106 protein-coding genes, 1 tRNA gene and 1 other RNA gene (1 of these 108 running past the window's edge) are annotated in these 115,343 nt (G+C 63.6%); 89 read left to right on the top strand and 19 right to left on the bottom strand.

The features are described from left to right. From gspI to waaF, 13 genes are all read left to right on the top strand, one after another. The coding region (gene gspI, locus RBR52_RS07930; protein ID WP_320376669.1) for a type II secretion system minor pseudopilin GspI at positions 1-568 on the top strand (568 nt) is incomplete at its 5' end. Then, positions 569-1,309 (top strand): type II secretion system protein J, encoded by a 741-nt coding sequence (locus RBR52_RS07935; protein ID WP_320376670.1) that lies wholly within the window; start codon positions 569-571, stop codon positions 1,307-1,309. After that, on the top strand, positions 1,306-2,280 hold the full coding sequence (gene gspK / locus RBR52_RS07940; RefSeq protein ID WP_320376671.1) for a type II secretion system minor pseudopilin GspK: 975 nt from the start codon (positions 1,306-1,308) through the stop codon (positions 2,278-2,280). The genes RBR52_RS07935 and gspK overlap by 4 nt, the downstream gene beginning before the upstream one ends. 94 nt (positions 2,281-2,374) lie before the next feature. Beyond that, positions 2,375-3,568, top strand: a complete 1,194-nt coding sequence (gspL, locus tag RBR52_RS07945; protein ID WP_320376672.1) for a type II secretion system protein GspL — start codon at positions 2,375-2,377, stop codon at positions 3,566-3,568. Next, positions 3,565-4,125 (top strand): type II secretion system protein GspM, encoded by a 561-nt coding sequence (gspM, locus tag RBR52_RS07950; protein ID WP_320376673.1) that lies wholly within the window; start codon positions 3,565-3,567, stop codon positions 4,123-4,125. The genes gspL and gspM (RBR52_RS07950) overlap by 4 nt, the downstream gene beginning before the upstream one ends. Further along, positions 4,126-5,043 (top strand): type II secretion system protein N, encoded by a 918-nt coding sequence (gene gspN / locus RBR52_RS07955; protein WP_320376674.1) that lies wholly within the window; start codon positions 4,126-4,128, stop codon positions 5,041-5,043. A gap of 55 nt (positions 5,044-5,098) precedes the next feature. Next, the gene (gspD, locus tag RBR52_RS07960) at positions 5,099-7,711 is read left to right on the top strand and encodes a type II secretion system secretin GspD (protein WP_320376675.1); all 2,613 of its coding nucleotides are present in this window, start codon (positions 5,099-5,101) and stop codon (positions 7,709-7,711) included. 26 nt (positions 7,712-7,737) lie between these two features. Next, the gene (gene gspE, locus RBR52_RS07965; protein WP_320376676.1) at positions 7,738-9,162 is read left to right on the top strand and encodes a type II secretion system ATPase GspE; all 1,425 of its coding nucleotides are present in this window, start codon (positions 7,738-7,740) and stop codon (positions 9,160-9,162) included. Positions 9,163-9,179: 17 nt separating this feature from the next. After that, entirely contained in the window at positions 9,180-10,394 is a 1,215-nt protein-coding gene (gene gspF / locus RBR52_RS07970; protein ID WP_320376677.1) for a type II secretion system inner membrane protein GspF, read from the top strand. Positions 10,395-10,396: 2 nt separating this feature from the next. Further along, entirely contained in the window at positions 10,397-11,314 is a 918-nt protein-coding gene (locus tag RBR52_RS07975; RefSeq protein ID WP_320376678.1) for a 5'-nucleotidase, read from the top strand. A gap of 33 nt (positions 11,315-11,347) precedes the next feature. Next, complete coding sequence (locus RBR52_RS07980) at positions 11,348-12,283, top strand: branched-chain amino acid transaminase (protein ID WP_320376679.1); 936 nt, start codon at positions 11,348-11,350, stop codon at positions 12,281-12,283. Positions 12,284-12,318: 35 nt separating this feature from the next. Further along, positions 12,319-12,519 carry a zinc-finger domain-containing protein gene (locus tag RBR52_RS07985; RefSeq protein ID WP_320376680.1) on the top strand — a complete coding sequence of 67 codons (201 nt, stop codon included), beginning with the start codon at positions 12,319-12,321 and terminating at the stop codon, positions 12,517-12,519. A gap of 10 nt (positions 12,520-12,529) precedes the next feature. Continuing rightward, entirely contained in the window at positions 12,530-13,603 is a 1,074-nt protein-coding gene (gene waaF, locus RBR52_RS07990) for a lipopolysaccharide heptosyltransferase II (protein WP_320376681.1), read from the top strand. Positions 13,604-13,615: 12 nt separating this feature from the next. Here waaF and RBR52_RS07995 read toward each other — a convergent pair whose 3' ends face one another. Beyond that, a complete protein-coding gene (locus RBR52_RS07995) occupies positions 13,616-13,921 on the bottom strand; it encodes a CopD family protein (protein WP_320376810.1) in 306 nt (101 codons plus the stop codon). Positions 13,922-14,652: 731 nt separating this feature from the next. Between RBR52_RS07995 and RBR52_RS08000 the strand changes: the two genes are divergently transcribed. From RBR52_RS08000 to RBR52_RS08045, 10 genes are all read left to right on the top strand, one after another. Beyond that, the gene (locus tag RBR52_RS08000) at positions 14,653-15,129 is read left to right on the top strand and encodes an ATP synthase subunit I (RefSeq protein WP_320376682.1); all 477 of its coding nucleotides are present in this window, start codon (positions 14,653-14,655) and stop codon (positions 15,127-15,129) included. Positions 15,130-15,176: 47 nt separating this feature from the next. Then, the gene (gene atpB / locus RBR52_RS08005) at positions 15,177-16,031 is read left to right on the top strand and encodes a F0F1 ATP synthase subunit A (protein ID WP_320376683.1); all 855 of its coding nucleotides are present in this window, start codon (positions 15,177-15,179) and stop codon (positions 16,029-16,031) included. 76 nt (positions 16,032-16,107) lie between these two features. Next, a complete protein-coding gene (gene atpE / locus RBR52_RS08010; protein WP_013107156.1) occupies positions 16,108-16,356 on the top strand; it encodes a F0F1 ATP synthase subunit C in 249 nt (82 codons plus the stop codon). A 56-nt stretch (positions 16,357-16,412) separates the two neighbouring features. Then, positions 16,413-16,883 (top strand): F0F1 ATP synthase subunit B, encoded by a 471-nt coding sequence (locus RBR52_RS08015; protein ID WP_320376684.1) that lies wholly within the window; start codon positions 16,413-16,415, stop codon positions 16,881-16,883. 12 nt (positions 16,884-16,895) lie between these two features. After that, positions 16,896-17,435, top strand: a complete 540-nt coding sequence (locus RBR52_RS08020; RefSeq protein WP_320376685.1) for a F0F1 ATP synthase subunit delta — start codon at positions 16,896-16,898, stop codon at positions 17,433-17,435. Between the two features lie 16 nt (positions 17,436-17,451). Further along, the gene (atpA, locus tag RBR52_RS08025; protein WP_320376686.1) at positions 17,452-18,993 is read left to right on the top strand and encodes a F0F1 ATP synthase subunit alpha; all 1,542 of its coding nucleotides are present in this window, start codon (positions 17,452-17,454) and stop codon (positions 18,991-18,993) included. Positions 18,994-19,056: 63 nt separating this feature from the next. Next, complete coding sequence (gene atpG, locus RBR52_RS08030; protein ID WP_320376687.1) at positions 19,057-19,935, top strand: F0F1 ATP synthase subunit gamma; 879 nt, start codon at positions 19,057-19,059, stop codon at positions 19,933-19,935. Positions 19,936-19,993: 58 nt separating this feature from the next. Next, on the top strand, positions 19,994-21,409 hold the full coding sequence (gene atpD / locus RBR52_RS08035; protein WP_320376688.1) for a F0F1 ATP synthase subunit beta: 1,416 nt from the start codon (positions 19,994-19,996) through the stop codon (positions 21,407-21,409). 175 nt (positions 21,410-21,584) lie between these two features. Further along, on the top strand, positions 21,585-22,019 hold the full coding sequence (locus tag RBR52_RS08040; protein WP_320376689.1) for a F0F1 ATP synthase subunit epsilon: 435 nt from the start codon (positions 21,585-21,587) through the stop codon (positions 22,017-22,019). Between the two features lie 106 nt (positions 22,020-22,125). Further along, a complete protein-coding gene (locus RBR52_RS08045; RefSeq protein ID WP_320376690.1) occupies positions 22,126-23,283 on the top strand; it encodes a septal ring lytic transglycosylase RlpA family protein in 1,158 nt (385 codons plus the stop codon). Positions 23,284-23,387: 104 nt separating this feature from the next. Here RBR52_RS08045 and RBR52_RS08050 read toward each other — a convergent pair whose 3' ends face one another. After that, entirely contained in the window at positions 23,388-23,861 is a 474-nt protein-coding gene (locus RBR52_RS08050; protein ID WP_413818309.1) for a PsiF family protein, read from the bottom strand. Positions 23,862-23,926: 65 nt separating this feature from the next. Between RBR52_RS08050 and argS the strand changes: the two genes are divergently transcribed. The 7 genes from argS (at position 23,927) to RBR52_RS08085 (ending at position 31,153) form a co-directional block, all read left to right on the top strand. Further along, on the top strand, positions 23,927-25,681 hold the full coding sequence (gene argS, locus RBR52_RS08055; RefSeq protein ID WP_320376691.1) for an arginine--tRNA ligase: 1,755 nt from the start codon (positions 23,927-23,929) through the stop codon (positions 25,679-25,681). Between the two features lie 52 nt (positions 25,682-25,733). Further along, on the top strand, positions 25,734-26,360 hold the full coding sequence (locus RBR52_RS08060; RefSeq protein WP_320376692.1) for an SPOR domain-containing protein: 627 nt from the start codon (positions 25,734-25,736) through the stop codon (positions 26,358-26,360). A 35-nt stretch (positions 26,361-26,395) separates the two neighbouring features. Continuing rightward, the gene (locus RBR52_RS08065; RefSeq protein ID WP_320376693.1) at positions 26,396-27,067 is read left to right on the top strand and encodes a thiol:disulfide interchange protein DsbA/DsbL; all 672 of its coding nucleotides are present in this window, start codon (positions 26,396-26,398) and stop codon (positions 27,065-27,067) included. Positions 27,068-27,192: 125 nt separating this feature from the next. Continuing rightward, the gene (gene lptA / locus RBR52_RS08070) at positions 27,193-27,828 is read left to right on the top strand and encodes a lipopolysaccharide transport periplasmic protein LptA (protein ID WP_320376694.1); all 636 of its coding nucleotides are present in this window, start codon (positions 27,193-27,195) and stop codon (positions 27,826-27,828) included. Positions 27,829-27,929: 101 nt separating this feature from the next. After that, a complete protein-coding gene (gene lptB, locus RBR52_RS08075) occupies positions 27,930-28,679 on the top strand; it encodes an LPS export ABC transporter ATP-binding protein (protein ID WP_320376812.1) in 750 nt (249 codons plus the stop codon). Beyond that, entirely contained in the window at positions 28,679-30,199 is a 1,521-nt protein-coding gene (locus RBR52_RS08080; protein ID WP_320376695.1) for an RNA polymerase factor sigma-54, read from the top strand. The genes lptB and RBR52_RS08080 overlap by 1 nt, the downstream gene beginning before the upstream one ends. Positions 30,200-30,307: 108 nt before the next feature. Continuing rightward, a complete protein-coding gene (locus RBR52_RS08085; RefSeq protein WP_413818310.1) occupies positions 30,308-31,153 on the top strand; it encodes a hypothetical protein in 846 nt (281 codons plus the stop codon). Here the strand turns inward: RBR52_RS08085 and RBR52_RS08090 are convergent. Then, positions 31,139-32,707: a CHAD domain-containing protein gene (locus tag RBR52_RS08090; protein WP_320376696.1), complete on the bottom strand. Its 1,569-nt coding sequence runs from the start codon at positions 32,705-32,707 to the stop codon at positions 31,139-31,141. The genes RBR52_RS08085 and RBR52_RS08090 overlap by 15 nt on opposite strands. Positions 32,708-32,868: 161 nt before the next feature. Here RBR52_RS08090 and RBR52_RS08095 point away from each other — a divergent pair, with 161 nt between their 5' ends. From RBR52_RS08095 to RBR52_RS08105, 3 genes are all read left to right on the top strand, one after another. Then, entirely contained in the window at positions 32,869-33,789 is a 921-nt protein-coding gene (locus RBR52_RS08095) for a UDP-2,3-diacylglucosamine diphosphatase (RefSeq protein WP_413818311.1), read from the top strand. A 98-nt stretch (positions 33,790-33,887) separates the two neighbouring features. After that, a complete protein-coding gene (locus RBR52_RS08100; RefSeq protein WP_320376814.1) occupies positions 33,888-34,916 on the top strand; it encodes a glycosyltransferase family 1 protein in 1,029 nt (342 codons plus the stop codon). A gap of 4 nt (positions 34,917-34,920) precedes the next feature. Then, positions 34,921-35,340, top strand: coding sequence for a diacylglycerol kinase (locus RBR52_RS08105; RefSeq protein ID WP_320376698.1), 420 nt, complete (start codon positions 34,921-34,923; stop codon positions 35,338-35,340). Positions 35,341-35,501: 161 nt separating this feature from the next. Here the strand turns inward: RBR52_RS08105 and RBR52_RS08110 are convergent, their stop codons facing one another. After that, a complete protein-coding gene (locus RBR52_RS08110) occupies positions 35,502-35,816 on the bottom strand; it encodes a DUF3817 domain-containing protein (protein ID WP_320376699.1) in 315 nt (104 codons plus the stop codon). A 268-nt stretch (positions 35,817-36,084) separates the two neighbouring features. On the opposite strand from RBR52_RS08110, the gene gspE (RBR52_RS08115) reads away from it, so the two are divergent. The 11 genes from gspE (RBR52_RS08115) (at position 36,085) to RBR52_RS08165 (ending at position 45,519) form a co-directional block, all read left to right on the top strand. After that, positions 36,085-37,773, top strand: coding sequence for a type II secretion system ATPase GspE (gene gspE, locus RBR52_RS08115; RefSeq protein ID WP_320376700.1), 1,689 nt, complete (start codon positions 36,085-36,087; stop codon positions 37,771-37,773). Between the two features lie 3 nt (positions 37,774-37,776). Continuing rightward, on the top strand, positions 37,777-39,009 hold the full coding sequence (locus RBR52_RS08120) for a type II secretion system F family protein (protein WP_320376701.1): 1,233 nt from the start codon (positions 37,777-37,779) through the stop codon (positions 39,007-39,009). Positions 39,010-39,041: 32 nt separating this feature from the next. Then, the gene (gene gspG / locus RBR52_RS08125; RefSeq protein WP_320376702.1) at positions 39,042-39,476 is read left to right on the top strand and encodes a type II secretion system major pseudopilin GspG; all 435 of its coding nucleotides are present in this window, start codon (positions 39,042-39,044) and stop codon (positions 39,474-39,476) included. Next, positions 39,473-39,919, top strand: a complete 447-nt coding sequence (locus RBR52_RS08130) for a GspH/FimT family pseudopilin (RefSeq protein WP_320376815.1) — start codon at positions 39,473-39,475, stop codon at positions 39,917-39,919. Before gspG ends, RBR52_RS08130 begins: the two co-directional genes overlap by 4 nt. A 25-nt stretch (positions 39,920-39,944) precedes the next feature. Beyond that, positions 39,945-40,313, top strand: coding sequence for a hypothetical protein (locus RBR52_RS08135; protein ID WP_320376703.1), 369 nt, complete (start codon positions 39,945-39,947; stop codon positions 40,311-40,313). After that, positions 40,310-40,987, top strand: coding sequence for a prepilin-type N-terminal cleavage/methylation domain-containing protein (locus RBR52_RS08140; RefSeq protein ID WP_320376704.1), 678 nt, complete (start codon positions 40,310-40,312; stop codon positions 40,985-40,987). Before RBR52_RS08135 ends, RBR52_RS08140 begins: the two co-directional genes overlap by 4 nt. After that, positions 40,984-41,898, top strand: a complete 915-nt coding sequence (locus RBR52_RS08145; RefSeq protein WP_320376705.1) for a type II secretion system protein GspK — start codon at positions 40,984-40,986, stop codon at positions 41,896-41,898. Before RBR52_RS08140 ends, RBR52_RS08145 begins: the two co-directional genes overlap by 4 nt. Before the next feature lie 94 nt (positions 41,899-41,992). Continuing rightward, positions 41,993-43,303 carry a PilN domain-containing protein gene (locus RBR52_RS08150; protein ID WP_320376706.1) on the top strand — a complete coding sequence of 437 codons (1,311 nt, stop codon included), beginning with the start codon at positions 41,993-41,995 and terminating at the stop codon, positions 43,301-43,303. Continuing rightward, positions 43,300-43,890 carry a type II secretion system protein GspM gene (gene gspM / locus RBR52_RS08155; RefSeq protein ID WP_320376707.1) on the top strand — a complete coding sequence of 197 codons (591 nt, stop codon included), beginning with the start codon at positions 43,300-43,302 and terminating at the stop codon, positions 43,888-43,890. The genes RBR52_RS08150 and gspM (RBR52_RS08155) overlap by 4 nt, the downstream gene beginning before the upstream one ends. After that, a complete protein-coding gene (locus tag RBR52_RS08160; protein ID WP_320376708.1) occupies positions 43,887-44,588 on the top strand; it encodes a hypothetical protein in 702 nt (233 codons plus the stop codon). The genes gspM (RBR52_RS08155) and RBR52_RS08160 overlap by 4 nt, the downstream gene beginning before the upstream one ends. 7 nt (positions 44,589-44,595) lie before the next feature. After that, the gene (locus RBR52_RS08165) at positions 44,596-45,519 is read left to right on the top strand and encodes a class I SAM-dependent methyltransferase (RefSeq protein WP_320376709.1); all 924 of its coding nucleotides are present in this window, start codon (positions 44,596-44,598) and stop codon (positions 45,517-45,519) included. Between the two features lie 17 nt (positions 45,520-45,536). On the opposite strand, the gene RBR52_RS08170 is transcribed toward RBR52_RS08165, so the two are convergent. Beyond that, entirely contained in the window at positions 45,537-48,575 is a 3,039-nt protein-coding gene (locus RBR52_RS08170; RefSeq protein WP_320376710.1) for a tetratricopeptide repeat protein, read from the bottom strand. A 582-nt stretch (positions 48,576-49,157) separates the two neighbouring features. On the opposite strand from RBR52_RS08170, the gene gspD (RBR52_RS08175) reads away from it, so the two are divergent. The 8 genes from gspD (RBR52_RS08175) to RBR52_RS08210 all read left to right on the top strand — a co-directional run bounded on the left by gspD (RBR52_RS08175) (position 49,158) and on the right by RBR52_RS08210 (position 60,026). After that, positions 49,158-51,356 (top strand): type II secretion system secretin GspD, encoded by a 2,199-nt coding sequence (gene gspD, locus RBR52_RS08175; protein ID WP_320376711.1) that lies wholly within the window; start codon positions 49,158-49,160, stop codon positions 51,354-51,356. A gap of 419 nt (positions 51,357-51,775) precedes the next feature. Further along, positions 51,776-52,723 carry a hypothetical protein gene (locus tag RBR52_RS08180; RefSeq protein WP_320376712.1) on the top strand — a complete coding sequence of 316 codons (948 nt, stop codon included), beginning with the start codon at positions 51,776-51,778 and terminating at the stop codon, positions 52,721-52,723. 148 nt (positions 52,724-52,871) lie between these two features. Then, positions 52,872-54,632 carry a sialidase family protein gene (locus RBR52_RS08185; RefSeq protein WP_320376713.1) on the top strand — a complete coding sequence of 587 codons (1,761 nt, stop codon included), beginning with the start codon at positions 52,872-52,874 and terminating at the stop codon, positions 54,630-54,632. A 120-nt stretch (positions 54,633-54,752) separates the two neighbouring features. After that, the gene (locus tag RBR52_RS08190; protein ID WP_320376714.1) at positions 54,753-55,481 is read left to right on the top strand and encodes an ABC transporter permease; all 729 of its coding nucleotides are present in this window, start codon (positions 54,753-54,755) and stop codon (positions 55,479-55,481) included. Positions 55,482-55,520: 39 nt separating this feature from the next. After that, positions 55,521-56,774, top strand: coding sequence for an ABC transporter ATP-binding protein (locus RBR52_RS08195; protein ID WP_320376715.1), 1,254 nt, complete (start codon positions 55,521-55,523; stop codon positions 56,772-56,774). Next, positions 56,771-58,198, top strand: coding sequence for a GNAT family N-acetyltransferase (locus RBR52_RS08200; protein WP_320376716.1), 1,428 nt, complete (start codon positions 56,771-56,773; stop codon positions 58,196-58,198). Before RBR52_RS08195 ends, RBR52_RS08200 begins: the two co-directional genes overlap by 4 nt. Before the next feature lie 9 nt (positions 58,199-58,207). Next, positions 58,208-59,380, top strand: coding sequence for a glycosyltransferase family 4 protein (locus RBR52_RS08205; RefSeq protein WP_320376717.1), 1,173 nt, complete (start codon positions 58,208-58,210; stop codon positions 59,378-59,380). Further along, on the top strand, positions 59,352-60,026 hold the full coding sequence (locus tag RBR52_RS08210) for a PIG-L family deacetylase (RefSeq protein WP_320376718.1): 675 nt from the start codon (positions 59,352-59,354) through the stop codon (positions 60,024-60,026). The genes RBR52_RS08205 and RBR52_RS08210 overlap by 29 nt, the downstream gene beginning before the upstream one ends. Before the next feature lie 98 nt (positions 60,027-60,124). On the opposite strand, the gene RBR52_RS08215 is transcribed toward RBR52_RS08210, so the two are convergent. Next, on the bottom strand, positions 60,125-60,262 hold the full coding sequence (locus RBR52_RS08215; protein ID WP_320376719.1) for a glycosyltransferase family A protein: 138 nt from the start codon (positions 60,260-60,262) through the stop codon (positions 60,125-60,127). A 74-nt stretch (positions 60,263-60,336) separates the two neighbouring features. Between RBR52_RS08215 and RBR52_RS08220 the strand changes: the two genes are divergently transcribed. Both RBR52_RS08220 and RBR52_RS08225 read left to right on the top strand, forming a co-directional pair. Then, the gene (locus tag RBR52_RS08220) at positions 60,337-61,332 is read left to right on the top strand and encodes a glycosyltransferase family 2 protein (protein WP_320376720.1); all 996 of its coding nucleotides are present in this window, start codon (positions 60,337-60,339) and stop codon (positions 61,330-61,332) included. Positions 61,333-61,466: 134 nt separating this feature from the next. Beyond that, the gene (locus RBR52_RS08225; protein WP_320376721.1) at positions 61,467-62,258 is read left to right on the top strand and encodes a glycosyltransferase family 2 protein; all 792 of its coding nucleotides are present in this window, start codon (positions 61,467-61,469) and stop codon (positions 62,256-62,258) included. Positions 62,259-62,290: 32 nt separating this feature from the next. Here the strand turns inward: RBR52_RS08225 and RBR52_RS08230 are convergent, their stop codons facing one another. From RBR52_RS08230 to RBR52_RS08245, 4 genes are all read right to left on the bottom strand, one after another. Next, positions 62,291-66,064, bottom strand: coding sequence for a glycosyltransferase (locus tag RBR52_RS08230; RefSeq protein WP_320376722.1), 3,774 nt, complete (start codon positions 66,062-66,064; stop codon positions 62,291-62,293). Between the two features lie 194 nt (positions 66,065-66,258). After that, positions 66,259-67,824, bottom strand: coding sequence for a DEAD/DEAH box helicase (locus RBR52_RS08235; RefSeq protein WP_320376723.1), 1,566 nt, complete (start codon positions 67,822-67,824; stop codon positions 66,259-66,261). A gap of 185 nt (positions 67,825-68,009) precedes the next feature. Beyond that, a complete protein-coding gene (locus RBR52_RS08240; protein ID WP_320376724.1) occupies positions 68,010-68,396 on the bottom strand; it encodes a type II toxin-antitoxin system VapC family toxin in 387 nt (128 codons plus the stop codon). Next, a complete protein-coding gene (locus RBR52_RS08245) occupies positions 68,393-68,599 on the bottom strand; it encodes an AbrB/MazE/SpoVT family DNA-binding domain-containing protein (RefSeq protein ID WP_320376725.1) in 207 nt (68 codons plus the stop codon). Before RBR52_RS08245 ends, RBR52_RS08240 begins: the two co-directional genes overlap by 4 nt. Positions 68,600-68,818: 219 nt before the next feature. On the opposite strand from RBR52_RS08245, the gene ettA reads away from it, so the two are divergent. Together ettA and RBR52_RS08255 are read left to right on the top strand one after the other, a co-directional pair. Beyond that, positions 68,819-70,483 carry an energy-dependent translational throttle protein EttA gene (gene ettA / locus RBR52_RS08250; RefSeq protein WP_320376726.1) on the top strand — a complete coding sequence of 555 codons (1,665 nt, stop codon included), beginning with the start codon at positions 68,819-68,821 and terminating at the stop codon, positions 70,481-70,483. 22 nt (positions 70,484-70,505) lie between these two features. Continuing rightward, positions 70,506-70,874 carry a thioredoxin gene (locus tag RBR52_RS08255; protein WP_320376727.1) on the top strand — a complete coding sequence of 123 codons (369 nt, stop codon included), beginning with the start codon at positions 70,506-70,508 and terminating at the stop codon, positions 70,872-70,874. Positions 70,875-71,361: 487 nt separating this feature from the next. On the opposite strand, the gene yccX is transcribed toward RBR52_RS08255, so the two are convergent. From yccX to RBR52_RS08275, 4 genes are all read right to left on the bottom strand, one after another. Further along, entirely contained in the window at positions 71,362-71,631 is a 270-nt protein-coding gene (yccX, locus tag RBR52_RS08260; RefSeq protein ID WP_320376728.1) for an acylphosphatase, read from the bottom strand. A 43-nt stretch (positions 71,632-71,674) separates the two neighbouring features. Further along, complete coding sequence (locus tag RBR52_RS08265) at positions 71,675-72,685, bottom strand: hypothetical protein (RefSeq protein WP_320376729.1); 1,011 nt, start codon at positions 72,683-72,685, stop codon at positions 71,675-71,677. Beyond that, the gene (locus tag RBR52_RS08270) at positions 72,682-72,987 is read right to left on the bottom strand and encodes an EF-hand domain-containing protein (protein WP_320376730.1); all 306 of its coding nucleotides are present in this window, start codon (positions 72,985-72,987) and stop codon (positions 72,682-72,684) included. The genes RBR52_RS08265 and RBR52_RS08270 overlap by 4 nt, the downstream gene beginning before the upstream one ends. A 98-nt stretch (positions 72,988-73,085) precedes the next feature. Next, positions 73,086-73,607, bottom strand: coding sequence for a hypothetical protein (locus RBR52_RS08275; RefSeq protein ID WP_320376731.1), 522 nt, complete (start codon positions 73,605-73,607; stop codon positions 73,086-73,088). Positions 73,608-73,861: 254 nt separating this feature from the next. Here RBR52_RS08275 and ompR point away from each other — a divergent pair, with 254 nt between their 5' ends. Further along, positions 73,862-74,584 carry a two-component system response regulator OmpR gene (gene ompR, locus RBR52_RS08280; RefSeq protein ID WP_320376732.1) on the top strand — a complete coding sequence of 241 codons (723 nt, stop codon included), beginning with the start codon at positions 73,862-73,864 and terminating at the stop codon, positions 74,582-74,584. After that, a complete protein-coding gene (locus RBR52_RS08285; protein WP_320376733.1) occupies positions 74,581-75,891 on the top strand; it encodes an ATP-binding protein in 1,311 nt (436 codons plus the stop codon). Before ompR ends, RBR52_RS08285 begins: the two co-directional genes overlap by 4 nt. A 30-nt stretch (positions 75,892-75,921) precedes the next feature. On the opposite strand, the gene RBR52_RS08290 is transcribed toward RBR52_RS08285, so the two are convergent. Further along, entirely contained in the window at positions 75,922-76,623 is a 702-nt protein-coding gene (locus RBR52_RS08290) for a YggS family pyridoxal phosphate-dependent enzyme (RefSeq protein WP_320376734.1), read from the bottom strand. Positions 76,624-76,772: 149 nt separating this feature from the next. On the opposite strand from RBR52_RS08290, the gene RBR52_RS08295 reads away from it, so the two are divergent. The 3 genes from RBR52_RS08295 (at position 76,773) to RBR52_RS08305 (ending at position 79,718) form a co-directional block, all read left to right on the top strand. Beyond that, a complete protein-coding gene (locus tag RBR52_RS08295) occupies positions 76,773-77,819 on the top strand; it encodes a type IV pilus twitching motility protein PilT (RefSeq protein ID WP_320376735.1) in 1,047 nt (348 codons plus the stop codon). 72 nt (positions 77,820-77,891) lie between these two features. Next, positions 77,892-78,530, top strand: coding sequence for a cyclic nucleotide-binding domain-containing protein (locus tag RBR52_RS08300; protein ID WP_320376736.1), 639 nt, complete (start codon positions 77,892-77,894; stop codon positions 78,528-78,530). A 51-nt stretch (positions 78,531-78,581) separates the two neighbouring features. After that, a complete protein-coding gene (locus RBR52_RS08305) occupies positions 78,582-79,718 on the top strand; it encodes a PilT/PilU family type 4a pilus ATPase (RefSeq protein ID WP_320376737.1) in 1,137 nt (378 codons plus the stop codon). An 85-nt stretch (positions 79,719-79,803) separates the two neighbouring features. Here the strand turns inward: RBR52_RS08305 and mutY are convergent, their stop codons facing one another. The 3 genes from mutY to mutM all read right to left on the bottom strand — a co-directional run bounded on the left by mutY (position 79,804) and on the right by mutM (position 83,851). After that, complete coding sequence (gene mutY / locus RBR52_RS08310) at positions 79,804-80,919, bottom strand: A/G-specific adenine glycosylase (protein ID WP_413818314.1); 1,116 nt, start codon at positions 80,917-80,919, stop codon at positions 79,804-79,806. 60 nt (positions 80,920-80,979) lie between these two features. Next, positions 80,980-82,911 carry a dynamin family protein gene (locus tag RBR52_RS08315; protein WP_320376739.1) on the bottom strand — a complete coding sequence of 644 codons (1,932 nt, stop codon included), beginning with the start codon at positions 82,909-82,911 and terminating at the stop codon, positions 80,980-80,982. 61 nt (positions 82,912-82,972) lie between these two features. After that, complete coding sequence (gene mutM, locus RBR52_RS08320) at positions 82,973-83,851, bottom strand: bifunctional DNA-formamidopyrimidine glycosylase/DNA-(apurinic or apyrimidinic site) lyase (RefSeq protein WP_320376740.1); 879 nt, start codon at positions 83,849-83,851, stop codon at positions 82,973-82,975. Between the two features lie 122 nt (positions 83,852-83,973). Between mutM and RBR52_RS08325 the strand changes: the two genes are divergently transcribed. The 6 genes from RBR52_RS08325 (at position 83,974) to RBR52_RS08350 (ending at position 89,222) form a co-directional block, all read left to right on the top strand. Continuing rightward, positions 83,974-85,689, top strand: coding sequence for a tetratricopeptide repeat protein (locus tag RBR52_RS08325; protein ID WP_320376741.1), 1,716 nt, complete (start codon positions 83,974-83,976; stop codon positions 85,687-85,689). Then, on the top strand, positions 85,689-86,276 hold the full coding sequence (locus RBR52_RS08330; protein WP_320376742.1) for an outer membrane lipoprotein LolB: 588 nt from the start codon (positions 85,689-85,691) through the stop codon (positions 86,274-86,276). Before RBR52_RS08325 ends, RBR52_RS08330 begins: the two co-directional genes overlap by 1 nt. Before the next feature lie 22 nt (positions 86,277-86,298). Then, positions 86,299-87,258, top strand: coding sequence for a 4-(cytidine 5'-diphospho)-2-C-methyl-D-erythritol kinase (gene ispE / locus RBR52_RS08335; protein WP_320376743.1), 960 nt, complete (start codon positions 86,299-86,301; stop codon positions 87,256-87,258). Positions 87,259-87,342: 84 nt separating this feature from the next. Then, positions 87,343-87,419 (top strand) — tRNA-Gln (locus RBR52_RS08340). A 130-nt stretch (positions 87,420-87,549) separates the two neighbouring features. Beyond that, positions 87,550-88,521 (top strand): ribose-phosphate pyrophosphokinase, encoded by a 972-nt coding sequence (locus RBR52_RS08345; protein WP_320376744.1) that lies wholly within the window; start codon positions 87,550-87,552, stop codon positions 88,519-88,521. Positions 88,522-88,613: 92 nt separating this feature from the next. After that, positions 88,614-89,222 carry a 50S ribosomal protein L25/general stress protein Ctc gene (locus RBR52_RS08350; protein WP_320376745.1) on the top strand — a complete coding sequence of 203 codons (609 nt, stop codon included), beginning with the start codon at positions 88,614-88,616 and terminating at the stop codon, positions 89,220-89,222. Positions 89,223-89,297: 75 nt separating this feature from the next. Here RBR52_RS08350 and RBR52_RS08355 read toward each other — a convergent pair whose 3' ends face one another. Beyond that, positions 89,298-89,690: an acyl-CoA thioesterase gene (locus RBR52_RS08355; RefSeq protein ID WP_320376746.1), complete on the bottom strand. Its 393-nt coding sequence runs from the start codon at positions 89,688-89,690 to the stop codon at positions 89,298-89,300. A 112-nt stretch (positions 89,691-89,802) separates the two neighbouring features. On the opposite strand from RBR52_RS08355, the gene RBR52_RS08360 reads away from it, so the two are divergent. From RBR52_RS08360 to lpxC, 22 genes are all read left to right on the top strand, one after another. After that, positions 89,803-91,653, top strand: a complete 1,851-nt coding sequence (locus RBR52_RS08360) for an ABC transporter ATP-binding protein/permease (protein ID WP_320376747.1) — start codon at positions 89,803-89,805, stop codon at positions 91,651-91,653. 57 nt (positions 91,654-91,710) lie between these two features. Beyond that, a complete protein-coding gene (locus RBR52_RS08365) occupies positions 91,711-92,604 on the top strand; it encodes a transporter substrate-binding domain-containing protein (RefSeq protein WP_320376748.1) in 894 nt (297 codons plus the stop codon). An 87-nt stretch (positions 92,605-92,691) separates the two neighbouring features. Then, positions 92,692-93,420 (top strand): amino acid ABC transporter permease, encoded by a 729-nt coding sequence (locus RBR52_RS08370; protein WP_320376749.1) that lies wholly within the window; start codon positions 92,692-92,694, stop codon positions 93,418-93,420. Beyond that, complete coding sequence (locus tag RBR52_RS08375) at positions 93,420-94,106, top strand: amino acid ABC transporter permease (RefSeq protein WP_320376750.1); 687 nt, start codon at positions 93,420-93,422, stop codon at positions 94,104-94,106. Before RBR52_RS08370 ends, RBR52_RS08375 begins: the two co-directional genes overlap by 1 nt. Positions 94,107-94,171: 65 nt before the next feature. After that, positions 94,172-94,906, top strand: a complete 735-nt coding sequence (locus tag RBR52_RS08380) for an amino acid ABC transporter ATP-binding protein (protein ID WP_320376816.1) — start codon at positions 94,172-94,174, stop codon at positions 94,904-94,906. 65 nt (positions 94,907-94,971) lie between these two features. Continuing rightward, entirely contained in the window at positions 94,972-96,042 is a 1,071-nt protein-coding gene (pyrC, locus tag RBR52_RS08385; RefSeq protein ID WP_320376751.1) for a dihydroorotase, read from the top strand. A 66-nt stretch (positions 96,043-96,108) separates the two neighbouring features. Further along, an RNA gene (gene rnpB / locus RBR52_RS08390) (RNase P RNA component class A) lies at positions 96,109-96,453 on the top strand. 323 nt (positions 96,454-96,776) lie between these two features. Further along, positions 96,777-97,205, top strand: a complete 429-nt coding sequence (mraZ, locus tag RBR52_RS08395; RefSeq protein WP_320376752.1) for a division/cell wall cluster transcriptional repressor MraZ — start codon at positions 96,777-96,779, stop codon at positions 97,203-97,205. A 6-nt stretch (positions 97,206-97,211) separates the two neighbouring features. Further along, positions 97,212-98,165 carry a 16S rRNA (cytosine(1402)-N(4))-methyltransferase RsmH gene (gene rsmH, locus RBR52_RS08400; RefSeq protein ID WP_320376753.1) on the top strand — a complete coding sequence of 318 codons (954 nt, stop codon included), beginning with the start codon at positions 97,212-97,214 and terminating at the stop codon, positions 98,163-98,165. 248 nt (positions 98,166-98,413) lie between these two features. Next, positions 98,414-98,758 carry a cell division protein FtsL gene (gene ftsL / locus RBR52_RS08405; RefSeq protein ID WP_320376754.1) on the top strand — a complete coding sequence of 115 codons (345 nt, stop codon included), beginning with the start codon at positions 98,414-98,416 and terminating at the stop codon, positions 98,756-98,758. Then, positions 98,755-100,542: a penicillin-binding protein 2 gene (locus tag RBR52_RS08410; RefSeq protein ID WP_320376755.1), complete on the top strand. Its 1,788-nt coding sequence runs from the start codon at positions 98,755-98,757 to the stop codon at positions 100,540-100,542. The genes ftsL and RBR52_RS08410 overlap by 4 nt, the downstream gene beginning before the upstream one ends. Further along, positions 100,539-103,466 (top strand): bifunctional UDP-N-acetylmuramoyl-L-alanyl-D-glutamate--2,6-diaminopimelate ligase MurE/UDP-N-acetylmuramoyl-tripeptide--D-alanyl-D-alanine ligase MurF, encoded by a 2,928-nt coding sequence (murF, locus tag RBR52_RS08415; protein ID WP_320376756.1) that lies wholly within the window; start codon positions 100,539-100,541, stop codon positions 103,464-103,466. Before RBR52_RS08410 ends, murF begins: the two co-directional genes overlap by 4 nt. Next, the gene (mraY, locus tag RBR52_RS08420; RefSeq protein WP_320376757.1) at positions 103,456-104,634 is read left to right on the top strand and encodes a phospho-N-acetylmuramoyl-pentapeptide-transferase; all 1,179 of its coding nucleotides are present in this window, start codon (positions 103,456-103,458) and stop codon (positions 104,632-104,634) included. The genes murF and mraY overlap by 11 nt, the downstream gene beginning before the upstream one ends. Continuing rightward, a complete protein-coding gene (gene murD, locus RBR52_RS08425; RefSeq protein WP_320376758.1) occupies positions 104,631-106,157 on the top strand; it encodes a UDP-N-acetylmuramoyl-L-alanine--D-glutamate ligase in 1,527 nt (508 codons plus the stop codon). The genes mraY and murD overlap by 4 nt, the downstream gene beginning before the upstream one ends. Then, positions 106,150-107,397 (top strand): putative lipid II flippase FtsW, encoded by a 1,248-nt coding sequence (gene ftsW / locus RBR52_RS08430; protein WP_320376759.1) that lies wholly within the window; start codon positions 106,150-106,152, stop codon positions 107,395-107,397. Before murD ends, ftsW begins: the two co-directional genes overlap by 8 nt. Positions 107,398-107,600: 203 nt before the next feature. Further along, on the top strand, positions 107,601-108,671 hold the full coding sequence (gene murG, locus RBR52_RS08435; protein ID WP_320376817.1) for an undecaprenyldiphospho-muramoylpentapeptide beta-N-acetylglucosaminyltransferase: 1,071 nt from the start codon (positions 107,601-107,603) through the stop codon (positions 108,669-108,671). Next, a complete protein-coding gene (murC, locus tag RBR52_RS08440; protein WP_320376760.1) occupies positions 108,668-110,083 on the top strand; it encodes a UDP-N-acetylmuramate--L-alanine ligase in 1,416 nt (471 codons plus the stop codon). The genes murG and murC overlap by 4 nt, the downstream gene beginning before the upstream one ends. After that, complete coding sequence (locus tag RBR52_RS08445; protein WP_320376761.1) at positions 110,080-111,054, top strand: D-alanine--D-alanine ligase; 975 nt, start codon at positions 110,080-110,082, stop codon at positions 111,052-111,054. The genes murC and RBR52_RS08445 overlap by 4 nt, the downstream gene beginning before the upstream one ends. After that, entirely contained in the window at positions 111,051-111,875 is an 825-nt protein-coding gene (locus RBR52_RS08450) for a cell division protein FtsQ/DivIB (protein WP_320376762.1), read from the top strand. Before RBR52_RS08445 ends, RBR52_RS08450 begins: the two co-directional genes overlap by 4 nt. A gap of 1 nt (position 111,876) precedes the next feature. After that, complete coding sequence (gene ftsA / locus RBR52_RS08455; protein ID WP_320376763.1) at positions 111,877-113,121, top strand: cell division protein FtsA; 1,245 nt, start codon at positions 111,877-111,879, stop codon at positions 113,119-113,121. Positions 113,122-113,219: 98 nt separating this feature from the next. Continuing rightward, complete coding sequence (gene ftsZ / locus RBR52_RS08460) at positions 113,220-114,407, top strand: cell division protein FtsZ (protein WP_320376764.1); 1,188 nt, start codon at positions 113,220-113,222, stop codon at positions 114,405-114,407. Between the two features lie 360 nt (positions 114,408-114,767). Next, positions 114,768-115,343, top strand: the 5' portion of a protein-coding gene (gene lpxC, locus RBR52_RS08465) for a UDP-3-O-acyl-N-acetylglucosamine deacetylase (protein WP_320376765.1). 351 nt of this gene lie beyond the right edge of the window; 576 of the gene's 927 nt are visible here — the first part of the coding sequence; its start codon is at positions 114,768-114,770; the stop codon falls past the right edge of the window.

Here is a 115,343-nt window from a genome sequence, read left to right on the forward strand (position 1 = left end):
CAGCGCCGCCGCGTCAGCGGCAAGCGTGGGGGCAAGCAAATCGGCCCAGCCGCCGGGCCGCCCCAAGGCTGGGCCAGCCCCCTCGGGGGGCAGCGCCGCCGCGTCAGCGGCAAGCGTGGGGGCAAGCAAATCGGCCCAGCCGCCGGGCCGCCCCAAGGCTGGGCCAGCCCCCTCGGGGGGCAGCGCCGCCGCGTCAGCGGCAAGCGTGGGGGCAAGCTCCCGCGGATTCACCCTGCTCGAAGTGCTGGTGGCGCTGGCGGTGGTGGCCATTGCGCTGCTGGCGGCGATGCGGGCCGCAGGCGGAGTCGTCGACAACGCGCAGCGCTATCGCATGACCGTGCTGGCCGAGCAGTGCGCGCAGAATTTTCTGGTCGATCAACGTCTGAGCAAGACCTTTCTAGCGGTCGGGAGAAGCACCAGCACCTGCACGCAGGCGAATGTGCCATTCACCGTGGCGGTGGATGTGATGCCCACGCCCAATCCCAACTTCCGCCGCGTGCAGGTCAATGTGCTCGACGCCAGCGGCTGGAGCGCGTGGCAGGTGGTCACCATCATCGGGAACCTGTAAGTGAGCCCGAACCGAGTCCCTGCTGCCGGCCAGAGGGGTTTCACCCTGATCGAGCTGCTGGTGGCCGTGACCATTCTCGCGGTGGTGGCGGTGCTGGGCTGGCGCGGGCTCGATGCGGTGGCGCGCAGCCGCGACGACGCCAGCCGCGCATTCACCACCAGCTCGCGTCTGGCCGACGGCATGCAGCAGTTTGGCGACGATCTGCGCCACGCGGTATCGGAAGGGCCCGGACTGCCTGCGGTGAGCCTGCTCGGCGGCGGCTTGTTCATCATGCGCCGCCCCGCGCAGCCGCTGGGCGGCGATGTGCGGGCAGACGCAGCGGCGGGCGTCGGCCTGCCGCCGAATGCGGGCGAGCTGCAGGTCGTGCGCTGGACGGTGCAGGACGGCGCGCTCAAGCGCAGTGCCAGCGCGCCCACCGCCAGCCGCGCGGCGTTGCTGGCTGCCTTGCAGAATTCCACCGCCCCCTTGCTGACCATTCTGCCCGGCGTGGCGGGGATGCAGGTCCAGTTCTATCGCTACGCCGGCATCGGGCTGCTGCAGCAGTCGGGCGCCTGGGTCAACCCAGGCACCGCGGCGAACGCGACCGGCAGCACCCCGGCCGCATCGGCCAGTGCTGCAGCAGGCAGCGCACTCGCCGTCAGCACGGCCACCCCGGCTGCGGTGCGCTTGCGGCTGCAGTTTGCCGGCAAGGCGCTGACGGGCGAGTTGCAGCGCGATTTTTTGCTGGATGACCGGGAATGAAGCGCGCAACCGGGCAGCAGCGGGGCGCGGCGCTGATCACCGCCATGCTGATCGCCGCGCTGGCCGCGGTGATGGTCTCGGGCATGTTCTGGAGCCAGTGGAGCGCCATCGCCCGCGAGCAGACCGCGCGCGAGCAGACGCAGGCGCGCTGGATTCTGCGCGGCTCGATCGACTGGGCCCGGCTGATCCTGCGCGAAGACGCCATGACCTCGACGGCCGATTACCTCGGCGAGCCCTGGTCGGTGCCGCTGGCCGAGGCACGGCTGTCGACCTTTCTCGCTGCGCGCGGGAGAGACAGCGCGGGCCTGCCCGACGCCTGGCTCGAAGGGCGCATCACGGATGCGCAGAGCCGTTTCAATCTGCGCGATCTGGCCCCGGCCGGGACCATCGACCCGCAGGCGCTGCTGGCCCTAGAGCGACTGTGCGCGGCGCTGCAATTGCCCTCCAGCGTGGCGGCGACCATCGCCAACGGCATGGCGGCGAGTAGCCCGTTTGGCGCCGCAGCACGGGAAAATGTTGCCAATTCGCCACTGCCGCTGCAGCAGTTGCAGGATCTGGCGCGCCTGGGCCCGACCGTGGCGCAGGCCCTGCCCAGGCTCGCCTCGGCCGTCACCCTGCTGCCTCAGGCCACCCCGGTCAACGCCAACACCGCCGGCCCGGTGGTGTTGGCCGCCGTGCTCGGGGTGAGCCTGGATGCGGCGCAGGCGCTGGTCGAGGCGCGCAAGCGCGCGTACTTTCGCAATCTGGGCGATATTTCCACCCTGCTGCCGCAAGGCACGACCGTCAATCCGCAGTTGGTCAGCGTGGCCACCGGCTACTTCGACGCCATTGCCCGCGTGCGCATCGACCGGCTGGAATACGCCGAGCGCGCGCTGATTCAGCGGGCCGGGGTGTTCTCGCAGGTGGTGCGCATCCAGCGCGTGCCCCCCTGGTTGGCGGCTGCGCCTGAATCCGACCAGGGCGCAAACTGACGAGATCGGACGAGCCGGTTTCAAGAATGTGTTCCAACGCATTGTTTTTCCCCTACCTTTACGGTAACGAAGCCTCTCTACAATCGCCGCCATCATGCAAACCCTGGTTCTTCGCCTGCCGCCTCTGGCCACTGCGCATCCGCTGCCGGAGCTGGAGTACGTGCTGCTGAGCGCCAATGACAGGCTGCTGTCTTCGGGCCGGGAGCAAGCCGCACTGCTGCCGCGCGGCGCCCGCGTGGTGGCCGTGGTCGATGCGCTCGACGCCTCGGTGATGGCGGTGACGCTGCCCGCCATGCCGTCTTCCCGACTGCAGGCTGCGCTGAACGGGGCGCTCGAAGACCGTCTGCTGCAGGACGCGGGGCAACTGCATCTGAGCGTCGGGCCGCTCGCCGAGGACGGCAGCGTGACCCTGGCCTGCGCGGTGCAAAAGACGCTGCTGCAGCAGGCCATCGCCGACCTCACCCAGGCCGGACAGGAGCCGTCTGGCATCGTTCCCGAAGCCGCCCTGCTGGCGCCGGGCGACGCGCTGCTGCAAACCTCCGAGCAAGGCCCGCGCCTGCTGTGGCGCGATCTGCAGGGCGAGGCGGCCTGGTTGCCGCTCATCCTGGCCGCCGATGCCGCCGCGCCGCAGGCGCTGCCGCTGCCGGTCACGCCCGAACATCTCTGGGTGCAGGATCAGGCGCAGCCGCAACTGAGCTGGCTCGATCTGCCGCCCGAGCTCACCCCGGCCACGATCAGCGATGCCGGATGGATGGCGCGCGCGGCGCAGTCGCCGTGGAACCTGCGGCAGTTCGACCTGGCGCCCAAACATGCGCTGTCGCGGGGTTGGGCCGGTGTGCGGGAGCAACTGGCCACGCCCGCGTGGCGGCGCGTCGGCGCCCTGCTGGGGCTGCTGGCCGTCGTGCAGCTTGTGGGCATGAATGCCGCCGCGTTCATGCTCTCGCGGCAGGAAAGCCAGTTGCGGCAGAAACTCGACGCCACCGCCGCCGAGGCCTTGCCCGGCGTGCCCGCTATTCTCGATGCGCGCCTGCAGGTGCAGCGTGCGCTCGTTGAAGCCCGCCTGCGCACTGGCCGCCCCGGAGACGGCGATCTCGACGTGCTCATGGGCCGCGCCAGCGTAGTCGTGCCGCCGGGCATCGTGCCCACGGCGTTGAAGTTCAGCCCGGGGCAGTTGCAGCTCACCCTGCCGGGCGATGCGGCCGCGCAGGCCGCCGCGCGCTGCACCCCTGCGGGCCTGTCCTGCGTGGCGCAGGGCGATGTGTTGAGCGTGACGGGGGCCATCCAATGAGCGCGACGCAAGGCAGCCGCGTCGCCGCGCTGTCGGCGCTCTGGTACCGGGGATTGCCGCAGGCCGTGGCGCTCGGGCGCCAGCGCTGGGCGGCGATGTCGCCGCGCGAGCGCTTTGCTGTCGGCTCTGCCGCCGTGCTGGTGCTGGCTGCACTGCTGTGGCTGCTTGCGATCAAACCGGCCTGGCGCACGCTGCAAACCGCGCCGCAGCGCATCGTCAGCCTGCAGCAGCAATTGCAAACCCTGCAGCAGGACGCGCAGAGAATTGCCGCGCTGCGCAGCGCACCATCGGCACCGGCATTCAGCGGCGATCTGCAGGCGGCCATCGTGGCCTGGTTCAAACGGGTCGACCCCGGCGCCAAGGTGCAGGCGCAGGTGCTGCCGGGCGAGGTGACGCTGAGCATCACGGCGCTGCGCCCGGCCACCCTGCCTGCGCTGGCGCAGGCGGCGCGGCGCGATTGGTCGGCGCAGGTGGATGGCGCCGATCTCGAGCGCGGACAGGACGGCGCGCTCAGCGGCACGGTGCATCTGTCGCGGCAGGGATCGGGTGGCGGATGAATGGCCGGCACACCCAAATCCACCGATCCGGCGCGCCCCGGGCGATCTTCCGGCAAACGCTCGTCCGCGTCGTCGTCGCGCGGGCGTTCGTCGTCGCGCAGGCCGGTCAAACGCCAACGCGCCTTCAGCCGCCGCGGGTTGTGGCTGGCGGCTTTGCTCGGCGCGCTGTGGGCGCTGCTGTGGCAGGCGCCGGCAAGCTGGCTGAGTGCGGCGGTGTGGAAGGCCAGCGGCGAGCATGTCCTGCTCGCGCAGGCGCAAGGCACCTGGCGCGACGGCTCTGCGCTGCTGGTACTCGAAGGCGGGGCGGGCAGCCGCGGCGCGACCGTGCTGCCCGGCACTCTGCACTGGAGCATCGGTCTGGGCGAACTCTGGCGCGGTCGGCTGTTGGCAACGATCGACTGGCCCAAGGTCTCGCCCCAGCCCTTGCAGGCGAGCGCCCAGCTCGGCTGGTCGCAGACCGCGGTGGCGCTGCGCCCGGCGAATGGCGGGCCGGATGCGCCCTGGCAGGGCGTCCTGCCGCTGTCGGTGCTCGATGGGCTGGGCACGCCCTGGAACACCGTTGCGCTGCGGGGGCAGGCGCGATTCACCCTGCGGGGCCTGCTCCTAGAATCGGTGGCCGGGCGGATGCGGATCGCGGGGCAGTTGAGAATCGATCTGCCGGATGTGGCATCCCGCCTGAGCGTGGTGGCGCCCATCGGCAGCTACACGCTGAGCATCACCGGGCAGGGCGCCGAGGCGCAGATCAATCTGCGCAGCGACCAAGGGCCGCTGCTGTTGCAGGGCAAAGGGGTCTGGAACGGCCAGGCGCTGCAGTTTCTAGGAACCGGCCGGGCGGCGCCCGGCAACGAAGCGGCGATGGCCAATCTGCTGTCGCTCCTCGGACGGCGCGAGGGCGACCATGTGCGAATCGCCATCTGAATATTCACGCGCCCCGACAGCCGCAGAACAACCCCAAGAATCAAGGAACGCCGCGATGCATCCCGACTTGAAACCCGAACATCACGCCAGCCGCCGGATGCGTCGCTATCTGGCGCTGCTGCTCGTGCCTTTGCTCATGCTGCAACCGGTGATGGCGCAGGCGCCCTCGGGCACGGCGGGCGATGCAAGGCGCAATGCAAGCGGCGATCTCACCATCAACCTGGTCAACGCCGACATCGCCAGTGCGGTGCAGGCGGTGGCCGCGGCGACCGGGCGCAATTTCATCGTCGATCCGCGGGTGAGGGGGCAGGTCACCCTCCAGTTCGAAAAGCCGGTGTCGCCGCAGAGGGTGTTTCAGGCGCTGCTCACGCAGTTGCGTCTGGCGGGCTTTGCCGTGGTGGAGCATGACGGCGTGTATCAGGTGGTGCCCGAGGCCGACGCCAAGCTGCAGAGCGGCCCGGTGGGCGTGGGGCTGGCGCCGTCTCATATTCCCGGCCGCGGCGATCAGGTGGTGACGCAGATCTTCCAGTTGCGCAACGCCTCGGCCAGCAGCCTGCTGCCGGTGCTGCGGCCGCTGATCTCGCCCAACAACACCATCAACGTCAGCCCCTCGGGCAATGCGCTGGTCGTCACCGACTATGCCGACAACCTCAAGCGCATCGCGCGCATCATCGCCGGGCTCGACGTGCCCACAGGCACCGATGTCACCGTGGTGCCGCTGAGTTATGCGGTGGCCAGCGATCTGGCGCCGACGCTGCAAAAACTCATCGACATGCAGACGGCCCAACCGGGCGGGCCGGGTGCTCCCGGTGCGCAGGCAGCCTTCGCCAACAGCGCAGCGATGCGCGCGGTCATCCTGCCGGAAAACGCGAGCAATTCCTTGATCGTGCGCGCCACCAATGGGGCGCAACTGGCTGAGATCGAGCAGATGATCCACCGCCTCGACCGGCCGCAAAGCGATCAGGACAACATCCATGTGGTGTATCTGCGCAATGCCAATGCGGCCGATCTGGCGCGCACCCTGCGCGGCGTGCTGGCCGCGCAGGGTGCGGGCAGCGCTTCTTCCGGCGGACCCTCGCAGACCAAGCCGCTGGGGGGCACGCAGTCGATGAGTGGCAGCAACAACGGCAACCCATCTTCTTCTGCTTCCTACGACGCCACCAGCCCGGGGCTGGGCCAGGCGCCGGAATTCGGCGCCACCGGCGGCGACTCGACGGTCAACCTGCCGCAGGGCGGCACGGTTTATGCCGACAATGCGCTCAACGCCCTCATCATCAACGCGCCGCAGCCGGTCTACATGCAACTGCGCCGGGTGATCGGGAAACTCGATGTGCGGCGCGCGCAGGTCTATGTGGAGGCGCTGATCGCCGAGGTCGATGCCAACAAGGCGGCGCAACTGGGCATCCAGTGGCAGTCGATCGCCGCAAGCGCGGGCAACAACAACGCCATCGTCGGCGGCACCAACTTCGGCACCGGCGGCAGCAACATCATCAACCTGCAGGCCGGGCTGTCCAGCGGCAGCGGCGCAGGAACTGCCATCGCCAACGGCACGCTCAACATCCCCAACGGCCTGAACATCGGCGTGCTGCACGATTTCGCCGGAGTGGTCACGCTCGGATTTCTGGCCAACTTTTTGCAGACGCACGACGGCGCCAACATCCTGTCCGCGCCCAATCTGATGACCCTCGATAACGAGGAGGCCAAGATCGTCGTCGGTCAGAACGTGCCCTTCATCACCGGCCAGTATGCGCAGACGGGTTCCACCGCCACGGTCACGCCGTTCCAGACCATCGAGCGCAAGGACGTGGGCCTCACGCTCAAGGTGCGGCCGCAGATCACCGCAGGCGGCGCCATCAGGATGGACGTCTATCAGGAGGTGTCGAGCATTTCCAGCCAGTCCAACACCGCGGGCATCATCACCAACAAGCGCTCGATCCAGACCGCGGTGCTGGTCAACGACGGCCAGACCATCGTGCTCGGCGGGCTGATGCAGGACAACGTGAGCGAGAACAACAGCAAGATTCCGGGCCTGGGCGACATCCCCGGTCTGGGCGCGCTGTTTCGCTCCAATTCGCGCACGGCGACCAAGACCGACCTGATGGTGTTTTTGCGGCCCATCGTGGTGCGCACCGAGAATCAGGGCAACGTCCTCAGCCAGCAGCGTTATGAAGCCATGCGCGGCCTGCAGAATCAGGCGCAACTGCCGCCGCAGTTGGGCATGCCCTATATGCCGGGGCCGGTGCTGCCCTCATTCCGCGACGAGGCCGATGAACTTCCAGCGGGCGAGCCCGGCGGCGCTGCGGCACCACCCTTGGCCTCGCCTCGCGCCACGACTGAGCCCAGCCCCGGCGTCAATACCCTGCAGAGCCTGCAGGCCCACCGCCAGGCCGATGCGACCGTGGTCGAACTCGGCTTCTCGCAACCGCTGACCGCGCCGCCCACCGCCTTCACCCTGAGCGACCCGATCCGGCTGGTTCTCGATTTTCAGGGCGCCCATTCCTTGCTCGGCAGCAAGTCCCAGCGCTTCGATCTCGGGCCGCTGCGGTCCGCCGATGTCATCGACTCGCAGGGCAAGTCCCGGGTGATTCTCAACCTGAACCAGACCACGCGCTACGCCACCGAGGTACAGGGCAGGCGGCTGCGCGTCATCCTCACGCCGCAGCACTGAACGACTGCACTGAACGACCGATCACCATGTCCGTGCGTCATCCCTTGCCCTATACCTTCTGCCGCGACCAGGCCGTGCTGGCCGAAGACGACGGCCAGGGCGTGCAACTCTGGATGTGCGAGGCCACGCGGCCCGCGGCGCTGGCCGAGGTGCAGCGCCAGCATGTGCTCACTGCGGTGCATCGCACCACCGCCGAAGACCTGCAGGCGCGCATCGGCGCGGCCTATGCCGCGCGCGACGGCAGCGCCGCCTCGGTCATCAGCGAAGTCGAGGGCGATGTCGATCTGGGTCGGCTGATGCAGGACATTCCGGCGGTCGAAGACCTGCTCGAAGCCGCCGACGACGCGCCCATCATCCGCATGCTCAACGTGCTGTTCACCCAGGCCGCGCGTGAAGGCGCTTCCGACATTCACATCGAGCCTTACGAAACCGCCTCGGTGGTGCGGTTTCGCGTGGACGGCACGCTGCGCGAAGTCGTGCGCCCGAACAAGGCGCTGCATGGCGCGCTGATTTCGCGCATCAAGATTCTTTCGCAGCTCGACATCGCCGAAAAGCGTCTGCCGCAGGATGGCCGCATCGCCCTGCGCATCGGCGGGCGCACGCTCGATGTGCGCGTCTCCACCCTGCCTTGCGCGCATGGCGAGCGCGCCGTGCTGCGGCTGCTCGACAAATCGTCAGCCAAGCTGAATCTGCGCGCCGTGGGCATGGCGCCCGACATGCTCGACCGCTTCGACGCCCTCATCCGCGCGCCGCACGGCATCCTGCTGGTCACCGGGCCGACGGGCAGCGGCAAGACCACCACGCTCTACTCCGCGCTCACCCGGCTCGACGCCGCCACCACCAGCATCATGACGGTGGAAGATCCGATCGAATACGACCTGCCCGGCATCGGCCAGACGCAGGTCAACCCCCGCATCGACCTGAGCTTTGCCCGCGCGCTGCGCGCCATCCTGCGGCAAGACCCCGATGTGGTGATGATCGGTGAAATCCGCGATTTCGAAACCGCGCAGATCGCCATCCAGGCCTCGCTCACCGGCCACCTCGTGCTCGCCACCCTGCACACCAACGATTCCATCTCTGCCGTCACCCGCCTGACCGACATGGGGGTCGAGCCCTTTTTGCTCGCTTCCTCGCTGCTGGGCGTGCTGGCGCAGCGGCTGGTGCGCCAGCTCTGTCCGGCGTGCAAGATGCCGTCGCCAGATGGTCAGGGTTTCGTCCCCGTGGGCTGTCCCGCGTGCAACCATACCGGCTATACCGGGCGCACCGGCGTGTTCGAGCTGTTCGAGGTCGACGACGGCCTGCGCGCGGCCATTCACGCGCGCGCCTCGGAGGCCGAGCTGCGCCGACTGGCGCAGGCGAAGGGCATGCGCACCATGCGCCAGGACGGGCAACGCTATATCGACAGCGGCATCACCAGCCTGGCCGAGTTGCTGCGCGTGACGCGCGACTGACTTTTTCCCGCCGCCCCATGCCCGCTTACCGCTTTGTCGCCCTGGACGCCGCAGGCGCCGAACAGTCCGGCGTGCTCGAATCCGACAGCGCCCGCGGCGCGCGCACCCTGCTGCGCAGCCGGGGGCTGATCCCGCTGCAGGTCGAAGGCATCCACGAAGAAGCCGCGCAGGCCAGCGGTCGCCGCTTCGCCCGCCGGGTGTTCAACAACCAGGAGCGCACCCTGTTCACCCGCCAGCTCGCCGGCCTGCTGGTGTCGGGCCTGCCGGTGGAAAAAGCCTTGGCCGCCCTGGCCGAAGACGCCGACCGCGCCGAGATCGGCAATCTGCTGTCCAACCTCAAGAGCGAGGTCTCCGCCGGCCACAGCCTGGGCGATGCGCTGGCGCAGTATCCGCGCGAGTTCAAGCCCATCTACCGCGCGCTGGTGAGCGCCGGTGAAGACAGCGGCGATCTCGGTCTGGTGATGGAGCGGCTGTCCGACTACCTCGAAGACCAGCAGGCGCTGCGGGGCAAGCTGGTGCAGGCCTTCGCCTACCCGGCCATCGTGGTGCTGGTGGCCGTGACCGTGGTGGTGCTGCTGCTCACCTATGTCGTGCCGCAGGTGGTCGGCGTGTTTCAGGGCGCACACCAGAAGCTGCCGCTGCTCACCGTCGGCCTGATCGCCGTGTCCGATTTCATGCGCGCCTGGGGCTGGCTGATATTGACCCTGCTGGTCATCGGCGGCATCGCGTTTGCTCAGGCGATGAAGTTGCCGGGGCCTCGGCTGGCGTTCGACGCCATGCTGCTGCGCAGTCCGCTGTTCGGGCGGCTGATCCGCGGCATCAACACCGCGCGCTTCGCCAGCACCCTGGGCATTCTGGGCGCTGCCGGCGTGCCCATCCTGCGTGCGCTGCAGGCCGCTGCGGACACGCTGAGCAACAGCCTGCTCAAGGCCGACGCCGAAGAAGCCATCGCCCTGGTGCGCGAAGGCGCTTCGCTCAGCGCTTCGCTGGCGCTGCACAAGCGCTTCCCGCCGGTGCTCATCACCTTCATCCGCCTGGGCGAGCAAACCGGCACGCTGCCGCAGATGCTCGACCGCGCCGCCGTGCAGCATGCGCAGGAGGTGCAGCGCCGCGCCCTGACCCTCACTACCCTCCTGGAGCCGCTGCTCATCCTGGTCATGGGCGGCATGGTGCTGCTCATCGTGCTGGCCGTGATGATGCCCATCATTCAGATGAACAACTTGGTGAAGTAACCATGCCCGCTGATTTGAACGACCGTCTGGTGGTGGCGATTTCCTCGCGCGCGCTGTTCGATTTCGAGGAGGAGAACCGCGTGTTCGAGCAGGCCGACGATGCCGCCTACATGCGGCTGCAGCTCGACCGCCTGGAGCGCCCGGCCAGCCCCGGCGTGGCGTTTCAACTGGTGCGCAAGCTGCTGGCGTTCAACACCAGCGACGCGCAGCGCGACCGGGTGGAAGTGGTGCTGCTGTCGCGCAACGATCCGGTGTCCGGGCTGCGCGTGTTCAACTCCGCCAGGCATCACGGCACGCCCATCGAGCGCGGCGTGTTCACGCGGGGCCGCGCGCCCTATCAATATCTGCACGCCTTGCAGGCGAATCTGTTTTTGTCGGCCGAGCCCGATGACGTGCGCGCGGCCCTGCACGCCGGCTATCCGGCGGCGCAGGTCTATCCCGACTCGGCGCGCGCCTCCGAGGCGCATCCCGATGAGGTGCGCATCGCCTTCGACGGCGACGCGGTGCTGTTTTCCGACGAAGCCGAGCGCGTGTACCAGGCCGAGGGACTGCCGGCCTTCCAGCAGCACGAAGCAGACAGGGCGGCGCTGCCGCTGCCCCCGGGTCCGTTCAAGCCCCTGCTCGAAGCGCTGCACCGCCTGCAAAAAGCCAGCACCGATGGCTCCACCCCCATGCGCCTGCGCACCGCCCTGGTCACGGCGCGCAGCGCCCCGGCGCACGAGCGCGCCGTGCGCACCCTGATGCACTGGAACATCACCGTCGATGAAGCCATGTTCCTCGGCGGATTGGACAAGGGGCCGTTCCTGCGCGAATTCCAGCCCGATTTTTTCTTCGATGATCAGGCCGGTCATGTGCAATCGGCCGCGCGCCATGTGCCTGTCGGTCAGGTGCATTCGGCCGCGACTTCAAGTCCGGCCTAGAATGATTTTTTTACCTCCCGGAGATAACACATCATGGTCATGCCTGCCTCCATGTCGGATCGCGACGGCAAAATCTGGATGGACGGTCAGCTCGTCGAGTGGCGCGATGCCAGGATTCACGTGCTGACGCACACCTTGCACTACGGCTGCGGCGCCTTCGAGGGCGTGCGGGCCTACAAAACCGACAAGGGCACGGCCATCTTCCGCCTGCGCGACCACACCGAGCGCCTGTTCAACAGCGCCAAGATTCTGCGCATGGACATTCCGTTCACCTTCGAGCAGGCCATGCAGTCGCAGATCGACGTGGTCAAGGCCAACGGCTTCGATTCCTGCTACATCCGTCCGCTCACCTGGATCGGCGACAAGAAGCTCGGCGTCTCGCCGCGCGGCAACACCATTCACCTGATGATCGCCGCCTGGCCTTGGGGCGCCTATCTGGGCGAAGAGGGCCTGAAGCGCGGCATCCGCGTCAAGACCAGCAGCTACACGCGCCATCATGTGAACATCACCATGGTCAATGCCAAGGCGGTGAGCAACTACACCAACTCCATCCTGGCGAACATGGAGGTCACCAACGATGGTTACGACGAGGCGCTGCTGCTCGATCCGCAGGGTTTCGTCAGCGAAGGGGCTGGAGAAAACATCTTCATCGTGCGCGATGGGGTGCTCTACACCCCGGACCTGTCCTCGGGCGCGCTCAACGGCATCACCCGCAAGACCGTGTTCGCCATCTGTGAAGACCTGGGCCTGCCCCTCAGGGAAAAGCGCATCACCCGCGACGAGGTCTATATCGCCGACGAAGCCTTCTTCGCCGGCACCGCGGCCGAGGTCACCCCCATCCGCGAGCTCGACGGCATCACCCTCGGCCCTGGGCATCGGGGACCGATCACCGAGCGCATCCAGAATGCCTTCTTCGATATCGTCGGCGGACGCAATCCGAAGTACGCCGACTGGCTGTCGATGGTCTGATCACGGCACCCCCGCCACTTGACTGAGATCTGCACATGAGCGCCATTCCCAAGCCCGACATGCCCGTGGTCGAACTCAAGGCCAAGGATCTGCCGGCGTATTGCCCCAATCCGAACATGCCGATCTGGAGCAGTCATCCTCGCGTCTATCTCGACGTGACCCACGGCGAAGTGGCCTGCCCCTACTGCGGCACCCGCTATCGCCTGGCCAAAGGCGAAGTGGTCCACGGGCATTGAGCGTGCGTCCATGCCCCGCGTGCTGCTGATCGCTCCCCAGTGGATCGGCGACGCGGTGATGGCCCAGCCCCTGGTGGCGCTGCTGGCCGGGCGGGGCGAACAGGTCAGCGCGCTGGGGCTGCCCAGTGTGGCCCCCGTATTGCGCGCCATGCCGGGCGTGGGCGAGGTCATCGAGGCGCCCTTTGCGCATGGACGACTCGATCTCGGGCTGCGCTGGCGCATCGCTGCCGAGCTGCGTGACCAGGGGTTCGAGCGCGCCTACATCCTCGGCAACAACGTCAAGGCGCGTCTCGTGCCGTGGCTGGCGCGCATTCCGCGGCGCATCGGCCATTCCGGCGAAGCGCGCGGCCTGCTGCTGACCGATCGAATCGAAGCCGGCGTGCCCGCCCGCGCGAGAGAAGCCTCGGAGCCGATGGCGCTGTCGCCCGTGTCCTGCCGCGTTCCGCGGATTGGGCAGGAAAGCCGCGCGGATATGCGGCAGTATTACGCCGCGCTGGCGCAGCTCGACGGGTCGATCAACGGGCCAGCCCTTCCAGAGCCGACCCTGCTCGTCCCTGCTGCCGAGGCCGAGGCCATGCGCAGCCGCTTCGGTCTGCCGCCGCGCTGGATCGCCCTGTGCCCCGGCGCGGAGTATGGCCCGGCCAAGCAATGGCCGGTCGCACACTACGCCGCTCTGTCTGCCCAGGCGCAGAACGCCGGTTACGCCGTCGCCATCCTTGGCGCCCCGCGGGATGAAGCCGCCGGAGCCGAGATTGCCCTGCGCGCGCCGGGCAGCGTCAATCTATGCGGAGCCACGCGGCTGGGCGAAGCCATCGCCCTGCTTGCAAGCTGTGCCGGCGCGGTCAGCAACGATTCCGGTCTGATGCACGTCGCCGCTGCGCTGGGCCGGCCGACCGTGGGGGTGTACGGTTCGACAGACCCTCGCCATACGCCTCCTGCAGCGCACCGCAGCGCCACCCTCTGGCTGCAACTCGATTGCAGCCCGTGCTTTCAACGCACCTGCCCGCTGGGGCATCTCAACTGCCTGAATCGCATCACACCGGATACGGTCTGGAATGCGCTGACGCGATCGATGTGCGGTTGAGTGTCGGGGCTTTCATTGCCAGAGCAGCACAAGCGCAATCGCTATCCAGCCCAAGGTGAAGTTGAGCACCACCAGCGGGTGAATCTGCTCCAGCGCGCGTCCCAGCGCGGGCCAGTCCTGCCCAGAGGCGGCCAGACGTGCGCGGCGAAAAGGCGCAAAGTAGATGTGCGCGAAGATCGCCATCATCACCAGGCCGATGCCCAACATGGCATACCAGCCGACAGGCGCCCGGGCGAAGCCGACTTGCCCCATGATGATCCCTCCGGTGACCAGAATCACGCCGATGCTGAGCCAGACCAGGGGGAAGAAGCGTTGCAGCGTCGCAAGGGCCTGTTCACGCTATATCTGCACCCGCGTTGCCCCCAGGCGGGGAGGGATGCAAGGCGGAGGGCAGGGGCAAGGCTGGCTGCCTTGCCCCTGCCCGACAACGCCGCAGACGCCCCGTCTGGAGGCAACCCTTCGGGCCGGGGGTGTGGGCGGCGCACTGCCACGTTGCAGTCCGCTTGTGGTGGAGACCACCACGGCGCGGCCTGCGCCTCGCATTGCATCCGCCCAGACCCCCGGCGCGGGTGCAGATATAGCGTGAACAGGCCCTGGAATGAACTGCGGTCTCACAGGTGGCTGCAGCAGGGCGAAGGCGGTGGGCCGCATGGCAAAAAGGATGAACGCCATGCCACCCATCCAGACGATCGCGGCGACAAGATGCAAGAAGACCAGCAGAGCAACCATGAATGTTCCTGAAGTTGGGCGCCGTGCACGCAGGCACGAATCGAGGTCGGTGGCTGCGAGCCCGCCAACAAAATGACAGAATGTTGACCCGACACAATGTTAGATGTTGCGGCACGAAAAAAACTGGAACTGTATCCACTTTCCCCTATACTTTCGCCATTTGACCTGCGCGCCAATTGTTACCCGCCGCAACAACCGATCACTGGCTGCGAGAGGGTGGCGGACAGGCTTCAACCCATATTCAACGTAGTTTCAAACCAGGGGCTGGCCATAGAGTCGTCCGCATTGCTGATCTGAGTGTTTTCGCTTTGAACCAAACCGTGCCATCCATCGATCCCTGGAAAGACGAGCAAGACCTGCCGTCGGCAGCGCCCTTGACGCGCGCCGAAGCGCAGAGCCTGCTGCTGCGCAAGCCGCAGGTTTCCGTCTGGCGCGTGGTGGCGCTGCAGGCCGTGGTCGGTCTGGCGGTTGCCGTGGCGAGCTGGTTTTTTGCCGCGGGCGAGCTCTCGGTCGTCTGGTCTGCCCTGTACGGCGCGGCCATCATCGCCGTGCCCTCGGCGCTGTTCGCTCTGTCCATTCGGCTCTGGCTGTCCAGATTGAAACCCGGCGTGGCGGTTTACGGTTTTGCGCTGGGGGAATTGCTGAAAATCGGTTTGACCATCGTGCTTCTTTTTTTCGCGCCGCGCATCGTGCAGCCCCTGAGTTGGGCGGCGATGCTGATCGCAGTCGCCGTGACCTTGCAGGTGTACTGGGTCGCCTTGATTCTGCGCGGCAGGAAATCGTGTGGCGCAGCCTGATCCATTCAAGTCGTGCCGCGCTGGCGGCCCTCCATCATTAGTCGACCATGTCCGCAGAACAACACACCATCACCGCAGGCGAGTACATCGTTCACCACTTGACGCACTGGACCAGCGGTCCGCGTACCGGAGTGGTCGACTTTGGCATCATCGACATCGATTCCATCTTCTTTTCCGTGCTGCTGGGGGTGATTGCGTGCTATGTGCTGTGGCGCGTCGCCCAAAACATGACCAGCGGCAGGCCGGGGCGGATGCAGGCGGCGGTGGAGTTTCTGGTCGAGTTCGTCGACGAGCAGGCGCGCGGCATTGTGCGCAACGCCAAGTCGCGCGAGTTTGTGGCCCCGCTGGCGTTCATCTCGTTCGTCTGGATCGTGATGATGAACCTGATGGACCTGCTGCCGGTGGATCTGCTGCCGAGGCTGTGGCAGATGGCGCACCCCGGGGTCGATCCCGAGCATGTCTACCTGCGTGTCGTTCCCACTGCCGACCTGTCGATCTCGCTGGGCATGTCCATCACCATTTTGTTGCTCAGCCTGTATTACGGCATCAAGATCAAAGGCATCGGCGGCTGGGTGCATGAACTCTTCACGGCGCCGTTCGGCAATCATTTTCTGCTGTGGCCGCTGAACTTCGCCATGCAGATTCTCGAATATCTCGCCAAGACGCTTTCACACGGCATGCGGTTGTTCGGCAACCTCTATGCCGAAGAAATCCTGTTCATGATCATCGCCCTGATGGGTGCTGCCGGCTTGAGCAGTCTGACGGGCTGGGCGCTGTTTTTCGGCAACATCGCCGCCGGTCTGGCCTGGTCGATCTTCAGCCTGCTTGTCATCGTGCTGCAGGGTTTCATTTTCATGATGCTGGCGCTGGTGTACATCGGCCAGGCGCATGATCATCATTGATCGTTTCTGATCGCTTTTTTCCGATTTCTTTTCTCTTTCTTTTTCTCTTCAACTCTTCAACTCACTAGGAGCAAGCATGGAACACGTTCTCGGATATGTCGCACTGGCCGCGGGTCTGATCATTGGTCTGGGCGCCAATGGCGCCTGTATCGGTATCGGCATCATGGGCAGCAAATACCTCGAATCCGCCGCACGTCAGCCCGAGCTGATGAACGAACTGCAAACCAAGATGTTCCTGCTGGCCGGTCTGATCGACGCGGCCTTCCTGATCGGTGTCGGTCTGGCCATGATGTTCACCTTCGCCAACCCGTTCGTGCTGAAGTAATCCCCGCCTGATTCCAGCAACGATCCGTTCACCCATCTGAAGCAAAGGTTAGCGCCATGCATCTGGACGCAACACTCATTGCGCAGATCATCGTTTTCTTGCTGCTGGCGTGGTTCACGAAAAAATTCGTGTGGCCGCCCATCGTCAAGGCCCTCGATGAACGCGCAACAAAAATCGCCGACGGTCTGGCAGCCGCCGATCGCGCCAAGTCAGAACTCGCTTCGGCCAACCGCAAGGTCGAGGAAGAGCTGGCCCGCTCGCACCAGGAAAGCGCGGTTCGTCTGGCCGAGGCCGAGCGTCGTGCGCAGGCCGTGATCGAAGAGGCGCGCAAAAAGGCCGAGGAGGTCGCGGCGAACATCGTGGCGCAGGCCAGGTCGGAAGCCGATCAGCAGGCCGTCAAGGCGCGCGATCAGTTGCGCGATCAGGTCGCGGCGCTGGCGGTCAAGGGCGCCGAGGCCATTCTGCATCGCGAGATCAATCCGCAGGTGCATGCCGATCTGCTCAACCGGCTCAAGGCCGAGCTGTAATCGGAGCGCATCATGGCAGAACTCGCCACTATTGCCCGTCCCTACGCCGAAGCCGCTTTTGCCGCAGTACGAGACGCCGGCGTCCCGGCCGCGCAGGCTGCAGACATGCTGGATCAGATCGCGCAGATCGCCTCGGATCCCGCATTGCGCGACGTGATGGGCAGCCCCAGGGTCTCGGCGCGTCAGTTGGTCGATCTGGTTCTGGGTGCATTGCCCGATGCCGTGCCCCCTGCATTGAAGAATCTGGTCGAGATGCTGGCCGAGAACCGGCGCTTCGCAGCCGCCAGCCAGATCGCCGAACAGTTCCGTGCACTGAAGGACGAGGCAGAAGGCAGGGTCGAGGCCGTGGTGACCAGCGCCTTCCCGCTGGAAGGCGAGGCGCTCGATAGCCTGGTGCAGGCGCTCGAACGCAAATACGGCCGCAAGCTGCACGCCACCGTGGAAATCGACCCAATGCTCATCGGGGGAGTGCGCGTCGCCGTTGGTGACGAAGTGCTCGATACCTCGGTTCGCGCCCGGTTGGAGCAGATGAAAGTCGCTCTCACCGCTTAAGTCTCAAGAGGCTCCCATGCAACTCAATCCCGCAGAAATTTCCGAACTCATCAAGAGCCGTATCGAAGGCCTGGACGCCAGCGCCAATATCCGCAACGAGGGCACCGTCGTGTCCCTGACCGACGGAATTGCGCGCGTGCACGGGCTGTCCGACGTGATGCAGGGCGAAATGCTCGAATTCCCGAACAACACCTACGGCCTGGCGCTCAACCTCGAGCGCGACTCCGTCGGCGTGGTGATTCTGGGCCCTTACGAGCAAATCTCCGAAGGCGACACCGTCAAGTGCACCGGCGAGATTCTTTCCGTGCCCGTCGGCCCCGAACTGATCGGCCGCGTGGTCAATACCCTGGGCGTGCCCATCGACGGCAAGGGCCCGGTAGAAGCCAAGCAGCTCGACCCTATCGAAAAAATCGCCCCTGGGGTGATCTGGCGCCAATCCGTGTCGCAGCCGGTGCAGACCGGCATCAAGGCGATCGATGCCATGGTGCCCATCGGCCGCGGCCAGCGCGAGCTGATCATCGGCGACCGTCAGACTGGCAAGACGGCCGTGGCTGTCGACTCGATCATCAGCCAGAAGGGCAAGGACCTGATCTGCATCTATGTCGCCATCGGTCAGAAAGCCTCGACCATCGCCAACGTGGTGCGCAAGCTGCAGGAATTCGGCGCGATGGACTACACCATCGTCGTGGCCGCCTCGGCTTCCGATTCCGCCGCGATGCAGTACCTGGCGCCTTACGCAGGCTGCACCATGGGCGAGTATTTCCGCGATCGCGGTCAGGACGCACTGGTGATCTACGACGATCTGACCAAGCAGGCCTGGGCCTATCGCCAGATCTCGCTGCTGCTTCGCCGCCCGCCAGGGCGTGAAGCCTATCCCGGCGACGTGTTCTACCTGCACAGCCGCCTGCTCGAACGCGCCGCCCGCGTCAGCGCCGAGTACGTCGAGAAATTCACGAATGGTGAAGTCAAGGGCAAGACCGGTTCGCTCACCGCATTGCCGATCATCGAAACGCAGGCCGGCGATGTGTCCGCGTTCGTGCCGACCAATGTGATCTCGATCACCGACGGCCAGATCTTCCTCGAAACCGATCTGTTCAACGCCGGCGTGCGTCCCGCGATCAACGCCGGTGTGTCGGTGTCGCGGGTGGGTGGTGCGGCGCAGACCAAGATCATCAAAAAGCTCTCGGGCGGCATCCGCACCGACCTGGCGCAGTACCGCGAGCTGGCGGCCTTCGCGCAGTTCGCTTCCGACCTCGACGAAGCCACCCGCAAGCAGCTCGAACGCGGCCGTCGCGTCGTTGAACTGCTCAAGCAGCCGCAGTATCAGCCCGCGCAGGTCTGGCAGATGGCGGCTTCGCTCTACGCGGTGAACAACGGCTATCTCGACGATCTGGATGTGAAGCAGGTGCTGCCTTTCGAGAAGGGGCTGCACGATCATCTGCAGACCCAGCACGCCGCCCTGGTGCAAAGCATCGAATCGGCCAAGGATCTTTCCAAGGACGACGAAGCCAAGCTCAAGGATGCGATCGCCGAATTCAAGAAAAACGGTGCGTACTAATTCATTCCATGACGGACGAGACCGGCGGGCCGAAGCCTTTCGGTCTGACCCAGGAGTAATTCAATGGCTGGAATGAAAGAAATTCGCGTCAAGATCAAGAGTGTGCAAAACACACGCAAGATCACCAAGGCGATGGAAATGGTGGCCGCATCCAAGATGCGCAAGGCCCAGGAACGCATGCGCGCGGCACGACCCTATGGCGATACCGTGCGCATCATCGCGGGCGATCTGCGCCAGGCCAACCCGGAATACACCCATCCCTTCCTGATCAAGCGCGAGCCGATCAAGCGCGTCGGCCTCATTCTGGTGACGACGGACAAGGGGCTTTGCGGCGGTTTGAACACCAACATCACCCGCATGGCGCTGGGGAGAATCAAGGAATGGCAGGCCGACGGCGTGCAGATCGAATGCTGCGCCATTGGCAACAAGGGCCTGCAGTTCCTGCAGCGCCTGGGTCTGCATATCACGTCGCACGCCGTGCAGCTCGGCGACAAGCCGCATCTGGAAAAGCTGATCGGGCCGGTCAAGGTCATGCTCGACGCCTACCAGGAAGGCAAGCTCGACGCGGTCTACCTGGCGTTCAGCCGCTTCGTCAACACCATGAAGCAGGCGCCGGAAATCGAGCCGCTGGTCCCGCTGCCCGCACACGCCCTGGCCGTCAAGGCGGGAGAGGAAAAGTCGCATAGCTGGGATTACATCTACGAGCCCGACGCCAAGCCGGTGATCGATGCCCTGCTGGTGCGTTACATCGAGGCATTGATCTATCAGGCAGTGGCCGAAAACATGGCCTGTGAGCAATCGGCGCGGATGGTGGCGATGAAATCGGCCTCCGACAATGCCAAGAGCGTGATCGGCGAGTTGCAGCTCGTCTACAACAAGAGCCGACAGGCGGCGATCACCAAAGAACTTTCGGAAATCGTGAGCGGAGCCGCCGCGGTCTGACGCGGCCCGGATCCGACCCCCAACCCGGCCAACCGGATTCAAACCATTGGAGAGCAATATGACGACGGCTCAAGCGCAAGGCAAGATCGTGCAGTGCATCGGCGCTGTGATCGATATCGAGTTTCCCCGAAACGCCATTCCCAAGGTGTACGACGCCCTGGCTCTGGCCGAAGACAATGAGCACAGCCTGGCCGAAAAAGGCCTGACCTTCGAGGTGCAGCAGCAGATCGGCGACGGCGTGGTGCGCACCATCGCGATGGGCGCAAGCGACGGGCTGCGCCGCGGCATGCGAGTGAACAATACCGGAAGGCCGATCGAAGTGCCGGTCGGCCCGGCCGTGCTGGGCCGCATCATGGACGTGCTGGGTCGCCCCATCGACGAAGCCGGTCCCATCGCCACCGAAGAGCGCCGCTCGATTCACCAGTCGGCGCCGAAGTTCGATGACCTGTCTCCTTCGGTCGATCTGCTCGAGACCGGCATCAAGGTGATCGACCTGGTCTGCCCCTTCGCCAAGGGCGGCAAGGTCGGGCTGTTCGGCGGCGCCGGCGTGGGCAAGACCGTGAACATGATGGAACTCATCAACAACATCGCCAAGCAGCACAGCGGCCTGTCGGTGTTTGCCGGCGTCGGCGAGCGCACCCGCGAGGGCAACGACTTCTATCACGAAATGAAGGAGTCGAACGTGCTCGACAAGGTCGGGATGGTGTTCGGCCAGATGAACGAGCCGCCGGGCAACCGCCTGCGCGTGGCGCTGACCGGCCTGACCATGGCCGAGCGCTTCCGCGACGAAGGCCGCGACATCCTGTTTTTCGTCGACAACATCTACCGCTACACCCTGGCCGGAACCGAAGTGTCGGCGCTGCTCGGGCGCATGCCGTCCGCGGTGGGCTATCAGCCGACGCTGGCCGACGAAATGGGCAAGCTGCAGGAGCGCATCACCTCGACCAAGACCGGCTCCATCACTTCCATCCAGGCGGTGTACGTGCCCGCGGACGACCTGACCGACCCGTCTCCCGCGACCACCTTCAACCACCTCGACGCCACCGTGGTGCTGAGCCGCGACATCGCCTCGCTGGGCATCTACCCGGCCGTCGATCCGCTCGACTCGACCAGCCGCCAGATCGACCCCAACGTCATCGGCGAAGAGCACTACTCCACCACCCGCGCGGTGCAGGGCATCCTGCAACGCTACAAGGAACTGCGCGACATCATCGCCATCCTGGGCATGGACGAACTCTCTCCGGAAGACAAGCAGGCCGTGGCACGGGCGCGCAAGATCCAGCGTTTCCTGTCGCAGCCCTTCCACGTGGCCGAAGTGTTCACCGGATCGCCCGGCAAATACGTGCCGTTGAAGGAAACCATCCGCGGCTTCAAGATGATCGTGAACGGCGAGTGCGACGCGCTGCCCGAGCAGGCGTTCTACATGGTCGGCACCATCGACGAAGCCTTCGAAAAGGCCAAGAAGCTCAGCTAAGCCAGAGAGCGCCCCCAGAACCTGCTGCATTCGCGTCAGGCCCTCCGAGGGGGATGAGAAAACTTGGGGTGGCCCTGTGTTTTCTCATGAGCTTGAGGCGATCCCATCCGGCGCGGTCTGCCCAAACGGACCGACAGCCGGAGCCTGAAACCGCATCACGTTCCGGATTGAAGCCATGAACACCATCCATGTCGACGTCGTCAGTGCCGAGGAGTCCATCTTCTCCGGCGAGGCGCGTTTTGTCGCCCTTCCCGGCGAATCGGGTGAGCTGGGCATTCTGCCCGGCCACACCCCGTTGATCACCCGCATCAGGCCCGGCTCGGTGCGCATCGAGCTGGCCGAAGCCAATGCCGCAGGCGGCAAGGAAGAATTCGTTTTCGTCGCCGGCGGCATTCTCGAAGTGCAGCCCAAGCGCGTCACCGTCCTGGCCGACACGGCCATTCGCGGCAAGGACCTCGACGAAGCCAAGGCCAACGAGGCGCTCAAGGCCGCTCAGGAAGCGCGTGCCCATGCCAAAGAGGCACAGGACGTCGCCGTGGTCGAGGGCGAACTCGCCATGCTGGCAGCGCAGCTCGCTGCCATTCGCAAGCTCCGCGGCCGCTCGCACTGAACGGCGCTCAGCACTGTTGCAAAAGAACAGCCCGCCCATGCGGGCTGTTCTTTTTTGGGCTTCATCGCCCTACGATGCATAGGATGGGGCAAGACGGAGTCGGCGAATGAATGCAGGTCAGCTTGCAAGGAAGGCAAACCTGGAAGTTTCAGGCCTGCTTGAAGGACGCAAGCATGGGCCACTGATTGCCGCAACCCTGCTGCTGGGATTGGCCCTGGGAGGCTGCGCCAGTGCGCCTTCGCGCAGTGTGGCGAGCGGGGAGCCGGTCAACGCACAGGCGGGTTGCCATGCGCCGCCGCCCAATCTGCGCGCAGCCTATAACCGCACCTATACCGTACATGGCCGCAGCTATACGCCCTTGCGCAGCGCGGACGGCTATGACGAGGTCGGCATCGCTTCCTGGTATGGCTGGGAGTCCGGCACGACCACCTCGATGGGCATGCGTTTCAACCCGCGCGGATTCACGGCAGCGAGCCGCGTTCTGCCGCTGCCGACCTGTGTGCAGGTGACCAATCTGGACAACGGACTGAGTGCCCTGGTGCTGGTCAATGATCGCGGCCCGTTTGTCAGCGGGCGCCTGCTCGATCTGTCGATGGGCGCCGCGCAGGCCCTGGGTGTGACCCGAACGGGAACGGCGCGCGTGCGCGTCGTGGCCTTGCCCGAGGGTGCGAACGCGCCCTTGCAGTTCGCTCAGGCGGCTGCGCCGCAGACCCCGCAAACCCTTACTATGCCGGCCGCCGTCCCGCAGCACATTCCGTTGCCGGATCAGTCAAAGTTTGCTCCGCAACAGTTCGCCACTCAGCCCGTCGCCCCGGTGCCGGAGTCCATCGAAGTGCAGACCTTGCCGCCGCTCAAGTCGCCTTCCGCGCCGGGCGCTATCGGGCCGCAAACTCCGGCCTCTGGCGCAGGCGCGAGCGCGCAGCCTTCCATGCCCCAGCCCGCACCGACCTTGCCCGTCACCTCGCCGCAGGTCGCGGCAACCGGCTCGGCGCAGGCCGACCAGGCGATGGCGCCCGCGCCCTCCGCTTCGCCTCTGAACTATGTGCAGACCGGCGCCTTCATCCTCCAAGCCAACGCCGAGTCGGAGAAAGCGCGCCTGCAGGCTGCAGGCATAGCCGACGTGCTGGTGGTGCCGGGTTACATACGCGGGCAAACCTTCTATCGCGTCCAGATCGGACCGCTCGCGGGCGTTGCGCCGGATGCCACCCTCGTGCAGCAGTTGCTGGGACTGGGACTGCGCAACTTTTCCGTCGTGCAGCAGTAGCCCAGCCCGTCAACCCGACGAATGAAAACGCACCCGAAGGTGCGTCGTCTAAAGCGTCCACCAAGGCGGGGTCGCGGGATGAACCCAGGCTTCTGGCGAGGCAATCACTTCTTGCGCAGGCACTCGCTCATGAATTTCTTGCGCTCTTCGCCCTTCATGCCCTTGGCTTTGGCATCCTTGCTGCAAAGCGACATTCTCTGTTGCTGAGGGGTCAGTTTTTTCTCGCCCGCAGCAGCCTTGTGCTCAGCTTGGCGCTCGGCTTTGTGTTCAGGCATGGCCGCTTGTTGGGGCGCCTGGGCAGCGGCGGGCTTGCTGGCCAGACACTCTTTCATGAAGGCCTTGCGGGCCTCACCGGTCTTGCCGGTGGCTTCCTTGTTGCATTGGGCCATGCGGCTTTGCTGCGGGGTGCCTTGCGCTTGAGACAGCATGGGCAGGGCCAGCAGGCCAAGGGCAAGACCGAGGGTGGCGATCAGTTTGTTCATGATTTCTCCAAGTTGTGTTGTTACAAGTGGTATTGTTGCCGGACAGCCGTGCAATACAAGGTCGCAAACCGGCAAATCATTACACCATACGGTCATGAAGGCGCGCAGACCGGCGGCAGACTCATAAAATGCCGATTTTGCGTCTTCACAACTTTTCCATAATGATCGAATTCACCGCGCGGTTGACCATCGCGCTGCAACGGGCCGCTTGCGCCTTGCTGCCGGAATTTTCAGGCACTGTCGAACTCAGCCGCCCGCGCAGCGATGACCATGGCGAACTGGCCAGCAATCTGGCGATGCAACTGGCCAGGCCACTCAAGCGCAATCCGCGCGAGGTGGCGCAGCACATCATTGCCGCGCTGACCTCCGAGCCCGATCTGGCTTCGGGCATCGCCCGCACCGAAATCGCCGGGCCCGGTTTCATCAATTTCCACCTCAAGCCCGCGGTGCTGCAGCAGGTGATCCTGGAGGTGGAGCAGGTTGGCGCGGCGTTTGGACATTCGCGTGCCGGGTGCGGGCAGCCCATGCTGGTGGAGTTCGTTTCGGCCAACCCGACCGGGCCGCTGCACGTGGGACATGGACGCCAGGGGGCGCTGGGCGATGCCATCGCCGCCGTGCTCGCCACGCAGGGCTGGGCGGTGCAGCGCGAGTTTTATTACAACGACGCCGGGGTGCAGATCCAGACGCTCGCCTTGTCGGTGCAGGCCAGGGCGCGCGGTTTCAAGCCCGGCGATGCGCAGTGGCCCGAGTCGGCCTACAACGGCGACTACATCGCCGACATCGCGCAGGATTTTCTGGCGCGCGAGTCGGTGCCTGACGATCAGGGCAGGCCCATCGTCGCCAGCGGGCAGACCGACGATCTGGACAATATCCGCCGCTTCGCCGTGGCGTACCTGCGCCGCGAACAGGATCTCGACCTCAAGACCTTCGGCATTCGTTTCGACACCTATTACCTCGAATCCAGCCTGTACGCCGATGGCCGGGTCGAGGAAACGGTCAAGCGGCTGCAGGCTTCCGGGCACACCTACGAACAGGACGGCGCGCTGTGGCTGCGCACCACCGAGTTCGGTGACGACAAAGACCGCGTGATGCGCAAGTCCGACGGCACCTACACCTACTTCGTTCCCGACGTGGCCTATCACCTGGCCAAATGGCAGCGCGGATTTCACCACGCGGTGAACATCCAGGGGTCGGATCACCACGGCACCATAGTCCGGGTGCGCGCCGGGTTGCAGGCGCTGGACCTGGGCATTCCCGCGAGCTATCCCGACTATGTGCTGCACAAAATGGTCACGGTGATGCGCGGCGGGCAGGAAGTGAAAATTTCCAAGCGTGCAGGCAGCTATGTGACCGTGCGCGACCTGATCGAATGGTCCGGCGGCGTGCGCGAGGACATGAGCGATGCCGAGCGGCAGGCCGCGCTGCAGCGCGGGCGCGACGCCGTGCGCTTTTTCCTCGTTTCGCGCAAGGCCGATACCGAATTCGTGTTCGACGTCGATCTCGCCCTGGCGCAAAGCGATGAAAACCCGGTCTACTACGTGCAATATGCCCATGCCCGGGTGAATTCGGTGTTCGAACAATGGGCCGCCCGCGCCCCGCAGGACGCGGCGCAGCCCGCGCTGCTGGATCAGGCCGATCTGTCCCGGCTCACCGCACCGCGCGAACGCGCGCTGCAACTTGCCCTGGCGCGTTATCCGCAGGTCCTGGCCACCGCCGCGCAGGAGCTTGCTCCCCATCAGGTGGCCTTCTATCTGCGCGATCTGGCTGCGGATTTTCACGCTTTCTACAACGCCGAGCGCGTGCTGGTCGACGAACTGCCGCTGCGGCATGCGCGCCTGCGCCTGCTGCGCGCCGTGCGTCAGGTGATGCACAATGCACTGGCCGTGCTCGGCGTGAGCGCGCCGCTGCGCATGTAAGCGCCGCAACGCTTCCGCCAGGCTTCATCGACAACGCATACTCCTGCCCTTCATGTCCAAACGCACCCCACTTCACCGCCAGTTCGGCGACACCGTGATCGGCCTGATCGCCGGTCTGGTCATCGGTCTGGCGATCGCACTCGGCGTTGCGCTCTACATCACCAAGGCGCCATTGCCCTTCATGAACCGATTCCAGGAACGCCCCGGCAATGCGGCATCCGGGAGCGGCAACTGGAACCCCAATCAGGGGCTGAGCGGCGCAACCGCCACACCGCCCGCGGGCAGCGGCTCCATGCCCGTGACGGTGGCGAGCAGGCCGCTCTCGCCTCAGGCGCTGGCCAGACTGGGGCAACCCGCACCGCTAGCGTCCCAGGCCGCAGCGGCTGCAGGCCCTGGCGGCATGACGAGCCCGGCAACATCGGCCAGGCCCGCCGCGCAGGGTACGGTGCAATATGTGCTGCAGGTCGGCGCCTACAGCACACGCGAAGACGCCGAGCGCCAGCGCGCCAAGGTGGCCCTGACCGGGCAGGAGGCGCATGTCGATGAGCGAGTTGTCAACGGGCGCACCCTTTACCGCGTTCGCTTGGGGCCGTTCACCTCGGCGCAGCAGGCCGAGCAAACGCAGAAACTTCTGGGCGACAACGGCATTCAAACCGCCCTGGTGCGTCTGGGTACATAAAACCCTTCATTCATTCTCAAACCAAAGGATGTCTCATGTTGCAACGCTGGCTTTCCGTGGTGTTCATGGCGTTTTCTATGGGCCTGTTCGCCGCAGGCGCGCAGGCGCAGACCCCCGCCAGGAGCAGCCCGTTCCACGAGGGCTTTGCCTACAACCGTCTGGCCGTGCCGCAGCCGGTGAGCCCGGCGGACAAGATCGTGGTGTATGAATTTTTCTGGTACGACTGCCCGCACTGCGCCGACTTCGATCCCCTGCTCGAAGCCTGGCAGAAAAAACTGCCGCCTGACGTCGTGCTCGAACGCGTCCCCGTCGCTTTTTCTCCCCAGTTCGTGCCGCAACAGCATCTCTATTACGCCCTGAAGGCGCTGGGCAAGCTCGATGATGCGATGCAGGCCAGGATTTTCAACGCCATCCACAAACAGCACATTCCCTTGGGTACGGCCGATCAGATGGCCAACTGGCTGGCGCAGCAGGGCATTGCGAAAAAGACTTTTCTCGATGCCTACAACTCGTTCGGCGTGAATGCCCAGGTCCGGCAAGCCACGCAGATGGTGACCGATTACCAGATCCAGGGTGTGCCGACCATGGCGGTTCAGGGTATGTACACGACCTCGGCGGCTTTGCCTGAGGCCAATAACAACGAGAAGGTGCTCGAAGTCGTCGATTACCTCATCAACAAGGTGCGAGAGCAGCAGAAAAAGAAGTAAGCGTCTCCTCCCATCACAACAGCAAACTGCCCGCGGTATGCGGGCAGTGTGGTTTTGAGCACCGCCAATTTGTGCTGCGGGGCTGCGCGGCCTTGCCCTAGAATGAACCGAATGAAGCAAAACCCATGCCGATGAAACGATTGGCCCGATTCCTGTTGTTGACCCTGCTGTGTGCGCCAGGTCTGGCGCTGCCCGTGCTTGCGGCACAGACCGACCGGAACCAGCCGATTCACATCGAGGCGGACGCCATGCGTTACGACGACGTGCATCAGACCAGCGTGTTCACCGGCAATGTGGTCGTCACCAAGGGATCCCTCGTGTTGCGCGCCGCAACCGTGGACGTGCGCCAGGCGCCGGACGGCTACCAGTATGCGACGGCGATCGCCGCGCCGGGGCAGTTGGCCACTTTTGCGCAGCAACTCGATGCGGCGCCCGGGCAGCCGACGCAGACGCTGGATGGGGCCGCGCAGCGCATCGAATACGACGGCAAGACCGATGTCGTTACCCTGCGCGGTCAGGCCGTGCTCAGCCGTCTGATCGACGGCAAACTGGTCGACCGCGGTCAGGGCAATGTGATCGCCTACAACCGCATCACCGATGTGTTCACCATTGAAGGCGGAGCGCAGGGCGCTTCGGCCACCAATCCCGGTGGCCGGGTGCGGATGATGTTGACGCCGCAGCCTGCCGCGCCCGCCGCATCGGCGGCGCCAAGGTCGCCCCCCGCGCTCCGGGTCGCGCCCAGGCTGGAGACGCAGCCTTGAGCGCGCAGGTTCATTCTGCCAGGCAGACCGTGGTGCGGGGCGGACTCGATCCCGTCGCCCCGGCGCAGGCGCCGCGTCCGACATCAGCCCGTGCGACCCGCGTGGCCACCGGCTCTGAACTGGATGTTCAGCATCTGCAGAAGCGCTATGCCGGCCGGCAGGTGGTGCGCGACGTGAGCTTCAGCGTGCGCTGCGGCGAGGTCGTCGGCCTGCTGGGGCCGAACGGCGCGGGCAAGACCACTTCGTTCTACATGATCGTCGGCCTGGTGCGGCCCGATGCGGGTCGCATCCATATCGACGGCCAGGACGTGACCGACCTGCCCATGCATCGCCGCGCCCGCATGGGGCTGTCGTATCTGCCGCAGGAGGCGTCCATCTTTCGCCGCATGACCGTGGCCGAGAACGTGCGGGCCGTGCTGGAACTGCAGCACGACGCGCAGGGGCGGCGCCTGGGCAAGGCCGAAATCCGCGAACGCGAAGAGCATCTCCTGCGCGAGCTTCATGTCGAGCATCTGCGCGACAGCCCCGCGCCCGCATTGTCGGGCGGCGAGCGGCGGCGGGTGGAAATCGCCCGCGCCCTGGCCACGCAGCCGCGCTTCATCCTGCTCGACGAGCCTTTCGCCGGGATCGACCCCATAGCGGTCATCGAAATCCAGCGCATCGTGCAGTTCCTGAAAGAGCAGGGTATCGGCGTGCTGATCACCGACCACAATGTGCGCGAAACCCTGGGCATCTGCGACGCCGCCTGCATCATCAGCGAAGGGCAGGTGCTGGCGCAGGGCGATCCGCAATCCATCATCGACAACCCCGCGGTGCGCAAGGTGTACCTCGGTGAAAACTTCCGCATGTGATGAAGCCGTCGCTGAATCTGCGTCTGTCCCAGCATCTCGCGCTCACGCCGCAGTTGCAGCAGTCCATCCGGCTGCTGCAACTCTCCACCCTCGAACTCACGCAGGAAATCGAGGGGCTGCTCGAATCCAATCCCTTTCTCGAACCCGAAGAAGAGCAAGACGCGCCGGCCACCTCATCGACGGCCGAGACACCCGTGGCGCCGACGCCCGACGTTCCCCAGATTGCCGTCGAAGGGCATGACCCCGTTGCCGAACCCGCTGCCGAGCTGCGGCTCGATACGCAGGACTGGACGGCCAGCAGCGGCGAAACCGATCACGGCGCCGATACCGATGCCGACGCCGACTCCTGGGTCGGTTCGGGCCAGTCCGCCAGCGGGGGTGGGGGTGACGACGATGAATTCAGTGCGCTCGACATCGCCTGCGGACACCTCGATCTGCGCGACCACCTGCGCTCGCAACTGGCCGGGCTCGCGCTGAGCGCGACCGACCGCGCGGCCGCCGAAGCCATCATCGACTCGCTCGACGACGACGGGTATTTGCCCGACACCCCGCAGGAACTGGCGCAGGCCCTCGCCCCGGCGGCGGATGCCGAGCAGATCGAAGACCTGGCCGATGCGCTGACCACGGCCATGCGCCTGATTCAGAGTTTCGACCCCGCAGGCGTTGCCGCCCGCGATCTTCCCGACTGCCTCCGTCTGCAACTTCAGCGCCAGCCGCCCTGTCCGGTGCGCGACCTCGCCTTGCAGATTTGTCGCGGCGGACATCTCGACCTGCTCGCGCGCCGCGACTGGCGCAGGCTCGAACGCCAGCTTCAGGCCGATGAAGCCGCGCTGCGTCAGGCGCAGCAACGCATCGCCCAGCTCGATCCGCATCCCGGCGGCGCCTTTCGCCGCGATGACGCGCAGGCGGTGACCCCCGACGTGATCGCCCGCAAGACGCCGCAAGGCTGGGTGGCGCAGCTCAACGCCGAGGTCATGCCCAGGCTGCGGGTGAACCAGATTTACGCCGATGCCCTGCGCCGCGCACGCGACAGCGGCGGTGCCATGCAGGGGCAGCTTCAGGAGGCGCGCTGGTTCGTGAAAAACGTGCAGCAGCGTTTCGAAACCATCCAGCGCGTGGCTCAGACCATCGTCGAGCGCCAGCAGCGGTTTTTCGACTACGGCCCCGTGGCCATGCGGCCCATGGTGCTGCGCGAAATCGCCGACGAACTCGGGCTGCACGAATCGACCATCTCGCGCGTGACCACGCAGAAATTCATGCTCACGCCGTTCGGTACCGTCGAGTTGAAGTATTTCTTCGGTTCCGGGCTGAGCACCGAGGCGGGCGGGAACACCTCGTCCACCGCGGTACGCGAACTCATCCGCCGTCTTGTCGCAGAGGAAGACAGCACAAAGCCGCTGTCGGACAGCGAACTCGCCGAGCGCCTGACGCAGCAAGGCGTGCAGGTGGCGCGGCGCACCGTGGCGAAGTACCGCGAGGCGCTGCGCATACCGCCAGCAAACCTGCGCAAAAGCGCATAGTTTTCCCGGCGGGGCGCTCACCCTGCGCTAAGTCGCCCGCTCCAGAATGCCGTTGTCGCGCCCCACGCGATCCCACGACAACACCAAACAGCATTCAGGGAGTTCATCATGCAAAACGCAGCAACAGCCGCGCGACCCTCTGCGCAACCCCCCGCGCAACCCGATTGGGCGCTGGCGGTCAAGGTTCCGGTGGTCATCACCCTCTATTTCTGGTTGATCAAGATCATGGCCACCACGGTGGGCGAAACCGCCGCGGACTATCTGGCCGTCGATCTGCATCTGGGGCTGGTCGCCACCAGCGTGGTGATGACGGTCTTGTTCGTTGCCGTGCTCACGGCGCAGATGCGCGCCCGCCGCTACGTTCCGTGGCTTTACTGGTTGACCGTGACCCTCATCAGCGTGGTGGGCACGCTGGTCACCGACAATCTGACCGATCAGTTGGGCGTGCCGCTGCCAGTGAGTACGGCCTTGTTCGCCGCGGCCTTGATGGCGACGTTCATGTTCTGGTGGTTCAGCGAACGCAGCCTGTCGATCCACAGCATCGGCACGCCTCGGCGCGAAGCGTTCTACTGGGCGGCCATCCTGTTCACCTTTGCGCTGGGTACTGCCGGAGGCGATCTGGCCGCCGAGCGGCTGCAGCTCGGCTATGCGATGTCGGCCGTGCTGTTCGGCGGTGCCATCGCGTTGACGGCGGCGGCCTACTACCTCTTCAAGGTCAGCGCCGTGACCACGTTCTGGGTCGCCTACATCCTCACCCGGCCGCTGGGCGCGACGTTGGGTGACTGGTTGTCCAAACCCGGCGCCGAAGGGGGGCTCGGTCTGGGGACGATGGGAACCAGCGCCCTGTTCCTGCTGGCCATTCTGTCCCTGGTGATCTACCTCACCGCGACGCGGCGAGACCAGTTGCAGGAGGGCCAACAGGGCGATCGGCAGGAGGAATCATCCCTCGCTTGACTTCATGCGGGCGGCGTGGAGCGCGCGCTTCAAGCCGTCGCTGGCCAGTCTGAAGGCATCGAGTACGCCTTGCTCGCTGAAGGCATCGGACTGGGGCGGGAGAATGACCTGGTCGCTGGCAGTCCAGCGCGCCAGCCGCAGCATGTCGAGCGCTTCGCCCAGATCGGATTGCAGCGCGCTGGTGAGTTTGAGCCAGGCCTTCCCTTCGTCGCCCAGAGCGGAGCCGACCCAGGGGGCCAGCCATTCCAGCGCGTAGCGCAATTGCTTGGCGCGCAGGCGCAGGGTGTGCAGCGCGCTCCAGGGGGCGTCGAGCGGCGTGGCGGCAAAGCCGTCCCAGATCGCCAGCAGTTCGGCCCAGCGCTGCGGATGCAAATGCAGATCGTCGCTGTGAAAGCGCAGCAGCCGCCTGGCAAGCTGTTCGGTGGACACCTCGACAGCGATGATGCTCCCGCTGCTCCAGCACTCCGCCCAGCGCGCCTGAGCCAGCAGCACGCGGCCGAAACGCGCACTGCGCAGGTAACTCAGCAGGGCCTGAAGACGCGCGGTGCGGCGCTGGAGCAGGCCTGCGTACACGGGGGATGAGCCTTGCGCCTGGCCCTGCGCGCGGGCCAGTTCGAGGCAGACGTCGACATCGCGCACCGCGCCCAGGAGCTGCCCGGCCCAGCGCCATTCGCCGCGCAGCCAGCGGCAGGCGGCGCGCTGCGACTTCGGGCCTGTGGTCTGGAGCAAACGCAGCAGCACACGCAGACGGCGCAATTGCAGTCGCATCTGGTGCACGGTCTCGGCTTGGGTTTGCTCGCGCAGCAGGTCGGCGCCGACGGCAATCACCGCGGCGGCCTGGTGGAGCACGTCGGCCACAGCCTGCCCGCCCTGCGCATGCGGGGGCAGTTCGCGGGCCACAGCGGGCAGTTGCAGCGTGATCTCGCCTGCGGCGATGGCGGCGAGCTGGACCTTGCTGACCGGAGAGATCAGCAGCGGCAGGTCTTGCGCCAGGGTCCAGGCGAGATCGAAGGCGTGGGGCCAATGGCCGTCGATGAACTCGATCTCCAGTTCGCTGATCGGCAGACTGGGCGCCTCCGGGGTGGTGCCGCCCAGCGCCTGCCCGTGGTCGAGGCAGACTTCGAGCTGCGAGCCTTCCCATTCGACCTGCCAGACGGTGCGTTGCACCCGCGTGCCCAGCACGGCGCGCAACTGGCCGGCGAGGGCCTCAACGTCGCCCAGGCTGGACAGCGGCGTGTCGCTCAGGCGTTGCAGCGAAGCGGCATTGGGCGTGTCGGCGTCGATGTCGAATTCCCACTCGCCACGCGCGAGTTGCAAACCCGCGGCTGGACTGCTTTTCAGAGTGAGGACGCGCCGCCCGTCGCCCGCATGCCGCACGCGCAGAGCCATTCCGGCTTGACGCAAGGTGTGCTCCGGCGTGTCGAAGTACCAGCTCTGCAGCGTCTGCACGCGCGGCGCCTGCGCCATCGACAGCAGAACGGGATGGCTGCGCACGGTGTCGTGCAGGGTGGGATCGAGCCGGAATTTGAGTTCGCGTTCCGGTTCCTGACTCATGGCGGGATATTCTGAGGAAGGTGAGCGCGTCATTTGACTCGCTCACTGCGTGGGAAACAAGTCACCGTGTCAGGCGGGCCGCGAATTTTTTCGTGACATTCACCTGTTTGACATATTAGGGCTATGCAATGCGCGGCATGGTGATCCAAACCCTGTCCCGAATGATGCGCACCAGTGCTGTGCTCTCCCAAGATGGCGCCCCGGCGCAGGCGCTGCAGGACGCTGCACAGAGCGACGCCTCTCAAGGCGACGGCGAGCCGGTCATGAAGTGGCGCACCCTGTGGCTGTCGGACATCCACCTGGGCACGCGCGACTGCAAGGCGCCGCAACTGCTCGAATTCATACGCCATTGCGGCGCCGACACCATCTATCTGGTGGGCGACATCATCGACGGCTGGCAGCTCAAGAAAAAGGGCATCTACTGGCCGCAGTCGCACAACGACGTGGTGCAGAAGCTGCTGCGCAAGGCGCGCAAGGGCACGCGGGTGGTGTTCGTGCCAGGCAACCATGACGAATTCGCACGGCCCTACGACGGCCTGCATTTCGGCGGCATCGAGGTCATCAACCAGGTGCGGCACGTCACCGCCGACGGTCGCACCCTGCTCGTCGTGCACGGCGATCTGTTCGACAGCGTGGTGCTGTACGCCAAGTGGCTGGCGCACCTGGGCGACGCCGCCTATATGTTCACCCTCAAACTCAACCGCTGGTTCAACCAGGTGCGGCTCAGGCTCGGCCTGCCGTACTGGTCGCTGTCGCAGTATCTCAAGCACAAGGTCAAGGCGGCGGTGAACACCATCTCCAGCTTCGAGACCCTGCTCAGCGACGAGGCGCGGCGCCAGCAATGCGACGGCGTGGTCTGCGGCCACATTCACCGCGCCGAGCTGCGCTGCGAAGACCATCTGATCTACGCCAACTGCGGCGACTGGGTGGAAAGTCTCACCGCGCTGGCCGAAGACTTCGATGGGCGGCTCAAGCTGCTGCACTGGAACGCCGGGCTGCAGGTGCTGGCGGAGCTGGCGCCGAAGACCGCAGCGCACCCCGCCCAAGCCCAACCGGTTCACGCACAACCCGCCCACGCATGATCGCCTCTGCTGTCGTTGCTCCTGACGTTTCCCCTGTGCTCCCCCACAGGGACGCTGCGGCCGAAAAGCCCTGGCCTCCCGCTGCCGGTACGCCGCCGCTGCGCATCCTCATCGTCACCGATGCCTGGGAGCCGCAGATCAACGGCGTGGTGCGCACCCTCAAGACCACCATCGGCCAGTTGCGCGACATGGGGCAAGTCGTCGACGTGGTCGAGCCGAACAGCTTTCGCACCATCGCCTGTCCGACGTACCCCGAAATCCGGCTCAGCCTGAGGCCGCATGGTCGCATCATGCAGCGGGTCACCGAATTCATGCCCGACGTGATCCATGTGGCTACCGAAGGGCCGCTGGGGCATGCCGCGCGCCGTATCGCGCTGCGCCTGGACATTGCGCTGACCACGGCCTATCACACCCGTTTTCCCGAATACGTCCAGGCCCGCTTTCGCGTCCCGCTGGGCTGGACTTACGCCTATCTGCGGCGCTTCCACAACGCGGGCCGCGCCGTGCTGGCTCCCACCCAGGTGGTGCAGCGCGACTTGCAGCAGCATGGCTTTCGCAATGTGCGGCTGTGGTCGCGCGGGGTCGATCACCGCATCTTTTACCCGCGCGAAGGCGAGCGGCTGGAGGGCAAGCCGCCCATCTTTCTGTACGTCGGCCGGGTGGCGGTGGAGAAGAACATCGACGCCTTTTTGCAGCTCGACCTGCCGGGTACCAAATGGGTGGTCGGCGAGGGGCCCGAACTCGAGCGCATCCGCAAGCAGTACCCCGAGGTGCGTTACCTCGGCGTGCTCACGCAGGACGAGCTGGCCAGGGTGTATTCCGGCGCCGATGTGTTCGTGTTTCCGAGCAAGACCGACACCTTCGGCCTGGTGTTGATCGAGGCCATGGCCTGTGGTTGCCCGGTAGCCGCCTTTCCCGTGACCGGCCCGCTGGATGTGATCGGCGACAGCCCGGCCGGGGCGCTCGACAACGACCTCAAGGCCGCCTGCCTGCGCGCCCTGCAGATTCCGCGCAGCGTGGCGCTGGCGCATGCCCGCAAGTTCACCTGGGAAGCGGCCTCGCGGCAGTTTCTCGAACATCTGCGCAAGGCGGTGCGCGAGAGCGACGCGACGCAAGCTGCGAGCTGAACCAATGGCCCAGCAGCGCGAGCGCGCGCCCCTGCCCAAACCGGAGGCTGCGCCCAATCCCTACAAGGCTCGCACCGGGCTGTCGCGCGTGTATCACGCGGGCATCAACTCGATCAGCGGCCTGCGTTCGGCGTGGAAAACCGAGTCGGCGTTTCGCCAGGAGCTCACGCTGGCCCTCATCATGCTGCCGCTGGCGCTGTGGCTCGGGCGCACCTGGACGGAACGCGCGGTGCTTGTGGGCAGCGTGCTGCTGGTGCTCATCGTCGAGCTGCTCAACACCGCCATCGAGTACACCGTCGATCGCGTCTCGCTGGAGCGGCACGAACTGAGCAAGACCGCCAAAGACCTGGGCAGTGCCGCCGTGCTGCTCACCCTGCTGCTGTGCGCTTTGATCTGGACCGCAGTGCTGCTGCCGCGAGTTTGACGCTAGTTTTACTAAGTTATAAATCAATCCATTATCGATACCTGGCGGCCTCCAATCTGGCCATATGGCATGGCGATCTGGCCAGATCGATCGGGGAGCGCCGGGAGCAGCGCCCAATCCGCAGCGCCATCAACTTGTATCCCAATGAACAACCGGGGTGGTCAGACCGCAGCCGCAGGCTCGGCTTCAAGCTGGCGACGCATCATGCGATGCGACCACAGCCCGCCAAACGGAATCAGCGAAGCAAGAAACACCCCGAGGCTGCGCAGGGGCGAGAGCTGCCCGCGCGACAGCGTCACCCCCAGCGCAATCGTGGCCCAGATGAACAGCGCGCCGTGAATCGGCCCGATGATCTTCACCCCCAATGGCCAGTCGGCCGCGTATTTCAGCGGCACGGCCAGCAGCACCAGGGCGATGAGCGACGAACCTTCGACCAGCGCCATGACGCTGAGATGATGAAGCGGGGACTTGAACATTCAGGCAACTCCGGCGAAACGTCTCGCTACGAGACGGATGCGCGAAATGCTATGTCCCGAAAAATCCCCTGCGGCGCGAATGCGGCTGGGCGACGCCAGAGGAATTGCCCGAGCGCAACTCCTGCATCAGCGGCTGGCGTCTTGGGTACCTGCCGCGTCGATGCGCAGGCTTCGGTGCAGGCGTCGGCAATTTGGGCCTATCGATATGGGTAGCCTCGGGGCGGGCTGCTATAGTCTTCTGTTACCTTTGAATTGGGGCAGGTTTTTCGTGAAACAGCGTCTTGGCGAGATTCTGATTGAGCAGGGCAAAGTCGATCAGTCCCAGGTCGATCGAGCTTTGCGTTTGCAGCAAGAAGACCGATCAGGACGCATCGGGGAAATTCTGCTGCGGCTTGGCCTGGTGACCGAGGTGGACGTTGCTCAAGCCCTCTCCATCCAGAGTGCGATACCGCTGGCCAAGGCCACGGACTATCCAGAGTTGCCCTTGTTCACTCAGGCGCTGTCGCAGAGATACCTGCGTGAAGCTCATGCGCTTCCTTTGAGTGATGATGGCAAGCGCATGGCAGTTGCTGTTGCGGATCCGTTCGACGGGTTCCTGAAGGAGTCGCTGGGATTGGCCACGGGCCGCTCAGTCGATTTCGTTCTGGCCACACCCGGCGAATTGCAGGCAGCGTTCGACCGGCTTTACGGCACCGGCAAATCGTCGATGGATCAGATCGTCGGCGATATCGAAACGCTGGAAGACGACACCGGAAACGAAGATCTCCAGCAGTTGAAGGACCTGGCGAGCGAAGCTCCGGTCATCCGGTTGGTCAGTCTGATCATCAGCCGGGCGATGGAATCGCGTGCTTCCGACATCCATGTCGAGCCTTTCGAGAGCCGGCTCATCGTGCGCTACCGTATCGACGGCGTTCTGCATGAAGTCGAGTCGCCGCCGCGCAGATTGTCTGCGGCGGTCATTTCGCGTATCAAAATCATGGCGAGTCTGGACATCGCCGAACGCCGCCTGCCACAGGACGGGCGCATCAAGCTGCGCATCCACGGCAAAGAGGCGGATTTGCGTGTTTCCACAGTGCCCACGCTCTATGGAGAAAGCGTGGTGATGCGGATCCTGGACAAATCCTCCACACTGCTGGATTTCACGCGCCTGGGGTTTGACGATCACAACCTCCCGAAATTCAAGTCGGCCCTGATGCAGCCGCACGGCATTCTGCTGGTGACGGGCCCGACCGGCAGCGGCAAAACCACCACGCTCTATACCGCACTGCAAACCATCAATCAGCCCGATCTGAAAATTCTCACGGTCGAAGACCCTGTGGAATATCAGATGGATGGAATCAACCAGATTCAGGTCAAGCCGCAAATCGGCCTGACTTTCGCCAATGCGCTGCGCTCTATCGTTCGACAGGACCCGGACGTCATCATGGTGGGGGAAATCCGCGATTTGGAAACCGCGCAGATCGCCATCCAGTCCGCCCTGACGGGGCATATGGTGCTGTCGACCCTCCACACCAACGATGCGGCAAGCACCATCAACCGCTTGCTCGATATGGGGGTGGAAGACTATCTGCTCACCTCGACGATCGTCGGCATACAGGCGCAGCGCCTGGTGCGCAACCTGTGCACGGCTTGTCGACAACCCTACACGCCTACGCCCGAACTGCTCGATGAAATCGGCTTGAGGCGCTACCTCCCGGAGCAAGGGGCGATCCTTTATCACCCCCAAGGATGTGAACTTTGCGGCGGCACGGGCTTCACAGGCAGAAGCTGTATCGTCGAAGTCCTGTTGATGGACGATACGGTGCGGCAAAAGGTGATGACGCATGCCACCTCTGGGGAAATCCGCCGGGTCGCGGTGGCGCAGGGCATGGAAACCATGTATGAAAACGGCTTGCGCAAAGTGGCGGCTGGCCTGACCACTCTGGAGGAGGTCCTGCGTGCCACGCGCGAGGAGTGAGATTTGCCTATTTATGCCTATAAAGCGGTAACCGGCGCGGGTGAGGTCGTCGAAGGCACGATGGACGCCCGCAGCGACGCCATCGTGATCGAACGCCTGCAGAGCAGCGGCCATCTGCCGATTCGTGTTTCTGAAACGGGCGCCGAAACCGGTGCACAAACGGCTGCGAAGTCATCGGGCGGGCTGTTCCAGAGCAAGCGCGTCAAGCGCGAAGAAATCATGGAGTTCACCCGCGAATTGGCCACGCTGCTGCGCGCCGGATTGCCGCTGGATCGGTGCCTCGACATCATGAGCGGCATGGCATCGCGCGCTCCGGTCGCTGAACTGATCGTCAGCATCCAGGCCGAAGTGCGCGGCGGCGCTCCGCTGTCGGCCGCCCTGGAAAAGCACAAGAACGTGTTTGACCGCTTCTACCTCAACATGATCCGCGCTGGCGAGGCAGGTGGCGCTCTGGACGTGGTCTTGTTCCGCTTGACCGATTTCATGGAGCGCGCCAAGGAATTGCGCGAAACCGTGACCTCGGCCATGATCTATCCCATCATTCTGGCCTGCGTCTCGGTGCTGTCCGTCCTGCTGCTGCTCATGTTCGTCGTGCCGCAGTTCACGCAGATGTTCGATCAGGCGGGCAAATCCTTGCCCGTTCCCACGCAGATCGTGATCGCCGCCGGGAATTTCGTGCGTGGCGACTGGTGGGTGATTCTGATCGGAGCCGTGGCTATCGTTTGGCTGATGCGCAGGCAACTGAGCAACCCGGTCAGTCGTCTGCGCTGGGATCGCTGGTTTCTGGGCTTGCCCTTGTTCGGCGAAATGATTCTCAAGCTGGACGTCGCCCGGCTGACCCGCACCTTGGGCACCCTGCTGGAAAACGGCGTCACCCTGCTCTCGGGTCTGTCCATTGCCAAGGAGACGGTCGGCAACGCCGTTCTACGCGAGAGTCTCGATCAGGTGACGGCCAATTTGCGCGAAGGCAAGGGGTTGGGCAAGCCGCTCATGCAGACGGGCTTGTTTCCCAAACTGGCGGTTCACATGGTGATGGTCGGCGAGGAGACCGGGCGCCTGCAGGAACTGTTGATCCAGGTGGCCAATGTCTATGATCGCGAGGCGCAGACCACCATCAAGCGCCTTTTGGCGCTGATGGAGCCCATTCTCATTCTTTCTTTGGGGCTGATGATCGGTGGCATCATCATGTCGATTCTGTTGGCCATTCTCAGCGTCAACAATCTTGCATTCAGTTGATTTTTTCGGCTGATCTCTCACAGGAGTTCTCCATGTTTTTAGCCAAACAACGCCAAGCAGCGCGAATGCGCGGCCTGACGCTGATCGAATTGCTCGTCGTCCTGGTCATTCTGGGTTTGCTCGCAGGTCTGGTCGCGCCGCGTGTCATTCACTACCTCTCCACCTCCAAGACCGAGACGGCGCATCTTCAGATCAAGCATTTCGAGGCCGCGCTCGATCTTTACCGGCTCGACGTCGGCGGCTACCCCAACACCCAGCAAGGTCTGCAAGCGCTGATCAAAGACCCCTCGGGCGTGACCAATTGGCACGGCCCCTACCTCAAGAGCCCAGACATCCCGAAAGATCCCTGGGGTCACCCCTTCATCTACACCAGCCCGGGCAAGCACGGCGCCTACGACATCGAGTCTTATGGTGCGGACGGACAGCCCGGTGGCACCGGTGAAAACGAGGACGTGAAAAGTTGGTGATCGCGCGGCGCCGCGCCGCTGGCTTCACGTTGCTCGAGTTGCTGGTCGTGCTGGTTTTGATGGCCTTCATGACCGGGCTGGCCATTCCGCTGATTTCCTCGGGTACGCCCGGCGCCCAGATCAAGGCCGCATCCAGGGAACTTCTGGCCGGTCTGAGACAGGCGCGCGAACAGGCCATCGTCACCCGGCAACCCACGGCGTTGACCATCGATGTGGATGACCGCAAATTCCAGATATCGCGGCATAAAACCGCTTTTCAGTTGCCCGGGAAACTGCAGATCGGCCTGTTCGTCGCCGAGGTCGAGGACAACGGCAAACGAGGCTCGTTCATTTTTTATCCCGACGGCAGTTCCACCGGAGGCAAGGTCACTGTCACGCTCGATGGCCAAACCAACCGTATTGATGTCGACTGGCTCACCGGCGTGGCTCGGCTTCAGGAATAGGATGAATGTGAACACCCCGAGATCCGTGAGCGGATTTTCCCTGCTCGAAGTGCTCGTCGCCTTCGCCATTCTGGCCCTGACGCTCGGGGTGCTGCTCAACATTTTCTCCGGCGGTCTGCGCAACCTCGGCGATGGCCAGCACTACACCCGCGCCGTGCTCGATGCGCAGTCCCGGCTGGCCGAGATCGGCGTATCGCGCCCCTTGACGGCGGGCGACCAGTCGGGCGACATCGACGATGTTTACCGTTGGTCGGCGCGCGTCACTCCGCTGGCCATGGCGCCTGGGGGCTTGGCGACGCTCTACCAGGTCGATCTCACGGTCAAATGGGGCGAAGGCGCTGCCACGCGCTCGGTCGTCTTGCAGACCCTCAAGATCGGCCCATCGACCACATGATGCGCAAGACTCGCCGTCCCCAGCATGGTCTGACCCTGCTCGAAATGATGATCGCCATGCTGTTGCTGAGCATGCTGCTCATGCTGCTGTTCGGCGGGCTGCGGCTCGCCTCCAGCAGTTGGGATCGCGGCAGCGCCTTCACCGACCACGTGTCGCAGATGCAACTGGTCGAGGATTTCATGCGGCGTGAAATCTCCCAGGCCGTCGCCTACCGCCTCAAGCAAGACCCGCAAGATCCCAAGGCCGTGCTGCTCGGCTATCAAGGCAGCGCCAAGCGCCTGCGTTTTGTCGCCCTCATGCCCCAGGCGGCAGTCAAGGGCGGCCTGTATGTGCTGACCTTTGGCCTGTCGCAGCAGGAGAATGGTCGGCAGGCCCTGACCCTGTGGCGCGAGCCGGTCGATGCGGACGGACTCGCCCACGAGCAGCCCTCGACTGATGAATCCTCCGCGTATGCACCGGTCATTCTGGCGCGCCACGTGGCGCATCTGGCGTTTTCCTATTACGGGGTGCCATTCGGCAGCAATCAACCGGCTTCCTGGCTTGCGGACTGGCCAGACAACAGCAATGCCCCCCAGCTCATCCGCATGAACATTGTGTTCGATGACGGCCAGACCTGGCCCGATCTGGTCGTGGCGCCGCGTGTGGATATGGCCGCAGCGGCAAGTGTGCGATGAAAGTCGGCGCGACGATTTCCGCCCCGGTCGCCCAGCGCGGCATCGCCCTGATCCTCGTGCTCTGGGTCTTGGTGCTGCTCACCATCATCGCTGGCAGTTTCGCCTACAGCGTGCATACCAGCACGCAGATGGCCGCGAACGCCATTGAGACGGCCAAGGCGCGAGAGCTGGCCGACGGCGGGGTGATGAAAGGCGTTTTCGAACTCCTCAGCGCGCAGAACCTGCCGACAGCCTGGAAAGCCAATGGACAGACGCACCGCATGCAGATCGAAGGCCACGATATCGCCGTGACCCTCACCGACGAATCCGGCAAGATCGACCTGAACGGCGCGCCGCCCGCCCTGCTGACGTCCCTGCTGCAGTCGGTCGGCGTGGATGCCGACCGTGCCGCCCAGCTCGCGCTCACCATCGTCAGTTGGCGCGCACCACAGCCCGCAGGCGCCGGCTTGCAGCCTCAGCTTGGCGCCGTGGCTGCGCACGGTCCTTTTCGCAACATCGAAGCGTTGCAACAAGTGCCCGGCATCACGCCGCAACTCTTTCGCCGTCTTGCCCCCTTGGTGACGGTCTTCACCGGCTTGCCCGGTGTCAACACCATGCTCGCCCCCGAGTCCGTGCTGCGCGCCCTTCCAGGCGTGAGCCCGGAGCTCGCCAATGCCTACGCCCAGCAGCGAGCCGCGCTATGGCAAGGCGGGCAGGCCGTGCCGCCGCTGACGCAGGCCGGGAGCTATAACGTCGCGGCGCTTTCTGGCTTCGTGGGCGTGCTCGCCCAGGTCAGTCTGTCTGACGGAGCGGGGTATGCCCGCGAGGCCGTGGTGCGCATCACCGGTCAGCCCGGCCACCCCTACCAGATCCTTTCATGGCGCGAGGCTTATCCGCCAACGTCTGAGGCGCAGGCCGATTCGTCAGGCTGACCCGGTTTCAAACCCAGCGATCCAATACACTTTGCCCCTTGGACTTTGCCCCTTTGCGGGCAAGGCCTTGCCCCACGCATCAAGCAGATCCCCGATGGCAATCACCTCCCCACGTTCGGCCGACATCCGGCAAACGCTTTCCATGCAATGGCGCGCCTTCCTCGACTGGTGGGGTTCGGAGTTGGCCGCGCTGTTGCCCGCCTCATGGCGCTCGGGCGCAACCGACCCCTTCGAGAGCTGCCTGAGCAGCGTCGAAGATGGAGTGTTCTCGGTCCGCCGCCATCAGGGTGGGCGTTGGGTCGAGGTCGCTCGCAAAACCCTGGAAGGAAGCGACTTTCGTGCGCAACAACAGGCTGTCGCCGCCGTGCTCAAGGCGGCGCATCTCCACTCTGACCAGCCCTATCTTCTGGCGCTGCCGCCGCGTCAAGTGTTGCGCAAGGAGATCGCCCTGCCGCTTGCGGCCGAGGAAAATCTGCGCACCGTCATTCAGTACGAAATCGATCACTACACCCCGTTTCGGGCCGAGCAGGTGTATTTCGACTACCGCTTGCTTCACCGCGACGCTGCGCTGGGCAAGCTCACCGTGTTGCTTGGCGTCGTGCCGCGCGGCGTGGTCGACCAGGCTTTGCAGCACCTGCACAACCTGGGCTTGAAGCCCGCGGCCGCCATCACCCTTGACGACCTCGTGCCGAATGTGCCGCCACTGAACTTCCTGCCCGATACCGCGCGCCCAAAACGCAATCTTCGTCTCAGCAAAAGCAATCTCGCCCTTCTGTCCTTGGTCATCCTGCTCGGCATCGCGGCCATCCTGTTGCCCATCTGGATCAAACGCGAGGCATCGATCCAGCTCATTCCGGTCGTGACCCAGGCCGACCGGGCCACACAAAAAGTCGAGCAACTGCGCGACAGGGTTCAGGCCGAGCAGCAGATCTACAACCTGCTCAGCGAAAAAAAGCGCACCCAGCCCTCCGCCCTGTTGCTGCTCGATGAACTCACCCGCCTGCTGCCCAAAGACACCTGGGTGCAGCAGCTCAACCTCAATGGCAACACCCTGCAGATCCAGGGCGACACCGGTTCCGCCTCCAAGCTCATCGGTCTGATCGAAAATTCCCGCGTGCTCAGCGGCGCCAACTTCACCGCTCCGCTGACCAAAGGCGCTGGCGAAAACACCGAGCATTTCCAGCTCAGCATGCAGGTCGATACCACTTCCCTCGTGCCCAGCGAAGCGCAACTCAAAGCGCAGCCCGCGCAAACGCCGCTGCCTCAGCGCGCCGCGTCACAGCCCGCCAAGCCCCAGGCGCCAGCCAGTTCCGCCGCCTCGGCGCCCACTACGGCAGCGAGCGCTGCCAGGCCTTCCGCTGCCAGCGCACCCAAGCCGGTTTCCGCTGCATCGAATCCCAAATGAATCTCACCCTGACCCCCATGACGCCCGGGCAAAGCCGCGCCCTGGCCGTGCTCCTGCTGCTGGCCGTCTTGTGCGCAGTTGCTGCCGCCATCGCCATTCCCGCCCTGCAGTTGAACGCCCGCTATCAGTCCGCCATCGATCAACGCGTCGATCGCCTGACCCGCGAGCAGCGCATCATTTCCATGGCGCCCAAACTGCAGCAGCAGATGCTCGAACTCCAGCGTCTCAACCCCTCTCGGTTCTACCTGCGCAACCCCAACCCTGTTCTTGCCGCAGCCGAGATCCAGGAAAACGCCAAGCGTTTGATCGACGCCAATGGCGGCAAGCTTCTCAGTATGAACATCCTCCCCCCCAAGGATGAAGACCCACTCACCCGCGTCGGCATCAACGTGCAGCTCACCGGCGGGCTCGACGGCGTGGAAAAGCTGCTCTACCAGCTCGAAACCGCTACGCCCTATCTATTCATCAACAACCTCAGCATCCGCGCCATCAACGCCTATCTTCCCCGCAACAGCGCTGTGCCCCCCTTGCAACTGCAGGTGCAGTTCGACCTCACCGGCTATGTGCGTAAAAAGGAGGCAGCATGAGTGCGCTGCATTTCACCGGACAAAAGCAACTGAGCGCCACCCTGCTCGTCATGGCCGCTGCCTTGGTGTCCCTCCTGATCTATGAAGGGCAGCAGGGCGTCGCGCTGCGAGACAGCGTGCTGGCGCTCAACACCCGCCAGGCCGCCACCCCGCCCGCCTTGAACCTCCAGGCGCCCTTTCAACTGCGCCCACTGGCCAGTTATGCACAGATCACCGAACAACCGCTGTTCGTCTCCTCCCGCACCCCTGCCGAATCCAAAGTGGCTGCAGCAGCTCCTCCGCCCGAGTCGTTCCAGCTCACCGGCATTGCTCAATCCGCCCAAGAATCCGTCGTGCTCTTGCGCAACACCAAAACCGGCAAAACCGAGCGCCTGAAAACAGGAGAAAAAGCCAAGGACGGCCTGGCGCTGGATTCCGTCAAATCAAATGGCGCGACCCTCGATCAGAACGGACAGAAAGTCACGCTCGATCTCGATGTCGCCTTGAGCGGCAACCGTGTGGCGACTCCGCCGCTACCACCCCGGCCAACTTCGACAGGTTCCGCCGCCAAAGCGGCCGTTACACCGCCGCAAAACTCAGCGCGGGCAAGCGCTGGTCCAGCCCAGCCCGCGGTCGATCCAGGCCTGGAACAACTCAATCTGCAGCGAGCGAAAATGGGACTGGCTCCCTGCACACCCGATGGAAAGTGCCCACCTTGAGAGTCAAATGAACCGAATCGAAAAAGTCATCAAGTACATTGACAAAAAAATGAAGGGCATTGAAATTGCCCCGTGGCATACGCCACTCGCCCCCAAGCGCGACGGCTGGAACTGCTTATCACTCGATTTGTTTTCGCTCGATGAACTGCGGCAAAAAAATCAAAACGACGAAAATTTGTCGAATGATCTCATTGAAAATATAGAAGAGGTGGATGTTGTAGGGTCGGCTTCGGATATTGAAGAGCTGATTGCTGCGCGCGATGGACTGGGTACTTTTGATTACATCATTTCCTCGCATAATTTTGAGCATTTACCCAACCCGATCAAGTTCTTGCAGGGCGCAGCCAAGGTGCTGAAGGAAAACGGTATCTTATCGATGGCCATTCCCGATAAGCGGGGTTGTTTTGATTATTTTCGCCCGCATTCTATTACCGCAGATTTCCTGGCCGCTTATGCAGAAGATAGGGTGATGCCTACTGTGACGCAGATTTTTGCGCATGGCTCGCTGAATGCGAGGTATGGCTCAAATCTGGCTTTTTTGCAGACTGGCAATCCCAGGGGGGTTCAGGTGGATAAAAATCTGATGCTTCACTATAAAAATTGGGTGGAGAGGTCAAAAAATAAACCGACAGAATGTGCAGATACTCACTGCCATGTTTTTACGCCTTCTTCATTTTATTTGATCATGATTGAGTTGCAATTTCTCGGACTCATGCCATTTCATGTCATCGAAATCGAGCAGACGGGAGGAGTTGAGTTTTATGTGCACATGAGAAAAATGCCTCAGTCTTTCAAACCGCCGGAGGATCAGTTCTATTTGTTCAGGCAGCAGCTTTTGCATCAGATTGGCAACGAGTTGGCTTTCAATTCAATTCTAGGGTTCGATTGCAGGGCTCAGGTTACGCACAAAAATAATGAAATCAAAAATTAAATGTAGATCATCCTATATCAGTTTCCCCATTTTTTGAGATACAGTTGCGCTTTTTTTCTCCAATGTGTGCTGAAAAAGCTACCTTGGCTTTGGTGGGTGAGTTCAATCGGCCATGTGCCTAGCCTTAGTCCGGCTTTTCGTGCTGATCGACAAAAATCGATGTCATATAAATGAAAATCGAATTTCGGGTCGAACCGAACTTTTTTGGGCTGTAGGCGCGATTTTTGTGTGACCAGAAACACGCCGTCGAGCAGTTCGCAGGGGGCGGGCATGCCACCAAAGTAAGACGTGGCCCCATAGGGTTCCTTGCCATGCGCAATACGCCCGGTGAAATTGATGCGCTGGTCAGATTTCAGATTATCATCTAAGTGTCCCCATCCTACCTGCCCCGGCAGCCTTCTCTTGTTGCCCGCTACACCCCACACATCAAAATGTACCAGCCCTTCCCGGAGTATTTTTGTCAGGCCGCCGAGTTCATCCAGCCATACATCGTCGTGCATGAAAACGAGAATATCGCCATCATCGGCCGCTTCGATGGCTGCATTGAAAATTTCTGGTAGGCCGCGCCGGTTTGCAAAGGCGATCTGAGGTTTGATGCGTGCATCTCTCTCCAAATGGTAAGGCAGTGATCGCCCCAGCGCAGATTCCGCCCAGAATTCGGCCTCGGTCTTTTGTGTGGCGCTCACGACGCGCACAGTCCCTTGAAAATCGCTGTCCAGAGGATAATCAGGCCAACGAATGGGACGAGGTGCGGGATTCTGAAGGTGGCGTTCCCACATCTGCGTCATGGCCTGCGTGAAATGCCGGGCGAAACGGTCGGCATCGAATAGCGGGGAGGCTAGCACCTGTTGCCGCAGGGCCGGGCGCAACTGGGCGAGTTCGTCGATTTTGCCAGCCCAAGCCACCGCCTTGGCGATGTATTCCTCTTTGCTATAGGCCACCCAGTTGGGCAAGCCGGCATTCATCAGCAGGCCAAGACCTTGCCTGCCGATGAGCGTTTGTCCTGCCAGGGTCAATACGGGCACGCCCATCCAGAGGCTCTCGACCGTGGTAGTGCCTCCAGTGTAAGGAAATGGGTCTAGGCTGATGTCGATGCGATTGAAGCACGCGAGATAGTCTTCGCGACTGCTTTCCCCCTCTAGAATGAGCCGATTTGCGCTGATGCCCTGTGCTTGAAATTTCGCCATCAACTCGGCCTGCAACTCGGGGTCTGCGAGATGGCGTGTTTTCAAAAAAAGCGTGCTATGGGGCAATTGCAGCAGAATTTTTGACCATGTTTCAATCACCTCATCGTTTAATTTGAGATATTGATTGAAACAGCCGAAGAAAGGCGCGCTTCTTGTGCCGCTGGGGGTTCTTTGGGGGGCGATGTCGAATTCCGGGGGAGTAAAACAGAGTCGGGTTTCGGGAAGCGGCCACAATGCCTCGCTGAAAAATTCGGCCGCTTGATCCGCCTGACTCCAGGGATCACACAACAGATAGTCGATCTCATTTACGCCCGTGGTGGCAAAATAACCTAGCCAAGTGACCTGCACAGGAGCAGGGCGCCGTGCAAAAACCGCAAGGCGATTTGCGCCCGTATGCCCCGCAAGATCGATCAATATGTGGATGTCATCATGATGAATGAGTTCCGCCGCCTCTTGGTCCGTCAAGGAATTGATGGCGCGCCAGGCCGCCGAGCTGGCCTGTATTCTCTCGCTTACACTATCGACGGTCGTGCTGTTGCTGTAGATGAAGACCTTGATTTTGTCGTGATGCCTTTGATGGATGGCAGAAAGCACGGCATCCATGAAATGGCCGACCGGGTGATTGTGAAGATCTGCGGACACAAAACCAATGTTCAGGGATACGTCTTCCGTGTTTTTATATTGGAAATCGGTGAGCCGCATTCTACTCAAACGAGCGCCGAATCTTCTAAGTTCATTTTCTCGCTGCTCATTGGAATCGCACCCTGAACTAGCGAAAACGTAGAAAAGATTGCTATGGCTTGTGAGGCTGTTGGGTTCTCGCCATAAGGCATCCCTATACAGCTTCTCAGCTTGCGAGAAATCGCCTGAGGCAAAAAAAAGATTGGCGAGTGAAAAGAGAAATTCTGCCTTTTCAGGGTGCTGCCTGTGCAGCCTTGAGAGAAGAGGCATGGCCTTGTGCACTTGGCCGCTTCTTTCATAAAGATTGGCCAAGCCCAGATTGAATAAAGGATTGTCAGGGTGGAGTGCCTGGCCTTTTTGATAAAGAAGCGCCGCTCGATCTGCCTCCTCCTTTCTGGTGGACAAAAGATTGGCCAACTTCAGCAGGGCGTGGGCATTCTCAGGGCTGGATTCAAGTACATTTTGGTAATAAGCAATGGCCTTGTCGTTGTCGCCCTGTTTTTGGTGCGCCTCAGCGAGACCCAACAGGGCTGGTACGCGATTGGCGCCGCTGTCCAGAATTTCTTTGTAGAGGGTGATGGCCTGATCGTATTGACCGTTTTTGGTCAATAAGTCCGCCAACTCCATGCCCGCGATATGCGATCGCGTTTTTTCCCAAAGGTCTTGGTAAATTTCAAAGGCTTCATCCTTGTCGCCCTGAGTGAGCCCTTGGGTGAGCAATAAGGCCGCGAGATTTCTTCGGTTGATGAAGGATGATGGAGCGATGGAGATCGCAGTTCGGTAAAGCTGCTCCGCCTCTTTCAATCGACCGGCGGATTGCAGCAGCGAGCCGTAGCTGGCGTAGGCATCCAGGGTCTCAGGCCATCGTTTGATGAGTTGGATATAAATCTTTTGGGCATCGAATAGCTCCTTGAGGTCTTGATGAACCCGTGCCAGGTGGAATAGCGGAAGAACTTCATTGGGCGCTAGGGCCACGACCCGCTGCAATAAGGGTTTGGCCTCTTTCTGACGGCCGGTATGAATCAGTGCCAGGGCGTACTGATGCAGCGTTGGGGCGTGGTTGGGGTTTTTTTTCAGAAAAATACGGGCCGCGTGGATGACGTGCGGATAGTTTTTGCCGTTGAAAGCCGCGTTGATTTCGGCGAGCAGGAGTTGGTCTTTGCTGGGGTTGAAAGGCGTTGTCGTCATGTCGGTGCGTGTCAGGGCGTCGAGATCAACGGTGAAGGAGGTTGATTCAGAGGGGCAGACAAGCCGCATGGGATACGGGTGTCATTGTCTCTGCGAGGTTACGGCGTCAAGAGGTACGGCGTCATGAGCCCATCAGACCGCACGGCAAGATGCCCCCGCAAGAAGTCTTGCGATATTGTGCCTGCGCGCAAGGGCTGCAACGCCAGCGGCTTAGGCTGCCGCTCGTGTGGCTGCACTCAGTCGGCTGGCGGCGGCGCACGGTCGGCAAGGTGCCGTTTGGAGGCACGCTGTCCCAGGGGGATTGGGTCCTGGCGTCCGGGATTGACCGATAATGCCATGCTTTGACTTCGGGTCACACGGCAGCGTCACAGCGCATCTCCAGCGGCACTGCCCGAGCGATGCGAATTCACCACTATGGTTCCCCCGCCTGCACACCAGGGTGGTGCCTTAGTCGTCATTCAATCTAGGAATGCACCAAAAATGAGCGTTCAACGTCAACACACCCTCCGCCCGCTGGCAGCACTCATCAGTGCCGCCTTGGTCTTGGGGGGGTGCGCCACGCCCCCGCCCAACCGGCCCCTGATGCCCGATATTTCTTCTCTGCCCAGCCCGTTTCCGTCTGCCAGCGCGCCGCAGGCGACGGCGTCGGCTGCTTACGCGGCGGGCACCTCCAGTAGCGCCGCATCAGAAAAGAAGGCCAACGAAGACAAATCCAAGTCCTACCTCTATCCGGGCACCGGGCAATTCGTCAGACAACCCGCGGCGGTGCAACCCACGCACACCTCCACCGCCCAAGGCACCACCCTCAACCTCGAAGGCGCCGACATCCGCGAGGTCGCGCACGTCATCCTGGGCGACATCCTCAAGGTCAACTACGTGGTCGACCCCAGGGTGCAGGGCAATATCACCATTCGCACCAGCAGCCCCATTCCCAAGGATGCGCTCGTGTCCACCCTCGACACCGCCCTGCGCATGAACGGCGCCGCGCTGGTGCACGACCCGCGAGAAAATCTCTACAAGGTCGTGCCCCTGACGGTTGCCATCAAGGGCTCGGTCGATCCGCAAGTGGGCGGGGCCAACATTCCGCTGCGCCCCGGCTTCAGCGTGCTGGCCGTGCCGCTGAAATACATCGGCGCGGCCGACATGGCCAAGATCCTCCAGCCCCTCACGCCCGATGGTGGCATCGTGCGCATCGACCCCGTGCGCAACCTGCTCATCCTGGCCGGCGGCCAGGGCGAACTGCGGCACATGCTCGACACCATCGACATGTTCGATGTCGACTGGATGGCCGGCATGTCGGTGGGCATCTACAAGCTCGCCAATATGGACGTCAAGAGCGCCGAGCCTGCGGTGGAAAAACTCTTTGGCGACAAGGCCAACAACCCGCTCGCCGGGCTGGTGCGCGTCATTCCGCTGGAGCAACTCAACGCCTTCATGGTGGTCACCTCGCAGCCCGCCTACCTCGAAAAAGCCAAGACCTGGATCCATCGCATCGACCAGGCCGGTTACGGCGGCACCCAGCTTTTCGTCTATCCCGTCAAGAATGGCAATGCCGTCAAGCTCGCTGCGGTGCTCAGCTCGCTGTATTCCTCCAAAGCGCCAGCCGCATCGAACGGTGCCGCCTCGGTCGCGCCGGGGTTGACGGGCAGCAGTATTTTCACCAACACCACCATAGGCGGTCAGACCTCCCCGCTGGGCGCACCGACAACAGGGGCGACAAACACCACCACGGCCGGTCTGGGCAGCGGCCTCAGCATGCCGGGGCTGACTGCGAGCCAGGCCAATCAGGGCAACGCCATCACCACCGGCGGCGACCAGAACGTCACCCTCAAATCCGAAGGCGGCGTCAAGATCATCGCCGACAAAGACAACAACTCCCTGCTCATCCTCGCCACCGCGCAGGAGTACGAAAAAATCGAGGCCGCGCTGCGTCGGCTCGACTCCAGCCCGCGCCAGGTGCTCATCCAGGTCACCATCGCCCAGATCACCCTCAACAACAATATGCAGTACGGGCTCGAGTGGTTTTTCAACAGCAACAACGGCACCGTCAACGGCCAGCTCGTCAGCAACCTCGGCTCGGCAGGGGGTCCCATTCCCTCCACGCCCACCACCCTGGCCAATGGCTTTTCCATCTACAAGCTTGGGGATGCGGGTGACATCCGCGTACTGTTCAACGCCCTGGCGCAAGACTCCGATCTCAAGATTCTCTCCACTCCGCAGTTGATGGTCACCGACAACCAGACCGCGCAAATCCAGATCGGCGACCAGATTCCCACCCTGGGTCCGGTACAGACCACCACCACGGGCGTCATCACCAGCGTCAACTACATCAACACCGGCGTACAGCTCACCGTCACGCCGCGCATCAACGCCGGCGGCCTGGTGTCGATGGACATTTCTCAGGCCGTCAGCACCCCCGGCTCCACCACCACCTCGGCCATCAATTCCCCCACCATCAGCCAGCGCTCCATCCAGACCCATGTGGCCGTGCAGTCGGGCAAGACGCTCGTGCTCGGCGGCCTCATCCAGGACCAGGATGGCGGCGGCAACACCGGCCTGCCCTACCTCTCGCGCATCCCCGTGCTGGGCGCACTATTCGGCACCCAGAGCGTCACCAAGGTGCGCACCGAACTCGTCGTGCTCATCACCCCGCGGGTCATCAACAACCCCGAAGAGGCCACCGATGTCACGCAGGAATACCGCAAGCGGGTGGATGAACTCAAGCAGCAGATCGAGGGCGCCATGCCCAAAGCCACCGCCGCTGAGCCCATCAAGCCCTAGCCAAGTCGGGCAAGCGAGGCGAGAGCGTTAAAAAAAAACAACAACCGCCCTTGGAAGTGTTCTAACCCTGGCCTCGACACTCGCGCCTGTGGCTATACTCTGCCACGTTACATAAGCCCGGTTTCATACAGGGTAGATGCAACGCTTGGCACACTACTTGCAGGGTCGGAGTGTCAAATCAACAAGAGGGAGGCAACAAGAGTCAGAAACGGCAAGGCCCTTCAGGTCTGGCCGCACAAGGGGGAAAGGCAGAGGTCACTTGCCAATGCATCATTCCCCCAACATCTGCACTCCGTACGGCACAAACACTTGACGATTTGTCTTCTTTGCATGCTAGTATCGTTTTCAGCGCAGTGATCGCAACAATTGAGTCATCACCGCTATCTGTGTTTTCAACCCGTTCTGAAAGGAAGTTCTCAATGAACAACATCAAATTCAAGAAAAGCCTGATGGCCGCTGCTGCTGGTGCCGTGCTGGCCACCGTGGGCATGTCCGCCGCCAACGCCAACTCGCTGCTGTTCCCCTATTGGAGCACCAACAACGGTGCCCAAAGCGCGCTGAGCCTGAGCACCGACGGTTCGGTCGGTACGGCTCGTACCCTCCACTTTGTTTACAACTATGGCCCGTCTTGCACCCATTACGACCTGGATGGCTCCATGACCGGCAACGATCTGCTGCAGCAGTCGGTGGCTGCGCCGAGCGCCGGTGGTTTTGGTCTGGTGGTGCCCAGCGATACGTCGACCCCGGCCTACTTCCCGCTCGCCAACCAAACCGGCTTTCTGGTCGTGACCGACAAGACGTCAAGCAGCACTGCCGCCATCTCCGGCGACATGGCCATCGTCGACCCCAGCACGGGCTTGGTTGCTGCTTATGCTGCGACTTCGAATGCTCTCGATACTTTGACTGCTGCCAACGAGGGTGACTTCTCTGCTATTACCAACACCAGCTACAGTCTGAGCTTCTATCCCCAATCGATCGTGACCACCTCGTGGTATTCCATCATGATGGGTAACATGAACGCGGCCATCTCGGGTGGCCGTGACTGGACGGGGACCGCTACCGTGTCGAACAGTACCGGTGGTACTGGCGGTGTTTACAACAACGACGAAGCGTTCTTCTCGGGTACCAACTCCAAGACCCTCACCTGCGCAGGAAGCGTAAAGCCGACCGATCTGATGACCACTGCGCAAGCAGCAGCGGTCGGACCCAATGGCGGCTTGATCCAAGCGGGCTGGACTCCCGTGGCGCCGAATGGTACCACCATTCTGGACACGACCTCCGGCGTGCTGATGTACAAGATGCAACTGGTGAGCCCGTCTGTGGGCGGCGTGTTCGGCGGCAAGCAGTTCATGTTCCAACAGCAGTAAAGTGCCAAGCCCGTCTGATGCCGACGGGTTTGCGCCTTCTCAAAGGCCCCGCTCGATGCGGGGCCTTTTTTATGGATTTGAAGGAGCAGGAACTTCCGACCTTCAGGTCTCTCTCATAAAGTTTGTTGCGCATCAAGCCACTCCTTTCATGAAGCCACTCTTCTCTCTCTTGGCCGCGTTTTTCGTCCTCGCTTTGACTTCCTGCTCTGCGCTGCAACCCCATGACGGCCCCAAGCCGGTTGTTCAAATCAGCAGCCTGCAAACCGGCACGATAGAAACCTATCCCGCCGTCATGCCACTCTCCGATGGCCAGAATGCCCTGCTGTATGACAACAAAGAGGGCCGAGTGACTTTTCAGATCGGTGAACACAAGATCCTGCTGGATGAAAAAGCCCCGGTGCAGGGCGGCAACTGGTTTCAGTTGCACGAGCACAAGGGCCGCATTTACGCCAGTTGGTGGTCGCACCAGAACGCCAAGAATCTCTACATCACCAGCAGCGTCGATGGCGGCAAAACCTTCGGCCCCGTGGCGATTGTGAACGACAACCACGGCGTGCTCCCGCCCTACACCTTGTCCTTTGGCGCAGACGGTGTGGTGATGGCCACCTACTCCGATGAGCGCACACCCAAGTATGAGGTGTATTTCAACCGCTCCACCGACAACGGCTTGACCTGGCAGCGCCCTGACGTCCGCCTCGATGAGATGCCTGCCGGTGCGGATCTCAGCTTCGCCGTCGAGCCTCGCACCCTTCAAATTGGCAAAGAGCTGTTCGCCTTCTGGGATGACAGCAACACCATCATGTCCGGTTATGCCGTGCATCGCGTGCTGATGCGCACCACAAGAGATGAGGGCAAAACCTGGTCGACGGTGCATGAGCTTTATCGTTCGAGCAACCAGATCAGCTCCCTTCAAACCTTGGCGGTTGGCAACAAAATCATCCTTGCCTTCGATGATTACCACCATGGCATCAAGTCCCTGGTTTCTCCCGACGCGGGCAAAACCTGGCTGCCAGCCTCTACCCTCGAAGGAACCGAAACGACCACCAACAGCGGCATCACCCTTGCCACGGATGGCCAGTTCGTCTATGCGGCATGGAATTCACAACAACAGGGAAGAAAAACACAAATCGATGTGGGTCGCGTCGATCTGACCAAAGGCGACTGGATCGGTACTGCCCAGCGAGTGGACGTCAAGGCCTTCAACAACACCGACTCTGGTTTGCCGACGATAGCGGCCTTTCAAAACGGACCGGTCGTAGTGGCATGGGTGGACTTCCGCGATATTCGGCCGAATATCTATGTGTCCATGTCGGTCGATCATGGCGCTGCTTGGTCCAAGCCAGAGGCTATCAGCGCCCCCGGAAAAAAGAACCTCGGACTGCCGAAGTTGTATAACACCGGCAACGGCATGGCGCTGAGTATGGATTCCTTTCCGTCTGACCGTCAGCTGGAGGGGGAATTCACGGTAGTCAACCTGGACCTGACCGCCAACAGCAAAGCCTTGCCTATTTATGTTCAGGTAAAACCCTACTCCGAGGAACAAAAACAAAAAATGCTCGATGAGCGGGTCAATGAACTGTGGAAGTTGAGGATGGAATCAAAATACGCCAAAACCTATGGTTTTTTTGACTTTGCCTACCGCGCCTTCATGCCAAAAAAAGACTTTGTGGAGAAATCTGGCAACATCAATTATTATAAATACGAAATTTTGAAGACAAAGATTGATGGAAACGTCGCAGAAGTCGAGCAGAAGGTAACTTACGATAGCAAACCGATCATGCTGCCTAATGGTAAGACCGTCGACGTAAAGAAGACCACTGTAGGTGTCAAGACGACATGGGTATGGGTTGGAGATAACTGGTATCTTGTCTATGCCCCCGCATTCGGGAAGCCGATCTTGAATTACTGATATATTTTCATTATATTTAATCATATACAGGCGCAAGAATATTGCGCCTGCTTTATTTTTTAAAGCAAATCCTTCATGCTCCAGAGATTCTTTGCGACGATGTGCAATCATCGGGAGCTCATGTTGCTGCTCATCCGGCGCGACATGGCTGCAAGAACGTCTGGAACCGTCCTTGGAAGTTTGTGGATGCTGGTGCAGCCGACTCTGCAGGTGGCGGCATTGTGGTTTTTGCTGGATATCGTGTTGAAAGTCCGGTTTCCTGGCATGGAAGGCGGTTTCGTGGGTTACTACCTGACCGGCATGCTGCCTTGGCTGATGATGAGCGAAATCATACAGCGCAGCCTCGGTGTGATGCCAGAATATGCGGCGCTGTATCAACGTTCCGTTTTTCCGCTTTTCCTCATCCCTCTGGTTCCGCTTCTGGTGAGCGGCGGAATCTATGTCAGCATCTTTTTCATTGTTGCTTTCCTGATTTCAGGCTGGGCGGGCGCTCTGGGCGCGCTGTTGCTGATGCTGGGTTTATTGTTGTGGTTGCTGCCGTTTTGTTATTTGCTGGCTGTGCTTGGATTATTTGTGCGCGATTTGCAGCAACTCGCACCTTTTGTTCTGACCATGTTGATGTATGTCACGCCGATCCTTTACGTGCCCTCCGCGTTGCCTCAGAGCATGACTTGGTGGTTGCAGGTCAATCCTTTTGCGCACCTGATGGCGCTGGCGCATGCCCTGGTGCAGGGGCAGGCATGGACTTGGTGGAACCTGGTGGTGCCTGGCGCGCTTTGGCTTGTCGTCTTGCTGCCAGCGCTCGCACTGTTTTATCGGGCGCAACCTCACATGCGTGAGGCGCTATAAAATTCATTTATATAAAGGCATTTATATTTCGGTGGCTGGATGATTGCGATTGATTTGAGAGGAGTCAGCAAGACTTATAGCCTTTATAAGCATGGTTTCGACCGATTGCTGGAAATTGCTTTCGCAAAAAAGCGCCATGTGGAATTTGTGGCCCTGCACACCCTTGATCTACAAATAGACGCCGGAGAGGTCATCGGGCTGGTCGGGATGAATGGGGCGGGCAAGAGTACGTTGCTTAAGTTGCTGGCACGCACTCTGGTTCCGACCACGGGCGAGTTGAATATCCATGGGAGAATTGCCGCTTTATTGGAATTGGGCACTGGTTTTCACCCGGAAATGACCGGACGCGAAAATGTCTATCTTGCGGCAGCAGTTTTGGGTATTGGCCGTACACGAATGGCCACGCTGTATGATGAAATTGTGGAGTTTTCAGGTTTGCACGATTTCATGGAGCAGCCCGTCAAGACCTACTCCTCAGGCATGTATGTGCGCCTGGCGTTCGCGGTTGCTACCTGCGTCGATCCTGATATTCTGATTGTGGATGAGGCGCTGTCCGTGGGTGATGGGGCTTTTGCCAGAAAGTCTTTCGACCGGATCATGGGTTTCAAGAAGGCTGGAAAAACCATTCTGTTTTGTTCCCATTCCTTATACCAGGTCGAGGCGATTTGCACGCGTGTGATCTGGGTTCATCAAGGCCGGGTCATGATGGATGGCGATCCTGCCCAGGTTGTTGCTGCATATAACGGGTTTCTGAATAGTCAAGGTCGTCAGCCGGGTGTTGACCTTCCAATTCAGGCGCCAGTCAGTGATTCACCTCTGCTGATCCCGGCCGGTCATGCAAGGCTGACCAAGGTGACGGCATGGGCTGACGGCAAGGCAGGGAAGGAATTGCAGTTGCATTCGGGATCCAGTGATTTGTGTATAGAGGCATCCTTTTCCTCCGATCCAGCCTTGCCAGCGCCGACACTGGCCTTTGCTTTGACAGGTGCCGATGGACGCTGGATTTGCAGCGCGGGAACTTTGAATGACGGCATTGCGCTGCAACGCACAGCAGAGGGCAACGGTCGTGTTTTGCTGACCTACCCCGCTTTGCCGTTGCTCAAGGGGGAATACTGGGTGCAGGCGTTTTTGCTTAGCGAGGATGGTGTTCATATTTACGATCAGGCCAGCGACATTGCCCGGATTTTGGTCACGCAAACGGGACTGGAACAAGGTATCGTGACATTGCCGCACCATTGGGCGGATGTCGCTGAAGGCGCTGTGCGTTCGACAACTTCGGCATTTGCGGCATGATCCTGCAGCAATCGCTTGGGGCCGCCGAAATGCAGAGGCCTGCGCCTGACACCTGTTTGGGTGAAGGTTTGGCTTACTTGCCCGCAGCACCTGGCCGCTTACTTTATTGGTCGCCTGTTCGTTCAGAGTTGGCGGCTGACTTACAAAGTCTGGGCTATCAGGTTTGTGTCGGGCTGACGACGCAGCTTTCTTCTGTGGGCCGTCAGGCGCGCCTCGGATGTGTGCCACCAGAAGATTGCGAATTCCCGCTCGCGGCAGTTTGGTTTGTTGAGCTGTCACCGGAGGTGAATGCCTTGGCCTGTTTGCAGTCCGCAGTGGCTTCCATAATGGCGGGTGGCAGGATTTTGCTGAGTTTTTCCGAAAGCCAGTATGCACGCCTCCCCAAATGGCGGGAGTATTGGATCACCATCGGTGCCAGACTGGGTTTGCAGTTGCTCGGCAAGACTGGGAAAATTCTGTGCCTGATTCGAACCGAGCAGGCACCTCGTTGGCAAATAAGGCTGGCCTCTGCGCAGGATATGCCTCATATCCAGTCCTTGTTCAAGGCTGTTTTTGACCAAGAGTTGAGCGAAGCCGCCTGGGACTGGAAATATGGGCAAGGCCGAGGCAATGCCATTCTGGCTTATCGGAATGGAGAGCTGGTCGCCCATTATGGCGCGATCTATCGTGACATCTGGATGGAAGGCGTGCGCAACTGGGCTTTGCAAGTGGTTGATGTCATGGTGCATCCAGGGCATCGCGGCGTCATGACCAAGCAGGGCGCTTTCTTTTTGATGACGGCCACTTGGGATGAACTCTATGGCCCTTTGGCTTTCGGTTTTCCTACTGCACGAAGTATGCAGCTCGGGCAGCGTCTGGGCATATATGCAGATGCGGGATCGATTGTCGAGTTGCGCTGGCCCGCCGGTACTCCTCGCCCGCGTTTGACGACACATCTGGTTTCTGTCGATCCGACAAACGCAACCCATCGCAGAAAGATTGAAGAATTATGGAAGGGCATGCGGCAAGATTTGATAGGGCGCGTGGTAGGTGAGCGTGGCTCCGATTGGCTTATGCACCGTTTTATAAATCATCCAAGCAAAAGATATGAAATACTTGCAGTCAGCCACAGATTGACCGGAACATGGGATGGAATAATTGTATGGCGCGAATCAGAGGGGCGAATTGAGATACTCGATCTGATAGCTCCATTGGCAAATATTTCAAATCTGATTGCTCATGCAAGGCGGATCTGCGCTTTGCGAGCTTGCAAGGATGTCTATTTGTGGATAGCCGCTGCGTCGACCGAATTGATCCCTGCAAAGAGCACATCGCTGCACACTACTGACATGCGCATACCTACAGACTGCTGGACTGGGGTATCCGATGCTTCTCGGTTGATCGATCGATGGTGGTTGGTCGGCGGAGATTCGGATTTTCGATAAAGCTTTCAGGTGAAATTGCTTATAGTCACGCGTGAGCGGCCTGGTGATGCTCGCTTTGGTCTTGGCAAGGTAGTGCGAAGAATCGCTGCTGAACTGCAAGACAGAGGCCACCAAGTCGCACTCATCAGTGCTGCGGACTGGACGGAACAAGACCATAAAAATCACGCCAAGACGACGCGCTTCTTGCAACGTCTCGGAGCGCCAGAAGCCTTGGCCAGCACGCTGGCTGAGCGTTGGGTGCAAGCGCGCCGTACGCGCCTATTGCTGCAGCGCGAAGGGTACACGCATCTCTGGTTCCAAGATCCTTGGCTGTCCGCAGCCTATTTGTTGCTGCGCCCCTTCAATCGTGCTCATCGTGAAATTCGCTGGGGGATTTCAGAGCATGGTTTGGGGACGTTTGCTCGTGCTGTGGCGCTAGATGGTTTGCTCATGCCGCAGCGTTGGCGTCAGATTTTGATATGGCTTGAGGCCAGAGGTTTGCGGCGGGCTGATTTTGTCCTGTTGCCCAGCAAGGCTGTTGAGGGTCAACTGCGCCATGAACTTCATCTGCACAGTACGCCGAAACATTGGGCTGTCTTGGGCTACGGTCGCCCCCCGGCTCCGATGATGTCGCGCGGAGATGCGAGGCGTGAGCTAGGCTGGGAAGCAGACGGGTTTTATGCGCTTGTGCTTGGGCGCACCGCGCCCGTCAAGCGAATCGACTTGATCTTGAACGCGTGTCACTTGGCACAGCGCGCGGGGGTAGAGGTACGTCTTGTCTTCGTTGGCGGCGGTCTTCATGCAGATCTGCAGCGCCTCGCTGCAGGCTTGTCTTCCCCGCCGATCTGTGTGGAGGTGGATGATCCTTCCCTCTACCTAGCGGCTGCAGACATCTATCTGAGTGCATGCGCGGTTGAATCATTCGGGTTTGCTAATTTAGAGGCGATAACTGCTGGATTGCCCTGCGTTGTCGCAGCAGGAGGTGGCGCCACAGAAGTCCTGCAGGACGGCGCTTGGCTCATAGAGCCAACTGCTGAGAATTTTGCAGAGGCGATCTGTCAGTTGTTTGTTCAGCCGAATTTGAGGACACGCTGGGCAGATGCGGCTCTTGCCCGCGCCGCATGTATTCCAAGCTGGGCGCAACTCTCGGCTCAATACGAAGTGCATATCGGAGGTGATTGTGCAAAGATTGGCGCCCCCTAAACAGTTTCCACTTGAGAGTTTCGCGCGTGTACTGGCGTTCATCCCGCATCCTGATGATGAGGCAATGGGTTGCGGCGGTTTGCTTCGCCGACTCGTTGATGCCGGACGTGAAGTCGAGCTTGTTCTGGTGAGCGATGGTTCCGGAGGACCAAATCACCCCACGAATCTGAAAGCGGAAAGACTCCCTGAATTTGCTCGCTCGTTGCATTTCCTCGGTTTGGATACCTATGACGCCTGGCTTTTGCCGGATGGTTGCCTGGAGCAGGAGTCGGAATTGAGTGAGCGCATCAATAAACGTATTGAAGACTCCGCACCCGATCTGATCGTTGCGCCATGGCCGGGAGACCTGCATCCTGACCATGCGGCAATCGGCCACGCGGTGGACTCCAGTTCTGCTGGCCGCAAGAGCAGCGTGGCATGGTTCGAAATCTGGTCGCCCTTGCCAGCAAGCCATGTTCTGGATATCACGGACCTCATGGATATCAAGCTTCAGGCACTCAAGGCGCATGAGACTGCGCTGCGCTTTGGCAATTATCTCGAAGCAATGATGGGGTTGTCCGCCTATCGCGGAATCAATCTGCCCTACCGAGGCACACCAAACTATGCGGAGGCCTACCTTTTGAGAGGCCCCAATCATTCTGGTTAAGAACGCTTGGCGCGCCTGCGAGCGAGGCGAGCGCGAATGCGACTGAGTCTGAGACGAGCAAGCAGGACCTCTGGGCGCTCAGTCAATGTCTGAAGCAGTCATTCGATGTGTGTTGGTTCGAACAGATCGTCGTCATCGAGAAAGATGAGGTACCCGCCGTAAGCTGCATCAAGACCGACATTGGCCGCAGCACTTCGCAATAGTGGATTTCCTTGGGAGATGAGACGCACCGGCATGTTATTACGATTTCGACGGGGCTGAGTCCGACTCAGCTAACAAGTGACACCAGTTTCGCACAAGGGATGGGGTTGTGGCGCATGAACGATGCTTAGCCGATGAGGACGGAGCCAATCAACAAGGTTGGGATGGAAGGCCGGGGGCAGGGCAAAATCAACGCGGCGGTGAAAGGCGGGTGATTGCTGTCGCGGTGACTTATCGGCCTGATCTCGCACTATTCCGCATTGCGGTACGGGCGTGCCGAAATCAGGTAGCAGAATTTTTTGTGATTGATAATGGATCTACAGAGCCATACAAAAGCTCATTGGCAGCGCTTTGTGATGACGAAGCATGTAATTTTGTTCCTTTGGCAGGTAATTCTGGCATAGCAGCAGCACAGAACCAGGGTATATTAATGGCACGCAGCGCCGGGGCGACCCATATTCTGTTGCTAGACCAGGACAGTGTCGCCGCACCCGATATGGTAGCGCGTTTGTTAGAGATTCTTGATAGGGCGCCGAGATCGGGGCGACGCGTGGCCGCGGTTGGGCCTAGGTTGGTAGATCGTCGCTCAGGACGGAGTACGCCATTCGTCCGCTTTGGGCTATTTGGTGTGACGCGGCTCAACTGCCAGAAAAATAGGATAGTCGTTGAATCGGATTTTCTTGTGGCTTCGGGTTCGTTGATGCGTATAAGTGTTTTTGATGAAATTGGTTTGATGGAGGAGGGGTTGTTTATCGACAATGTCGATTTGGAATGGTGCTTTCGTTCAAGGCATATTGGCTATGTATTGCTTGGGGTCTGCGAAGCTGTGCTTGAGCATAGCGTGGGTGACCAAGCATTTCATCTGGCTGGGAGGGTTATATATCGACATAACCCCATACGTCAATACTATATTATGCGTAATCGCATATTGCTATATCGTAGGTCATACAGCCCATGGGCTTGGGTGATACAGGATTTTTTACGTATGCTGGTTAAGGTGATGTTGTTTGGATTGATTTATTCTCCGCGAATAAAAAATTTGTATATGATGGCACGTGGCATGATCGATGGCGTGCGTGGACGAACTGGCCCGTTTTTTGATTGATCAAAATGGTTTACGGTAAGTTATATTGCTTGATAAAAATTCGGCTGTAAAATGCCCCATTGATGCATTTCATGCTTGATCCGACAAGTTATTTTCGCAAAAACAAGCCAGTATAAGACGGTTTTTTCAATAATATGTTGATTGATTTGAATGCTATAGGTGGTATTGGTGGGCAAGTCACTGTTTCAGTGGTCTCTCATGGCCAAGAGGAGATGTTGAATCATCTTTTGAACGATATGGCGCGGCATGCTTCACAATCTTTGCGGCGTGTTGTAGTAACACACAATTTACCGTCTGTTGGGGTTCAGCGTCCAGAGGATTCTAGGGAATATATTTTCGATCAAGTTTATAATAAAAAGCCAAGAGGATTTGGAGAAAATCATAATGCAGCTTTTTGTTTCTGCGATACGGAGTGGTTTGCGGTTGTGAATCCGGATATTCGGTTGGGGTCTGATATTTTCACGGAGTTAATTTCTAAAGCAATGCCAAACGATATATTATTAGGCCCCGCGTTGTTCGATCCAGAGCGCAATGAGATTGCACCAAATCGAGGCATGCTAAATATCTTTGAGATTGTTGGCAGGAAATTTATTAATAGCGCTCCGCCTAAAGATGTTGTATGGCTCCCAGGTGCGTTTTTGCTATTGCGCTCCGGAGCCTATAAGCAGATAGGCGGCTTCGACGAGAAGTTTTATCTGTATGCAGAGGATTTCGATTTATCAGCACGCATGAGGCTAGCCGGTGGCGTGTTGCGTTATGTGCCTGACGTGCAAGTAATTCATCCGGCGCAGCACAGTAGCCACGTTCGATTGCGTTATCTGCGCTGGCATGTGGTGAGTCTATTGAAGCTCTGGACCAGCCGCACCTTTTGGCGTTATCGCAACCTACTGCGGCGCGAGGCGCGCGCAGCTCGACTGAAGACCTAGCGCCTCTGCTGACCGGAGGTCAGAGGAGATAACTACTTCTTGGCGGTAGTATTTTGATCTTGTGCTCTATCGCGACCAATCCAGAAGCCATCACTCAAAATAAAGCGGTAAACACGTTCGGGTAATCGCACGCGATGGGTGTCGAGCCAACTAACGACAGGCAGCATTAGTGGCACGCAAATTCGAAGGAAGCGCTTCCAAATTCTGGGGCGATCGGCCACCGGCATAAGAGGATCGTAAACGAGTTCGGGATGTAGCGTATATATAGTGCCAATTGAAGCGCCAACCTTGATCTGTCGTTCGTAAAAATGGCGTAAGAACATTGGATGGCAATGATGCACTCTAGCTTGTGCGTTGTATACGATGCGCAAACCACGACGACTTAAGCGTAGGCCAAGATCGATGTCTTCCCAGCCATAAGTTCTGAAATTTGGGTCGAATGGTTGCTGTCCCATTATTTCTCGCGGCAGCGAGACATTGGATGTGTAAAAACACGTATAGGGTACGTCGTTCCCATCGAGCATGTAGCGATAGCCAAACTGATGTCCCCCCTCGTTGACATACTCCAGGAAAGGAGTGACGTGCATGCCTTCACGATCCCATTGTGTATAGCCTACGACTGCACAGGGCATGCCGACCTCTAGATGCTTGGCAATATGTTGTTCTATGAAATCAGGCTCAGGAATTGTATCGTCGCCAATGAAAAGAACGATATCGCCGGTGGCAAATTGAAGGCCGTAATTTCGAGCAATACCCTGTCCGGTATTATTCTGCGTGAAGACTTTCAATACTAAATCACCGGAATTTACATTTTTCCAGTTTTGCAAATTTTCCCATGTGCCGTCACTAGAGCCGTCGTCGACGACGATGACTTCGTAGTGCGGCCAGCTCTGATGTTTGAGTGCTTCCAATGTCCTCGCCAGAATGGGCCAGCGTTTGTAGGTTGTGATGAGCACCGTGACTGTATTTGGCTTATATATGGGTAATGGTTTAGAACCTTCAAATTTGATCTGATGGATGAATGCGCCTAATCGTCGCATGTCACCATTGTGAAATTCTTGGTGTGAGACCCAGGATGGAACATCGATCATGACGTTTAGCAGGCCATCAGCTCTGGCTTGGGCCGGTATTTCTATCGAGTTCCAAAAATTGTCTGGATCCAGTAGCTGACTTGTTTGTGATTCATTGCAGCGTACTGAGACTGCTCGCCCTTTGCAAAGTGAAGATGGAACATGCATTTTGATAAAAAGCCGTCCTATTTCGCCAGCGCCTACTTGAATTCGTGCAAAAGCTCTGCCAGTAGTTGCACGAACGTCAATCCCATCAATGCGTTCTGGAATGTACCAACCCGGACCCAGTCGACCCAACGCAGATGATCTACCCGGCCAAAGAACATTGCTGATTAGAAGCGGCTCCTGTCTTGCTGATTCCAATACGACCGATAAATCAGGTTGAGGTGGCACATAAAGGGTAATGAGTCCTCTTTCAAATAATTCATGGTCAGTAACGCGACGGTTACGCTGGATGCGTCTGCGCTCGCGCAATGTGCCGGGTGCGTGTCGCAAATTCCAACTCAATACCGCCCAGGCAAAGCCTAGATGGCCGCTTCTTAGCCAACCGCGATACAGTCTGTAGGTTGCACCAAGCGCTCGGCGGAGTGCATAGTTCTTCCAGATTGACCGCAAGTTGTGTCGATTGCCCATGACGTGCCGCCATGTGCTATCACGCTCGACTTTTGTTGTGCCACCAAACGCATGAAAAACGATGGATCGAGGGCACATCACAACCCGCTGGCCATTCAGCCAGTAGCGCCAGCCGAGATCCACGTCTTCGTGGTACATGAACATCGCCGGGTCGAAGCCGCCAATTGCTAGAAATTCATGCTTGCGCACAAGCATTGCTGCGCCAGACGGGAAAAGAACATCTTTAGGCTGGGCATCCACATCGGAGTCTGCTTCTATGTATGGAAATCCAGCGTCAATGTCATAGCCGAAACCCAATCGTGACATGCCGCCGCCACGAGCATTTAATAACTCAGGTCGCGCTAATAGACGAAGCTGAGAGCACGAAGCACCAATCTCTGGGTGGAGCAAAAGAGGCTCAATCAAGCGGGTGAGCCAGTCGGGAGTCACAATGGTGTCGCTATTGAGCAGTGCCACATATCCAGACTTGGCCGCCTCAATACCAATCTGATTGCCTCGTCCGAAACCGTGGTTAATTTTTTCCGAAATAACGGTGATCTGAGGCCAGTTCGAACGCAGCCAGGCCACACTATCGTCTTTGGAAGCGTTATCCACAATGATGACGTCCATAGCGACGCCACGCGTAGACATAAGAGATGGAATGCACTTTTCCAGATGGTGCCGTCCGTTGTAATTGACCACAATCAGACTGACGCGCAAAGAATGAGTAACTGCGACACCAGGGCCCGCTGACTCGCGCTTTGAAAGATCTATCTCGCGTGCATGCCGAACAGCTTCCCACGCCTCCAGTTGTATCAGGCGAGGGATCATCTTTTGCTTGACGGCGATGTGGGCATCTGCAAGTAGTGCGGCTTCTCCGCAGCGTAAGTGTTTCGCATATATCTTGGATAAACCACTTATTTGCTGTGCCACTCCACCTCGACCACTGGCAAATGTCGCACCGAAGCTGCGGTATTCTGCGACAAGTTTGTCGATATATTCGAAACGACACCGCTTTGCTAGACGAAGATACAAATCCCAATCCTCAAAGCAGTCTAATGACTCGTCCAGCCCGCCGACGGCAAGCACTTCGACGCGAGGCATCAAGCAGCCGATGAAAGGAATCTGGTTTTCGAACGCCATGAGGGCAGAGTCATATGGCGCTCCGAAACGACGAAGCAATTGACGCCCACGCTCACCATATTGCACAAAATCCACTGCTCCGTGATACACAGTCGAGGTGTCCTTGGCTGCCGTAATGAGTGCGTCAATGCCTCCTGGCAAATAGATATCGTCGTCGTCGAGTATGGCTATCCAAGTACCAGCGGCACGTTGAATCCCGAGGTTGGCTGCCGCAACCCTTCCAATCGGTGCTGTATGCTCGATCAAGGAAATCCGCATACCACTTATGAACTGTTTGGTGACGTTTTCGACAGATGAGCCCCCATCGTTGATCACGAGAATTTCAAGGCTTTGCGACTGCTGTGACAACAAGCTAGCAAGCGCCTCGTTGAGCAGATCAGGCCGGTCCCGGGTTCGGATAATGATGCTGACAGTCACCGCGGCGCTCAATTCCCGGGCGCTTGGTCTGAAAGATAAGGCGCTATGAACAAAATCACTAAGGATGCCGCCCTCAGAAAAATGATCCGCAGCCCAGAAACCTTCTGCAGCCGACACACCCTGAATCTGTCTTGCGCGAGTAAGGAGTCTACTCAACAGAACTGCCCAATCAAACTCAGGATATTGAGTGGAATACGCCTTGATTTCGTCTAAGTAGCTGGAGACGTCGAGAAAGCAATTGCAGGGCGCGTCGCCGATGAAATCGTAGGCCCACAAAGCCCCATCGTAATCGGCATTTGCAAGTGCAGATTCCACCTCAGTGGCGAACGAGCGATCAGTTACGCGCCCCCAAAGAGGTGATGGAATGAAAACCGTAGCAGGGCCTATTTCTGATAACCAACGTGTGATTTGTGTGGAAGCGCCATTATTCGAGTCTATTTTTTGCAAATACTCGCGGCGCACCTCAGGCAAAGGCTGCGCAGACTCAATGGCAGGGGAGCCCGTTCCGTAGACGATGCATACATCCACCTGGGAGGCTCGCGCTCTAATGAGGCTTGCTCCCATACCGATCCATTCATCCCCTAGGCTGTGTGCAAACACTAACCAAGGACCAGGAGGGAGGGGGCGGGTGGGAAAAATATATCTGGTAGGTTCGAGTCCTGTCATTTCAGACGACTATCAGCCGAGCAAATGCGGTAGTTACTTTCCGCAGATTGGCAGTGTTGTGCCTCTCTTTAAAAGAGATTTACCTTTGTCACTCAGCGCCCCCGCTGACCGCCGCCCGATCTGCGCTGACCGCCGAAGCCGGGGTTCTGGCCACCGCCGCCGCCTGAGGGCCGGCGTGCGCGTCCCTGGCCGCCTCGCATGTGCGGCGGCAGGTCGAGTTCGACCCAGGCCGTACCTTGCCAGGAATCGGCACGGTGCTCGGGCGGCAGATGGCTCGCCGCCGACTTGGCGCCCGCGCCCGACTGGCGCTGGCCCTGCGGCTTGGCGCTCGCGGGGGCTTGCGGGCGGCCTTGGCCTGAGCCTTGTCGGGCTTCACCGCGCCTGCCGCCCTGGCTTGCGCCTGATGCGCCGGAGCCTTGTTGGCGGCGCTGGCCTTGACCTTGACCACCACCACGGCGTTCGCCGCCATGCAGCACGGTGCGGCCCATGACGATGGGTTGTGCCTTGGCGTTGGGGTCGGGCTCGAAGCCGGGGATGATTTCCTGCGTGATGGGATTGCGCACCAGCTTCTCGATGTCGCGCAGGAAGCCGAGTTCGTCCACGCAGACCAGTGAAATCGCCTGGCCGGTGCTGCCGGCGCGCCCGGTGCGGCCAATGCGGTGCACATAGTCTTCGGGGATGTTGGGCAGCTCGTAGTTCACCACCACGGGGAGCTGGTCGATGTCGATGCCGCGGGCGGCGATGTCGGTGGCGACGAGCACCTGCAATTTGCCGCTCTTGAAGTCGGCCAGCGCGCGCAGGCGGGCGGACTGAGTCTTGTTGCCGTGAAAGCCGGTGGCGACAATGCCGTCCTTGTCGAGCTGTTCGGCCAGGCGGTTGGCGCCGTGCTTGGTGCGGGTGAACACCAGGGTCTGCGGCCAGTTGCGTTCGCGGATGAGGTGCACCAGCATGTCGCGCTTGCGCTCGCGGTCGACGGGAAACACGATCTGCTCGACCAGATCGGCGGTGGCGTTCTGGCGGGCGACCGAGACTTGCTGCGGGTTGACGAGGAAGTCTGAGGCCAGGCGCTTGATGTCGTCGGAGAACGTGGCCGAGAACAGCAGGTTCTGGCGTTGCTTGGGCAGCAGGGCGACGATGCGGCGCATGTCGTGGACGAAGCCCATGTCGAGCATGCGGTCGGCTTCGTCGAGCACCAGCATCTGCACCGCGGAGAGGTCGATGTTGCGCTGGCTCTGGTGGTCGAGCAGGCGGCCGGGGGTGGCCACCACGATGTCCATGCCGCGCGCCAGGGCGTTGATCTGCGGCTGCATGCCCACACCGCCGTACATCGCCATGCTGTGCAGCTTGAGGTGGCGGCCGTAGGCGGCGAGGTTTTCGTGCACCTGCGCGGCAAGTTCGCGGGTGGGGGTGAGGATGAGGGCGCGGGGAATGATCTTGCCCTTGGCGTTGCGGGCGGGTTCGCCGCCTGCAAGACGTTGCAGCATGGGCAGGGTGAAGCCCGCGGTCTTGCCAGTGCCGGTTTGCGCAGCGGCCAGCAGGTCATGGCCTGCGAGCACGACGGGAATGGCTTGTCGTTGGATGGGGGTGGGCTCGGTATAGCCTTGTTCGGCAACGGCGCGCACGATGGGGTCGATCAGACCCAGATCTTGAAAAGACATGTGAAAAACTTTCGGGAGCGGTGTGTGAACCGATCCAGGACTCTGCCACCGCGCTTGAACAAGCGCGCCAGTCTGCAACAGATGGAGTGGGCCGAGAGGCTCGGCAGGAGTCAAAAGTGACTGCGGCTGGGAGACTGGACATGGCCGCTGGGCGCAATGGTAGCCGAGTTCGCCGTGTGCGTGTGTCAGAGCAATGTTTTGGGCACGTAATGCACGCCGGGCAGGCCCTGGAAGTCTGCGTCCATGGTCCAGAGATCGGCCTGAGCCTGGCGGGCCGTGGCGTAGATCAGACTATCGGCCATGGGGAGCTTGTGGCGCAGGCTGACCTGAGCGGCAAACAGTGCGAGCGCAGCGTCGATGGCGACCGTGCGTCCCTGCTGCATCACGGCAAGGCAGGCAATGCCGTCGTTCTCGTCACGTTGAGCGGCGATGCGCTTGAACACTTCATACAGCGTGATGACCGGCACGATCAACGCTGCTGGCTCCTCGATCATCGGGGCAAACTGGTCGGCAGCCGGGCCGTCTGCGAAGTACTCCAGCCAAGCCGAGGAATCGACCACGTGAAGTTTCACGAGCGGTCAGTCTCGCGGGGAACGGTCGTGTCGATGCCGCGCAGAAGACCGCGCAGCGCTCGAGCGCCCTGCCGTGGAACAAGCTCGATGCGCGAGCCGAAGGGCACGACGTCGAGCTTTTGTCCCGGCCGCAGGCCGAGCTGCTCGCGCACGCGTTTGGGGATCACGACCTGAAACTTCGGAGAGAGGGTGACGGTGTCCATGGGAGGGGGGGTAAAGATCGATGGAGAAATCGTATTACAAAAAATAGATCGATTCCTTTCGTTCGGCCGACTGTCGTTGGGCGCGAGACTGTGCTCACGATACGCGGTACAGCGACAATAGGGGTTTGCTGCGTGATGGGCTGAGGCCTGTCGACGCCGATATTGCGCAGTTCCCAATTTGGGCTCGCTTCGCGCGGCCTGATTATTTCGACAGAAACTATGGCTCAATACGTTTTCACCATGAACCGGGTCGGCAAGATCGTGCCACCCAAGCGGCAGATTCTCAAGGACATCTCGCTGTCCTTCTTTCCCGGCGCCAAGATCGGCGTGCTCGGGCTGAACGGCTCGGGCAAGTCCACGCTGCTCAGAATCATGGCCGGGGTGGACAAGGACTTCGAAGGCGAAGCCGTGCCGATGACGGGACTGCGCATCGGCTATCTGCCGCAGGAGCCGCAGCTCGACCCTGAGCAGACGGTGCGCGAGGCGGTGGAAGAAGGGCTCGGCGGCGTGCTGGCGGCAAAAAAGCGTCTGGAGCAGGTTTACGCCGAGTACGCCGAACCCGATGCCGACTTCGACAAGCTGGCCGAGGAGCAGGCGCAGCTCGAAGCCATCATCTCCGCAGGCGAGGGCGACAACACCGACCTGCAGATGGAAGTGGCCGCAGACGCCCTGCGGCTGCCGCCGTGGGAGGCGAAGATCGGACCGCTGTCGGGCGGCGAGAAACGCCGCGTGGCGCTGTGCCGCCTGTTGCTGTCCAAACCCGACATGCTGCTGCTCGATGAGCCGACCAACCACCTCGACGCCGAAAGCGTGGACTGGCTGGAGCAGTTCCTGCACCGTTTTCCCGGCACCGTCGTGGCCGTCACCCACGATCGTTATTTTCTGGACAACGCCGCCGAGTGGATACTCGAACTCGACCGCGGCTCGGGCATTCCGTTCAAGGGCAATTACAGCAGTTGGCTGGAGCAGAAGGAGGCGCGGCTGGAGCAGGAGTCGCGCAGCGAGGCGTCTCACCTCAAGACCATGAAGCAGGAGCTCGAATGGGTGCGGCAGAACCCCAAGGGGCGCCAGGCCAAGAGCAAGGCGCGCATGGCGCGGTTCGAGGAGTTGTCGAGCATCGAGTACCAGAAGCGCAACGAGACCAACGAGATTTTCATTCCCGTGGCCGATCGCCTGGGCAACGAGGTCATCGAGTTCAAGGAGGTGCGCAAGGCGTTCGGCGAGCGGCTGCTGATCGAGAACCTGAGCTTCAAGCTGCCGCCGGGCGCCATCGTCGGCGTCATCGGCCCCAACGGCGCGGGCAAGTCCACGCTGTTTCGCATGATCGCCGGGCAGGACCGACCCGATGCCGGCGAGATCGTCATCGGCCCGACGGTCAAGCTGGTGTATGAAGACCAGAGCCGCGACGCGCTGCCCGACGACAAGACGGTTTGGGAGGCGATTTCCGACGGGCTGGACATCCTCAATGTCGGCAAGTTCCAGGTGCCTTCGCGCGCCTACTGCGGGCGCTTCAATTTCAAGGGCGGCGATCAGCAGAAGATCGTCGGCCAGCTCTCCGGCGGGGAGCGCGGGCGGCTGCATCTGGCCAAGACGCTGATTTCCGGTGGCAATGTGCTGCTGCTCGACGAGCCGAGCAACGACCTCGACGTGGAAACCCTGCGCGCGCTCGAAGACGCGCTGCTGGAGTTCGCCGGCTGCGTGATGGTGTCCAGCCACGACCGCTGGTTCCTCGACCGCATCGCCACCCACATCCTCGCCGCCGAGGGTGATTCGCAGTGGACTTTCTTCTCGGGCAACTACCAGGAATACGAGGCCGACAAGAAGCGGCGCCTGGGCGAGGAGGGCGCGCGTCCGCACCGCCTGCGCTTCAAGGCGCTGCGTTGACGCGCCGTCGGCCTGTGGACGCATGGAGCCGCTGCTCGTCGCCTGCCTGTGCGCGCAGTGGTGCGGCATCTGCCGCGACTGGCGCGCGGGCTTCGACATGCTGGCGGCGCAACTGCCACCCGATCTCGCGGTGCGCTGGGCCTGGATCGACGTCGAGGATCACGCCGATGCGCTGGGCGACTATGAGCCGCCCAACTTTCCGGTTCTGGCGGTGCAGCGCGGCGGCGACCTGCTCTACTGCGCGCCGCTGCCGCAGCAACCCGCGCTCTGGCTGCGGGTGCTGACCGAGCTGGCTCGCACCGAGGGCGCCGAAGCCGCGCGGCTGGTGCAACAAGCCGCGGCGACTGGCCTGCCCGATCTGCGCGGGCTGTTCCAAGAGAACGGTGATTGAATAAATCTCCCCCCCGCTCGTGGGCGTGGAGGCTGCAAAGCCAACTGCCCGGCTTTGCTCCGCCGGAACGGGGCTGGCCTGCAAGCCAGCCATTGGACGGGTTGGGGTGGGCGCCCCCTCCCGGCCTCCCCCACTACGTGGAGGAGGTGAGAAATGCGCTTCGCGCTGCCTTGGGTTGCCCCTCACAGCCTCCCACACGCCGTGGGGGAGGAGCATTCGCTCCCTCCTCACTCGTGGGGGTGGAGGCGGGAGAGGCAAAGCCAACTGCCCGGCTTTGCTCCGCCGGAACGGGGCTGGCCTGCAAGCCAGCCATTGGACGGGTTGGGGTGGGGATGGGTTGGGAGGGGTGAGCTGAATCCAACGCATCGCTCCCCCTCCCAACCTCCCCCGGCAAGCGGGGGAGGAGAAGACAGTGCTGCGCAGAACAAAGGATGCCCCTTCCAACCTCCCCCGGCAAGCGGAGGGGGTGTTCTTCGGCGCTTGCTCCTTATCCGATGCGAAAACCGGGCGGGCATTGCGCCACGTCAGCAGCCTCGACGTGAACGGCATCCACCCTGGCCGCAGGCGGGCCGACTTGCAGCCAGTGCAGCAGCGCTTCGACGGCTTGCGCTTGCCCGCAGACGAGCACTTCCACACGGCCGTCGGGCAGGTTCAGCGCATGGCCGCGCAGCCCGAGCCTTTCGGCCTGCATTCGGGTGAAGGCGCGAAAGGAAACCCCTTGCACCCTGCCACTGACCCATGCCCGCTTGCACTGCATGATCCAACCCTCCACGGCGCATCCGGACGCGAGGTGCCCGGCCTCACTGCGGCATCCCGCTGACCCAGGCCTTGCGGATCAGCCGGCCGCATCTGGCCGAAGCATAGCCTGCGTTGTCGCCGCCGGCTGTGCGCCGCGCGACGATGCCGTACCAGGTGCGGGTGGCGTCGATCCACGGATAGAAGCCGAAGGCGCCCGCGCTGTTGAACGCGCCGTCGCCCACTGCCGGATCGTCCTCGACCCAATGGCCGAGCGAGTAATGCCAGCTCTCGGCTGTCGGGATCGGCGTGGCCAGCGCGGCTCCCGGCGGACAGGTCGCGGGGTTGGTGCACACCGCGTCCGCGCCCAGCATCCTGCCGAGCAGCAGGGTGCCGCCCAGCATCTTGCGCAACAACAGACCATAGGCGTCGGCGGTCGTGACCACGCCTGCGGCGAGTTGCGGCTGGCTGTACGCGATTGCAATGTCGCGGCCGATCCGAGACTGGATTTCCGCGGCGAGCCCGGCGTTGTCCAGCGGGCCGAGGCCGACGATCTCGGCATGTTTTTGCATGTGGCCGCCGCCGTAGTAGAAGGCGCCGGCGGTCGATGGATCGTATACCCCGTTGCCGAGATAATCCACGCAGCCGGCGACCGTCTGCCAGGGCAGACAGATCGAAAAGTGGGTGTAGCCGCTGGTCAAATGCAGGAACGAGACGTCGGAATCGGAGAGCACTCCACCCTGCCGCTGCACGACGTAGGCAGCGTAGATCCATTTGGATGCGGACGCGATGTTCATCAGGGTGGAAGCGGTGTAGACCGGAGCGCCAGTGTCACCCGCCGCATTGACCGAGCCCGAGGCCAGACGCTGGTTCGCATCGCCGATCTCCCAGTAGAACGGCTGCACCGCGGTGCAATCGGGGTTGTGCTGCGCGGTGGTCGCAGCCGCTGCCGCGCGCTGCTGCGTTTCGGGTCCGGGCGGCGCCGACGAGGCCGAGTCTGCACCGCCGCACCCGGCGATGAGCAGCAGGGAAAGGGCGACAGGGGGCAGGCGGATGATCGACTCCACGATCTTCATTGCCGGCTCGCCTGGCGTCGGCGCAGGCCGGCCTGGAGTTCGGCCTGGAGTTGATCGAGAGTGAGGTAGCCCAGATGGTTCGTGTCGAGCCGATCGAAATGTTGCGCGACGCGCGGCATCCCGGTCTTGGCCTCGGCCAGGGTGAGCCGGCCGTCGTGGTCGGCATCGGCGCGAGCGAAGCGCTCGGCGAGCACCTGCTGCGCGCGCGATGCGCCCGGTGGCGCGGTCTGGGCCTGCGCGATGCTCACGGCCGCGAGCGCGCAGCAAACCAGGATCAGTCGAGTCGAAAGGATGGAAGGCATGGGATGCTCCAAAGCAGGGGATGAAAACCGATCGGCAACCGGCGACGAGCCTGGCTGCCGCGGATCAATGATCGTCGAGAGCCATGAAGAATTGAACATCAGCGGCAGGGGATCGGGTTGCCGGCTGCGTCGGTGCAGGTGGCGGTGTGCGTGACCCCGGTCTGCGGGTTGTACGAGGTGGAGCCGACGTAGCTGTTGCCGCCGGCGCCGGTCGCCGTCGTGGTTCGGCTGCCGCTGGTGCCGTCGGCGCTGCGCGTGACGCTGCCGCTGCTCTGGATCGATCCGCCGTTGGCGCCCTGCGCCGCGAAGCCGCTCTGGTGAGTCAGGCTGCCGTCGGTGCCGCGCGTGGTCTGTCCGGCGCGGGCGGCGACGCCGCCGTCCGGTCCGCGGTAAACGCCGCCGCTGCGCAGCGTCGTGCCCTCGGCATTGCGGGTGACGCCGCGGCCGCGCAGATAGGCTGCGCCTTCAGCGGTCCGTCCCCCGGCGACGAATCCCGTGCCGTTCTGGCCGACGGCGCGCACGCGGTGCCGCTCGGCCGCTTCGGCCGGCACGGCGGCGGCGATGGCGGCGGCGCTGCAGATCAGGCAAATCAGTGTGGTGGTTCGGATGGTGTGTCGCATGATGAGGTACTCCAGGTGGGTTTGGGGTCGCCGTCGCGCCTGCGGCGAAGGCGGCGAATGCGGGATCGGGCATTCACGCCGAATTGAACGCGAACCGGCCTGAACGGGGTGACGCCGGCGCCGGCGCATCGATCACGGCCGGTTGCGTCGGGGCGGGTTTGAAACAGTTTGACATCGAATCGACCCTCCGGCGGGCAAACGGCCGATACGATGTGGCCGCAGCCCAGCCCATCAGCCCAGCGCATCGATCCCCCATGAGCCCCGCCGCAGCCAGGATCCTGCTTCTCGACGACGAGGCCGAGCTGCGCGCGCTGCTGCAGCGTTATCTCGGCGGCATGGGGCTGCAGGTGCGCGCGGTGGCGGACGCCGCGCAGCTCGACCGCTTGCTCGCGCGCGAGCCCTTCGATCTGCTCATTCTCGACCTGATGATGCCCGGCGAGGACGGCCTGTCGGTGCTGCGCAGGCTGCGCGCGCAGGGAGAGACTCTGCCGGTGCTGATGCTGACGGCGCGGGGCGACCCGGTCGATCGCATCCTCGGTCTGGAAATGGGCGCCGACGATTACCTGCCCAAGCCGTTCGAGCCGCGCGAATTGCTTGCGCGCATCCAGGCGATGCTGCGGCGGCAGGCGATGCTCGGCGCATTGCCGGCCGCCGTGCGCGGCGACGTCATCCGCTTCGGCGCATTCGAGCTGGACCTGGCCGCCCGCACGCTGGCGAGGGACGGTGCCGACGTGCCGCTGACCTCGGGCGAGTTCGCGCTGCTTGCCGCGCTGGCGTGCAATCCGGGGAGGCCGCTGGGGCGCGAGCGCCTGCTCGAACTGGCGCAGGGGCGCGACCGCGAGGCCACCGAGCGCAGCGTCGACATCCGGGTGTTGCGGCTGCGTCGGCTGATCGAGGAGGATCCGGCGGCGCCGCGTTACATCCAGACGGTCTGGGGCCTGGGCTATCTGTTCGCCCCTGATGGAACTCGGCGGTGAGCGTGCACCTCGCATCGGCCGGGTGGGGCAGCAGCCTGTTCGCGCGCAGCCTGCGGCTGATCATCGTGCTGCTCGTCGCCGCGCAGTTCGCCAATCTGCTGGTGTTGCGCGAACTGGTGCAGCGGCCGCGGCTGGATCGTCTGGCCGGCCTTGTCCGCGCCGATCTGTCGGCGATCGATCTGGCGCTGCACCGCCTGCCGCAAAGCGAGCGCGCCGGCTACGTCGATGCGCTCAATCGCGCTGCAGCCGGACGGATCCTCGTTCCGGCCGGGCAGGCCCCGGCGCAATTCGACGCGCCGCAGGCGCCGGCAGCCGCGCTGCTGCTGCGTCCGCTGCAAAGCGCGCTCGGATCCGGTTTCCGGCTGCATTGGGCGCGGTCGGGGGAGGTGCGGCTGTGGATCGGCACCCGGCTGGGCGGACAGCGGTACTGGGTCGGATTCGCCACCCCGGGGCTGCTGACGAGCCTGCGCCTGCCGCTGCTTCTGGGCACGGCGATCAGCGTGGCGCTGGCCGTGCTCGGCGCCTGGATCATCCACCGCACGGTGCGCCGGCCGATGCGGGCGCTGGCGGCTGCGGCCGAGGCCGTCGGCGCAGGCCGTCCCCCCGGGCCGCTGCCCGAGCGGGTACCGCCGGAGATCGCGCAGGTCGTGGGCAGCTTTGCCCGCATGGCCGAAGAACTGGAGCGGGCCGACCGCGACCGCGCGGTGATGCTCGCAGGCGTTTCGCACGATCTGCGCACGCCGCTGGCGAAACTGCGGCTGTGCGTCGAAATGCTCCCGCCCGGAATCGATGCCGAACTCGTCGCCACGATGAAGCGCAGCATCGCCGCGGCCGACGCCATCGTCAGCCAGTTTCTCGACTTCGCCCGCGTCGGTGCCGACGAGTCCGAGGAGGAGGTCGATCTGGCGGCGCTGGCGCGGCAGACGGCGCTCGATCTGCTGCCGCCCGAGCGCCTCGACCTCGATCTTCCCGCATCCGGCTGCACCCTGCGCGCACGCCCCGTCGCGCTGCGCCGCGCCGTGATGAACCTGGTGGACAACGCCGTCACGCATGCGGGCGGGATCGTCGGGCTGAGGCTGTATTGCGACCCGGTGCGCGCGCAGCTCGCCGTGCTCGATCGCGGCCCCGGAATCGCGCAAGACCGGCGCGAGCGGCTGATGCGGCCCTTCGCCCGCGGAGACGCAAGCGCCGGGAGCGGCCTGGGTCTGGCCGTGGTCGATCGGGTCGCGCGCCTGCACCGCGGCAGTCTGGAACTCCGGGACCGTCCGGGAGGCGGTTTGGAGGCCGTGCTGCGGCTGCCGCGTTGACGCGCAGCCGTGCCATCCGGGTTGCGCAGGTCATGCGGCGCGTGCGGAGCGGGCGCCGAAAATCGCCGTGCCGACGCGCACGATGGTTGCGCCTTCGAGGATGGCCGCTTCGAGGTCGGCGCTCATGCCCATCGACAGGGTGTCGAGCCTCAGGCCGTGTTCGGCGGCGATGGCGTCGCGCAGCCTGCGCAGCCGGGCGAACGGTTCGCGCTGCGCGGCGATCCCCTGGCGTGGCGCCGGAATGCACATCAGCCCGCGCAGCCGCAGCCGGGGCAGGGCGGCCACGGCCGCGGCCAGCGCTGAAGCGTCTTGCGCCGGCACGCCGCTTTTGCTGGTTTCCTCGTCCACGTTGACCTGGATGCAGACTTGGAGGGGCGGCAGGTCTGCCGGTCGTTGATCGCTCAGGCGCTGGGCCAGCTTGAGACGATCGATGCCGTGCACCCAGTCGAAGCGCGCCGCCACTTCGCGGGTTTTGTTGCTCTGCAAAGGGCCGATGAAGTGCCATTGCAAGGCGGGCCAGTCCGCTCGCAGGGCGGCGATCTTGTCGACCGCTTCCTGCACATAGTTCTCGCCGAAATCGATCTGTCCGAGCGCGGCGGCGCGGGCGATGTCTTCGGCTGGGAAAGTCTTGGATACGGCCAGCAGGGTGACGGATCGCGGGTCGCGCCCGCAGGCGGCTGCGGCCTGGGCGATGCGCCGGCGCACTGCGGCAAGCGTGTTTTCGAGGGACATGAGTGAGCAAAACGGGGGTTGATACAACAATTCGGCGGCAACGGCGCCGCCCAATTGCGGCAAACCGATATTCTGACCTTAAGATAGTCGAATCGCTTCAGCACCGCTGGCCCATCGGCGCGCACAGGCCTGCTCGGGGGAGACATCGCTTGGACATCACGCAACTGCTCGCTTTCAGCGTCAAGAACGACGCATCCGATCTGCACCTCTCGGCCGGACTGCCGCCGATGATCCGCGTGCACGGCGACGTGCGGCGCATCAACGTCGAGCCGCTCGATCACAAGGCGGTGCATGCCATGGTGTACGACATCATGAACGACTCGCAGCGCAAGCGCTACGAAGAGTTTCTCGAGGTCGATTTCTCCTTCGAGGTGCCGCAACTGGCGCGTTTTCGCGTCAATGCCTTCAACCAGGCGCGCGGCGCGGGCGCGGTGTTTCGCACCATTCCGAGCAAGGTGCTCACCCTCGACGATCTGAACGCACCGAAGATCTTCGCCGAACTCTCGCTCAAGCCGCGCGGTCTGGTGCTGGTGACGGGGCCGACGGGTTCAGGCAAGTCGACCACGCTGGCGGCGATGGTCAACCACTTCAACGAGAACGAGTACGGCCATGTGCTCACCATCGAAGACCCCATCGAGTTCGTGCACCAGTCGAAAAAGGCGCTCATCAACCAGCGCGAGGTCGGGCCGCATACCCTGAGCTTTTCCAACGCGCTGCGCTCGGCGCTGCGCGAAGATCCGGACGCGATTCTGGTGGGCGAAATGCGCGACCTGGAAACCATCCGCCTGGCGCTCACCGCTTCCGAGACCGGCCACCTGGTGTTCGCCACGCTGCACACCGCATCAGCGCCCAAGACCATCGACCGTATCGTCGACGTGTTCCCGGCGGAGGAAAAGGAAATGGTGCGCGCCATGTTGTCCGAAGCGTTGGTGGGCGTGATTTCGCAGACGCTGTGCAAGAAAAAGGACGGCTCGGGCCGGGTGGCGGCGCACGAGATCATGATCGGCACGCCGGCCATCCGCAACCTCATCCGCGAAAACAAGGTGGCGCAGATGTATTCCATGATCCAGACCAGCCAGACCTACGGCATGCAGACCCTCGACCAGAATCTGGCCGATCTGGTCAAGCGCAACATGATCTCGGCCACCGAGGCGCGCACCAAGGCCAAGCAGCCCGAGAACTTCCCAGGCGCCTGATCAGCCGGTTCGGCTCATAGGCTCATATCTTCGACCCGCACACACTCGCTTACCCACCGCTCCCAGCAGGCCATGAAACTATTCGACAAGTTCCGCTCCGGTTCGCGCAAGGAGGGGGTGGACGACGCGCCCGAATCGCAGTTCTTCACCACCGGTTTCCACGACGCCGAGGTCTCCAGCCTGGACAGCGTGGTCGCCTGGCCGCAGCGCTCGGCGCAGATCGGCGCCACCAAGCTGTCGCGCAGCGCGGGCGGCCTGCGCCTGCTCGAACTCTGGCAGCAGGACAAATACATGGCCGGGCTGACCCAGGCCGACAAGGAACGCTGCGTCAGGTATTTTCATTTCTACACCGTCAGGGCCAATGCCGATCTGATCGCGCAGGGCGAGACGGGCAGCTTCATGGTGGTGCTGCTGCGCGGCGCGGTGGCGGTCGATCGTCTGCAACCCTGGGGCGACAGGCTGCGCCTGACCGAGGTGCGCGCGGGCAGCATGCTGGGCGAAATGTCGCTGGTCGACGCCGCGCCGCGCTGGTCCTACTGCACCACGCTGACCGACAGCGAGATCGCCGTGCTCGAAGCCGGCGACCTCGACCGCATGATCGCGCAGGATCCGGCCGCCGCCTGCCGACTCATCGGCTCGCTGGCGCGGCGCCTGTCGCTGCGTCTGCGCAAGCTCAGCGCGCGCGTGGCCGCGACTTCACCGGGCGGTTGATGCGGCGGCTGGCGGCATGAATGATCGTATTTGACAAACGCTGGGGGGCGTATGGATCGTGATCAGGCTTCCAAATTCATCAACGACCTGCTCAAGCTGATGATCAGCCGGGGCGGTTCGGATCTGTTTCTCACCGCCGACTTTCCGCCTGCGATCAAGGTCGATGGCGCCGTTTCCAAGCTGTCTTCGCAGGCGCTTACCTCCCAGCACACGCTGGCGCTGGCGCGTTCGATCATGAACGACAAGCAATCGGCCGAATTCGAGCGCACCAAGGAGTGCAATTTCGCCATTTCGCCCGCCGGACTCACTCGCTTTCGCTGCAATGCGTTTTTGCAGCAGGGCAAGGTCGGCATCGTGCTGCGGCAGATACCGCAAGACCTGCCCTCGATCGACGCCCTGGGCCTGCCGCAGGTGCTCAAGACCCTGGCGATGCACAAGCGCGGGCTCATCATCTTTGTCGGCGCCACCGGCTCGGGCAAGTCGACCTCGATGGCGGCCATGCTCGATTACCGCAACGAAAATTCGCACGGCCACATCATCACCGTGGAAGACCCCATCGAGTTCGTCCATCCGCACAAGAACTGCATCGTCACCCAGCGCGAAGTCGGGCTCGATACCGACAGTTGGGAAGCAGCGCTGAAGAACACCCTGCGGCAGGCGCCCGACGTCATTCTGATGGGCGAAATCCGCGACCGCGAGACCATGGAGTACGCCGTGGTGTTCTCCGAGACCGGCCACCTGGTGCTGGCCACGCTGCACGCCAACAATGCCAACCAGGCGCTGGACCGCATCATCAACTTCTTTCCCGAAGACCGCCGCACGCAACTGCTGATGGACCTGTCGCTGAACCTGCGCGCGCTGGTGTCACAGCGGCTGGTGCCGCTGCAGACCGGCAAGGGGCGGGTGGCCGCGGTGGAGATCATGATCAACTCGCCGCTGATCGCCGATCAGATCTTCGAAGGCAGGCTCACCGAGATCAAGGATGTGATGCGGCGCTCGCGCGAACTGGGCATGCAGACCTTCGACCAGGCGCTGTTCGACCTGTTCGACGCCGACAAGATCGGCTACGAAGACGCGCTGCGCAACGCCGATTCGGTCAACGATCTGCGGCTGCGCATCAAGCTCGACAGCAAGCGCGCGCGCAACGCCGACATCGGCGGCGATACCGGGCATCTGGCCATCGTCTGAACCGCGCCTCGGGAAATGCTCAAGCCCCTCCCCCGCTTGCCGGGGGAGGCTGGGAGGGGGAGGTTTTTTATTCAAACCTGCGGTTTCAGTGCTTTGGCAACAAGCCCTGATTCATATCCCCACGGGTTGCCGTCAGCAGCCTGCGCACCGGCGCCGGAAGCCCCATGCGCGCGGCTTGTTCGAGATCGATCCACAGTCCCTGCGGCTCCGCGACTCCCGGCTGAACCTGCAGATCGACCAGCAAGGGCTGAATCGTCAGCTCGAAATGGGTGAACGCATGGCGAAACGGTGGCAGTTCCCGCTGAGCGATCACCCGTCCCAGGCGCGCAGCGTACCGCAGCGCCTGCTCGGGGGTGTCGAACTGCGGCAGGCTCCACAATCCCGGCCAGATGCCCAGTGGCGGGCGCTTTTCCAGCCAGCAAAGGCCATCCGGCGAGCGGCGCAGCCAGAGCATCACCGCGCTGCGCTGCGGGCGGATCTTGCGCGCGGCCCGTCGCAGCGGCAGTCGCTGCGGATCGCCCGCGAGGCGGGCGCGGCAGTCCGCGGCGAAAGGACAGGCGGGGCAGGCAGGCTGGCGCGGCCGGCACACGGTGGCGCCCAGATCCATCAGCCCCTGGGTGTAGGCGGAGATGTCTTCGGCTGCGGGCAGCAGGCTCAGGGCGAGCGCCCGGAGCTGGCGCGTGGTCGCCGCCGATGGCATCGGAGCGTCGATTCCGTGGCTGCGGCAGAGCACCCGCTGCACATTGCCGTCGAGTATGGCCGCGCGCTCGCCGAAGCAGAACGCGGCAATGGCCGCTGCGGTGGACGGGCCGATCCCAGGCAAGGCCGCCAAGCTTTGCGCCGTTCGCGGAAAGGCGCCGCCGTGCTCTTGCACCACGATCTGCGCGCAGCGCTGCAGGTTGCGCGCGCGCTGGTAATAGCCCAGCCCGCTCCAGGCGGCGAGCACCTCGTCTTCAGACGCTGCGGCCAGCGCCTGCACCGTGGGAAACCGGGCGGTGAAGCGCGCGTAATAGTCGATGACCGAGGCGACCTGCGTTTGCTGCAGCATGATTTCCGACAGCCAGACGCGGTAGGGATCGCGCACCTGCCAGGGCAGATCGTGCCGCCCGTGCCGACGCTGCCAGAGCACCAGACGGCTGGCGAAGTGCGGCAGGGGCAGGATGGTTTCAGCGGCAGGGTGGGCTTGGGCGGAATCGGGCACGGCGGGCAGGAAGCCGCGCTTCAGGCGCGATGCGCGGTCATGGCGGATGTTCAAACCCTCTCAGCCGAGCCGCGCGAGCTGGATCTGATCGTTCAGCCCGCGCTGCAGCGCGTCGATGCGGGCGATCTGCGCCTGCAGTTCCTCGATGCGGTCGTGCAGGCTGTCCTTGGTGTCCTCGATGCGCTGCAGCGTGGTCAGCCGGCGGTTGAGCTGCTTCTTGCGCTCGCGCACCTGGCTGTCGAGCTGGGCGATGGCTGAGCGATCCCAGTTTTCGATGTCGCGCGTGGCGCGTTCGAACAGTTCGCGCACCCGCGCCGACAGGCCGCGCAGGGTGCGCAGGGCGTAGGCGTTGTTCTGCAGCTTGAGCCAGTTCACGCCGGAGAGATGCTCGGTGTAGGCATGAAACACGCGGTCGAACTCCTGCATCAGCCCGGCCAGCCGCAGCACGCGCGGCGCGGTGACGGTGAAGCCGAATTCGCGGTTGGCGCGATTGAAGGCGGCGGCGAGCATCTGGCGGATTTCCTCGATCTGCGTTTCGGCCTCGACCAGCCGCTTGCGCAGTTCGGCGCCGATGCGGGCCAGCTCGCCTTTCACGCCGACTTTCAGCAAGGCATTGCCCAGGCGCGATTCGAGCCGTTCGAGGTCTTGCAGCACCGAGCCGGCGGCGAAGCGCTCGCGCAACTGTTCGAGCATGCGGTTGTTGACGGCGCGCAGCGCCAGCACCTGCGTCATGCCGGTATCGAACTCACTGCGCTCCGCAGCCAGGCGCTGCAGCATGAGCACCACCATATGTGCGTTCTTGCCGCGCAGCCCCATCAGCTCGTCGAGCTGCCCCTGCGCATCGTGTCGTTGCTTGCGCAGTTGCTGCGAGAGCTCGGCCTGCACCTGCTCGAGCGCTTCGCGCACGGCGCCGTCGAGCACGCCGCGGCGATCGATGTTGGCTGCGCGGTTGAGCGCATTCTCCAGCGCGCCCAGCCCCGAGCGCGCCAGCAGCGGGCCGTCGCCCTGAATGCGCGCCAGCAGCGCCTTGTGCGCCGAGACGGGAAACACGCGATCGACCGGCAGATGCAGCATGGCCGCAGTGGTCTGCACCTGATGGTCGATGCTGGCGGCGATCTGCGGTGGCGTGAGCAGCGGGTCCCACAGCGAGTCGACCTTGTTGAGCGCCACCAGGGTCTGGGTGCCGCTGTTGGGGGCGATGTGGCGGTTCCAGATGTCCAGATCGCTGCGCGTCACCCCGGTGTCGGCGCCGAGCACGAAGACCACGGCGTTGGCCGCAGGGATGAGCGAGAGGGTGAGTTCCGGCTCGGCGCCCACGGCGTTGAGCCCCGGCGTGTCGAGAATGCTCAGGCCCTGATCGAGCAGCGGGTGGGCGAAGTTGACCAGCGCGTGCCGCCACAGCGGAATTTCGACCTCGACCCGAGCGTCGAGGTCGAGATCGAGCTGCGCCAGATCATCGGCATCGTGGAAGAAACCCAGCTCCTGCGCGCGCTCCAGCGGCACGCGCTGGGTGTCGGACAGATGGGTGAGCGCCTGCGCCAGGCCCTGTGCATCCTGGGAGAGCAGTTCGAAATGCGTCCAGACCTGCGGGCTCGATTTCCATTGCGCCAGTGTCTGCGACTGCAGGCGGGTTTCGATGGGCAGCAGGCGCAGGCCGCGCGGCTGCGCGGGGTCGGAGAACAGCTCCATCGGGCACATGGTGGTGCGCCCGGCCCCGGCGGGCAGGATGCGCTGGCCGTGCCCGCCGAAAAAAATGGCGTTGATCAGCTCGGACTTGCCGCGCGAGAACTCGGCGACGAAGGCCAGGGTCATGCGGTCGTTGTCCAGAAGCTGAATCTGCCGCTGCAGCGGCGGTCTGGCCTGATCGAGATCGAGTCCGCTTTCTTCGAGCCAGGCCAGCAGCGATTTGACACGCTGCAGCGCCTGCGCGCGCCACTCGGCGTAGTCGAACAGACCGGCGGTGAGGATGGGGGCTTCGACGTGCGGATTCATCGCTTCGGGCGCATGGATGGAAGTCGGGCAAAAGTAAACCACAGGATCAGCCGGATTTCGATCAGCGTATCCCCCTCTTCGCCTTCGCTTTGAGAATTTTTTGGCAGTTTGGGCAGAAATAGCTGCTGCGCTGCCCCTGCACGATCTGCCGCACGGGCGTGGCGCAGACGCGACAGGGCTGCCCCGCGCGCCCATACACCCGCGCCTGCATCTGGAAATAACCCAGCTCGCCGTCGACGTGGGCGAAGTTGCGCAGGCTGCTGCCGCCCAGCGCCACCGCCTCTTGCAGCGTGTCGCGCACGGCTGCGGCCAGCCGCTGGCAATCGGCCGGGCGCAGATGCGATGCGGGCGTGCGCGGGTCGATCCCGGCGCGAAACAGCGACTCGCAGGCGTAGATATTGCCGATGCCGGCGACGATGTGCTGCGACAGCAGCAGCGGCTTGATCGCGGCCTGCCGCCCTGCGAGCGCGCGGCACAGCGCCGCGCCGTCGAAACCGGCGCCCAGCGGCTCGGGCCCGAGCGCGCGCAGCAGGGGGTGTGCCTGCACCTGGTCGCCCGCGTGCCAGAGCACGGCGCTGAAGCGCCGCGGATCGTGCAACCGCAGCACGCCGCGGTCGGTCTGCCACTCCACATGGTCGTGCGGGGACGGCGGCGCAGGAATTTGCGCCGCCGGCGTCCAGCGCAGCGAACCCGACATGCCCAGGTGGACGATGAGCGTGCCTTGGGCCAAGGGAGATTCGGCGCTTGCCGGCTCCAGGAGCAGCAGCAGGTATTTTCCGCGGCGCTGCAGCGCGGTGATGCGCAGTCCGGCAAGCGCTGCAGGGTCGATGTCCAGCGACCAGCGCAGCGGTTTGCCCAGCCGCAGATCCATCAGACGCGCGCCCAGCAGTGCGGGCTCCAGACCCAGACGGGTGACTTCGACTTCGGGCAGTTCGGGCATGGCGGCATTGTGCCGCAGGGGGAATGGCACACTTCTACAATCTGCACATTTGCCTGCCCTGCCTGCTGGTCGTTTGCCGGTGCGGACGGGGCTTTCTTCTTTAGTCGACTTTCAGGATTCCCATGCGCGCTGCCGTACTTGTGTCGGCCCTGTTGTTTCCGGCTCTCGCCGCCGTGCCGATGGCCGCCACTGCGCAGCAGTCGGCCGATCGGGTCAGTGCGCAGGACACGGCGCGGCAAGTCTTCGCCGTTCTTGCCGGAGAGATTGCCGCGCACACCGGCCATCCCGGCGTGGCCTACACCGAACTGCTGAAGGCGGCCAAAGAGCTCGATTCCGAGCAGCTTTACCGGCGCGCAGCGGAAATCGCCCTGCGCGCCGGAGCGCCCGAGCAGGCGCTCGCCGCAGCAAAGGACTGGCGCAAAGCCATGCCGGACTCGCGCGAGGCCGGGGCCTGGGTGGTGCAACTGCTGCTGCTCATGGGCAAAACCGGCGAGGCCGGCTCGGCCATCGCCCAAGACCTGGCCCACACCCCAGAGCCGCAGCGCGGTCAGGCCATCGCCGATCTGCTGCCTCTGGCGGCGCAGGCCAGCGATCCGGCGGCCACGCTGTCGATGATGCGCACCGCTCTGGCCGGGCAGCGGCAGTTTGCGCAGACCGATGTGGTGCTGGGCCTGCTGCGCGCGCGCGCCGGCGACCAGAAAGGGGGTTTCGCCGATGCCTTGCACGCGCTGGGCCGCGATCCCGGTTTGGCCCCGGCTGCGGCGCTGCTGTTGCAGCTCTACACCGTCAATCCGCAGGCGGCGGATGCGGCGATGCAGCGGTTTTCCGTCGCCCAGCCGAAAGACAGCGGTCTGCGTCTGGCCTGGGCGCAGGCCGCGCTGGCACAGCAGCGCGACGGCATTGCGCTGCATGCGCTGGAAAAACTGGTGGCCGATGCGCCCGATTCTGCCCCGGCCTGGTTGATCCTGGGCAGCCTGCAGACGGAATTCGGCCAGGCGGCAAAGGCGGTGATTTCGCTGCAGACCTATCTGCGGCTGGCGCGCGCTCAGGCCGCTCAGTCCCAGCCGCCGGTGCTCACCCCGGCCTATCTCGCTTTGTCAGAGGCTTCGCGCAAGCTGGGCGATCTGGATCAGGCCAATCGCTGGCTCGATCAGATCGTGCCCGACGCCAACAACCAGCTCGCCGTGCTCAGCAGCCGCGCAGCTATTCTGGTGCAGCAGGGCAAGGTGGACGACGCCCTCAAGCTGATCGAAACCCTGCCCGAGGCGAGCGCCGCGCAGCGCAAGGATCGGCTGCTGGCGCGGGCGCAGGTGCTGCGCGAGGCCGGGCGCTTCGAGGCGTCTTACAGGCTGCTGCGATCCGGTCTGAAGCAGATGCCGAACGATGTCGATCTGCTGTACGAGGCCTCGATGATGGCCGACAAGAGCGGGCACATCAAAGAGATGCTGCAGATGTTGCGAAAGGCCATCGCGCTCGATCCCGAGTCGCAGCCCGCCTACAACGCGCTGGGCTACACCCTGGCCGACCGCGGCGAGCAGTTGCCCGAGGCGCGCAAGCTCATCGCCCGCGCGCTCGAACTCTCGCCGGGCAATCCCTTCGTGCTCGACAGCATGGGCTGGGTCGAATTCAGGATGGGCCATGACGATCAGGCGCTCGATTCTCTGCAGCAGGCGTATGACGCGCGGCCCGACCCCGAGATCGGCGCGCATCTGGGCGAGGTGCTGTGGCGGCTCGGCCAGCACGACCGGGCGCGCGCCATCTGGCGCCAGGCCATCGAACGCGCGCCGAACGACTCCATGGTGCAGGCGGTGCTGCGCAAATACGGTGTGTCATTCTGATGCGGCGTCGCGCTTTCGCCGGGGCTGCCGCGGCGGTGATCGCAGGGCTTCTCGGCGGCTGTGCCGCGCCGCGTCTGCCGCAGTCGCCCGAGCCCGCGAACACGCTTGCGCTGGCCGGACGGCTGTCGCTCGTCAGCGGCCGGGCCGATGCGCAAAAGGCGCTTTACGGCGGGTTTCGACTGGTGTTGAGCGGGGCCGCATCGGGCGAGTTCGAGGTTTTTTCCCCGCTGGGGCAGATGCTGGCCAAGGCGCAGTGGCGCCCAGGCCAGGCCAGCCTGGATGACGGCAGGCAAACGCAGCATTTCGCCTCATTCGACGACATGACCCAGGCCGCGTTGGGGGTGGCCCTGCCGCAGGCGGCGCTGCAGGACTGGGTGCAGGGGCGACCGGCGGCCAGCCTGCCCTCGCAAACCTTGGCTGACGGTGGCTTCGAGCAACTCGGCTGGCAGGTGCATCCCACCTGGCGTGACGGCCATCTCGCGCTGGTCAGGGCGCAGCGACTGCAGGGCGACCCGGCGGAACTGCGCATGGTGATCGAATCCAGCGCGCCGAAGCCCGCCGCTGCGGCGTCGCAAACCGCCCGCTGATCCGTCTGCTGCCGCCTGATTCATGCGCGCTCTTTACAACCTGCCCGCTCCGGCGAAGATCAACTGGTTTCTGCACGTCACCGGCAGGCGGCCCGACGGCTATCACACCCTGCAGACCGTGTTTCAGTTCATCGACTGGTGCGACAGCCTCGACCTGATCCGGCGCGACGACGGCATCATCCGCCGCATCGGCGCAGACGAATTGCCGCAGGATGATCTGTGCGTGCGCGCCGCCCGTCTGCTTCAGGAGTTCGCCCAGTGCACCCAGTGCGCAAGCGGGGTCGACATTCACCTGCGCAAGCGCATTCCGCAACAGGCCGGGCTGGGCGGCGGCAGTTCGGATGCCGCTACCGTGCTGATCGGCCTGAACCGACTCTGGGGCCTCGATCTGCCGCGGGCGACCCTGATGCAGATCGCGCTGCGACTCGGCGCCGATGTGCCGCTATTCATCTTCGGCCGCAACGCCTGGGCCGAGGGTGTCGGCGAGCAGTTGCGGGAAATCGAGCTGCCCACGCCGATCTTTGCCGTGGTGCATCCGGCACGCGGCCTGTCCACGCGCGCGGTGTTTTGCGCACTTGACTTGACAACCCCAAAACACGAAGAAACAATAGCTGGCTTTGCTGAATGGCTTGAGTCTTCCTGTTCGTCTTGTGCAGGCCCGCAAAAGGGACTGGGTTCTTTGTGGGGCGGAAACGATTTGCAGGCAGGCGCCGTGATGCTTGAGCCCCTGGTTGGCGAAGTGCTCGAAAGGGTGGGGCGTTGGGTCGGGGGTGAAAGTGCGTTGCGGTTCGGTGCGCGGATGACGGGCTCGGGAAGTGCGGTATTCGCCTGGGTTTGCCCTGCTGCCGGCGTGCGAAATGGGGCCTTGGGCGAGGCTTCAGCCCAGGCTTCAGTCCGTTTGGCGGATCTGCCTGCGGGCTGGCAAGGCCGGTTGTGCGAGGGTTTGCGCGAGCATCCCTTGCGCGGCTGGGTTGACGCATAATGTCGGTCTTGCGTTGTCGTTGCGCAAGGGGTTTTGACAGACAGTTCTTTATCATTCGCCATCGTGGATGGTGGTGGATGAAGTTGGGGAGTCGCCAAGTTGGTTAAGGCACCGGATTTTGATTCCGGCATTCGAGGGTTCGAATCCTTCCTCCCCAGCCACGATTTTTAAGGCCGATTTTTGATAGCCGATTTTCGATAGCGTTTGCCCGCGGCGCTGCAGACCGCGGGCCTTGCCAGGGCGATACATGCCCCGGCGCTTCAGGCGCAGTGCAAAGCGCAACACTCCACCATGACACCGAATCCGGCGGACTTCATTCTGTTCACCGGCAATGCCAATCCGGCGCTTGCCCAGGAAGTTGCACAGCAGCTCGGCATTGGCCTCGGCCAGGCCTATATCGGGCGGTTCTCAGACGGTGAAGTCACCGTCGAGATTCAGCAGAACGTGCGCGCCCGCGAGGTGTTCATCGTTCAGTCCACCTGCGCGCCGACCAATGACAACCTGATGGAACTGCTCATCATGGTCGATGCGCTCAAGCGCGCCTCGGCCGAGCGCATCACGGCGGTCATTCCCTATTTCGGCTACGCCCGGCAGGACCGGCGCCCACGTTCTGCGCGTGTGCCCATCACCGCCAAGGTCGTCGCCAACATGCTGCAGGCCGCGGGCGTGGCGCGCGTGGTCACCATGGATCTGCATGCCGATCAGGTGCAGGGGTTTTTCGACATTCCGGTCGACAATATCTACGCCTCGCCGATTCTGCTCTCCGATCTGCGCGAAAAGAATTACAGCGACCTGATCGTGGTCTCGCCCGACATCGGCGGCGTGGTGCGCGCCCGCGCGCTGGCCAAGTTGATGGACTGCGACCTGGCCATCATCGACAAACGCCGTCCCAAGCCGAATGTCTCCGAAGTGATGAACGTCATCGGCGAGATCGAAGGGCGCAACTGCATCATCATGGACGACATGGTCGACACCGCCGGCACGCTGACCAAGGCGGCCGAGGTGCTCAAGACGCGCGGCGCCCGGCGCGTGATGGCCTACTGCACGCACCCCGTGCTGTCGGGCCCGGCGATCCAGCGACTGCAAGGCAGCGCCATCGACGAGCTGGTCGTGACCAACACCATTCCGCTGCGCCAGGAAGCGCGCGAATGCGGCAAGATTCGCCAGCTCTCGGCCGCCTCGCTGATTGCGCAGACGCTGCAGCGCATCGCCTACGGCGGCTCGGTGCTGCAGTTGTTCAACGAGCAGGAAACCCTGTTCTGATTTTTTGCCCGCCGGGTGTTCCGGCGGGTTGTCACGGCGCTGGTCGCAGGCGCCATTCACCACGGGGCGAGTCCCCTTTTTCAGGAGTCGACATGAAAGTCGTCGCATTCGAACGTAGTTTGCAGGGAACCGGTGCGAGCCGCCGCCTGCGTCGCGCCGGAAAGACCCCCGGCATCATTTATGGCGGCGAGCAAGCGCCGCAGATGATCGAGCTCGATCACAACGCGCTGTTTTACGCGCTGAAAAAAGAGCAGTTCCATTCTTCCGTTCTGGAAATGGAAATTGCCGGCAAGACCAGTCAGGTACTGCTGCGCGACTATCAGATGCACCCCTACAAGCCGCTGGTGCTGCATGTCGATTTCCAGCGCGTGGACGCCGGGCACAAGATTGCCATGAAGGTGCCGCTGCACTTCACCGGCGCGGAGAATTCGCCCGCGGTCAAGCTCAGCCACGGCCTGGTCAACCATGTGATGAACGAAGTGGAGGTGTCCTGCCTGCCGGCCGAACTGCCCGAGTTCATCGAGGTCGATCTCAGCGGCCTGACGCTGCACCAGAGCGTGCACGTCAGCGACCTCAAGCTGCCCAAGGGCGTGTCCGTGCTCACCCATGGCGTGGACGATCCCGCGGTCGTCACCGTCAGCCCGCCGCCGGGTGGCGTGGCTGAGGAAGGCGCGGCTGCCGCCGAAGGCGAAAGCAAGTAAGCCAGCGTTTTTGCAAGCCAAGAGGCCGCCCGACGGAGTTCCCGAAGGCGGCCTCGTCGTTTGCGGTGGGATCGATCAGGGCTGATCGACCGGTCGGGGACGTCGGTCTTCGCCTACGGCGACGTAGGTCAGCACCGCCTCGGTCACCTTGATGACCTCGACATTCGACGGCGTGCGCTGGGCATAGACCTCCACCCGCACGGTGATCGAGGTGTGGCCCACGTGGTCGATTTCGGTGAAGAACGACAGCACGTCGCCGACCAGCACCGGCTGCTTGAACACGAACTCCTTCACCGCCACCGTGGCCACCCGGCCCTTGGCGCGCCAGGCGGCGGTGATGCCGCCGGCGATGTCGACCTGCGCCATGATCCAGCCACCGAAGATGTCGCCGTGCATGTTCACATCGGCAGGGCGGGCCTGGGTGCGCAACGTGGGTACGTGGTCGGGGAGTTGGGGGGCAGAGGACATGAAAAGGGCTCCGGGCAGGGCGCGGCAGAGGCGCGGATAATCGATCGATTCGTCATCATAGAGCGTGCGTGCGAGCGGCATGCGTCTGCTTTTGCGCGCCGTTCGTTCATCCATGCACCATCGCACCGAGCACTCGCCACCGCCCCAGCCTTCTTCCGTCCATGGCAGCACCCCGCGTTCGCGCTGGGCGGTGGTTTCCGCGCTGTGGCCCTACCTGTGGGAATACCGCGGCCGCGTGGTGCTGGCCTTGCTGATGATGATCGCCGCGAAAGTGTCAAACGTCGGCGTGCCCATCGTGCTCAAGGACATCGTCAATGCGCTCGATCTCAAGCCGGGCGACCCGCGCGCCGTGCTCGTCGTGCCGGTGGCGCTGCTGGTGGCCTACGGGCTGCTGCGGCTGAGCGTGTCGCTGTTCACCGAGCTGCGCGAGATCGTGTTTTCGCGGGTGACTCAGGGCGCGGTGCGCAAGATCGCGCTGCAGGTATTCGACCATCTGTTCAGCCTGAGCATGCGCTATCACCTGGAGCGCCAGACGGGCGGCATGTCGCGCGATATGGAGCGGGGTACGCGGGCCATTTCCAGCCTGGTGTCGTTCACGCTCTACAGCATTTTGCCCACCTTGGTGGAAATGGCGCTGGTCATCGGCATCCTGCTGGTCAAGTACGACATTTGGTTCGCGGGCATCGCGCTGGTGGCGCTGCTGCTGTATGTGGGGTTCACCGTCACGGTGACCGAATGGCGCACGCAGTTGCGCCGAGAGATGAACGCGCAGGATTCGCGCGCCAACCAGCGCGCCATCGACGCGCTGCTGAATTATGAGACGGTGAAAATGTTCGGCAACGAGGCGCTGGAGTCGGCCCGCTACGACGACAACCTCAGAAGCTGGATGCGCGCGGCCATCAAGTCGCAGAACTCGCTGTCGCTGCTCAACCTCGGGCAGAGCCTGATCATCGCCTTTGCTGTGACCCTGCTGGTGTGGCGGGCGACGGTTGGCGTGGTCAATGGCAGCATGAATCTGGGCGATCTGGTGCTGGTCAACGCCTTCATGCTGCAGCTTTACGCGCCGCTGAGTTTTCTCGGGGTGATCTACCGCGAGATCCGGCAGTCCACCACCGATCTGGAACGCATGTTCACCATTCTGCATGAGCACCAGGACATCCAGGACGCGCCGCAGGCGCCGTCCCTGCAGGTGGCGCGGGGCGGGGTACGTTTCGAGAACGTGCGCTTCGGCTATGGCGCGGGCCGCGTCATTCTCGACGGGCTGGATTTCACCGTGCCCGCCGGAGAGACCGTGGCCATCGTCGGGCCATCGGGCGCGGGCAAATCGACGCTGGCGCGGCTGCTGTTTCGGTTTTATGCGCCGCAGTCCGGGCGCATCCTGATCGACGGCCAGGACATCGCCCAAGTCACGCAAGCCAGCGTGCGCCGCGCCATTGGCATCGTGCCGCAGGACACGGTGCTGTTCAACGACACCATCGGCTACAACATCGCCTACGGCAAGCCCGGCGCCAGCGCGGCCGAGGTGGAGGCGGTGGCGCGTGCCGCGCATATCCACGACTTCATCGCCAGCACGCCGCAGGGTTATGACACGCAGGTGGGCGAGCGCGGGCTGAAGCTCTCCGGCGGCGAGAAGCAGCGCGTGGCCATTGCCCGCGCGCTGCTGAAGAATCCCCCCATCCTGATTTTCGACGAGGCCACTTCGCAGCTCGACTCGCACAACGAAAAGGCGATTCAGGCCGAGATACGTGCAGCCTCGCGTGATCGCACCGCGATCGTGATTGCCCACCGCCTGTCCACCGTGGTCGATGCGCATCAGATTCTGGTGCTGGAACGCGGGCGCGTGGTCGAGCGCGGCAGCCACGCGCAACTGCTGCAAGCGCGCGGCCTTTACGCCCGCATGTGGAGCCTGCAGCAGGCCCTGGTGCAGGAACGGAGTTTGCATACACCTATTGCGCATTTGTGACCGGCAGTTACACTTGCCCGATTCGTTCACCTTATCCCTACATCCACGGAGATTCGCATGATCAAAAAACTGTTGGGTTTGACCGTTCTGGCCGCAGCCGCGCTGTCCACCGTGCAGGCTGCCGAGTTGACCGGCACGCTGAAAAAAGTCAAGGAAACCGGCAACATCACCGTCGGCTACCGCGAGTCGTCGATACCCTTTTCCTACCTCGACAACAACGGCAAGCCCATCGGCTACGCGATGGATCTGTGCGGCAAGGTGGTCGACGCCGTCAAGGCCGACCTGAAAATGCCCGACCTCAAGGTGAGCTATGCCCCGGTCACGTCGAGCAACCGCATTCCCCTGCTGGAAAACGGCACCATCGACCTGGAGTGCGGCTCCACCACCAATTCGGTGGCGCGTCAGAAGCAGGTGTCCTTCGGGCCGACCTATTTCGTCATCAACGTCACGGCGGCGGTGAAGAAGGATTCGGGCATCGACGATTTCGCGCAGCTCAACGGCAAGACCATCGTGACCACTTCTGGCACCACCGCGGTGCCTCTGCTCAAGAAGTACGAAAAGACCAAGGACATGAGCTTCAAGGAAATCTACGGCAAGGATCACGCCGAGAGCTTCCTGCTGATGGCCGATGGCCGCGCCGCCGCGTTCGTGATGGACGACATCCTGCTTGCCGGGCAGATCGCCAACTCCAAGGATCCGGCGGCCTACAAAATCCTGCCGGGTTCACTGCGCCAGGAGCCCTACAGCATGATGCTGCGCAAGGACGATCCGCAGTTCAAGGCCCTGGTCGACAAGACCATCGAGGGGGTGATGAAGTCCGGCGAGATCAACAAGATCTACGCCAAGTGGTTCACCAGCCCGATCCCGCCCAAGGGCATCAACCTGAATTTCCCGGAAACCCCGGGCATCAAGCAAGCCTTCGCCCACCCGAACGACAAGGGCGTCGAATAAGCTTTTCGTTTTTCGCGAGCCATGAAAAAGCCGGCAGCGCTGCCGGCTTTTTTCCATGCGCGCGAGGGGGTTCTGTGAGGGATTGACATGCTCGGTCTAGGCATTTTTTTCGAAGACACGCCCGATGGCGACACCACCTGGGGCATGTCGCTGCTCTCGGGGCTGCAGTACACCCTGGTGCTCGTCGTGTGCGCCTGGATCATCGCCATGGCGCTGGGCTCGGTGCTCGGTGTGGTGCGCACCACCCGGCACCGCTTCTGGGTCACCCTGGGCAATGGCTATGTGGAACTGTTCCGCAACATCCCCTTGCTGGTGCAGTTCTTCCTTTGGTATTTCGTGCTGCCCAGCGTGATTGCGCCGCTCAAGCGCTTTGCCAACGCGGTTGATCCGGGCACGTTTCAGCTCCTCACCGCCGTGGTGTGTCTGGGCCTGTTCACCGCGGCGCGAATCGCCGAGCAGGTCAAGTCGGGCATCCAGTCGCTGCCGCGCGGGCAGACGCTGGCCGGGCTGGCGCTGGGGCTGACGCCGACGCAGACCTATCGCCATGTGCTGCTGCCCATGGCGTATCGCATCATCATTCCGCCGCTGACGTCCGAGTCGATGAATCTGGTGAAGAACTCGGCAGTGGCTTATTCCATCGGCCTGACCGAGTTGTTCTTCCGCACCCGCGAAATGGGCGAGATGACCTTCCGCTACTTCGCCGCCTTCGGCGCGGCAACGGTGCTGTATGTGGCGGTGGCGTTTTCCATCAATCGCATCATGGCGTGGGTGGAGCGCGCCACCGCCGTGCCGGGCTATATGGGCGGGAGCAAGTGATGGGCGACTTTGACTTTTCCTCCATCGTCTCGGTGCTGCCCTTTTTGCTCAAGGGCCTGGCCTACACCATTCAGCTCACCGTGGTGGCGGCCATCGGCGGCACGCTGCTGGGCATAGTGCTCGCTTTGGCGCGGCTGTCTCACCTCAAATGGCTGTCGCTGCTGGCGGCGGGCTACATCAACCTGATGCGCTCGATTCCGCTGCTGCTGGTGATTTTCTGGTTCTACTTCCTGGCGCCGGTGATGCTGCAGGCCATCACCGGGGCGGACTATCCGCCCAAGATCGGGGCGGAGCGCTCGGCCTATTTCACCTTCATCCTGTTCGAGGCGGCGTATTTCGCCGAGATCGTGCGGGCCGGAATTCAGAGCATTCCCAAGGGGCAGTTGGGCGCGGCCTACGCGCTGGGCCTGAACTATGCGCAGGCCATGCGCCTGATCATCCTGCCGCAGGCGCTGCGCAATATGCTGCCGGTGTTGCTGACGCAGACCATCGTGCTGTTCCAGGACGTGTCGCTGGTGGCGCTGCTCAACGTGACCGACTTCGTCGGCGCCGCGATGAAAATCGCGCAGCGCGACAGCCGCGTGGTCGAGATGTACACCCTGGTGGCCGTGGTGTATTTCGTACTGAGTTTCCTGCTGTCGCAGGGCGTCAAGCGCCTGCATCAGCGCATCGCTATCGTCAGGTAGTGCGGTGAGTCACTTCAATGGATCGTTTGATGACCCAGAATTCTGCCCAGGGCGCTGCAGCGCCGATGATCGACATCCGCCAGATCAGCAAGTGGTATGGCGACTTTCAGGTGCTCACCGACTGTTCCACGCAGGTGGCGCGCGGCGAGGTCGTGGTGGTGTGCGGGCCGTCGGGCTCGGGCAAGTCCACACTCATCAAGTGCGTCAACGCGCTGGAGCCGTTCCAGAAGGGCGACGTGGTGGTGGATGGCATCTCGATTGCCGATCCCAGGACCAATCTGCCCAGGCTGCGCGCGCGCGTGGGTATGGTGTTTCAGCACTTCGAGTTGTTTCCGCACCTGACCGTGACCGACAACCTCACGCTGGCCCAGATCAAGGTGCTCGGGCGCAGCAAGGCCGAGGCGCGCGAGAAGGGGCTGCTCTATCTCGACCGCGTGGGTCTTTCGATGCACAAGGACAAATTCCCCGGTCAGCTCTCCGGCGGGCAGCAGCAGCGCGTGGCGATCGCGCGCGCGCTGTCGATGGACCCGATCGCCATGCTGTTTGACGAGCCCACTTCGGCGCTCGATCCGGAGATGGTGGGCGAGGTGCTCGACGTCATGGTCAAGCTCGCCGAGGAGGGCATGACCATGATGGTGGTCACGCACGAAATGGGCTTCGCGCGCAAGGTCTCGCACCGCGTGGTGTTCATGGACGCCGGGCGGGTGGTCGAAGATTGCCCGACGCCGCAGTTCTTCTCGACCAGCGAACAGCGCAGCGAGCGCGCCGCGCATTTCCTGGCCAAAATCCTGCAGCATTGATCTGCCGCTTCATTGGGCTGCGAGTCGGGGCGTAGCATGTACGTGTTGTTTTCATCGATGCCGCCATGACCGCCATCCAGACGCTCACGATCACCCGCCCCGACGATTTACACCTGCATCTGCGCGACGGCGCCGCGATGCGCGATGCGCTGCCGTGGACGGCGCGGCAATTTGCCCGGGCCATCGTCATGCCCAATCTCAAGCCGCCGGTGGTGCATCCGCAGCAGGCGCTGGACTACCGCGCGCGCATCCTCGCCGCCTTGCCCGCAGGCCGCGATTTCACGCCCTTGATGACGCTCTATCTCACCGACGACACCACGCCGGCGATGGTGCAAGAGGCCCGACAAGGCGGCGTGGTGCACGCCTTCAAGCTCTACCCGGCGGGCGCGACGACCAACTCCGACAGCGGCGTGACCGAACTCAGGCGCATCTACCCGGCGCTCGAAGCGATGCAGCGCCTCGGCCTGCCGCTGCTGATTCACGGCGAAGTGGTCGATCCCGAGGTCGATGTGTTCGACCGTGAAGCGGTGTTCATCGAGCGCCATCTGGTGGCGCTGCACCGCGCCTTTCCCGAGCTCAAAATCGTGCTGGAGCACATCACCACCGCGCACGCCGCAGCCTATGTGCGCGAGGCGTCGGAGCTGAATGCGCAGGGCGTGCCGCGGCTGGCGGCCACCCTTACCGCGCACCACCTGCTGCACAACCGCAACGCCCTGTTCAAGGGCGGGATAAGGCCGCATTACTACTGCCTGCCCGTGCTCAAGCGCGAGACGCATCGTCAGGCCCTGCTCGATGTGGCGACCAGCGGCGATCCGCGGTTTTTTCTCGGCACCGATTCCGCGCCGCACGCGCGCAACACCAAGGAAACGGCCTGCGGCTGCGCGGGGTGTTTTACCGCAGCGAATGCGCTGGAGCTGTATTGCGCCGCGTTCGAGCAGCGCGACGCCTTGCACCGCCTCGACGATTTCGCCAGCCGCTTTGGCGCGGCGTTCTACGGCCTGCCGCGCAATAGCGGCACGATCACGCTGGAGCGCAAGACCTGGCAAGTGCCCGAAACCCTGCCTTATGCCGACACCGACATCGTGCCCCTGCACGCGGGCGAGGCGATGGCATGGCGGATGCGGCCCGGCGTCTGATCAGGTGTTGCCGGCCTGGGCGTTCAGCGCGCGCAACGGGAGCGAATCCGCGATAATCCGCAGCGCGAAGCGGGGTGGGCAGTCGCGGTGCGCGCAAGGCGCAACGAGGAAGGTCCGGACTCCACAGGGCGGGATGACGGCTAACGGCCGTGCACGGTGACGTGACGAACAGGGCCACAGAGACGAGCAAGCGCCGGGCGACCAGCGTGGACGTGAAACGCGGCAACCTCCATCCGGAGCAACACCAAATAGGCAGACGCGCCGGCGGCAACGTCGGCACAGCGCGGCCCGCGCGAGTCTGCGGGTAGGTGGCTTGAGCCGTGCAGCAATGCACGGCCTAGAGGAATGGCTGCCACGGTGCGGGTGCAAACCCGCGCTGCACAGAATCCGGCTTATAGCTCCGCTTCGCACTTTTTCCCTCAGTTTTTGCAACGCCGTCCGGGTGGGGATGGGTGCTGCCTGTCATCCATCAAAGCGTCGATGCGCTTCATTTTCTAGAAAGAACATTCAAGACGAACTCTAACTTATTCATTTTTAAAAGAAACATGCCTATATACTGGTTTCATGAACAGTATCTAAGTCCTTGTTTTGTAAAAGAAATTTCAGGGTTTCAGGCTTGACCGCGGCCATCGCCATCCTCTAAAGTGGCGTGAAGTGCAAAAAAGTGGGAAATTGTGCAGCACGCTGCGCAGTTTGACCGACCTCACTGCTGCACGGCAACCGCGGGCGATTTCATGTTCATAGGCATTTCGGCACTCAATCTGGACGGCAAGGGTCGTATGACCGTGCCTGCCCGGCATCGTGACGTGCTGCTGGCGCGCTCGCAGGGGCGGCTGACGCTGACCAAGAGCCCGGACGGTTGCCTGCTGATGTTTTCGGACGACGAGTGGGTGGCCTTTCGTGACCGGGTGATGCAATTGCCGATGGCGGCGCAGGGCTGGAAGCGCATCTACCTCGGCCATGCCACCGAAACCGAAATGGACGCGACCGGCCGCGTGCTGATTTCGCCGGAATTGCGCCAGGCCGCGGGTCTGGAGCGCGAGGTCGATCTCATCGGCATGGGGCGGCATTTCGAAATCTGGGATCGCGCCAGGCATCAGGCGCAAGAGGCGGCGGTGATCGAGGCGGGCATGCCCGATGCCGTGCGCGACATCGTGTTGTGACCGTGTATGCGCCACCACGCTCCCATGCCCAGCGCCGAGACGGCGCACCGCACGGTGCTGCTGCACGAGGCGGTCGACCAACTGATCACCAACCCGGACGGGGTGTATCTGGACGCGACCTTCGGCCGCGGCGGCCACAGCCGGGAAATCCTGCGGCGGCTGTCGCCTGCGGGGCGGCTGATTGCCATCGACCGCGATCCCCAGGCCATCGAGGCGGCGGCGCAGATTCACGATGCGCGTTTCGTCATCAGACATGCGCCGTTCGCCGAGTTTGCGCGGGTGCTGCGCGAGCAGGGCGTGGCGCAGGTCGACGGGCTGCTGTTCGATCTGGGGGTGTCGTCGCCGCAACTCGATCAACCCGAGCGCGGATTCAGCTTTCGCGCTGACGGGCCCTTGGATATGCGGATGGACACCAGCAGCGGGCAAACCGTCGCTGAGTATCTGGCTTCGGCCAGCGTGGATGAGATTGCAACCGTGCTGAGGGATTATGGAAACGAACGGGCGGCTGTCCAGATTGCAAAGAAGATTGTGGCTCGCCGCGAGTCCGGAGCGCCGGTTAGTCGCAGCGGGGAACTGGCCGCCCTCGTGGCCACGGCCGTCAAGAGTCGCGAGCCGGGGCAAGACCCGGCCACCCGCACGTTTCAAGCTCTTCGGATTCACGTCAATGCCGAGCTTGCGCAAATCGAGGCGGCGTTGAGCCAGGTGCTGGCCTGGCTGAAACCGGGCGGACGGCTGGCTGTGATCAGCTTTCATTCGCTGGAGGACGCCCTGGTCAAGCGCTATATCCAAAGCCACTCGCGCGCTCCGGCGGTCGATCGGCGCCAGCCTTTCGTGCCGGGCGTTTCGGCCGAGTTTCAACCGCAGTTCAAGGACGTGTTGCGGCTGCGGCCCTCGGCGGCGGAGGTCAGTGGCAACGCACGCGCGCGCTCGGCCATGCTGCGCGTGGCGCAACGGATCTAGTATGAAACAACCCCCGCACTCGCCTTGCTCGCCATCCCCCCAGGAGTCTGTCGGACTTGGGGCGTCGATAGCGAAAAACGGCCCCGGCGAGGACAGTTTTTGCCGATTTCGCCGGGCAATAGTCGAACTATTGCCCAAGAAAGCGGTGAAAAATGGACCGGCGAGGCCGTTTTGCAGCCGACGATCCTCAAGTCCGACAGGCTCCCAGGGGGTGCCAGTTCGCTTCGGTGCGCCCGGCGCGAACTGACATGGACGGCCTGACCCGCATCAACCTGCTGCTGCTGTTCGTCGTGGTGCTGTGCGCCATGTCGGTGGTGCGCGCGCAGTACCAGGGGCGGCGCACTTTCGCGGCGCTGGACGTGGCGCAGCAGCGCGCCGAGCAATTGCAGATGGACAAGGATCGTCTGCAGGTGGAGTACCGCGCGATGAGCGCGCCCGGGCGCATCGAGCGCATCGCCCGCACCCAGCTCGACATGCGCCCCATCACGGCGGCGCGAACCATTTTCGTGCACGAAGGCCAGACCACGCTGCCGCCTTTGCCCGTCGTGCCGCAGTCTCAGCCTGGAGCTGCGGGCAAAGGAGCGCGCAGATGAAAAACCCTGCGCTGTGCCCTCTGTCTGCGGCCGGTTATGGCAAGAGCCCGCTGCTGAATGTGAAGCTGCCGCCGGGCCGCGCCTGGCTGGTCAAGTGGCTGCTGTACGCCGTGTTCGCAGCGCTGGCGCTGCGCGCCTTCTGGGTGCAGGTGTGGACCACGCAGTTCTATCAGAACCAGGGCGAGCTGCGCTTCGTGCGCACCATCGAGCTGCCGGCGATGCGCGGACGCATCCTCGACCGTAACGGCAACATCCTGGCGTCGAGCATCCCGGCCAGGACCATCTGGGCCGACCCCACTCAGGTCGAATCGGGCGATGACCGGGTGCAGCAGCTCGCCCGGCTGCTCGGACTGAACGCGGCCGATCTGCAGCGCCGGCTCGATTCCAACAAACAGTTCGTCTATCTCAAGCGGCAGGTGGACATCGCCATCGCCCGACAGGTCAAGGCGCTGGGCATCAAGGGCATTTACGAATCGCCCAGCTACAAGCGCTACTACCCGGAAGGCTCGGCTGCGGCGCAGCTCATCGGCTTCACCAATATCGATGGCCAGGGTCAGGACGGCATGGAACTGGTGCTGCAGTCGCGGCTGGCCGGACATCCCGGCGTGCGCAAGGTCGTCAAGGACCGGCTGGGCAATGTGATCGAGGATGTGTCGGGCGGAGTGCCGCCGGTGGATGGGCAGGATGTGCGGCTGTCGATCGACAGCAAGATCCAGTACCTCACCTATCAGGCGCTCAAGCAGGCCGTGGAGGACAACAAGGCCAAGAACGGCAGCGCGGTGGTGGTCGATGCGAAGACGGGCGAGATTCTGGCGATGGCCAATTACCCCAGCTTCGATCCCAATCGCCGCAAGCGCATGACCGAGGCGGACATCCGCAACTACGCCGTGACCGATGCCTTTGAACCCGGTTCGGTGCTCAAGCCCATCACCCTGACCGCCGCCTTGCAGGCCGGCATCATCACGCCGACCACGGTGTTTCATACCGCGCCGGGATGCCAGCCGTTTTACGGCGCCAATATCTGCGATGACGACGACAACGGCAATATCGAACTGCCGCAGGTCATCCAGTATTCGAGCAACGTCGCCACTTCGCAGGTGGTGAGCAAGATGCCGGCGCAGGTGCAGTGGGATATGTACACCGCGGTCGGCTTCGGCCAGCGCCCGCAGATCGAGTTTCCCGGCGCCACCAGCGGACTGATGCGGCCAATGAAGCGCTGGCGCCCGATCGACCGCATCACCATGGGCTTCGGCTACGGGCTGGGCATCTCCACCCTGCAACTGGCGCATGCCTATCTGATCTTTGCCGACCACGGCCGCATTTTCCCGGTCACGCTGTTCAAGCGCGACGAGGCCCCCGAGGGCGTGCAGGTCGTGTCGCCCACCGTGGCGCGAGAGATGCGCGGCATGCTCGCGCTGGTGACGCAGCCCGGCGGCACCGCACCGGCGGCGGCCGTGCCAGGCTACTCCACAGGCGGCAAGACCGGCACGGCCTGGATTGCCAAGAATGGCAAGTACGACAAAAAACTATTCCGCGCGCAATTCGTCGGGCTGGCGCCGATTCACCATCCCGTGCTGGTGATGGCGGTGTCGATCGATCAGCCTACGGGCGGAAAACATTTCGGCGGTCAGGTGGCGGCCCCGGTGTTCGGCGCGGTGGTGCCGCAGGCCTTGCGCGTTCTCGGGGTGCAGCCCGACCTGCCGGTCAAGCCCGATCTCGTTCCGGCGCAAACCGCGCAGGCGCTGCGACTTCCCGCCGGACGGGCGATGCAGGGGGGCGCATGAATCACGCAGTGGATGCCGTGCTGCACGCATTGCGCGCACTGGGTGTCGCGCCGGACGCGCCCTGGTCAACCGACAGCCGCAGCCTGCGGCCGGGCGAGGTGTTCGTCGCCTGGCCGGGCGCGGCACGCGATCCGCGTCAGTTCGTGGCGCAGGCCCTCGCAGCGGGGGCTGTGGCGGCGCTGGTCGAGGCCACAGGCGCGCAGCACTATGGGTTTTCCGATCCGCGCATTCTGGCGGTCGAAGGACTCAAGGCGCTGGCCGGGCCGCTGGCCGCGGCCTGGTATGGCCATCCTTCTGAAGCCGTGAAGCTGCTGGCTGTGACCGGCACCAACGGCAAGACTTCCTGCGCGCTGTGGACGGCGCAGGCCTTGAACGCGGGCGGGCGGCGCTGCGGGGTGATCGGCACGCTGGGCGCGGGATGGCCCGATGCGCTGCAGCCCACCGGATTCACCACGCCCGACCCGGTGCGCCTGCAGTCCCTGCTCGCCACGTTGCGCGAACAAGGCGCGCCCTGGTGCGCCATCGAGGCATCGAGCATCGGTCTGGACGAGCAGCGGCTGGCCGGTTGCGCCCTGCACGCCGCAGCATTCACCAACCTCACGCAAGATCATCTCGACTACCACGGCGATATGGCGGCCTATGCGCGCGCCAAGCAGGCCTTGTTCGCCTGGCCGGGGCTGCGCCATGCGGTGATCGACATCGACGATGCCTACGGCGCTTCAACCCTGCTGGCGGACTGCCGCAGCCGCGGGCTCGACGTGCAGACGACCGCGCTGCAAGCGCCTGCCGACTGGCGCGCCGCAGACCTTGCGCAGACTCCCGCTGGCCAGCGCTTCACCCTGGTACATCGCCACGCCCGCCACGAGCTGGACCTTCCCGTGCTCGGCACCTTCAACCTGCGCAATCTATTGGTGGTCGCCGCGCTGCTGCACACCACGGGCATGGACGACGCGGCCATCGCCGCTGCATTGCGCACGGTGCGTGCCGTGCCCGGTCGCATGCAGACGCTGGGCGGTTTGGGGGCGCCGCTGGCGGTCATCGACTACGCCCACACGCCCGACGCGCTCGACAAGGCGCTGCAGGCGCTCAAGCCCGTGGCCGCCAGGCGCCAAGGCAAGCTGTGGTGCGTGTTCGGCGCCGGCGGCGACCGCGACGCGCGCAAGCGTCCGCTGATGGCGCAGGCCGCGGCCGCCCGCGCCGACCGCGTGGTGCTGACCAGCGACAACCCGCGCAGCGAAGCGCCGGGGGCCATCCTGCAGGACCTGCTCGCCGGAGTGCCGCAGAGTGAGGACACGCCGCCGTTTTCCACGGTGGAAGATCGCGCCGCCGCCATCGCCCAGACCCTGGCCCACGCCGCAGCAGAAGATGTGGTGCTGATCGCGGGCAAGGGCCACGAAAACACGCAGGAGATCGCCGGGCACAAGCAGGCCTTCAGCGACGCCTTCCACGCCCGCATGGCGCTGGCCGCGCGCGGGGCGGGCCTGTGCACCCTGGGCGAACTGCGTGACTGGATCGGGGCGGATGCGCGACTCATCGGCGCGGCCGACGTGACGGTGAGTGCCATCGAGACCGACAGCCGCAGGCTCACGCCGGGCGCGCTGTTCGTTGCCCTGCGCGGCGCGCGCTTCGATGCGCACGACTTCCTGCAGCAGGCCGCCGCGGCGGGTGCGCGCGCGCTGCTGGCCGAGCAGGGCGTGGCGGCCAGCGGTCTGCCGGGCATCGAAGTGCCCGACAGCCTGCGGGCGCTGGGCCTGCTGGCGCGCGGCTGGCGGCGGCAGCAGGCGCTGCCCTTGATCGCCGTGACCGGCAGCAACGGCAAGACCACGGTGACGCAGATGCTCGCAAGCATTCTGGCGGCGTGGCACGGCGAAGAGCGGCGGCTGGCGACGCAGGGCAATTTCAACAACGAAGTCGGGCTGCCGCTGACCCTGCTGCGCCTGCGGCCGCAGCATCAGGCCGCGGTGGTCGAGCTGGGCATGAATCATCCGGGCGAGATCGCCTGGCTCGCCAGTCTTGCCGAGCCCACGGTGGCGCTGGTGAACAACGCGCAGCGCGAACATCAGGAGTTCATGCACGGCGTCGAAGCGGTCGCGCGCGAAAACGGCGCCGTGCTCGCGGCGCTGCCGCGCAGCGGGGTGGCAGTGTTTCCCGCAGGCGATGCGCACAGCGGTATCTGGGCTGAGCTGGCGGCAGGGCGTAGGGTGCTGCGCTTTGCCTTGCGTGATGAGTCCAAGGCGGAGGTCGAGGCTGAAGTGAGTGGCCGTGCGTTTTATCGGCAGCGCCAGTTGCGGCTGCAATTGCACACCCCGGCGGGCCATGCCGAAGTCGGCCTGCAACTGCTGGGGGCGCACAACGCGCGCAATGCCCTGGCGGCCACCGCCGCAGCCTTGGCCGCAGGAGTGCCGCTCGATGCCGTCTGCCGCGGTCTGGAGGCGTTCTCCCCGGTGGCAGGGCGTCTGGCGCCGCGGCGGCTGCAACTGCCGGGCGGACACGACCTGCTGCTCATCGACGACAGCTACAACGCCAACCCGGATTCGGTGCGCGCCGCCATCGACGTGCTGGCCGAACTGCCGGGGCGCGGCCTGCTGCTGCTGGGCGACATGGGCGAGGTGGGCGACAACGGCCCGGCCTTCCACGCCGAGGTCGGCGCCTATGCGGCGCAGCGCGGCGTGGCGGCGCTGTGGGCCTGCGGCGAGATGACGGCGCACGCGGCGACGGCCGCGCGGGCGGCGGGGATGACCGCGGTGCGGCATCAGACCGATCCGACGGACTTCTCCCTGGACGCGGCGGCGTTGCGCGACTTCGACACCGTGCTGGTCAAAGGCTCGCGCTTCATGCGCATGGAACGCACGGTGCAGGCCATTGCCGCGCTGGCGGCTCCGGCCCAGGGCACGCCCGCGCTGGAGGCTCGCCATGCTGCATAGTCTGGCCCTGTGGCTGATGCAACTCTCACCCGATCTGCGCTTTTTCCGGGTGTTCAACTACATCACCTTCCGCGCGGTGATGAGCACGCTCACCGCGTTGTGCATCGGCCTGCTCGCCGGTCCCGCGGTGATTCGCAAGCTCACCGCGATGAAGGTCGGCCAGGCGGTGCGCCAGGACGGGCCGCAGACGCATCTCATCAAGACGGGCACGCCGACCATGGGCGGGGTGCTCATCCTGCTGGCCATCGGCGTGTCCACGCTGCTGTGGATGGATCTGAGCAACCGCTTCGTCTGGCTGGTGCTGCTGGTGACTCTCGGCTTCGGCGCCATCGGCTGGGCCGACGACTACCGCAAGGTCGTCTACCGCGACCCCAACGGCATGCGCTCGCGCGACAAGTATTTCTGGCAGACGCTCATCGGCGTGGCCGCCGCGTTCTATCTGGCCTTTGCCGTTTCGGGCAAGGGCAACGCCGAGGTCTGGAATCTGTTCGTGACGTGGCTGCAAAGCGGCATGACCATGCCCCTGCCGCCCGCCTCAGACCTCATCGTGCCCTTTTTCAAATCGGTCAGCTATCCGCTGGGCGTGACCGGCTTCATCGTGCTGAGCTATCTGGTCATCGTCGGCAGCAGCAACGCGGTCAACCTCACCGACGGCGCCGACGGCCTGGCCATCATGCCCGTGGTCATGGTCGGCAGCTCGCTGGGGGTGTTCGCCTATGTCACCGGCAACGCGGTGTATTCCAGATACCTGCTGTTTCCCTTCATTCCGGGAACGGGCGAACTGCTGATCTTCGTCGGCGCCATGGTCGGCGCGGGGCTGGCGTTTCTGTGGTTCAACGCCTATCCGGCGCAGGTGTTCATGGGCGACGTGGGCGCGCTGGCGCTGGGCGGCGCGCTGGGCACCATCGCGGTCATCGTGCGCCAGGAAATCGTGCTGGCCATCATGGGCGGGGTGTTCGTGGCCGAAACCGTGTCGGTGATGATCCAGGTGACCTACTTCAAGTACACCAAGAAGAAGTACGGCGTGGGACGGCGCATTTTCAAGATGGCGCCGCTGCACCATCACTTCGAGCAGCTCGGGGTGAAGGAATCGCAGGTGGTGGTGCGGTTCTGGATCGTCACCATGATGCTGTGTCTGGTCGGGCTGGCGAGCCTGAAGCTGCGATGAAGCTCAACGCGCTTCCCGTGCTCGTGCTCGGTCTGGGCGAATCCGGCCTGGCGATGGCGCGCTGGTGCGCCGCGCAGGGCGCGCGGGTGCGTGTGGCCGACAGCCGCAGCGCGCCGCCCGGGCTGGCCGCGCTGCAGCGCGAAGTGCCGTCGGCGCAGGTGCATTGCGGCAGCCTGGGCGCCGACTTGCTGGGCGATGCGCAACTGGTGCTGCGCAGCCCCGGCATTGCGCCGCATGCCGCCGAGTTTTCCGCCCTCGTGCAGGCGGCCGTCGAGCGCGGCGTGCCGGTCGCAGGTGAGCTGCACCTGTTCCAGTGGGCGCTGGGTGCCTTGCGCCGGGAGCGCGACTATGCGCCCAGGGTCGTGGCCATCACCGGGACCAACGGCAAGACCACGGTCACGCGATTGACCGGGCTGATGCTCGAGCGCGCGGGCTGGAGCGTCGCCGTGGCCGGCAATATCTCGCCGTCGATGCTCGACGTCTTGCAGGCCCGCCTTCAGGCGGACGATCTGCCGGCGGCGTGGGTGCTGGAACTGTCCAGCTTCCAGCTCCACGGCATGGCCGAATTCGCCGCGGACGCAGCCACCGTGCTCAACCTCACCCAGGACCATCTCGACTGGCACGGCGACATGGCGGCCTATGCCGCAGACAAGGCAAACATCTTCGGGAGCCAGGGCGCGCAGGGCGTCATGGTGCTGAACCGCGACGACCCGCAGGTGTTGGCGATGCAGCGCCCGGGGCGCAGACTGCGGCGCTTCGGCCTGTCGGCGCCGCAGCAGCCGGGCGATTGGGGCGTGATGCGCGAAGGCGGCATCGACTGGCTGGTGCGCGCGCTTGCCGATGTCGATGCAGAAGCTGCATTGGTCGCCCCGAAATCCCCGCGTCGCGCCAAGTCAGCGGCGCCGCCCGCCGCCCAGCTCGTCCTGCAGCGTCTGATGCCCGCCGAAGCGCTGCGCATTCAGGGCGGGCACAACATCGCCAACGCGCTGGCGGCGCTGGCCTTGGCCGACGCCGTGGGCGCGCCGCTCGCGCTCCTGCTGCACGCCTTGCGCGAGTATCGCGGCGAGCCGCATCGCATGCAGACCGTGGCGGTGATCGACGGCGTGCGCTGGATCGACGACAGCAAGGGCACGAATGTCGGCGCCACGGTCGCCGCGCTGGCGGGGATGGACGCGCCGGTGGTGCTGATCGCAGGCGGCGACGGCAAGGGGCAGGACTTTTCGCCGCTGCGCGCGCAGGCCGGGCGCTTGCGCGCGGCCGTGCTGATCGGCCGCGATGCGCAGGCCATCGCCGCCGAATTGCAGGGCCTGGCGCCGATCGAATTCACGCAGTCCCTGGAGCAGGCTGTGCAGCGCGCCGCCCTGCTTGCGCAGACCGGCGATGCGGTGCTGTTGTCACCGGCCTGCGCCAGTCTGGACATGTTCCGCAACTACGCGCAACGCGCTGAAGTGTTCACTCAGGCGGTTCGTGAGCTGGCAGAACAGCGCGGACAAATCTGGAGCGAAGGGGTCGGTCATGCTTGAGCGCATGCTGCCCTTTCTCGGTCGCAAGCGCTCTGCGTCGCAACACAAGGCGTCGGCCGATCTGCCGGTGCGGGTGGGACGCATGGCGCCGCGCAATTCGCGCATGCTCGAGTACGACCAGAACCTGGTCTGGGTCACGCTGCTGCTGCTGGCCTACGGTCTGGTCATGGTGTATTCGGCGACGATTTCCTTCCACGATTCGCCGCGCTATGCGCAGTGGTCGCCCTATCACTATTTCGTGCGCGATCTGTTCTCCATCGGCGCTGCCCTGCTGGCGAGCTGGATCGTGGTGCAGATTCCGATGGCCGAGCTGCAGAAGTGGTCGATGCGCTTTTTCTTCCTCTCGCTGCTCGGTCTGGTGCTGGTGCTGCTGCCGCATGTCGGCAAGGACGTGAACGGCTCCAAGCGCTGGGTGGTTCTGCCAGGGGGCTTGAATTTCCAGCCGTCCGAGCTGGTCAAGCTCACCGCGCTGCTCTACGCCGCCGACTTCATGGTGCGCAAGCAGGACGTCAAGCAAAGCCTGCTCAAGGCTTTCCTGCCGATGATGGCGGTGATGATGCTCGTGGGCGTGCTGCTGCTGGCCGAGCCGGATATGGGCGCGTTTCTGGTGATCGCCTCCATCACCCTGGCCATCCTCTTTCTCGGCGGTGCCAACGGCAAGCTGTTTGCGGTGTTCAGCGTGGCCGTGATCGGCGCCTTTGTATTGATGATCGTGCTGTCGCCCTGGAGGCGTGATCGCATCTTCGCCTACCTCAACCCCTGGTCGGAAGCCAACGCGCTGGGCAGCGCCTACCAGCTCTCGCACGCGCTGATCGCGATGGGACGTGGCGAGTGGTTCGGCGTCGGCCTCGGGGGCAGCATCGAAAAGCTGCATTACCTGCCCGAGGCGCATACCGACTTTCTGCTGGCCATCATCGGTGAAGAGCTGGGGCTGGCGGGCGTCGGTGTGGTGATCTTCGCGTTCTACTGGATCGTGCGCCGCGCCTTCGACATCGGCCGCCAGGCGCTGGTGCTCGACCGCATGTACAGCGCCCTGGTGGCGCAGGGCATCGGCGTGTGGATCGGCGGTCAGGCGTTCATCAATATCGGTGTCAACCTCGGTCTGCTGCCGACCAAGGGGCTGACCCTGCCGCTGATGAGCTATGGCGGATCGGCGCTGCTGCTCAACTGCATGGCGATTGCCGTGCTGCTGCGCGTCGATTTCGAGAACCGAATTTTGATGCGCGGAGGGCATGTATGAGGATGCCCCCCCCCCGAAATCGCCGCGTTGCGGCGCTCTCCTTGCAGGGCGCGGCGTCGCCAGAGTCGACGCCCCCTCGTGCCGTCCAGCCTGGCGCAGGCCAGGCTGGAGCCGCGGCACTCAGCCCCCAGGGGGCGGGGCAAGGCTTGGGGCGGCCCGGCGCCTTGCCCCTGTCGCCATCGCGCGCGCCGGTGGCCGTCATCATGGCAGGAGGCACCGGGGGTCACATCTTCCCCGGCATCGCCGTGGGCGAGGGGCTGCGTGCTGCGGGCTGGACGGTGCACTGGATGGGCGCGCCCTCGGGCATGGAAGCCCAGCTTGCACCGCAACACGGCTTCGACATGCTCTGGGTGCGGTTTGGCGGACTGCGCGGCAAGGGGCTGTGGACCAAGCTGCTGCTGCCGCTGAATCTGCTGCGCGCCTTCTGGCAGGCCTGGCGCGCCCTGCGGCGCGTCGGCGCCGACGTGGTGGTCAGCATGGGCGGCTACATCGCCTTTCCCGGCGGCTTGATGAGCGTGTGGTCCGGCGCCAGGCTGGTGGTGCACGAACAGAACGCGGTGGCTGGCCTGGCCAACAAGGTGCTCGCGCGCGTCGCCGACCGCGTCTACACCGCCTTCCCCGACGTGCTGCCCGGCGCGCAGTGGGTGGGTAATCCGGTGCGTGCGGCGATCTGTGCCTTGCCCGCCCCGGAGCAGCGCTACGCCGGGCGCAGCGGAGCGCTGCAATTGCTCGTGGTGGGCGGCAGCCTGGGAGCGCAGGCGCTCAATGCCCTGGTGCCGCAGGCGCTGGCGCTGCTGCCCGAAAGAACGCGCCCGCAGGTGCGTCATCAGAGCGGGGCCAGGCATTTGCCGGCCTTGCAGCAGGCCTACGCCGACGCCGGCGTGCAGGCCGACTGTGTGGCTTTCATCGACGACATGGCCGCAGCCTACGCGCAGGCCGATCTGGTGATTTGCCGTGCCGGCGCCTCGACCGTGACCGAAGTGGCCTGCGCCGGGGTGGCGGCGCTGTTCGTGCCGTTTCCCCATGCCGTCGACGATCACCAGACGGCCAACGCGCAATTTCTCGCAGGCCGCGATGCGGCGTTGCTGATGCAGCAACGCGACCTCAGCGCGCAGGGGCTGGCCGAGCTGCTGCAAAGCCTCGACCGCAGGCGGCTGCTGCAACTGGCGCAGGCCGCGCGCGCACTGGCGCGGCCCGACGCCGTGCAGGCCATCGTGGCGGGATGTACCGCCCTGCTTGACGGGCGCGAAACAAGACAAGGACAGGGGCGATGAAACACGCCATTCGCAACATTCATTTCGTCGGCATCGGCGGCGCCGGCATGAGCGGCATCGCCGAGGTGCTGCACAACCTGGGCTACGGCGTCAGCGGCTCGGATCTGAGCGAGAGCGCCACCGTGCGCCGTCTGCGCGACCTGGGCGTGCGCGTGGCCATCGGGCACGACGCCGCCCATGTGCAGGACGCCGATGCCGTGGTGATTTCGACCGCCGTGCGCGCCGACAACCCCGAGGTGCTCGCCGCGCGCGCACGCCATATTCCTGTGGTGCCGCGCGCCGTCATGCTGGCCGAGTTGATGCGCTTGAAGCGCGGCGTCGCCATTGCAGGCACGCATGGCAAGACCACCACCACCAGCCTGGTCGCCAGTGTGCTGGCCGAGGGCGGGCTCGATCCGACCTTCGTCATCGGCGGACGGCTCAACAGCGCCGGGGTCAATGCCAAGCTCGGGCAGGGCGAGTACATCGTGGTCGAGGCGGACGAATCCGATGCCTCCTTTCTCAACCTGCTGCCGGTGATGGCCGCAGTCACCAATATCGACGCCGACCACATGGACACCTACGGCCACGACCCGGCCCGGCTGCGGCATGCCTTCGTCGATTTCATCGCCCGGCTGCCGTTCTATGGCGCCGCGGTGCTGTGCGTGGACGACGCCGCGGTACGCTCCATCCTGCCCTTCGTCTCCAAGCCCGTCACCAGCTACGGCTTTGCCGAGGACGCGCAGGTGCGCGCCATCGACGTGCGGGCCGAAGGCGCGCAGATGCACTTTACCGCGCTGCGGCGCAATGGTGTGGAACTGCCGCCGCTGGCCGTCACACTCAACCTGCCGGGGCGGCACAACGTGCAGAACGCGCTGGCGGCCATTGCCATCGCCGCCGAGCTGAACGTGGACGACGCCGCCGTGCTGCGCGCTCTGGCTGGGTTCAAAGGCGTCGGGCGGCGCTTCCAGCGCCACGGCGAAGTCAACGCGGCGCACGGCGGGCAGTTCACGCTGATCGACGACTACGGCCACCACCCCGCCGAGATGGCCGCCACGCTGGCCGCCGCCCGCGGCGCCTTTCCGGGGCGGCGCTTGCTGCTCGCCTTCCAGCCGCATCGCTACACCCGCACCCGCGATCTGTTCGAAGATTTCGTCAAGGTGCTGGGCGAAGCCGATGCGGTGCTGCTGACCGAGGTCTACGCCGCAGGCGAAGCCCCGCTGGTGGCGGCAGACGGCCGCAGCCTGGCGCGTGCGGTGCGCGTGGCGGGCAAGACCGAGCCGGTGTTCGTCGAGGCCGTGGCCGACCTGCCCCGGGCCATTCTGGAAACGGCGCGCGATGGCGACGTGGTGATCTGCATGGGCGCAGGCTCGATCGGCGCTGTCGCCGCGCTGGTGGTGCAGGCAGCCGACTCGCAGGAGGGTGCGGCATGACGACATGGCCCCAGATCGATCCGCGCGGCCTGGGCCGCGTCGCGGTGCTCATGGGCGGACTGTCCGCCGAGCGCGAGGTCTCGCTGATGTCGGGCAAGGGCGTGCTGGCCGCGCTGCAGGCCCGCGGCGTCGATGCGTTCGCCTTCGACCCTGCAGTGGACGATCTGGCGGCGCTCAAGTCGTTTGGCGCGCAACGGGCGTTCATCGCGCTGCATGGCCGCTGGGGCGAGGACGGCACGGTGCAGGGCGCGCTCGAACTGCTGGGCATTCCCTACACCGGGCCGGGCGTGCTGGCCTCGGCGCTGGCGATCGACAAGACTATGACCAAGCGCCTGTGGCAATGCGAGGGACTGCCCACGCCGCAGTGGCGTGAGGCGGGCACGCTCGAACAAGCCCGCGAGGCGGCGCAGACGCTGGGGTTTCCGCTGATTTTCAAGGCCACGCACGAGGGTTCGACCCTGGGTCTGAAGCGCGCCGACCGCGAGGCCGAAGTGCAGGCAGCCTATCTCGAAGCCGCGCGTTTCGATTCGCGCGTGCTGGTCGAACAGTTCATCGAAGGCGAGGAAGTCACCTGCGCGGTGATCGGCGCGGGCGATCAGGCGCGCGCGCTGCCGCTCATCCGCATCGTCGCCCCGGGCGGCCATTACGACTACGAACACAAGTATTTCAGCGACGACACGCGCTACCTCTGCCCGAGCGGGCTGCCCGCCGGGGAAGAGGCGCGCATCCAGGACCTGGTGCTGTGCAGCTATCGCGCCCTGGGCTGCCGCGGCTGGGCGCGGGCCGACGTCATGATCCGCGCGACTGACCGCCAGCCCTTGCTGCTGGAGATCAACACCTCGCCCGGCATGACCAGCCATTCGCTGGTGCCCATGGCCGCGCGCGTGGCGGGGCTGGAATATGCCGACCTTTGTCTGCTCATTCTCAGCATGGCGGCGCTCGATCAACCTCATGTGGGTGTGGGCCGATGAGCAGCTACGCCCCGCGCGAACTTCCGCTCGACATCCGCCTGATGCAGGGCACATCTCGTGCGCTGTTCCGGCTGGTGGCGCTCGGCTGCGTGTTCGTTGTTGCGCACTGGCTGATGCAGCGCGGCTGGTGGGACATCCGCGCGGTACGGCTTCAGGGCGATCTGCAGCGCATCAGCCCGGTGACGGTGCGTGCCGAGGCCCTGCCGCAGTTGCAGGGCAACTTTCTCACCATCAACCTCGCGCAGGCGCAGCGGGTGTTCGAGAGCCTGCCCTGGGTGCGTTCCGCCGTGGTGCAGCGGCTGTGGCCGATGCAATTGGCGGTCACGCTGCAGGCGCAGCAGCCGGTCGCCATCTGGCACCAACCCGGCAGCGCGCCGCAACTGGTCAACGCTCAGGGCCAGGCGTTCACCGCCAATCTGGGAGAAATCCAGGGACTGGGCCTGCCTCAGTTCGGCGGCCCGGCGGGAACGAGCGCGCAGGTGTTGCAGATGAGCCAGACGCTGCAGCCGTCGCTGCAGGAGTTCCACCTGACGATCGCTGCGCTGACGCAGGGCGGCGGCGGCAACTGGACGCTGCAGACCCGCTCGGGTCTGCGCATCGATCTGGGCAGCGCCCCGGACAGCGCGGCCACCCAGACCCGCCTCAAACAGTTCCTGACCCTGAAGCCGCAACTCGAAGCCCGTTATGGGCGCGCCATCGACAGCGCCGATCTGCGCTACCCCAACGGTTTCGCCGTGCATCTGCAGGGCGTGGATCTGCCGGGCATGAACCAGACGACGGACAAGACGACGACATCGCAACCCGCGGGGAGGAAGGACTGACATGGCCAAGGACTACAAGGATCTGGTGGTGGCGCTGGACATCGGCACCTCGAAGGTGCTGGTCGTGGTGGCCGAGATGCTCGCCGACCGTGACAACCCGGCGGCAGGTTTCAAGATCGTCGGCATGGGCCAGGCGCCGACCGCGGGCATGCGCCGCGGGGTGGTGGTCGACATCGAGGCGACGGTGCAGTCGATCCAGGCAGCGCTCAAGGAAGCCGAGCTGATGGCCGACTGCAAGATCACCCACGTCGTCACCGGAATCACCGGCAGCCACATCCGCGGCCAGAACTCGCACGGCATGGTGGCAATCAAGGACCGCGAGGTCACCCGGGCCGACGTCGTCCGCGTGATCGAGACCGCCAAGGCGGTGAACATCCCGGCCGATCAGCGGCTGCTGCTGGTCGAGCCGCAGGAATTCATCATCGACGGCCAGGAGGTCAGGGAGCCGGTCGGGATGAGTGGCATCCGTCTCGAGGTCAACGTCCACATCGTGACGGGAGCGCAGACCGCGGCGGAGAACGTCATCAAGTGCGTGCGCCGCTGCGGCCTGGAGGTCGAGCAACTGGTGCTGCATCCGCTGGCTTCGAGCCACGCCGTGCTGACCGAGGACGAGAAGGATCTCGGCGTGGCCGTGGTGGACATCGGCGCCGGAGTGACCGACATCGCCATCTACACCGGCGGCGCGATCCGCCATACCGCCATCATCCCCGTGGCAGGCGAACTCATCACCAGCGACATCGCCATGGCGCTGCGCACGCCGACGCGCGACGCAGAGGACATCAAGATCGAGCATGGCATCGCCAAGCAGGTGCTCGCCAACCCAGAAGAGACGCTGGAAGTGCCCGGGCTGGGCGATCGCGGCCCGCGCATGTTGTCGCGCCAGGTGCTCGCCAGCGTGATCGAGCCGCGCGCCGAGGAAATCTTCGCGCTGGCGCAGCAGGTCATTCGCGATTCGCACTTCGAGGACGTGCTGTCTTCCGGCGTGGTGCTGTGCGGCGGTTCGGCGCAGATGCCGGGCATGGTCGAGCTGGCGGAAGACATCTTTCTCAAGCCGGTGCGCGTGGGCGCGCCGAGTTACAGCGGCCCGCTGGCCGACATGGTGCGCAATCCGCGCATGGCCACGGTCATGGGACTGCTGGCCGAGGCGCTGCACCAGCGCCAGCGCGGCGCGCGCATCGCGCAAAAGAGCAGCACGGTCAAGGGCTCGCTGAGTCGTTTGCGCGAGTGGTTTGCAGGGAATTTTTAATGCCTTGCACAGAGCCAGCCGGAGGGTCCGGCTGGCTCTGTGCAAGGGGTGTGCGGGGGGCGTAGGGTGCGCCGCCCGATTTTTAACGGAGGTGTGAAATGGCTTTTGAAATGATCGAGGACGCTGCCGACGGCGCGTTCAACCTGGGAACCAACATCAAGGTCATCGGTGTTGGCGGTGGCGGCGGCAACGCCGTCGAACACATGATCGCATCGAACGTGCGCGGAGTCGAGTTCATCTGCGCCAACACCGACGCGCAGGCGCTCAAGCGCTCGAGCGCGCACCAGTTCCTGCAACTGGGCAAGACCGGGCTGGGCGCGGGCGGCAAGCCCGTGGTCGGCCGCGAGGCGGCGGACCAGGCGCGCGGCCAGATCCGCGACGCGCTCGAAGGCGCGCACATGCTGTTCATCACGGCCGGCATGGGCGGCGGCACGGGCACGGGGGCGGCGCCGGTGATCGCCAAGATTGCCCGCGAAATGGGCATCCTCACGGTGGCCGTGGTCACGCGCCCGTTCGATTTCGAGGGCTCCAAGCGCATGGCCAACGCCGAGCAGGGCCTGGCCGAGCTGGAGGCCAACGTCGATTCGCTCATCGTCGTGCTCAATGAAAAGCTGCTGGAGGTCTACGGAGACGACATCAGCCAGAAGGAGGCGTTCGCCAAGGCCAATGACGTGCTGAAGAACGCCACCGGCGGCATTGCCGAGATCATCAATGTGCCGGGCCTGATCAACGCCGACTTCGAGGACGTCAAGAGCGTGATGGGCGAGCCGGGCAAGGCGATGATGGGCACCGCGGTGGCCAGCGGCCCCGACCGCGCCCGGCTGGCGGCCGAGCAGGCGGTGGTCTGCCCGCTGCTCGACGGCGTCGACCTGTCGGGCGCCAAGGGCGTGCTGGTCAACATCACCGCCGACGACTCGCTGCGCCTGGGCGAGACGCGCGAAGCGATGAACGCCATCCGCGCCTATGCCTCGCCCGAGGCCAACATCATCTTCGGCACGGTCAACGACCCGGCCATGGGCGATTCGCTGCGCGTCACCGTGCTGGCCACGGGACTGAGCGGCAAAGTGGAGAAGGCTGCGCCGGAGCTCACCGTCATCCGCACCGGCACCGACAACCTGCCGCTGATGGGGCAGGGCTACGGCGCCCGCGCGGGTGCGGATGCGCAGCAGATTCCGGCGATCTGGCGCAGCGGCCGCGGCGCACCATCGGCGCATGTGAACGCGCTGATGCAAAGCGGCATGGAGGAAATGGAAATTCCGGCCTTTCTGCGCAAGCAGGCCGACTGAGTTTTTTCATAAGAACGCGCCTGGTAACGGGACGCGGCGTTGCCCTGTGGCGGCTTGGGCCGCACCGCAGCGCCCGTCCGTCTCCAACGGAGTGACCCGACTCCGCGTGGCGCTGTCGCCGCTGCGCCTGAAACGGCGCGCCGCAGCGCCCTGACAGATCACCTCCCTGTCGGGGCGCTCGCTGCGCGTTCTTCGCCGGGGTGGCTGCAGGGTCTGGAGAGCGCCCCCAGACCTGCCGCGTTCGCGTCAGGCCCCCCGAGGGGGTCAAGAAAACTTGGGGCGGCCCGGCGTTTTCTTGAGAGACCGTCTAGAATGCATAAAATCTCGCAATCAATAAATAAGATCCAATAATTTTTTATCATGTTGGCACAACGCACCATCCAATCCGTCAACCGCGCGGTCGGCGTCGGCCTGCACAGCAGCGAGCGGGTGGAACTCACCCTGCGCCCGGCCCCGCCCGATACGGGCATCGTGTTCACCCGCACCGATCTGAGCGAGCCGGTCGAAATTCCGCTGAGTCCGTTTGCCGTGGTCGATACGCGCATGGCGACCACGCTGGGACGCGGCGATGTGAAGATCCACACCGTCGAGCATCTGCTGTCGGCGTGCTCGGGTCTGGGCATCGACAACCTGTATATCGACGTCACCGCCGAGGAAATCCCCATTCTCGACGGTTCGGCTTCATCCTTCGTCTATTTATTGCAATCGGCGGGTATCGCGCTGCAAAACGCCCCAAAAAAGTTCATCCGCGTGAAAAAGCCGGTCGAGTTGCGCTTGGGACAGGGGAACGACGAGAAATGGGCGCGGCTGGAACCGTACGACGGCTTCAAGCTGAGTTTTGCCATCGATTTCGGTCACCCCGCGGTAGATCAGACGGCGCAGTCCACCGTGTTCGACCTGGGGCGCGACTCGTATGTGAAAGACATCGCCCGCGCC

The organism is Thiomonas sp. (assembly GCF_034007205.1).
Classification (GTDB): Bacteria; Pseudomonadota; Gammaproteobacteria; order Burkholderiales; family Burkholderiaceae_C; genus Thiomonas.

Bases quoted from the DNA above. Each gene is read 5' to 3' on its own strand.
- RBR52_RS08190 (WP_320376714.1), top strand. From the start codon at position 54,753: ATGTTGCTGCTCATCCGGCGCGACATGGCTGCAAGAACGTCTGGAACC.
- gspD (WP_320376711.1), top strand. From the start codon at position 49,158: ATGCCCGATATTTCTTCTCTGCCCAGCCCGTTTCCGTCTGCCAGCGCG.
- gspN (WP_320376674.1), top strand. From the start codon at position 4,126: ATGGCCGGCACACCCAAATCCACCGATCCGGCGCGCCCCGGGCGATCT.
- RBR52_RS08235 (WP_320376723.1), bottom strand. From the start codon at position 67,824: ATGTCTTTTCAAGATCTGGGTCTGATCGACCCCATCGTGCGCGCCGTT.
- RBR52_RS08305 (WP_320376737.1), top strand. From the start codon at position 78,582: ATGGATCGTGATCAGGCTTCCAAATTCATCAACGACCTGCTCAAGCTG.
- atpD (WP_320376688.1), top strand. From the start codon at position 19,994: ATGACGACGGCTCAAGCGCAAGGCAAGATCGTGCAGTGCATCGGCGCT.
- RBR52_RS08360 (WP_320376747.1), top strand. From the start codon at position 89,803: ATGCACCATCGCACCGAGCACTCGCCACCGCCCCAGCCTTCTTCCGTC.
- RBR52_RS08185 (WP_320376713.1), top strand. From the start codon at position 52,872: ATGAAGCCACTCTTCTCTCTCTTGGCCGCGTTTTTCGTCCTCGCTTTG.
- murG (WP_320376817.1), top strand. From the start codon at position 107,601: ATGGCAGGAGGCACCGGGGGTCACATCTTCCCCGGCATCGCCGTGGGC.
- RBR52_RS07975 (WP_320376678.1), top strand. From the start codon at position 10,397: ATGCCCGCTGATTTGAACGACCGTCTGGTGGTGGCGATTTCCTCGCGC.
- atpG (WP_320376687.1), top strand. From the start codon at position 19,057: ATGGCTGGAATGAAAGAAATTCGCGTCAAGATCAAGAGTGTGCAAAAC.
- RBR52_RS08225 (WP_320376721.1), top strand. From the start codon at position 61,467: ATGTTGATTGATTTGAATGCTATAGGTGGTATTGGTGGGCAAGTCACT.
- RBR52_RS08065 (WP_320376693.1), top strand. From the start codon at position 26,396: ATGTTGCAACGCTGGCTTTCCGTGGTGTTCATGGCGTTTTCTATGGGC.
- RBR52_RS08110 (WP_320376699.1), bottom strand. From the start codon at position 35,816: ATGTTCAAGTCCCCGCTTCATCATCTCAGCGTCATGGCGCTGGTCGAA.
- pyrC (WP_320376751.1), top strand. From the start codon at position 94,972: ATGACCGCCATCCAGACGCTCACGATCACCCGCCCCGACGATTTACAC.
- RBR52_RS07980 (WP_320376679.1), top strand. From the start codon at position 11,348: ATGGTCATGCCTGCCTCCATGTCGGATCGCGACGGCAAAATCTGGATG.
- RBR52_RS08290 (WP_320376734.1), bottom strand. From the start codon at position 76,623: ATGTCCCTCGAAAACACGCTTGCCGCAGTGCGCCGGCGCATCGCCCAG.
- RBR52_RS08255 (WP_320376727.1), top strand. From the start codon at position 70,506: ATGGAGCCGCTGCTCGTCGCCTGCCTGTGCGCGCAGTGGTGCGGCATC.
- murF (WP_320376756.1), top strand. From the start codon at position 100,539: ATGAATCACGCAGTGGATGCCGTGCTGCACGCATTGCGCGCACTGGGT.
- RBR52_RS08245 (WP_320376725.1), bottom strand. From the start codon at position 68,599: ATGGACACCGTCACCCTCTCTCCGAAGTTTCAGGTCGTGATCCCCAAA.
- atpE (WP_013107156.1), top strand. From the start codon at position 16,108: ATGGAACACGTTCTCGGATATGTCGCACTGGCCGCGGGTCTGATCATT.
- RBR52_RS07985 (WP_320376680.1), top strand. From the start codon at position 12,319: ATGAGCGCCATTCCCAAGCCCGACATGCCCGTGGTCGAACTCAAGGCC.
- gspF (WP_320376677.1), top strand. From the start codon at position 9,180: ATGCCCGCTTACCGCTTTGTCGCCCTGGACGCCGCAGGCGCCGAACAG.
- RBR52_RS08355 (WP_320376746.1), bottom strand. From the start codon at position 89,690: ATGTCCTCTGCCCCCCAACTCCCCGACCACGTACCCACGTTGCGCACC.
- RBR52_RS08345 (WP_320376744.1), top strand. From the start codon at position 87,550: ATGACACCGAATCCGGCGGACTTCATTCTGTTCACCGGCAATGCCAAT.
- RBR52_RS08445 (WP_320376761.1), top strand. From the start codon at position 110,080: ATGACGACATGGCCCCAGATCGATCCGCGCGGCCTGGGCCGCGTCGCG.
- RBR52_RS08150 (WP_320376706.1), top strand. From the start codon at position 41,993: ATGGCAATCACCTCCCCACGTTCGGCCGACATCCGGCAAACGCTTTCC.
- RBR52_RS08215 (WP_320376719.1), bottom strand. From the start codon at position 60,262: ATGCCGGTGCGTCTCATCTCCCAAGGAAATCCACTATTGCGAAGTGCT.
- RBR52_RS08085 (WP_413818310.1), top strand. From the start codon at position 30,308: ATGCAAAACGCAGCAACAGCCGCGCGACCCTCTGCGCAACCCCCCGCG.
- RBR52_RS08365 (WP_320376748.1), top strand. From the start codon at position 91,711: ATGATCAAAAAACTGTTGGGTTTGACCGTTCTGGCCGCAGCCGCGCTG.
- RBR52_RS08160 (WP_320376708.1), top strand. From the start codon at position 43,887: ATGAGTGCGCTGCATTTCACCGGACAAAAGCAACTGAGCGCCACCCTG.
- waaF (WP_320376681.1), top strand. From the start codon at position 12,530: ATGCCCCGCGTGCTGCTGATCGCTCCCCAGTGGATCGGCGACGCGGTG.
- gspM (WP_320376707.1), top strand. From the start codon at position 43,300: ATGAATCTCACCCTGACCCCCATGACGCCCGGGCAAAGCCGCGCCCTG.
- lptA (WP_320376694.1), top strand. From the start codon at position 27,193: ATGCCGATGAAACGATTGGCCCGATTCCTGTTGTTGACCCTGCTGTGT.
- RBR52_RS08040 (WP_320376689.1), top strand. From the start codon at position 21,585: ATGAACACCATCCATGTCGACGTCGTCAGTGCCGAGGAGTCCATCTTC.
- RBR52_RS08410 (WP_320376755.1), top strand. From the start codon at position 98,755: ATGAAAAACCCTGCGCTGTGCCCTCTGTCTGCGGCCGGTTATGGCAAG.
- ispE (WP_320376743.1), top strand. From the start codon at position 86,299: ATGCGCGCTCTTTACAACCTGCCCGCTCCGGCGAAGATCAACTGGTTT.
- RBR52_RS08105 (WP_320376698.1), top strand. From the start codon at position 34,921: ATGGCCCAGCAGCGCGAGCGCGCGCCCCTGCCCAAACCGGAGGCTGCG.
- mutM (WP_320376740.1), bottom strand. From the start codon at position 83,851: ATGCCCGAACTGCCCGAAGTCGAAGTCACCCGTCTGGGTCTGGAGCCC.
- ompR (WP_320376732.1), top strand. From the start codon at position 73,862: ATGAGCCCCGCCGCAGCCAGGATCCTGCTTCTCGACGACGAGGCCGAG.
- RBR52_RS08060 (WP_320376692.1), top strand. From the start codon at position 25,734: ATGTCCAAACGCACCCCACTTCACCGCCAGTTCGGCGACACCGTGATC.
- RBR52_RS08050 (WP_413818309.1), bottom strand. From the start codon at position 23,861: ATGACCGTATGGTGTAATGATTTGCCGGTTTGCGACCTTGTATTGCAC.
- RBR52_RS08140 (WP_320376704.1), top strand. From the start codon at position 40,310: ATGATGCGCAAGACTCGCCGTCCCCAGCATGGTCTGACCCTGCTCGAA.
- argS (WP_320376691.1), top strand. From the start codon at position 23,927: ATGATCGAATTCACCGCGCGGTTGACCATCGCGCTGCAACGGGCCGCT.
- RBR52_RS08165 (WP_320376709.1), top strand. From the start codon at position 44,596: ATGAACCGAATCGAAAAAGTCATCAAGTACATTGACAAAAAAATGAAG.
- RBR52_RS08200 (WP_320376716.1), top strand. From the start codon at position 56,771: ATGATCCTGCAGCAATCGCTTGGGGCCGCCGAAATGCAGAGGCCTGCG.
- gspK (WP_320376671.1), top strand. From the start codon at position 1,306: ATGAAGCGCGCAACCGGGCAGCAGCGGGGCGCGGCGCTGATCACCGCC.
- RBR52_RS08015 (WP_320376684.1), top strand. From the start codon at position 16,413: ATGCATCTGGACGCAACACTCATTGCGCAGATCATCGTTTTCTTGCTG.
- RBR52_RS08090 (WP_320376696.1), bottom strand. From the start codon at position 32,707: ATGAGTCAGGAACCGGAACGCGAACTCAAATTCCGGCTCGATCCCACC.
- RBR52_RS08315 (WP_320376739.1), bottom strand. From the start codon at position 82,911: ATGAATCCGCACGTCGAAGCCCCCATCCTCACCGCCGGTCTGTTCGAC.
- atpA (WP_320376686.1), top strand. From the start codon at position 17,452: ATGCAACTCAATCCCGCAGAAATTTCCGAACTCATCAAGAGCCGTATC.
- rsmH (WP_320376753.1), top strand. From the start codon at position 97,212: ATGCGCCACCACGCTCCCATGCCCAGCGCCGAGACGGCGCACCGCACG.
- RBR52_RS08180 (WP_320376712.1), top strand. From the start codon at position 51,776: ATGAACAACATCAAATTCAAGAAAAGCCTGATGGCCGCTGCTGCTGGT.
- RBR52_RS08045 (WP_320376690.1), top strand. From the start codon at position 22,126: ATGAATGCAGGTCAGCTTGCAAGGAAGGCAAACCTGGAAGTTTCAGGC.
- ftsZ (WP_320376764.1), top strand. From the start codon at position 113,220: ATGGCTTTTGAAATGATCGAGGACGCTGCCGACGGCGCGTTCAACCTG.
- ftsA (WP_320376763.1), top strand. From the start codon at position 111,877: ATGGCCAAGGACTACAAGGATCTGGTGGTGGCGCTGGACATCGGCACC.
- gspG (WP_320376702.1), top strand. From the start codon at position 39,042: ATGTTTTTAGCCAAACAACGCCAAGCAGCGCGAATGCGCGGCCTGACG.
- atpB (WP_320376683.1), top strand. From the start codon at position 15,177: ATGTCCGCAGAACAACACACCATCACCGCAGGCGAGTACATCGTTCAC.
- RBR52_RS08375 (WP_320376750.1), top strand. From the start codon at position 93,420: ATGGGCGACTTTGACTTTTCCTCCATCGTCTCGGTGCTGCCCTTTTTG.
- mraY (WP_320376757.1), top strand. From the start codon at position 103,456: ATGCTGCATAGTCTGGCCCTGTGGCTGATGCAACTCTCACCCGATCTG.
- RBR52_RS08330 (WP_320376742.1), top strand. From the start codon at position 85,689: ATGCGGCGTCGCGCTTTCGCCGGGGCTGCCGCGGCGGTGATCGCAGGG.
- RBR52_RS08230 (WP_320376722.1), bottom strand. From the start codon at position 66,064: ATGGGAGCAAGCCTCATTAGAGCGCGAGCCTCCCAGGTGGATGTATGC.
- murC (WP_320376760.1), top strand. From the start codon at position 108,668: ATGAAACACGCCATTCGCAACATTCATTTCGTCGGCATCGGCGGCGCC.
- murD (WP_320376758.1), top strand. From the start codon at position 104,631: ATGAAGCTCAACGCGCTTCCCGTGCTCGTGCTCGGTCTGGGCGAATCC.
- RBR52_RS08095 (WP_413818311.1), top strand. From the start codon at position 32,869: ATGATGCGCACCAGTGCTGTGCTCTCCCAAGATGGCGCCCCGGCGCAG.
- gspL (WP_320376672.1), top strand. From the start codon at position 2,375: ATGCAAACCCTGGTTCTTCGCCTGCCGCCTCTGGCCACTGCGCATCCG.
- gspM (WP_320376673.1), top strand. From the start codon at position 3,565: ATGAGCGCGACGCAAGGCAGCCGCGTCGCCGCGCTGTCGGCGCTCTGG.
- RBR52_RS08300 (WP_320376736.1), top strand. From the start codon at position 77,892: ATGAAACTATTCGACAAGTTCCGCTCCGGTTCGCGCAAGGAGGGGGTG.
- RBR52_RS08370 (WP_320376749.1), top strand. From the start codon at position 92,692: ATGCTCGGTCTAGGCATTTTTTTCGAAGACACGCCCGATGGCGACACC.
- ettA (WP_320376726.1), top strand. From the start codon at position 68,819: ATGGCTCAATACGTTTTCACCATGAACCGGGTCGGCAAGATCGTGCCA.
- RBR52_RS08350 (WP_320376745.1), top strand. From the start codon at position 88,614: ATGAAAGTCGTCGCATTCGAACGTAGTTTGCAGGGAACCGGTGCGAGC.
- RBR52_RS08275 (WP_320376731.1), bottom strand. From the start codon at position 73,607: ATGCGACACACCATCCGAACCACCACACTGATTTGCCTGATCTGCAGC.
- RBR52_RS08450 (WP_320376762.1), top strand. From the start codon at position 111,051: ATGAGCAGCTACGCCCCGCGCGAACTTCCGCTCGACATCCGCCTGATG.
- ftsL (WP_320376754.1), top strand. From the start codon at position 98,414: ATGGACGGCCTGACCCGCATCAACCTGCTGCTGCTGTTCGTCGTGGTG.
- gspD (WP_320376675.1), top strand. From the start codon at position 5,099: ATGCATCCCGACTTGAAACCCGAACATCACGCCAGCCGCCGGATGCGT.
- RBR52_RS08380 (WP_320376816.1), top strand. From the start codon at position 94,172: ATGATCGACATCCGCCAGATCAGCAAGTGGTATGGCGACTTTCAGGTG.
- RBR52_RS08325 (WP_320376741.1), top strand. From the start codon at position 83,974: ATGCGCGCTGCCGTACTTGTGTCGGCCCTGTTGTTTCCGGCTCTCGCC.
- ftsW (WP_320376759.1), top strand. From the start codon at position 106,150: ATGCTTGAGCGCATGCTGCCCTTTCTCGGTCGCAAGCGCTCTGCGTCG.
- RBR52_RS08270 (WP_320376730.1), bottom strand. From the start codon at position 72,987: ATGCCTTCCATCCTTTCGACTCGACTGATCCTGGTTTGCTGCGCGCTC.
- RBR52_RS08195 (WP_320376715.1), top strand. From the start codon at position 55,521: ATGATTGCGATTGATTTGAGAGGAGTCAGCAAGACTTATAGCCTTTAT.
- RBR52_RS08145 (WP_320376705.1), top strand. From the start codon at position 40,984: ATGAAAGTCGGCGCGACGATTTCCGCCCCGGTCGCCCAGCGCGGCATC.
- mraZ (WP_320376752.1), top strand. From the start codon at position 96,777: ATGTTCATAGGCATTTCGGCACTCAATCTGGACGGCAAGGGTCGTATG.
- RBR52_RS08170 (WP_320376710.1), bottom strand. From the start codon at position 48,575: ATGACGACAACGCCTTTCAACCCCAGCAAAGACCAACTCCTGCTCGCC.
- RBR52_RS08265 (WP_320376729.1), bottom strand. From the start codon at position 72,685: ATGAAGATCGTGGAGTCGATCATCCGCCTGCCCCCTGTCGCCCTTTCC.
- yccX (WP_320376728.1), bottom strand. From the start codon at position 71,631: ATGCAGTGCAAGCGGGCATGGGTCAGTGGCAGGGTGCAAGGGGTTTCC.
- RBR52_RS08020 (WP_320376685.1), top strand. From the start codon at position 16,896: ATGGCAGAACTCGCCACTATTGCCCGTCCCTACGCCGAAGCCGCTTTT.
- gspE (WP_320376676.1), top strand. From the start codon at position 7,738: ATGTCCGTGCGTCATCCCTTGCCCTATACCTTCTGCCGCGACCAGGCC.
- RBR52_RS08080 (WP_320376695.1), top strand. From the start codon at position 28,679: ATGAAGCCGTCGCTGAATCTGCGTCTGTCCCAGCATCTCGCGCTCACG.